The following is a 115,052-nucleotide window of genomic DNA, read 5'->3' on the forward strand; positions in this document are numbered from 1 at the left end:
GGCCATGACCGATTTTACCGATGAAGAACTGGCGCTCGATCCGCATTTTGCCGATCAGTTCCAGACGGGCTTTCGCCCCGCTTGCCAACTTTACCTGATCTCGCCCCCCGCGATCGACGCGGATTTTGCGCCGCGCCTGGCGCAAGCGTTGGAAGGCGGCAAGGTTGCGGCATTTCAGTTGCGGCTCAAGGGGCTGGACGATCACGCCATCGCCGCGCTCGCGCCGCCGCTGCAGGCGATCTGCGCCGAGCATGAAGTTGCCTTCATCGTCAACGACAGCATTGGCCTCGCCAAGCGGTTAGGCGCGGATGGCGTGCATCTGGGGCAGGAGGATGGCGACCCGCGCGATGCACGCAAGCAGCTTGGTCCGAATGTCCAGATCGGTGTGACCTGTCATGACAGCCGTCACCTGGCGATGGAAGCGGGCGAGGCGGGGGCCGACTATGTCGCCTTTGGCGCATTTTTTCCGACCACGACTAAGGAAACGCAGCATCGTGCCGAACCCTCGATCCTGGGCTGGTGGACGACTTTGTTCGAACTGCCCTGCGTCGCTATCGGCGGCGTGACGGCGGAGAATGCCGGGCCGCTGGTGATGGCGGGCGCGGATTTCCTGGCGGTCAGCAGCGCGGTATGGGATCATCCCGAAGGCCCGAAGGCGGGCGTCGCCGCGTTCGCCGAGGTGCTGGCGAGCAAGCCCCCGCCGCCGCGTTGAGCCGCGTCGGTCCAAATCCACGCCCAACGCAGCTTTCCGCGCCATCATGCGTTTCTCGCCCATAGTCCGGGAGAGAATTGCCTTGAACCACCACCGCCTGTTGCCTCGCCATATGCTTTTGCTCTCCGCGCTGTTGTGCAGTGCGTGCAATGTGTCCGTCACCGACGCCAATGACAGCGCGCCAGCGGCCAACACTACCGCGCCGGTCAACGGCACGGCCGCAGCACCGGCTGCTGCTAACGAAGCCTATGATTTTCAGGTCGTAAGGGAGCAGAATGCCTGGCAGGCCGACCGCATATTCCAGGCGCAGGTTCAGCTCGACCGCTGGGGCTTCTCGCCCGGCGTACTGGATGGCAAGGATGGCATGTCGTTCAAGGCCGCCCTTCGTGGGTTTCAGGAAGCGAACAAACTGGCGGTGACGGGCGACTATGACCAGAAGACTGCGATCGCGCTGTTGGAAGGCGAAGCGCGGCCGACCACCTGGCTGGTGCGCATTCCTGCCGACTTTGCGCGTGGTCCTTTTTTCGACATGCCCAAGGGGATGAACGAAAAGGCGGGGCTTCCGGCGCTCACCTACCGTAATTTGCTCGAAAAGCTCGCCGAGCGTTTCCACACCACGCCGGAGTTCCTCGTGTCAATCAATGCGCCGGGCACGAAGGTCGGGGCCGGGACCACCATCCGCGTGCCCGCGATCGAGAATCAGCCGGTTGCGCAGATCGAGGGTGACGAACGCGGCTGGGGCGCGACGCTCGCCAGCCTTGGCGTCGCGAAGGACCAGCCGCAGGCCGACCATGTCGTCGTCGACAAGTCCGAAGGGCTGCTCAAAGTCTATGCCGCCGACAATCGCCTGATCGCGCAATTCCCCGCCACCATGGGGTCGCAATATGACCCGCTGCCGCTGGGCGAATGGACGATCAAGGGCGTCAGCCGCAACCCCGACTATCATTATAACCCTGCGCTCTTCTGGGACGCTGGGGCAAAGGATGAGAAGGCGGTGTTGAAACCCGGCCCCAACGGCCCGGTCGGCGTCGTGTGGATCGACCTGTCCAAGGATCATTATGGCATCCACGGCACGCCCGAACCCCAGACGATCGGCCGCAGCGAAAGCCATGGCTGTGTCCGGCTGACCAACTGGGATGCGGCGCGGCTGGCGCAGATGGTCAAGCCGGGGACCAAAGCGAAGTTCCAGGCGTAAGGCCATGCCGACGACCTTTCCATGGCGTCGGTGGCTTTGGGGCGCGGGGGCGGTCGTGCTGTGCGTCGCCTTCGCGCACTATTGCGTGCAGATCGTCCCAGCCGATGCGCCGCTGCCCGCTGATAAAGCTCCTGCTGCCAAGTCGGCATCGGGCGCGCTGCTGATCCCGGTCGAAGGCGTGCCCGCGTCGGCGTTGACCGACACCTTCACCCAGGCCCGCGCTTTGGGCGAAAGATCGCATGACGCTATCGACATTATGGCGGCGCGGGGCAGGGCGGTGCTGGCTGTTGCCGATGGCCGGATCGATAAAATCCATTGGAGCGAAGAGGGCGGGCGCACCGTCTATCAGCGCGCGCCCGATGGACGCACACTCTATTATTACGCGCATCTCGATCGCTACGCGCCGGGGCTGCGCGAAGGACAGATGGTGCGGCGTGGCCAGCGGATCGCGACCGTGGGCAGCACCGGCAATGCCGACCCAGGCGCGCCGCACCTGCATTTCGCCATCCACCGAGCCAGCCCGAACACGCCTTGGCACGGCGGCAACCCTATCAATCCCTATCCGTTGCTGGCCAAGCCCTGATCCGCTCTGATCGCCCTCTTGCCCTTCGCGCCGTCCCGCTGTAAACGGCCGCCCAGCCTCCCGCGAGGCCGGCTCTTTCACTCTTGGACATATAGGCAGGCTCTTCCCATGAAGATCAGCGGCGTGGACATTCGTCCCGGCAACAATATCGAATATGAGGGCGGCCTGTGGCGCGCTGTCAAGATTCAGCACACCCAGCCCGGCAAGGGCGGCGCCTATATGCAGGTGGAGTTGAAGAACCTCATCGACGGCCGCAAGAACAACGTCCGCTTCCGCTCCGCCGAAAGCGTCGAGCGTATCCGGCTCGATACCAAGGATTTCCAATATCTCTATGCCGAAGGCGACATGCTCGTCTTCATGGACAATGAGACCTATGAGCAGATCAACCTGCCCAAGGAACTACTCGGCGACGCCGCCGACTTCCTGCAGGATGGCATGGAAGTGACGCTGGAAATGTATGAGGAACGGCCGATTTCGGTGCAGTTGCCCGACACCATCGAAGCGACGGTTGTGGAAGCCGACGCCGTGGTCAAGGGCCAGACCGCCTCGGCCAGCTACAAGCCCGCGATCCTCGACAATGGCGTCCGCGTCATGGTCCCCCCGCATATCGTCAGCGGCACCCGCATCGTCGTCGATGTGTACGCCCGCGAATATGTAAAGCGCGCGGACTGATGACCGACAAGCGGTTCCAGGCTCAGATGAAGGAGGTTATCAATCGAAACCTCCTTGTTTCTGAGCTGATCCGCCTTGGATACAACGCTTATCTTCCAGTCTATGATCGTGGTGTCGATCTTATTGCGTATCGAAATGATGGCGCATCTATCGTTCCCATTCAGTTGAAGGGAAGATGGATGATCGACAAGAAATACATTGCCCAAAATGTATGGATGGCATTTCCGGAAGATGGTGACTGGTATCTAGCGCCGCATGATGACATGGTCCGCATCGGTGAGGAAATGGGCTATTGTGCCACACCCTCTTGGAATGATGGCGGTGCCTACAGTTGTCCGAGTTTTAGCAAAAAATTGAGTTTGGCGATGGCGTCATGGCGCTTGTGTTCGGCTCATTCAGTAGCAATCGAGAGTTAGTAATGGCATCCCATTCAGGCCTTCTCACCGTCATGGAACGCGCCGCGCGCAAGGCGGGCGGCAAGCTGCGTCGCGACTTCGGCGAGGTCGAGCATCTTCAGGTGTCCCGCAAGGGACCGGCCGACTTCGTGTCGAAGGCGGACGAGCAAGCGGAAAAAACGCTGGTCGAGGAATTGCAGCGCGCCCGGCCCGACTGGGGCTTCCTGCTCGAAGAAGGCGGCGTGATCGAGGGCGACCCGACCAAGCCGCGCTGGATCATCGACCCGCTCGATGGCACCACCAATTTCCTGCACGGCATCCCGCATTTCGCCATCTCGATCGCGGTCGAGGAGCCGCTTTATGGCGGCAAGCGCGAGATTACGACCGGTTTGATCTATCAGCCCTTCACCGACGAGAGCTATTGGGCAGAAAAGAATCGCGGCGCGTGGCGCCATGACCAGCGGCTACGCGTCTCGGCGCGTCGTGACTTGGCCGACTGCGTCATAGCCACCGGCATTCCCTTCATGGGCCATGGCGACATGGGGCAGTGGGTGCGTATCTTCGGCGCGGTCGCGCCGTCGATTGCGGGCATCCGCCGTTTCGGGGCCGCCTCGCTCGATCTCGCCCATGTGGCGTCGGGCCGCTATGACGGCTTCTGGGAAAGCGGCCTGCAACCCTGGGACGTGGCAGCCGGCATGCTGCTGGTGCGCGAAGCGGGCGGTTTCGTCAGCGATTTTCGCGGTGGCGAGCAGATGATCGAGCGCCGCGAAGTGATTGCGGGTAATGACGCCATCCACAGCAAATTGCACAAGCTGGTGGCAAACGCCCTGCGCTAAGGTGCAGCTAGGCCAAGGGCTTCAAGCACTTGGCCTTTTTGCGATTCATTCTCACAGCCTTGGCCCCTTGCTTCGCATATGCAGCAGGCCTAAAGCGCCCCGACAACCTTTTCGCCCAGGGGATACCATTGGTCGATCTTGCCCAATATCTGCCGATCCTGCTCTTTTTGGGGATCGCTTTGCTGCTGTCCGGCACGTTCGTTTTCCTGCCGATGCTGGTCGGTCGCCTGACCGGCGCGCATAAGCCGGACCCGGCCAAGCTCAGCGAATATGAATGCGGCTTTCCCGCTTTCGAAGAGCCGCGCAGCCAATATGACGTGCGCTTCTATCTGGTGGCGATCCTCTTTATCATCTTCGATCTTGAAGCGGCATTCCTGTTTCCTTGGGCGGTGAGCCTCGACCAGATCGGCTGGGCCGGATGGGCGACGATGATGATTTTCATAGCGGAACTGGTGCTCGGTCTCGTCTATGCGTGGAAGAAGGGAGCGCTCGATTGGGAGTAGAACTCTATAACCCGGCGCCCGGCACCTTGCCGCCCGTCGGGACTCAGCCCGATCAGGATTTCTTCAACTCGCTCAACAGCGAAGTGAATGACAAGGGCTTCCTCGTCACCTCGACGGAGGATCTGTTCACTTGGGCGCGTACCGGTTCGCTGTGGTGGATGACGTTCGGTCTCGCTTGCTGCGCGGTCGAGATGATCCACGTCAACATGCCGCGTTACGACATGGAGCGTTTCGGCGCTGCGCCGCGCGCCTCGCCGCGGCAGAGCGACGTGATGATCGTCGCGGGAACGCTGTGCAACAAGATGGCTCCTGCGTTGCGCAAAGTTTACGATCAGATGTCTGAACCGAAATATGTCATTTCCATGGGCAGCTGTGCCAATGGTGGGGGCTATTATCATTACAGCTATTCTGTAGTGCGCGGGTGCGACCGGATCGTGCCGGTCGACATCTATGTACCGGGTTGCCCGCCGACTGCCGAAGCGCTGCTCTATGGCGTGATGCAGTTGCAGCGGAAGATCCGCCGGATCGGGACGATTGAACGGTAATGACAGGCATGACGTCTCTTTTCCACCGTTCGTTTCGAGCGAAGTCGAGAAACCTGTTCCTGGCACAGTGCGAGCGTATCTCGACTGCGCTCGATACGAACGGAGGTCTGTAATGGGCCATTCCGCACCCCGGATCGCGACCATCGATGGGATCGCGCAGGAAATCGAGGCCCTGCTGGGTTCGATGCTGATCGAAACCGTCGATCATGCCGATGAACTGACCTTCACCGTGTTGCGCGACGCGCTGCCGCAGGCGCTGACGCTATTGCGGGATCAGGCGCAGTATCAGCAGCTGATGGAGATTGCGGGCGTTGATTATCCCGACCGTCCCGAACGGTTCGAGGTCGTCTATCACTTGCTATCCGTGACCCGGAACCATCGCGTACGCGTGAAGGTGTCGACGGACGAGGATATGCCGGTGCCGACCGTCACGCACCTCTGGCCGGTCGCCGGCTGGTTGGAGCGCGAAGTGTTCGACATGTATGGCGTCGTGTTCGACGGCAATACCGACCTGCGCCGCATTCTGACCGATTACGGGTTCAAGGGGCATCCGCAGCGCAAGGACTTCCCGCTGACCGGCTATGTCGAATTGCGCTATTCCGAGGAAGATAAGCGCGTCGTCTATGAGCCAGTGAAGCTGGCGCAGGATTTCCGCAGCTTCGACTTCATGTCGCCGTGGGAAGGCGCGGAATATATATTGCCCGGCGACGAAAAGGCGCCACAGGCCCCCGGCGCGCCGACGCCCGCACCCGCTGCCCCGCCGCCGCCTGCTGCGCCCAAGGGCGATCCGGCAGCGTCGACGCCCAAGACGACCGAAAAGGCATCCGACACCGGCGCTGGCGCAGCGGCGAACAAGGCGGCGGAAACCAAGTCCGCCGACGCGCCGACCAAGGCGGCTTCGGCCACCGATGAAGGCGAAGGCGTCGCCAAGCCGGAGGATAAGGCATGAGCGCCGCTACCACCGTCGTCATCCCAGCGAAGGCTGGGATCTCCCTTTTCTTGAGCGCTGCGCCAAAGGCCAGTGAGACCCCAGCGTTCGCTGGGGTGACGGGGATGTATCATGGCTGATTATCTCGACGAACTGGAGCATCGCACCGATGCGTCGGACCCGACTTACGGCGATACCGAAATCCAGAACTACACGATCAATTTCGGGCCGCAGCATCCCGCGGCGCACGGCGTTCTCCGCCTCGTCATGGAACTGGAAGGCGAGATCGTCGAACGCTGCGACCCCCATGTGGGCCTGCTGCATCGCGGCACCGAAAAGCTGATCGAATATAAGACCTATCTCCAGGCGCTGCCCTATTTCGACCGGCTCGATTATTGCTCGCCCCTCGGCATGGAGCATAGCTATGTGCTGGCGATCGAGAAGCTGCTGAACCTGGAAGTGCCTCTGCGCGCGCAATATCTGCGCGTGTTCTTCGCGGAGCTGACCCGCATATGCAATCATATGCTGAACCTCGGCTCGCACGTCATGGACGTCGGCGCGATGACGCCGAACCTGTGGATGTTCGAAATCCGCGAGGACTGCCTTAACTTCTTCGAGCGCGCGTCGGGTGCGCGGATGCACAGCGCCTATTTCCGTCCCGGCGGCGTGCATCAGGATGTGCCGCTCAAGCTGCTGACCGACATTGCCGACTGGCTCGACACCCGCCTGCCGCGCCTGTTCGAGGATGCGATCAGCCTTGTCGCCGACAACCGCATCTTCAAGCAGCGCAATGTCGACATCGCCGTGGTCAGCAAGGAAGACGCGCTGAAATGGGGCTTTTCTGGTCCCATGATCCGCGGCTCCGGCATCCCCTGGGACATCCGCAAGTCGCAGCCTTATGACGTCTATGATCGCGTCGATTTCGACGTGCCCGTCGGCACCAATTTCGACTGCTATGACCGGTTCATGGTCCGCGTCGAAGAGGTCCGCCAGTCCGCGCGCATCATGAAACAGTGCCTCAATGACATGCCCGAAGGCCCGATCGCCAGTTTCGACCGCAAGGTCTCGCCGCCCAAGCGTGGCGAGATGAAGCGGTCGATGGAAGCGCTGATCCATCACTTCAAGCTGTATACCGAGGGCTTCCACGTTCCGGCGGGCGAAGTCTATGTCGCGACCGAAAGCCCCAAGGGCGAATTCGGCGTCTATCTGGTCGCGGACGGCAGCAACAAACCCTATCGCTGCAAGATCCGCCCGACCGCTTTCTCGCACCTGCAGGCGATGGACTTCATGATGAAGGGCCACATGCTCGCCGACACCACCGCCGTGCTGGGCGCGATGGACATCGTGTTCGGGGAGTGTGACCGGTGACGCGAGTTTGGACTCCTTTGGAAGCCAATCGTGCAGTCTTGGTCGCAATATTGGTTGTTTTGATTGCAGCAACGAATTTGTCTAATGGCCTTACACAGATCCGTGTGATGGCTAGTGGACTTGCTTTCTTAGTTGCAGTCTTCCTGGCGATTAAGATCGTTGAGGCCAAGCGTAGCGGAATAGAGAAGAATGGCTGACGCACCCCATATCCCCGATGAAGCCGAAACCCGCGCGCGCTGGGGCAATTTCGCGTGGACGGCGGAAAATGCCGAACAGGTAAAGACCATCATCGCGCGCTATCCAGCCGGTCGCCAGCAATCGGCGGTCATGCCGCTGCTCGATCTCGCTCAGCGGCAGGTCGGCGCGGAGACGCAGGCACAAGGCTGGCTGCCCGTGCCGGTGATGGAATATATCGGCGATCAGCTCGATATGCCCTATATGCGCGTCTACGAAGTCGCGACCTTCTACACCATGTACAATCTCGCGCCCGTGGGCCGCTACCATGTGCAGGTGTGCGGCACGACGCCCTGCATGTTGCGCGGCTCCGACGATGTGTTTGCGGCCTGCAAGAATAAGGGTCTGGTCAAGGGCGCGACCACCCCGGACGGCTTGTTCACCCTGACCGAAGTCGAGTGCCTGGGCGCCTGCGCCAATGCGCCGATGGTTCAGATCAACGACGATAATTTCGAAGACCTGACCTATGACAGCATGAGCGCGGTGCTGGAAACGCTGGCCGCTGGCGGGCAACCAAAGATTGGGCCGCAGATCGAGCGCCAGACGAGTTGCCCGGAGGGTGGCCCGACGGCGTTGAAGGACATGGTCGCTGAAAATCATGATTATCGGGGGGAGTGGGCGTGATCCGTTTGGCTTTCCCCCAATGTCCGTTCGCTTCGAGCGTAGTCGAGAAGCGGCTAGCGCTGCGCGGGCGTGTCTCGACTTCGCTCGACACGAACGGATGTGGTGTATCGGGGGCCGCCGCATGAGCGCTCTCGTCGCCATCATTCTGGGCCTCATCGTCTTCGTGATCGCGCTCAAGATCATCGGCGCGGTGTTGGGGCTGGTCATCGGGCTGGGCCTCGCCGTTGTCGCATATTTCGTGGCTGAAAAACTGATCGGAAAGGGCCGCTGATGGCCGACGACACCGCAATTGCTGCGCCGCCTCCTCCGCCGCCGTTCGTCGGCCCGCTGGAGGACAAGGACCGCATCTTCACCAACGTCCATGGTTTCCAGGATTGGGCCATCGACGCGGCGATGAAACGCGGCGATTGGGACAATACCAAGGATCTGCTGAGCCTGGGCCAAGACGCGATCATCGACATCATCAAGGCGTCGAACCTGCGCGGCCGTGGCGGCGCGGGCTTCCCGACCGGCATGAAGTGGAGCTTCATGCCCAAGGAAAGCAAGGATGGTCGTCCAAGCTTCCTGGTCATCAACGCCGACGAATCCGAGCCGGGTAGCTGCAAGGACCGCGAAATCGTCCGCCACGATCCGCACAAGCTGATCGAAGGCGCGCTGATCGCCGGTTTCGCGATGCGCGCGCGCGCCGCCTATATCTATATCCGTGGCGAGTTCATCTACGAAGCCAAGGTGTTGTTCGCCGCGGTCGAGCAGGCCTATGCCAAGGGCTTCATCGGCAAGAATGCCTGCGGCTCCGGCTATGATTTCGACGTCTTCGTCCATCGCGGCGCGGGCGCCTATATTTGCGGCGAGGAAACCGCGCAGATCGAAAGCCTGGAGGGCAAGAAGGGTCAACCCCGTCTCAAGCCGCCTTTCCCGGCGGGTGCGGGCCTCTATGGCTGCCCCACCACGGTCAACAATGTCGAAAGCATCGCGGTAACGCCGACGATCCTGCGGCGCGGCGCGGCCTGGTTCAACCGCTTCGGGCGCGAAGGCAATCGCGGCACCAAGCTGTTCCAGATCAGCGGCCATGTGAACAAGCCCTGCGTGGTCGAGGAATCGATGTCGATCCCGTTCCGCGAACTGATCGACCGCCATTGCGGTGGCATCCGTGGCGGTTGGGACAATCTGCTGGCGGTCATCCCCGGCGGCTCTTCGGTCCCCCTGGTCCCCGCGCGCGAAATCATGGACGCGCCGATGGACTTCGACGGGTTGAAGGCGCTCGGCTCCGGCCTCGGCACTGCCGCCGTCATCGTCATGGACAAGTCCACCGACATCGTCCGCGCCATTTCGCGGCTGTCCTATTTCTACAAGCATGAGTCCTGCGGCCAATGCACCCCCTGCCGCGAAGGCACGGGCTGGATGTGGCGCGTGATGGAACGGCTGCGCACGGGCGAGGCGGAACTGTCCGAAATCGACATGCTGCATCAAGTCACCAAGCAGGTCGAAGGCCACACCATCTGCGCGCTGGGGGACGCGGCGGCCTGGCCGATCCAGGGGTTGATCAAGCATTTCCGGCCGGAGATCGAACGCCGGATCAATGAGCGCGGCATGCCTGTGATGGAGGCGGCGGAGTGAGCGATGACCGCACAGACCTGATGCTGGAAATCCTGAAATCCATTCAGGGTGACATTTCCGCGATCAAGCGTGAACAGGCGTCGCAGGGCATTCGCCTCCATGCGATGGAGGATCACCAACGCGGTATCATGACGTCAATTTACGGTATGCAATCCGATATTGCGGATCTGAAAATTCGGGTCGATCTGATCGAGAAGCGCCTTGGCCTTCAGGATACGGAACACTGATATGCCTAAAGTCAAAGTAGACGGCGTAGAACTGGAAGTCCCGGCGGGCGCGACTGTCCTCCAGGCGTGCGAACTGGCGGGGAAGGAAATTCCGCGTTTCTGCTATCATGAGCGGCTGTCCATTGCGGGCAATTGCCGCATGTGCCTCGTTGAAGTGAAGCCTGGTCCGCCCAAGCCGCAGGCGTCGTGCGCGCTGCCCGCTGCCGAGGGGCAGGACATCCGCACCGACAGCGAAATGGTCAAGAAGGCGCGCGAAGGGGTGATGGAGTTTCTCCTCATCAACCATCCGCTCGATTGCCCGATCTGCGATCAGGGCGGCGAATGCGATTTGCAGGACCAATCGGTTGCTTATGGTCGCGGCGCGTCGCGCTATGACGAAAATAAGCGCGCGGTGACCGAGAAGAATATGGGGCCGATCGTCAAGACGGTCATGACTCGCTGCATCCAATGCACGCGCTGCGTGCGCTTTGCTGAGGAAGTGGCGGGTGTGCCGGAAATCGGCGCCATCTATCGCGGCGAAAATATGCAGATCACCACCTATCTGGAACATGCCGCCAAGAGCGAGCTGTCCGGCAATGTGGTCGATCTCTGCCCGGTCGGTGCGCTGACCAGCAAGCCCTATGCGTTCGAAGCGCGGCCATGGGAGTTGAAGAAGACCCACGCCATCGACGTGATGGATGCGGTCGGCACCAACATCCGCCTCGACAGCCGAGGCCGTCAGGTTCTGCGTGCGGTGCCGCGCATCAATGATGACGTGAACGAGGAATGGGCGTCGGACAAGACCCGGCACAATGTCGATGGTTTGGTCCGCAAGCGGCTCGACAAGCCCTATGTCCGCAAGGACGGCAAGCTGGTGCCCGCGACCTGGAACGAAGCGTTCGCCGCGATCGCAGCGGTTCAGCATGGTGGCAGCGCTGCGGCGATCGCGGGCGATTTGCTCGATTGCGAAACCATGTTCGCGGGTAAGGCACTGGTCGAAAAGCTCGGCGGCACGATGCTCGAAGGGCGTCAGACGGGCCTGGCCTATGACGTGTCGAGCCTGTCGTCGGTGGTGTTCAATACGCCGCTCGCTGATCTGGAAGATGCGGACGTCATCCTGCTGGTGGGCACCAATTTGCGCTGGGAAGCGCCGCTGGTGAACACGCGTATCCGCAAGGCGATCAAGAAGGGTGCGAAGGTCTTTGCCGTCGGCCCTGAATTTGATCTGACCTATAAGGTGCAGTGGCTGGGCAATGATGCGTCGCTGCTCGGCAAGCTGCCGGAAGCAGTGGTCGAGGCATTCGGCAAGGCTGCGCGGCCCGCGATGATCGTCGGCGGTGGCGTGCTGGCCAAGGACGGCGCGCATGGCGACACGCTGGCGTTGGTCGAGACGCTGGGCCTCATCAAGGACGGCTGGAACGGCTATAATGTCCTGCATTTCGCGGCGGCGCGTATGGGCGGGCTGATGCTCGGCTTCGCAACCGCTGGCGGGATCAAGGCGATCGCGGCGGCCAAGCCGAAGCTGCTCTTCGCGCTGGGCGCCGACGAAGTCGATTATGCGGCGTTCGGTGATAGCTTCAAAGTCTATGTCGGCCATCATGGCGACAAGGGCGCGCATGCCGCGGACGTGATCCTGCCGGGGGCGAGCTATGCCGAAAAGGCAGGCACTTATGTCAATCTGGAAGGTCGCGTGCAGCGGGGCGAAAAGGCCGTGTTCGCGCCGGGCGACGCCCGCGAGGATTGGTCTATCCTGCGCGCCTTGTCCGACGTGATGGGCGTCAAGCTACCCTTCGACAGCTTCGATGCGTTGCGGGCGGAAATGGCCAAGGCCGTGCCGGCGCTGGGTGTCGAGGGTCTTGCCGATTATGGCTGGTCCATGCCATCGCTGCCGACTGGCGCGACCGGCGAATTCGGATCGCCGATCAAGGATTTCTACCTCACCAACGCCATCTGCCGCGCCAGCCCGACGATGCAGCAATGCTCGGCCGAACTGGTCCATGGCGTCGAATTTGCGGAGGCGGCGGAATGAGGATCGCAATTACCACTCCGTTCGCCCTGAGCCTGTCGAAGGGCTCCACCGAGCGTAGCGAGGTGCCTTCACGTCGTTCAGGCGAGGGCTTCGACAAGCTCAGCCCGAACGGTTTTGAGGTTCAGGAATAATGACCGCTTTCTTCCAAAATCTGGGTATGCCGTTCGAGGGTGCCTGGCTGCTGTCGACCATCATTGGCATCCTCGTCATCGCCCTGCCGCTGATGCTGGCGGTCGCGATGATCATCTATGCCGATCGCAAGATCTGGGCGGCGATGGCGCTGCGCCGTGGTCCCAACGTCGTCGGCCCGTTCGGCCTGCTGCAATCCTTTGCGGATGGCCTCAAGGTCTTCCTGCAGGAAACCATCATCCCGTCGGCGTCGAACAAAGCCTTGTTCCTGATCGCGCCGATCATCACCTTCACCGTCGCGCTGATGGCCTGGGCGGTGGTGCCGTTCGATGTCGGCGTCGTGCTCGCGGACATCAATGTCGGCCTGCTCTACATTTTGGCGATCAGTTCGCTCGGCGTGTACGGGATCATCCTGGCGGGTTGGGCCTCCAACTCCAAATATCCCTTCTATTCCGCGATCCGCGCCAGCGCGCAGATGATCAGCTATGAAGTCTCGATCGGCTTCATCATCATCACCGTGGTCTTGTGGGCGGGCAGCTTCAATCTGAGCGCCATCGTCGAGAGCCAGAAGGGCTATTATGGCTTCATCAACGGCAATGGCTTCAACCCGCTGCTCTTCCCGATGGCGGTCATGTTCCTGATCTCCGCGCTGGCCGAAACCGCGCGCGCACCCTTCGATCTGACCGAAGCGGAAAGCGAGCTGGTCGCGGGCTATCAGACCGAATATTCGTCCATGTCGTTCGCGCTCTACTGGCTTGGCGAATATGCCAACGTCATCCTGATGTGCGCGCTCAACGCCATTCTCTTCTGGGGTGGCTATCTGCCCCCGTTCGACTGGGCGCCGCTTTATTATGTGCCCGGCATCATCTGGCTGTTCGCCAAGATCCTGTTCTTCTTCTTCGTCTTCTCCTGGGTGAAGGCGACGGTGCCCCGCTACCGTTATGACCAGCTGATGCGGCTGGGTTGGAAAATCTTCCTGCCCACCTCGCTCTTCTTCGTCTTCCTGGTGTCGGGCTTCCTCATGCTGACGCGCTATGGAGGCGCACAATGAGCCTCGGATATTACGTCAAGAGCTTCACCCTCTGGGAGTTTGTGAAGGCGCATGCCCTGACCTTGAAATATTTTTTCAAGCCCAAGGCGACGATCAACTACCCCTATGAGAAGAACCCGATTTCGCCGCGGTTCCGGGGCGAGCATGCGCTTCGTCGCTACCCCAATGGGGAAGAGCGGTGCATCGCGTGCAAGCTGTGCGAAGCTGTGTGCCCGGCGCAGGCGATCACCATCGAAGCGCAGCCGCGCGAGGATGGCAGCCGCCGCACCACGCGCTACGACATCGACATGACCAAGTGCATCTATTGCGGCTTCTGCCAGGAAGCCTGCCCGGTGGACGCGGTCGTCGAAGGCCCGAATTTTGAATTCGCGACGGAAACCCGCGAGGAGCTGATCTACGATAAGGCCAAGCTTCTTGAAAATGGTGACAAGTGGGAACGGGCGATCGCCGCGAACCTTGCCGCCGACGCACCCTATCGTTAAGCCGCGCGGCCTAAGGGGATATTGATCCAGTGATTCACGTGCTTGCCTTTTACCTGTTCGCCATTTTGGTGGTGTGCAGCGGCGCGCTCACCATCCTGTCGCGCAATCCGGTCCATTCGGTGCTGTGGCTGATCCTGGCGTTTTTCAACGCGGCGGGTCTGATGATCCTGATCGGCGCTGAATTCATCGCGATGCTGCTCGTCATCGTTTATGTCGGCGCGGTCGCGGTGTTGTTCCTGTTCGTGGTCATGATGCTCGATATCGACTTTGCCGAATTGCGCGCCGGGTTCGTCAGCTATCTGCCGTTCGGCCTGCTGATCGCGCTGGTGCTGCTGGCGGAGATCGTGCTGGGCATCGGCCTGTGGAGCGCTGGTCCGATCGAGCTGGCGCAGCGCGCCGCACCGACCGACCCGGATATGTCGAACATCAAGGCGGTGGGGACGTTGCTCTATACCCGCTACATCTTCCTGTTCGAAGCGGCGGGCCTCGTCCTGCTGGTCGCCATGATCGGCGCGATCGTTTTGACCCACCGTGCCCGTGGCGGCGTGAAGGGCCAGAATATCGCCAAGCAGAACCGTCGCCGTCCGCAGGATGCGGTCCGCAATATCAATCAGCCCATAGGGCAGGGGGTGGAGCTGTGATCGGCCTTCAACATTATCTGGTGGTCAGCGCCATCCTGTTCGTGATGGGGGTGCTGGGCATCTTCATCAACCGCAAGAACATCATCATCATCCTGATGGCGATCGAACTGGTCCTGCTGAGCGTGAACATCAACCTCGTCGCCTTCAGCGTTTTCCTGGGCGATATGGTGGGACAGGTGTTCAGCATGTTCGTGCTGACTGTCGCGGCGGGTGAGGCGGCCATCGGCCTTGCCATCCTTGTCATTTACTTCCGTGGTCGCGGCACCATCGCCGTCGACGATGTCAACCGGATGAAGGGCTGAGCCTTACAACATGATCCAGCTTATCGTCCTTCTTCCGCTGCTCGCAGCCATCATCGCCGGTCTTGGCAACAAGATGCTCGGCAAGCTGCCGGCCAAGATCATCACCACCGGCGCGCTCTTTGCCATTTGCGCGATGAGCTGGTCGATCTTCATCCCATTCGTGATGGGCAATGGCGAGGCTTATGTCGCGCCGCTCTTCACCTGGATCCAGTCGGGCAGCTTCGACGCCCAATGGGCACTGCGGGTCGACACGATGACCGCGGTCATGCTGGTGGTCATCACCAGCGTCTCCAGCCTCGTCCACCTCTATAGCTGGGGCTATATGGATGAAGAGCCGGATCAGCCGCGCTTCTTCGCCTATCTCTCGCTCTTCACCTTCGCGATGCTGATGCTCGTGACCGCGAACAATCTGCTGCAGATGTTCTTCGGTTGGGAAGGCGTGGGCCTCGCTTCCTATCTCCTCATCGGTTTCTGGTTCCGCAAGCCCAGCGCCAATGCCGCCGCGATCAAGGCATTCGTCGTCAACCGCGTTGGCGATCTTGGCTTCATGATGGGTATCTTCGGCACCTATCTGGTGTTCAACACCATCTCGATCCCCGAAATTCTGGAAATGGCCCCGTCGATGGCGGGCTCGACCATCGGCTTCCTTGGTGCGCGCTTCGACACGATGACCGTGCTGTGCCTGCTGCTGTTCATCGGCGCGATGGGCAAGTCAGCGCAGCTTGGCCTGCACACCTGGTTGCCGGACGCGATGGAAGGCCCGACGCCTGTGTCGGCGCTGATCCACGCTGCAACCATGGTGACCGCAGGCGTGTTCATGGTGTGCCGCCTGTCGCCGATGTTCGAAACCTCGGAAACGGCGCTGACCGTCGTCACCTATGTCGGCGCGGCGACCTGTCTGTTCGCGGCGACCGTTGGCACGGTGCAGACCGACATCAAGCGCGTCATCGCCTATTCGACCTGCTCGCAGCTGGGCTATATGTTCTTTGCCGCGGGCGTCGGCGCTTATGGCGCGGCGATGTTCCACCTCTTCACCCACGCCTTCTTCAAGGCGTTGCTGTTCCTGGGCGCTGGCTCGGTCATCCACGCGATGCACCATGAACAGGATATGCGCTATTATGGTGGCCTGCGTAAAAGCATCCCCATCACCTTCTGGACGATGACGCTGGGCACGCTCGCCATCACCGGCGTAGGCCTGCCGCTGGTCGGCATCGGTTTTGCGGGCTTCTATTCGAAGGACGGCATCCTCGAAGCGGCCTATGCCGCTGGCGGGGCGGGGACCGGGGCGTTCCTGGTCGGCGTGTTCGCCGCCTTGCTCACCAGCTTCTACAGTTGGCGCCTGGTATTCCTGACCTTCTTCGGCAAGCCGCGCTGGGCCGCATCCGAACATATCCAGCATGCGTTGCATGACGCGCACGGGCATGACTCCCACGCCCATGACGCTCGTCATGACGATCACGCGCATGATGATCACCACCATGCGCCCGCAACCGGGACTGGCGGCTATCATCCGCATGAAAGCCCCTGGGTCATGCTGGTGCCGTTGATCGTGCTGAGCATCGGCGCGGTGTTCGCGGGCCTAGTCTTCCACGACCAGTTCATCGGATCGGAAGGCGGCATCGCTTTCTGGCAGGGGTCGCTGGCGTTCGACAGCCATCTGATGCACGCCGCGCATGAAGTGCCGACCTGGGTCAAATTCTCGCCGTTCACGGTGATGCTGACCGGCCTTGCCATCGCGTGGCTTGCCTATATCAAGAACACCGACTGGCCGCAGCGCTTCGTCGCGCAGTTCGGCGTCCTCTACACCTTCCTGCTCAACAAATGGTATTTCGACGAGCTGTACAATCTGCTCTTCGTGAAGCCTGCCTTCGCCATCGGCCGCTTCTTCTGGAAGTTCGGTGACGTCGGTTTCATCGACCGCTTCGGACCCAATGGTCTGGCTGCGCTGGTCGTGCAGGGCAATAAAGTGACCCGTCGGCTCCAGTCCGGCTATCTTTACACCTACGCGCTGGTGATGCTGATTGGCCTCGCCGCTGCCGCAACCTGGGCGATGACACGATAATGGACGGCTTCCCCATCCTTTCGCTGATGATGGCAGTGCCGATGGCGGGGGCCATCGCCTGTCTGTTCGTGGGCGCGAACAACGCGCGCTGGATCGCGCTGATCGCGACCCTCATTGATTTCGTGCTGGGCATGGCTCTGTGGGCGAATTTCGACCAGTCGGGCAGCGGCGCGCAGTGGCAGTTTCAGGAATATGCGCCGATCTTCGGCAAATTCGCCTGGGCGCTCGGCATCGATGGCATCGCGCTGATGCTGATCGCGCTCACCGTCTTCCTGATGCCGATCTGTATCGGTGCCAGCTGGCGCGCGATCGAAAAGCGCGTCGGCGAATATATGGCGGCCTTCCTGTTCATGGAGGTGCTGATGATCGGCGTCTTCGCGGCGCAGGATCTCTACCTCTTCTACATCATGTTCGAAGCCGGCCTCATCCCGATGTATCTCATCATCGGCATCTGGGGCGGTGCGGATCGCATCTACGCCAGCTATAAATTCTTCCTCTACACGTTGCTCGGCTCGGTCCTGATGCTGATCGCGATGATGTGGATGGTGCATGAAGCAGGGACGACCGAAATCCCGGCGCTTATGGCCTATAATTTCGATCCTGCTGTCCAGACTTGGCTGTTCCTTGCCTTCTTCGCGAGCTTCGCGGTCAAGATGCCGATGTGGCCGGTCCACACCTGGCTGCCCGACGCGCACGTTCAGGCACCGACGGCAGGCTCCGTCATCCTGGCGGGCGTGCTGCTGAAGATGGGTGGCTATGGCTTCATCCGCTTCTCGCTGCCGATGTTCCCCGAAGCCTCGGCGCAGCTTGCGCCTTTGGTCTGGGGCCTGTCGATGGTGGCGGTGGTCTACACCAGCCTCGTCGCGCTGGTGCAGTCGGACATGAAGAAGCTGATCGCTTATTCCTCGGTCGCGCATATGGCGATCGTGACCGTCGGCCTGTTCGCCTTCAACCAGGCGGGCATCGAAGGCGCGATGATGGTGATGCTGGGCCATGGTCTGGTCGCGGGCGCGCTGTTCCTGTGCGTCGGCGTCATCTATGACCGACTGCATACCCGTGAGATCGCGCGCTATGGTGGCCTGTCGATCAACATGCCGCGCTATGCGCTGCTGTTCCTCTTCTTCACCATGGCGTCGGTCGGCCTGCCCGGCACGTCCAACTTCGTCGGCGAATTTCTGGCGCTGATGGGCATTTATCAGGCATCGACCTGGGTTGCGCTGGTCTGCACCACGGGCATCATCCTTGGCGCGGCCTATATGCTCTACCTCTACCGCCGCATCTGCTATGGCGAGCAGGTCAATGCCGACGCGGCCGCCATGCCCGACCTGTCGGCGCGCGAATTGTGGCTGCTGGCTCCGATTGCTGCCGTCGTCTTGTGGATGGGCATCTATCCCGAAAGCTTCCTCGCTCCGATGCGTCCTGACATCGTTGCGCTCGAAGCCCGCCTCGCGCCCGCCGCACCGGCAGGCGATGCTCAGATCAAGCTGGGCGCGCCCAAGCCTGCTGGCGAAGCCCATCATGGAGACGCCTCTGCGCCCTCACATTCAGCGTCGGGGGAGGCGCACTGATGATTGACTCCACTTCCCTCCTGGCGGTCATGCCGGAACTCGTGCTGACCGTTGGTGGCCTGATCCTGTTGATGATCGCCGCTTTCGGCGGAGACGGCACTGCGCGCCTGGTCAACAGCCTGTCGGTGGTGACGCTGATCGGCGCTGGCTTTGCGCTGCTTTGCTCGCTGGCTCACGGCCCCGATGCGTTTGATGGGCTGTATCGCGCGGACGCCTTCTCGGTTTACGCCAAGGCGTTGATCTATGGCGCGGCCGCCTCCGCTATTCTGCTGGCACCGCGTTTCTTCTCGACCGATGGCATGTTGCGTCCCGAATATCCGATCCTGATCGTCTTTGCCGCCGTTGGCATGGGCATGATGGTGTCGGCGGGCGACATGTTGACGCTCTATGTCGGCCTCGAAATGAACAGCCTGGCCTCCTATGTCCTTGCCAGCTTCATGCGGCAGGATGGGCGCTCGTCCGAAGCGGGCCTCAAATATTTCGTGCTGGGTTCGCTTGCGAGCGGCATCCTGCTCTATGGCATCTCGCTGCTCTATGGCTTCACCGGCAGCACCACCTTCGACGGCATCGCCGTTGCGCTGGATGGCGGTGTCAGCAAGGGAGCATTGTTCGGCTTGGTGTTCGTGCTCGCGGGCCTCGCCTTCAAGATCAGCGCCGTGCCGTTCCATATGTGGACGCCCGACGTCTATGAAGGCGCGCCGACCCCGGTCACGACCTTCTTCGCCAGCGCGCCCAAGGTTGCGGCCATCGCCCTGACCGTGCGCGTCGCGATCGAGGCGCTCGGCCCGGCCGGGTTGGATTGGCAGCAGATCGTGATCTTCGTGGCGCTGACCTCGATCATCTTCGGTGCGGTCGCCGCCATCGGTCAGAGCAATATCAAGCGTCTGATGGCCTATTCGTCGATCAACAATGTCGGCTTCGCGCTAATCGGCCTCGCCTGCGGCACACCCGCCGGTGTCGCCGCGACGATGAGCTATATGGCGATCTACGTCATCATGACGATCGGTGCCTTCGCCTGCATCCTCCAGATGCGCGATGCCGACGGCAAGCCGGTCGAGACGATCGCCAGCCTCGCGGGCCTGTCGCAATCGCGCAAGGGTCTGGCCGCGGCCTTCGCCATCTTCATGTTCTCGATGGCCGGTATTCCGCCGCTCTTCGGTTTCTGGGCCAAGTTCCTGGTGTTCGATGCCGCCGTCGCGGCGGGCCTGACGGCGCTGGCCGCCGTCGGCATTGCGGCTTCGGTGATCGGCGCTTTCTATTATCTCAAGATTATCAAGACGATCTATTTCGACGAGCCCACCGCTGCCTATGAGGCAAAGGGTGGCGCGGTCGAGAATATCATCCTGACCGCTTGCGCTGCCGTCATCGTGCTGGGCTATCTGCTCAACCCCATGCTGGATCAGGCGAGCGCTGCCGCGGCGGCGTCCTTGTTCTGACCGACATACGCCTCGTCGAGGATACCATATCGACCAATGCCGACATGCTGGCATTGGTCGATACCGGCATCAGCGAAGGCAGCTGGCTGCGTGCCCGTCGGCAGAGCGGGGGCAGGGGGCGTATGGGCCGCACATGGGACAGCCCGGTCGGCAATCTCTATTGCTCCACCCTGGTCCGCCTGCAGCCAAGCGACCCGCTACCCCATACGTTGGCACTGGTCGCGGCTAACGCCGTTCATGCCCTTGTTGCGCCGCTATGTGCCGGACAAGCGCGGATCAAATGGCCCAATGACATATTGGTCGACGGCGCGAAGATCGCGGGCATCCTGCTCGAACGCACCGGTGACGCCATCATCGTCGGCATCGGTATCAACGTCACCGACCATCCGGTCAATCTCGACCGTCCCGTCACCAGCCTGAGCGCTCAGGGCGTGGTCGATTCCGATGCCGGGGCGCTGCTCGACCGACTGGCCCAGATTTTCGCTCATTGGCTCGCCATCTGGCGCGCGCAGGGCTTAGACCCGGTGCGTACCCATTGGCTGCTCAACGCCCACCCCACCGGTACGCCGATGCGTGTGCAACAACCCGACGGCATTACGGTGGAAGGCGCGTTCGATACGCTCGATCGCCAGGGCATGCTCATCCTGCGCTTGGCGAACGGGCAGAGCCGTGCCATTTACGCCGGTGACATCTTTCTCATCTGACCCAAGGACCGGCCATGCTCCTCGCGATCGACGCGGGCAATACCAATGTGGTTTTCGCGCTGCTCGACGGGCGGGACATCCGCGCGCGCTGGCGCATCGCGACCGACGCGCGTCGCACCGCCGACGAATATGCCGTCTGGCTCAACCAGTTGCTGATGCTCGAAGGCTATAAGATCGCCGACGTCAACACCGTTATCATCGCAACCGTCGTGCCCCGCGCGCTCCATAACCTGCAGGTCTTGGCCGAAAAATATTTCCGCACCACCGCGCTGATCGCGGGGCAATCCCCGCTCGACTGGGGTATCGAACTCGACGTGGCGGAGCCGGGATCGGTGGGTGCCGACCGGGTTGTAAACGCCATCGCCGCGCACCATCTTTATAGCGGCGACTTGATCGTCATCGATTTCGGCACCGCGACCACGTTCGACGTGATCGACTATAGTGGAGCCTATAAGGGCGGCATCATCGCGCCGGGTATCAATCTCTCGCTCGATGCGCTAGTAGCAGCCGCCGCGAAGCTGCCCCGGATCGCGATCGCCCCACCGGAAAATCGTTCGGTGATCGGGCGGACGACCGAGGCGCAGATGCATATTGGCGTATTTTGGGGCTATGTAGCCATGATGGAGGGGCTGGTCGCCCGCATGAGGGCCGAAATTGGCCGCCCGACCAGGGTTATTTCGACGGGGGGCTTAGCGGTCCTCTTCAACGACAACAGCGATATTTTCGATGCGATCGCGCCGGATCTGACGATTCAGGGCCTCGCGCTGATGCACGAACGGAGTTTACAAGCATAATGACACCCAAGGATGAGCTGCTCTTCCTGGCCCTCGGTGGGTCGGGCGAGATCGGCATGAACGTCAATCTTTACGGCTGCCAGGGCAAATGGGTCATGGTCGACCTCGGCATGACCTTCGGCGACCCCACCTATCCCGGCATCGAACTGATCCTGCCTGATCTCACCTTCATCGAGGAACGGCGCAAGGATCTGCTCGGCATCGTGCTGACGCACGGGCATGAGGATCATATCGGCGCGATCCCCTATCTCGCCGCGGACTTGGGCGTGCCGCTCTATGCGACGCCCTTCACCGCAGGCCTCATCCGCCTGAAGTTGGAGGAAGAAGGCCTCACCAAGGAGGTCAAACTCCATGTGATCCAGAATGAAGGCAGCTTCAATCTGGGGCCATTCGGCTTCCGCTATGTGCCGCTCGCCCACTCGATCCCGGAGGGCAATGCCCTGCTGATCGACACGCCGCACGGCAAGATTTTCCACACCGGCGACTGGAAGCTCGACGAGCGCCCGTTGCTCGGCGAACCGGCGACCCCCAAGGAACTGACTGCCATCGGCGACGAAGGCATCCTCGCCATGGTCTGCGACAGCACCAATGTCTTTAATGACAAGGCCAGCGGTTCCGAAGGCGATGTGCGCGAAGGGTTGATGGAAACGATCGCCGGGGCCAAGGGCCGCGTCCTCGTCACCACCTTCGCCTCCAACGCCGCCCGCGTGCAGACGCTGGGCGAAGTCGCGACCGCGACGGGCCGCAAGGTGTGCGTCGCCGGACGCTCGCTCGACCGTATCATCGGCATGGCCAAGGCCAGCGGCTATCTCAAGGATTTCCCGCCCACCGTCGATTGGGACGATGCGATGGCACTGCCCCGCAACGAGGTGATGATCATCGCGACCGGCGGGCAGGGCGAAGCGCGCGCCGCGCTTGCCCGCGTGGCGTTCGACAGCCATCCGATCAAGCTGGCGGAGGGCGACCTGGTCGTCTTCTCTTCCAAGCAGATACCCGGCAATGAAATCGCCATCGGCCGCATCCAAAATGCACTCGCCATGTCCGGCGTGCTGATGGTCACCGATCGTCAGGCCGAAGTCCATGTGTCGGGCCATCCCGGTCGCCCGGAACTTGAAGCCATGTATCGCTGGATACGGCCCGAAATCCTGCTCCCCGTCCATGGCGAACGCCGCCATATGGCGGAGCAGGCCCGGTTGGCGCTGGCCAGCGGCATCCGCCACGCGCCGGTCCAGTCCAATGGCGACCTGCTGCGCCTCGCCCCCGGCGCGCCGGAGATTATCGGCAAGCAGGACACCGGACGCTTGGTGCTGGATGGCGACGTCATCCTGCCGGCCGATGGCGCGACCATCAACGAACGGCGCAAACTCGGCCTGCATGGCCAGATCAGCGTCGCTGTGGCGATCGACCGCAAGGGCAAGATGATCGGCAAGCCGACGCTGCGCACGCAGGGCGTGCCGGTCGAGGAAGACAAGGCCGCCTTCCTTGCCGAAGCATCGAATGATGCCGCCGCGGTGATCCCCAAGGGGTCGCTGGAGGACGACGCCGTGCGCGAGCGGGTTCGCCTCGCCGTGCGCCGGACGGCGACACGCTGGACCGGCAAGAAGCCGATAGTGGACGTACTGCTCATTCGCGCCTAAATAGGCGGGCATGAATCTCTACGCCATCTTCGCCATCTATTTTCTGATGTGGGTCGTCTGCGCCTTCGTCATGCTTCCCTTCGGCATCCGCACGCCCGACGAAACGGGCGAGGTGATGCTGAAGGGGCAGGCGGACAGCGCCCCCAGCAACTTCCGCCCCGGCCGCGTCGCCCTACGCGCGACGATCCTGGCGTCGATCCTGTTCGGCCTTTATTATGCCAATTATGTGCAGGGTTGGGTCACGGCGGACATGCTGCCCAAATATAGCGGCACGCGCTGAGCCAAGGCCATTCCCCGGCGCAGGCCGGGGAACGTCATCCCGCCTTATTGCCGCAGCCGCTCGATCGCCTGCGCAAGCGCGACATAGAGCTTGCCCATGTCGGACGACAGCACCGCAACGCCCAGCGCATTGCCGTCGCGCGCCGACAGAATGATCCGCAGCATCGATTCGAAATCGTGGATGTAGCGGTTCACATGATCGCGGAACTCGGCATCATCGTCATAATGCAGCGCGATTTCCCGCGACTCGCCCGCATCCAGCAGCTTGACCGCGCGCCGCGTGAATACGCCCCGATCGCCCTTTAGATAGGCCGACCAGGCCGTATCGGTCACGTCGTTGGACAATATCTTGGCGACGTCGATCGCGGTGCTGTTGAGCGATTCGATCAAGGCGGCGGAGCGACGCGCGAAATGGTCGCGGTCGCGATCCTCCGATGCTTGTTCGGCCTGCGCGATGCGCTGCTCTATCGTCGCGCTGGTGTCGGCGATGGTCAGCAACTGACGGGTCAGCCGTTCCGATGCCTGATGCGCGGCCTTGATCGCTTCTTCGGCCACCTTGGCGACCTGTTCGATCTGTTCGGCGACCCTGTCGCCCAACGCCCGCTGCATTGCCGCTTCGCTGGCATCGCCCAATTGCTGGGCGGCGTCGGGAATGGCGCGCGACAATGCCTGCCGCGCGCGCTCGGCGGCCTGATCGGCGGTGTCCTTGACCCGCAACAAGGCGGTGACGAGCAGTGGTCCGGCCCCTTCGGTGATCCGCGTCGCATCCTGATGCGCGCCGTCCAGCGCAACGCGCAGCCGATCGACCAATTGCCGATTGGCCTCCAATCCGCTCTGCGTGCTTTCCAGCCATTCGGTCAGGCGGCTGCCTTGTCCGCGCAGCAGCGACTCGGCCTCTTCTGCGCGGCCGGCCAACGCCTGCGAAATTGCCTCCAGTCGTTCCAGTTCGGGTGTCGCGCTGCCCAGCAGGGCACGGCTCTGTTCCATCCGCGCATCGAACCGATCCAGTGCGGCCGGATAGGTTTCATCCAGTTCTCGCACGCTCGAATCCAGCGCCACGAGCAAGGTTTCGGCGCTACCGATCAGCTTGTCCGCCGTCAGGCCACCGGCCGTCAGCGCACTGTCGATCCGCTGTGTCTCGCCCGTCAGGCGAGTCAGTGCGTCGGTCATCCGTTCGCTGCGTGCCAGCGCTGCTTCTTCCAGCGTCGCGAACTTGCCTTCGGTTCCAGCGATAGTGTCGTTCAGCCCGTCATGCAGGCTGTTCATCAACGCCTTCTGCCCTTCCACCAAATCGTTGATCTGGTGGAGGCGCCCTTCGACTTCACCGATCGAGTCGCTCAGGCCGATGATCGTATCGCTGCCGATCGCATCGAGGCTTTCGCGCGACCGGGCGATCAGGGCATCGAGTGCCGCAGCCTGGTTCGATAGGCTGGCATCGGTCTGGCTCAAGGCGGCCTGCGCCCGATCGAGCGCATCGCCCATCCGTTCGCGCAGATCCTGTTCGATCTTGTCCATGTCGCGCGTCAGGACGGCCATCGCGCCTTCGCTGGCGCTGCCAATCCCGGCCTCCGCTGCGGTGACCAGCGCGCTTAGCGTATCGGCCCGGCGAGACAAGCCTTCGTCGGCTGTCGCCATGGCCGTCTCGACCTGCGCCAGCAGCCCGTCCAGCCGCTCCTGCAAATTGGCTTGGGCATGGTCCAGATCCGCGCCCAAAGTCTGACGGACGGTTTCACTGGCGGTAGCCGCGCCAGCCTGCGCCGAATCGACCATGGCGACCAGCGCCAGCGATTGTGCTTCGATGTCGGCGCGCGTGCGATCCATCGCCTGCCGGGCGGCATCCAGCCTGACCTGCAACGCAGCCTGAGCATGGTCCAGATCCGCGACCAAAGACTGGCGGACGACATCGCTGGTGCTGGCCACGCCAGCCTGCGCCGAATCGACCATGGCGACCAACGCCACCGATTGCGCTTCGATATCGGCGCGGGTCAGATCCATCGCCTGCTTGGCGGCATCCAGCCGGACCTGCAATGCGGCGTGGGCATGGTCCAATTCTTCGATCAGGGTCTGGCGGACGCCAGCGCTGGTGCTGCTAACACCGGCTTGCGCCGTATCGATCAACGTCGCCAGTGCTGCAGTCTGTGCATCGACATCAGCACGGGTGCGATCCATCGCCTGCCTGACGATGGACAGCCGCTCTTCCAGCGCAGCCTGGGCATGATCCAGTTCCGCGATGAGCGCGTTACGGGCGGTTTCACTGGTGCTGCTGACACCGGCCTGGGCCGTGTCGACCAGCGCCACCAGCGCCGCCGATTGCGCTTCCACATCCTGGCGCGTGCGATCCATTGCCTGGCGCGCGGTTTGTGCGGTGGCGTCGATCCGCCCGGCGGCGATCTCCGCCATGCCGGTGACTTCTTCGCTCGCTGAGCGGGTCGCTTCCTGCAACTGGGTCAACTGGCTCGACAGGCTCTTGGTCGCCGACAAGGTGCGCGTCCGCGCCTCATCCGACAATTCGCCCAGCGCATGCAATCGCGCTTCCAGCGTGTCGATCCGGTCGCCCAGGGCATGGCTATTGTCCATGATCTGCGCTGCCATGCGGCCCGTGCGATCCTCCAGTTCGGGGATCGCGCCCATCAGCGCGTGCATCTGCGCCATCAAGGCGGCACCGGCGCGTTCTGCGACTTCGGCGCGCGCGGCACTGGCATGCGCCCGGCTGGCGATCAATTCGGCCGATGCTTCCATGTTGCTGCTGGCGGCGGCGCCATAGCTGTCGAGCAGTTCGGCCTGGTCCTGCATCTTCTTGCGCGCGGTTTCCAACTGGGTCGCGATCCGGCCCAGCCGTATTTCCAGCAGGTCGGCCTCGGTCCGCAGCGCGCGCGCCGTATCGAGATAGCGACGCGATTCGGACCGGCTGTTGCGCACTAGCAGCAGATAAATGAGGGCGAGCAGGGTCAGCGGCACGAGCAGCGTTGCTATGGCACTGGCCCAGGCCGACGGCCCGGCGCGCAAATCGCCCGACGCGATCATCGCCCAGCCGGCAAAGCCGATCCACGCCACCGCCGCGCCCATCAAGATGATACGAACCCGCTTTATCCCGGCCTCGCCCGACTCTGCGTCCGGTTCATCGTCTTCGATGTCCAGCACGGCTTGGTTCAAAAGCAGGATATCGTCTGCTTGCGCAGGCGTCTCCGATGGTTCGTCGCGCCAGAACTCGACGATTGTGCTGCCCCCTGTCATATCCTCATCCTAGCATCTTTTTTGCGTGCGGGAATGCCCCGTTACCAAAACTTAACCCGTGTTCGATAGTGTTGGTCGCCATGTCCTATGATCCTGGTGCCCTTGACGCTGCTTTGGCAGCCGCCGTTGGCGACGACCGTGCGTTGATCGCCGATTTGCGGGTCGCCTTCATGGAAAGCGCGGCGCGTCAGGTCGATCTGCTCGGTCGGGCCCGCTGCGATGCCAATTGGGCGCTGGCGGCCTGGCGGTTGAAGGGGCTGGCGGCCAGTTTCGGCCTCACATCGTTGATGGCACTTGCGGACGAAGCGGCGCAGGCGGCGCCCGGCGACCCGCGCGCCCTGCGCCGGTTGCGCCATGCCCTGGCGGGCCTTGAACAGGACATTCCGCACAGCTGATACGGCTTTGCTTGCGTCAAACCCTTTGCCTTGCGAAAAGGTCGTCCCAACAGCCAACGGGTCGACAAGCATAAAAGAATGAGTTTTTCCGCGATTCTCAGCGCCAGCCGCACGACGGCCGATACGCCCGCCGGTCTGCGCGCCAGCCTGCATTTCGCGGGCCAGACGCTGATCGAATATCAGGCGCGGCAGGCGGCGCGCGCCGGTGCCGACCGAATCATGATCCTGGTCAGCGTCATCACCCCCGCCGTGTCGCAGGCTGTCGATCGCCTCAGCGCGGACGGCATTGCCGTGGCGTTGGTCCGCGACATGGTATCGATGGTGCGCGATGTGCCGCGCGATGCCGACGTATTGCTCGTCGCCGACGGCGCGATCGTGGCGCAGGCGCATGTCGATGCGCTGGGCGCGAGCAAGGGCAACACGCTGCTCGTCGCCGACGACACCCGCGCCAGTGCCCCGTTCGAACGGATTGATGCAGGCCAGCGCTGGGCGGGCGTGGCCCGGATCAGCCCCGCTTTGATGTTCGACACGCTCGACATGATCGGTGACTGGGACTTGTCGCTGACGCTGGTGCGGGCCGCGGTGCAAAAGGGTGCCCGCCGCATCACCGCGCCGCAGGACGACCTGCTCGAAGGCCGCGTCGCCATCGTCGATAGCCAGCAACAGGCCGATCTGGTGGCGCAGGCGGTCACCGCCGCCGGTGTCGCGTGCACGCCGACGCGCGGCGGCATCGAACATTATGTCCTCGCGCCGCTCGCCCGCATGGCCAGCGCCCCGCTGATGCGGATGCAGGTGCCCGCTTTTCAGGTCCGGGTCAGTGCCATCGCGCTCGCCGCCGTCGCGCTCGTGCCGATCGAACTGCTCTGGCCATTGACCGGCTTCTGCATGCTATTGATCGCCTTGCTGCTCGCCGAACTCGCCGATCGGCTCGACGCCATGGCGTTGCGGCCGCCGCCTGCGGGCGTGCTCGCTTTCGCCACGCCCGTCCTGGCGCTGATCGGCATCGTCCTTGCTGGCCGCAGTCCGCTCGCGGTCGATCTTGCGCTGCTGCTGGCGATCATCCTGGTCGCCGACCGGCAGGGCCGCAGCGGCGAGGCGCGGCCGTGGATGATCTTCACCCCCGCCAGTGCGCTGCTGCTGATGGTCGCGACCGGCCTGTTCGGCGTGCTGGCGCAGGGATTGCGCGTCGCCATGCTGCTCGCCATCGCCTCGATCGGCGCGATCATTTTACGACGACGTGCATAAAGATTTCCTGCGGACGGTTTAGTGCATTTTAAGGACGTGCGATTATGCTGCACCGCATGAGCGTCTTTTCGTCCCTTGCCGGTTCGACAATGACGGATAGCTGGCCGATGACGCGAGTCATGGCGGGCATGTCCGCCGTGCCGGTTGGTCATGCCATCGACCTGGCCTTTTTCTTTCCGACGGACGAACGCCCGCGCCACGACGCGCTGATAGCAGAGACGCGGCGGCATTTGGGCGGCTGCCTGACCGCGATCGAAATGGCGCTGCGCGTGTCGCTCGATCATGCCCCGGCCATCGCCACCGCGCTGTCGCCTTGGCCCGACCCCGTCTGCTGGCGCATGCTCTGCGATCAGCCCGCCATGCTCAGCCCGGCCTTGCTCGCCCACATGCAGATGCGCGCGGGCGTTACGCTGATGCTGCGCCAGTTCGGCCAGCCCGGTGCCGACCACATGACCGAGGAAAAGGGCGAACCGCTGTTGCGCGCCGACGATCCCCTGATCGGCAATGCCGTCTCGGCGCTCACTTTGGCCGAGGGCCGCTGGATCGCGCGCGGGGGAGAGGATCAGCCGATGCGGCCGGATCTGCCCGCCGAACATCATGCCGAACTGGTCTGGACCGCCGCCGCCTGCCTCGCATCGATCGCGCGGCGCGGGGCGGGGGAGGCGGGCGATGCACTGCTCGTTGCGTTCGAGCGATCCGGCTGGGCCTTGCTCGCCGACCATGACGAAAGCGTCAGCCCGATTGCCGAAGCCGAACGGCTGGTGCGCGGCATGGGCGCGGCGGCCGATGCGCCCGACCTGCTCGGCGCAGCGCTCGACCAGCGGCGCTTCCTGCTGTTCGCCGCGCTTGCCGCGCGTCGGCTGCGGATGCGCGCGATGCAGGTCATCGACATATTGGTGATGGGTCCGGTGGCGCAGATCGCGACTTTGTGCCGGGCGCTGGGCGGGGCGGATGCCGATTATCGCCACCTGCTGCTGTCGCTCCGCCCGATTCGCCCCGCTCTGTCGGACCTCGCCATCGTCGAGGCATCCGCTCACTATCGCGATCTGCCCGAAATGGCGGCCGATGCGGCGGTCAGCGCCCTGCGCACGCCCGCGCCCTTCCGCGCCAAGCTCGACCATCTGCTGCAAGTCACCGCCCGTTGAACATGCCGCACCATCCGGCCATCGTGCGCGCATCCGTCGCCAGTGACGGCCGGTTGCTGAGCGCTGATGCGCCGTTGCTGGCGTTGCAGGAAGAGGCGGGGGGCAGCCTCGGCACCCTGCTCGTCATCCCCCAGCTTGCCGCCATCGCCCGGTTGACCCAGCGCCTTGGCGTGCCAGTCTCGCGGCCCGTCGCTGCCGCCGCCGAGCGTGGCGACATCGACATGTGGGTGCGCGCCAAGCCTGATGGCGCGTGCGTGTCGCTGTCGATCATCGACTGGCAGGAACGGCCGATCCCGCTCGCCCCGGTCGAACAGATCGACCGCGAAGCCGACATCGCCACCCTGGCCGAAGGTTGGACCTGGCAGGTCGACACCCAGTTGCGCTTTCAAATGGCGATGGACAATGGCGGGCCGCAGGGCACGCTGCCGCGCGATCCGCCGCTGCCGGGCAGTCGCTTTTCCGCCTATTTCGACCTGCGCCCCGATGCCGATGGCGACATGGCGATGCTGCGCGGCTTTGCCCAGCGGCGCGCCTTCCGCGATCAGGACGCCGCGCTGGTCGGCGATCCCGACCGCCTGTTCCGTCTGTCAGCCATTCCTCTGTTCGACCTTGCGGGCCAGCTCCTGGGCTATCGCGGCACGGCGCTACCGCTGGAGCGCGCGGTCGCAGCGCCGCAGATACAGGAAGCGCCTGTCACGCTCTATCCCGGCGAATTTGGCAAGCGGCTTGACCGCTCGCTGCGCCAGCCGCTGGGGCGGATCATCGCCAATGCCGATACCATCAGCGCGCAACGCGATGGGCCGCTCCGCCCCGATTATGCGGGTTATGCCAAGGATATCGCTTCGGCCGGGCGGCACCTGATGGCGCTGGTCGATGATCTCGCCGATCTTCAGGCGATCGACCGACCGGACTTCGCGGTCATCGCCGAAGAGGTCGACCTGGCCGATCTCGGACGGCGCGCGGCGGGGCTGCTGACCGTCAAGGCGCTCGATCGCCGCATCACCCTCCTGCCGCCGCAGGAGGATCAGAGTCTGCTCGCCACCGGCGAATTTCGCCGCGTGCTGCAAATCCTCGTCAACCTCATCGGCAACGCCGTGCGCTATGCGCCCGAAGACACGCAGGTCCGCATCGTCACCGAATCCGCGCCCGGCGAAGCGCGGATCATGGTGATCGATCAGGGACAGGGCGTGGCGCTGGCCGACCGCGAACGCATATTCGAGAAGTTCGAACGGCTTGGCCGCGACGATGCGGGCGGATCGGGTCTCGGCCTCTATATCTCGCGCCGCCTCGCACGCGCAATGCACGGCGACATCCGCATCGGCGGCGCACCGGGCGAAGGCGCCCGCTTCATCCTGTCGCTCCCCCGCGCCGAGTAACCGCTCAGGGCAGCGAGACGAAGCTGTCCATCACCCGCTTGCGCCCCGCCGTCTCGAAATCGATCTCCAACTTGTTGCCCTCGATCTCCGCGACGATGCCATAGCCGAATTTCTGGTGAAAGACGCGCAGGCCGACCGCCATGTCGCTGCGCCCCTTATTGCCGATCGACACAGCCGACGCGCGCGCCTCGACGATCCGCACGGGTTCGCGGCTGAACTGCCCGGACGATTGCGCCCGTTGCCAGCCCGGCCCGCGCCCGGTGCCGCGTTCGACATGGGCGAAGGGGTCTTCCCGTTCCGACCAATTGGCCCGCCACAGCGACGCACCACCCGTCATGCTGCTTTCTTCGTCAACATGCTCCGGCGGCAATTCGCCCACGAAACGCGACGGGATCGAACTCGTCCACTGACCATAGATGCGCCGATTGGCGGCATGCAGGATGGTGCAACGCTTGCGCGCCCGGGTGATCGCGACATAGGCCAGCCGCCGCTCTTCCTCCAGACTGTTGAGCCCGCCTTCGTCCAGCGCCCGTTGCGAGGGGAAAATGCCTTCCTCCCACCCGACCAGAAAGGTCGAATCGAATTCCAGCCCCTTGGCGGCATGGATGGTCATGATGGTGATCTTGGCGGACTCGGCCTGCGCCTCATTATCCATAACCAGCGAGACATGCTCCAGGAACGCGCCCAGCGTCTCATATTCTTCCATCGCGCGCGCAAGCTCGGACAGATTCTCCAGCCGCCCCGCGCTCTCGGTGCTGCGTTCGGCCTGCAACATCGCGGTATAGCCGCTCTCGTCCAATATCTGCCGCGCGAGTTCCGCATGCGGCAATTGCGCCGCCCGGTCGCGCCAGCGCGCCAGATCGCCGACGAAACTGCCGAGCGACCGCCGCGCCTGCGGTGTCAATTCGTCCGTGTCCAATATCCGCGCGGCGGCATGGAGCAGGGGGATGCCCTCGGCCCGCGCCAGCCGGTGCAATTTCTCCACCGCCTTGTCGCCCAGCCCGCGCTTGGGCACATTGACGATCCGCTCGAACGCCAGATCGTCGGCAGGCTGGTTCACCAGCCGCAAATAGGCCAGCGCATCGCGGATTTCGGCGCGCTCATAGAAGCGGAAGCCGCCGACGATGCGATAGGGCAGGCCGATCTGGATGAAGCGATCCTCGAACTCGCGGGTCTGGTGCTGCGCGCGCACCAATATGGCGACCTCGTCCAGCGAACCGCCATCGCGCTGGATCGTCTCGATTTCGTCGCCGACCCGCCGCGCTTCCTCCGGCCCGTCCCAAATGCCAACGACGCGCACCTTCTCGCCGACGTCGATGTCGGTCCACAATGTCTTGCCCAGCCGCGTGCCATTTTCGGCAATCACCCCGGATGCCGCCCCCAAAATATGCGGGGTCGATCGATAATTCTGCTCCAGTTTGATGATCGTCGCGCCCGGAAAATCCTTTTCGAACCGCAGGATATTGGCGACTTCTGCGCCGCGCCATGAATAGATGGACTGGTCGTCATCGCCGACGCAGCAGATATTCTTGCGCGTCTGGGCGAGCAGTCGCAGCCACAGATATTGGCTGCTATTGGTGTCCTGATATTCGTCCACTAGGATATAGCGAAACCGCTCCTGATAGCTTTGCAGCACATCGCGATGCTTCTTCAAAATCGTCAGAACATGGAGCAGCAAGTCACCGAAATCACACGCATTAACCGCGCGCAACCGGGCCTGATAGGCGGCATAGAGCTTCTGCCCCTGGCCATTGGCATAGCCTTCGCTCTCGCCCGCGCCGACATCTTCCGGGGTCCAGCCCTTATTCTTCCACTGGTCGATCAAGCCGCCCAATTGCCGCGCGGGCCAGCGCTTCTCGTCAATCCCTTCGGCTTGAATCAACTGCTTCATCAGCCGCAATTGATCGTCGGTGTCGAGGATGGTGAAATTGGATTGTAGCCCCACCAGTTCGGCATGGCGGCGCAGCATCTTGGCCGCGATGGAATGGAAGGTGCCGAGCCATGGCATCCCCTCCACCGCCGGGCCGATCATCTTGCCGACCCGCTCGCGCATTTCGCGCGCGGCCTTGTTGGTGAAGGTGACCGACAGGATTTGCGAGGGATAGGCGCGGCCCGTGGCCACCAGATGCGCCAACCGCGCGGTCAGTGCCGCGGTCTTCCCCGTGCCCGCGCCCGCCAGCACCAGCACCGGCCCTTCGGTCGTCAACACGGCTTCGCGCTGGGGCGGGTTCAACCCCCGCAAATAGGGCGGATCATGGGGTGAGGGCAATGGAAGAGTCATGGAGGACAACTAGGGACAGGGGGCGGCAGGGGCAAGGCATGACCCTTGCGGCGAAGCGCCTTCTATGAGAACAAAAGGCGAATCATGCAAGGGAGGACGCGCGATGTTGACAGGGGGATGCCATTGCGGCGCGATCCGGTACGAAGCCCAAGGCGAACCCGCCCATAGCGCGCTGTGCCATTGCAAGGATTGCCGCACCAGTGCGGGAGCGCCCATGGTCGGCTGGGCGCTATTCCCGCAGGATGCGGTGACGATCAGCGGCACGCCGGTCGAATATCGCTCGTCGGAACATGCGATCCGCCATTTCTGCGGAACGTGCGGGTCGGGGCTGTTCTATACCAACGCGACCATCTTCCCCGGCCAGATCGATATTCAAACCGGCACGCTGGACGATATCAGCGCCCTGCCGCCGCAAGCCCATATCCAGATGGCCGAAGCCGCCGACTGGATGGCCAACGCCCATCTGCTGCCCAAATTCGATCGCTTCCCCGGCGAATAGCGCCGACCTTCCTCTCGCGGCATTCCCGCCTCCTTTCGTCGCCAGCGGCGGAACGGAGGCGACGGGGTGCCGGTTCTCTGCCTCGCCCACGCAGCAGAACGGGGCAGAGACAAGAATAGGAAGGATCACCCCATGAAATCCATCATGCTTGCCGGAGCCGCCCTGATGGGCATCGCCTCGATCGGCAGCACCGCCATCGCGCAGCAAATTCCCGCCAACCAAGCCCCCGGTGACGCCATGACGCCGCCGACCGACCCGTCCATGGCCCCGCCGCCGCCACCCGCCAATGATCCCAATGCCGACATACCAACCGGATCGGTGCCAAGCGATCCCGGCATGGTCCCGGCACCGCCCGGCGCGCCCAGCGATCCCGCTGCGCCGATGGGATCATCGTCCAATCCGGTGACGGTGGGCGGCAACATGACGCCACCGCCCGCCGAGGCCAAGGACTATCCGGTCTGCTCGAAGACAGTGACCGACAGTTGCATTAATCCGAGTGAAGCGGGGAAGATGCGCAAGCGCTGACCCTGTCGGCGGGAGCGGGCAGGGCGGCGATCAGCGCCGCCAGCCCGCTTCGGTCGTGCGCCGCGTCGGTCAGCGTGGCCTCATCCAGCACGGTCAGGAACGCGGCGGTCGCCTGCGACAGCAAAGCGGACAGGCCACAGGCACCGCGAATGACGCAGGCGGGACAGTCCGCCATCCGCATATCCGGTTCGCAATGGCGGACGACCGCGCCGATGCTGATCGCCTCCGCAGGTCTGGCGAGCAGAAACCCACCCCCGCGACCCCGCTGAGTCGCGATGAATCCCCCCTTCGCCAGATGGTGGACCACTTTTATCAGATGGTTGCGCGACAGAAGATGCGCGTCCGCTACTTCGCTGATCGTGGCGCGGCCCGTCGGCGACACCGCCAGATGGATCAAGACGCGCAGCGCGTAATCGGTGTGGCGGGTTAATTGCATGCCTGATGGCGTTAGCGGCGATGCGCACGCACAAAAACATATATATTATTTACATCTTAAAAGATGCGGATTAGATACACCTTATTCCCTCCTGAAAAAGGCGTTTCCTATGTCCGCTTCGCTGTCCGATTCGACGATCGCCATCGTGAAATCCACCGGTCCCGCGCTCCGCCAGCACGGCGTCGCGATCACTACGGCCATGTATGCGCGACTGTTTCAGGATGCCGAGGTGAAGAAGATGTTCGACCAGGCCGCACAGGTTAGCGGCGAACAGCCCAAGCGGCTGGCCGCCGCGATCCTTGGCTATGCGGAAAATATCGACAAGCTGGGCGCGCTGGACGGGGCCGTCAGCCGCATGGTCGCGCGCCATGTCCAGACCGGTGTTAAACCCGAACATTATCCCAAGGTCGCCGCCGCGCTGCTCCCCGCCATTCGCGAGGTGCTGGGCGAACAGGTCGCAACCGACGCCGTTTTGGACGCCTGGGAGGAGGCCTATCAGTTCCTGGCCGACATATTGATCGCCAAGGAAAAGGACGCCTATCAGGCTGCGGCCTGAACCTCCGCGCGGAGCAGGGTGATCCGGGCCTTGCCCACATCGCGCACCGTGTCGATGGTAAAGCCCTTCACCGCCACATCCTCGCGCTTGTCGGTTTCGATGCTGATCCAGCTGGCCGGACTGGTCCAGCCCAGCCGTGACAGCTTGTCGAGCGCGACCTGTCCCGCGCCAGTGCCATAGGGCGGGTCCATGAAGATGAGGTCGAGCGGCTTGGCGGCCTGCCCCAGCGTCAGCACGCTTGCCGCGCGAATGTCGGGACGGATGCCCAGACGCTCGGCATTCGCGCGGATCGCGTCGAGCGCAGGCTTGTCCTGTTCCACGAACAGGCAGGAGGCCGCACCGCGCGACAGCGCCTCGAACCCCAAGGCGCCGGAGCCTGCGAAGAAATCCGCCACCGCCAGTCCCTCGAACGATCCGATCCGGCTGGTCAGCATCGAAAACAGCGCCTCGCGCGTCCGGTCGCCGGTGGGACGGGTGGCATCGCCCTTGGGCGCGGTCAGCGGACGGCCGCGCCATTGGCCCGAAATGATCCTCATTTCGCGTCCTTCAAAGTCTTGCGGAATATCGCCAGATCCTGTTCGCTGACTTCGGCCACCATGCCGATCGGCAAGTCAGCGAGGACGAACGGACCATAGCTGGTGCGGATCAGGCGGTTGACCTGCAACCCCAGATGTTCAAGCACGCGCCGCACTTCGCGATTCTTGCCTTCGGTCAGCGTCATTTCGATCCACTGGTTGCGCCCGGTGCGCCGCTCCAGATTGGCTTCGATCGGGCCATAGCGAACGCCATCGACTTCCAGCCCGTCGAACAAATCTTCCAACTGCGCCTGGCTGATCTCGCCAAAGGCGCGCGCCCGATAGGTGCGCGGCACGCCGGTCGAGGGCAATTCCATCTGCCGCTTGAACCCGCCATCGGTGGTGAGCAGCAACAGCCCTTCGGTATTCATGTCGAGCCGCCCGATCGGGATGACGCGGGGCAGGTCGGCGGGCAGCCGGTCGTAGATGGTCGGCCGTCCGACCGGATCGCGCTCGGCCGTCAGGCAGCCGCTCGGCTTGTGGAACAGGAACAGCCGGGTCGGGGCAGGGGCCGCGACCGCCACGCCATCCACCGCCACGCCCGCAAGCGATGCGAGCAAAGTGGCGGGCGTCTCGACCGTCGCGCCGTCCAGCGTGACGCGGCCTTCCTCGATCATCCGTTCGACTTCCCGGCGCGAGGCAATGCCCGCGCGCGCCAGCAGCTTGGCGATACGCTGCGGCTCGCCTTTGCCATCGCTGGCGGCAGCATGGGCAGGGTGCGGGTTGGCGGTGGTCTTGGGGCCAGTGCCCGACCTGCGTGGCGGCTTGTTCGCCCAGGGCTTGGCGGCAGCGCCAAAGGCTGCGCCGCGCGGATTGCCACCGTCATTGCGGCGGGGAGGGCGCGCGGGCGCATCGGCCTTGGCAGTCGCAGGCCGGGTGCGGTCGCGTCCTGTGCGGTCCCCACTGGGAGCGGCATCGGGCCGTGGGCCACGACCCGGCTGGGCACGTTCGCCCGGCTTGGCAAAGCGCGGCTTGCCGCCCGCTCCCTCATCGCGCCCCGGCGCAAAGCCCGGCCGCTTGCCGGGGCCACCGGGGCGTTTAGGGCCGCCGGGGCCGGACCGGCGCGGCGGTCCCGATTTTTTCGGCGGTTCCACGGATAAGTTCCTTTGCGTAGGCTCTGGCTCTCCCCATATGGGCAATAAGCCAGCAACAGGCTGAAATGTGCCGTCCCGGCGCTTGAGCGGGGGGAAAAACCCATCGCTCCGGCAACCCGGCGCGGGGGCGCGGCGTTTGTTCGGTTGCATGGCGGAAACAGGGCGGACTTGGCAAATGTTTTTCGGGCTTTTGAATAGCGGGAGCGTGCGCCTCCCGCGCCGCAAGGCAATCCGCACCGTGTTGGTGGTGGAGGATGAGCCGCTGGTCGCGTTCGACAATGAACATGCGCTGGAACAGGCCGGATACAGCATTGCCGCGACCGTCGATGATTATGACCATGCCGTCGCGGTGATCGACGGCGGGGAACTGGATCTCGTCATCGCCGATGTCGCGCTTCATGGCCCCAAGAGCGGTATCGATGTCGCCCGCCACGCCCATGCCAAGGGATTGCCGGTGCTGTTCGTGACCGGCCATTGCCCGATCGACGCCCGCGAACTGGCGGTCGGATGCCTTGCCAAACCCTATGCCCCCCGCGACCTAGTCGCCGCGATCCGGGTGATCGACGCCCGGCTGCGCGGCGCACGTCCGCCACGCTTGCCGGTAGGCCTCAGCCTGTTCGAGCCGAACTGACCCCACGCAGCGCTTGCCAGCCCGGCGCGAGGCCATATGGTGGCGCGCAACAGGACGAGACCGGGGGAATGAAGTGACTGACGCCATTGCGGGCCGAAAAAGCTGGCTCGACGCCGTGAAACCCTATGTGGAAAAAGCGCCGCTGGCTGCCTTCTTCCTGGGGGTGTCGTCGGGCTTCCCCTTTGCCATGATCGGCGCGACGCTGACGACCCGGCTGGCGCAGGATGGCATCGACAAGAAAGCCGTCACCGCCTTCACGCTCGCGTTCCTCGTCTACAACCTCAAATGGCTTTGGGCCTGGCTGGTCGATGGCGTCCGCTTGCCGCTGCTCGGCCGATTGGGCCAGCGCGTCTCCTGGCTGGTCTTTGCCGGACTGCTGGTCATGGCGGCGGTCGTCAATCTGGCGCTGGTCGATCCCTCCGCCAGTCTGATCCAGACCGCCTATGCCGCGATTCTGGTCGGGGTGACAGGGGCCACGTTCGATATCGTGATCGACGCCTATCGCATCGAAACGTTGAAGCCCGAACAATTGGGCGTCGGGTCGGGCATGTCGCAATATGGCTGGCGCATCGGATCGGTCGCGGCGGGTGCCTTGGCACTGGTGCTGGCGGCGCGGATCGGCTGGCAGGGGGCCTATATGGCCTGCGCCATATTCGCGTTGCCCGCCATGCTGACCGGCCTGTTACTGGGCGAACCGGAACGGCATCGCGATCCGCTGGCGCGCCGGGGCGCGAGCGAGTTGTGGCAATCCATTTCAGGACCGCTGCTCGAATTTTTCCGCCGACGCGGGGCGATGCTCGTGCTGCTGTTCATTCTGCTCCACAAGATCGGCGACACGCTCGCCAATCTGACATTCCGCCTGCTGTTCGACGACATGGGCTACAGCAATGACGAAATCGCCATCTACGACATCGGCATTGGTTTCTGGGCCTATCTGATCGGCATCTTCATCGGCGGCATCCTCTATGCCCGGATCGGCATGAAGCGATCGGTGCTGCTCAGTCTGATCCTGATGGGCGTGTCCAACCTCAGCTTCGCGGCACTGGCGGCGCTGGGCAAAAGCAATTGGGGCATGGCGGGCGCGATCGGGTTCGAGAATTTCGCGAGCGGGATCGGGGGCGTCACCGTGGTCGCCTATTTCTCGGCCTTGTGCGACCTGCGCTTCACGGCGGCGCAATATGCCCTGATCTCGGCGGCGGCGAGCATCGTCGGACGGTTCCTGACCGGCACGACGGCAGGCGGCCTGATCGAACAGTTCGGCTATGTGGATTTCTACCTGTTCACCACCGCCGCGGCGTTGCCCGGCATCGCCCTGTTCTGGCTTATGATGCGCGCCGGTCTGATCGATGCCAGCGTCGGCACGGCCGCGACGGATCGCACAGCTCAGCCGCCCGAATAGAGTTCGAGCGGCCGCCCCAGATCGGCATGGGCCTGCGCGACCGCCTGCATGCAGGTGAGCGCGCCCAATGCATGGTCATTGCCGAGCAGGTCGCTCAATTGCTCATAAGCGGCGTTGGGGTCACGCAGCGCTTCGCCTGTCGCCTGCATCAACATCCCTTCATCCGCCGTCATGCGGGCGCAGCAGCAGGGGGCCACCAATATCTTGCGGCTGGAGGCGCGCGCGAGTTCCAGCATCATCGCCCGCATCAGCACCAGCGGGCGACGATAGCTGCGCCCGAACGCGCCCAGCATGGCGTTGGCGGCATGGGCGTCGTTGACCCCCGCGCTGGCCATGCGGCGCATGACGAACAGGAATAGCCGGTTGCCATAGCCCGTCGGCATGGGCCGGGGCAGATCGATGGGGGAGGTCTCTCCATGAGCCATGATGATACGCCTTCTGCGGTGATTGCTCTCCGCAGACTACGCTATTGCGAGTTAGTCGCAAGTATAATCAGTCGGGCAATTGCGCGTTTAGTCGCAAAATTTCGCCCGCCAGATAGAGCGAGCCGCCGATCAGCAGCTTAGGCGCGGGGTCGCCCTGCGCGGCTATGGCCGAGATAGCGCCTTGCGCATCATCATGTGCCGTGCAGCCGATGCCCCATTGCGCGGCGATCGCGGCGAAACGTTCCGCCGGATGATGATCATGACCCGGTACGGGCAGCGCATGGATATGGGCGATCCGTCCGGCAAAGGGTGCAAGGAAGGCATCGACATCCTTGTTGGCCAGCATGCCGATAACGAGCTGCAACTTGTGACCTTCCAGCCGGTCCGGCGTGAAGAAGGCGCTGATCGCCTCGCCTGCGCCCGCATTATGCCCGCCATCGAGCCAGGCGGTGGCACCGGCGGGCAATAGCGCCAGCAGCGGGCCATGGTCGAGCCGCTGGAGTCGCGCGGGCCAATGCGCCCAGAGCGGCGCGGCCTTGAGTGCGGCATCGGAGAGTGGGACAGCGTTTTGATGGCGCAGCATGGCAAAGGCCAAAGCGGCATTCTGGACCTGATGCGCGCCCGCCAAGCGGGGGAGCGGCGCGTCAATCCGACCCTGATCATCGCGATAATGGAGCCGGTCGCGATAGACCGCCGCGTCCCAGCCATCGCCTTGGGCGATCCAGGTGGTGCGCGCCTTGGCGACGGCGTCGATCATCACCGGGAAGAGCGATTCGGCATAGCGCTGCGTCACCAAAGGCGCGCCGGGCTTGGCGATCCCCGCCTTCTCCGCCGCGATCTGGGCCAGCGTGTCGCCCAAAAAGGCCTGGTGATCGATGCCAAGCTGGGCAATGCCGCAGACGACCGGATCGGTAATGATGTTGGTCGCGTCGAGTCGACCACCCAGGCCAACCTCGATGATGCAGGCGTCGGCGGGATGTTCGGCGAAGGCCAGGAACGCGGCTGCCGTGGTGACTTCGAAGAAGCTGGCCCCGATCCCCTCGGCAATGTCCAATACGCGCGCGAGATAAAGGGCGAGCGCTTCGTCGCTGATCAACTGCCCCGACACGCGGATGCGTTCGTTGAAACGCACCAGATGCGGCGAGGTGAAGACATGGACGGTCTTGCCATCCGCTTCCATCGCGGCGCGCAGGAAGGCGCAGGTCGACCCCTTGCCGTTGGTGCCCGCCACATGGAAAACCGGGGGCAGGGCGCGATGGGGATTGTCGAGCCGCGTCATCAATTGGGTGATGCGCTCCAGCCCCAATATGTCGGCGCCCGGCGATAGCGACCAGAGCCGGTCAAGCTGCGCCTGAACCTGCGGGTCGTCCGAAACGGCATGATCGGCCATAAGCGCGTCCCCCCGGCGCGTTGGTTCAGGCAGCGATGCGCGGCGTAAGATAGCCGATCACGCGCGCCAGCGTATCGCGCAGTTCATGACGATGGACCACCATGTCGATCATGCCATGGTCGAGCAGATATTCAGCGCGCTGGAACCCTTCGGGCAGCGTCTCGCGGATCGTGCTTTCAATGACGCGCTGGCCCGCAAAGCCGATCAGGGCATTGGGTTCGGCGATCTGCACGTCGCCTAGCATCGCATAGCTGGCCGTCACGCCGCCGGTGGTCGGATCGGTCAGCACGACGATATAGGGCAGGCCCGCCGCGTGCAGCTTCTGGATCGCCACGGTGGAGCGGGGCATCTGCATCAGCGACAAAATGCCCTCCTGCATCCGCGCGCCGCCGGCGGCCGTGAAGATGACATAGGGGCAATGATGGGCGATGGCGTCATTGACGCCCTGGATGAAGGCCGCGCCCACGCCCATGCCCATGGAGCCGCCCATGAAGGCGAAATTCTGCACGCCCAGAACCAGCGGCACATCATCGATCGCGCCGCGCGCGTTGATCAGCGCGTCCTGATCGCCGGTCGCGGCGCGTGCCGCGCGGATGCGATCGGGATAGCGTTTGGTGTCGCGGAATTTGAGCGGGTCTTCCTGCACCTGTGGCGTCGGCAACAGGATGAAACCGGCGTCCAATATCTGCTCGAAACGCTCCGCCGGACCGATGCGGCCATGATGGTCGCAGCGCGGGCAGACGGAGAGATTATCCTCCCATTCCTTGATGAACAGCATCTCCGAACAGGATGGGCATTTATGCCATAATGTCTCGGCGGTCTGTTCCTTCCGGGCGATGAAGGGGATGGCCTTGCGGACGCGGTTGATCCAGCTCATGCAGCAGTCTCTTGGATTTTGGGGGTGAGCGCGCCGGACAAGGCGGCGACAAATTGCTGAACGAAAGGCGCAGCGGCATCGCCATGGCTGCCGACGATATCGACGATGGCCGAGCCGACCACGACGCCGTCGGCGATCCGGCCGATGGCGGCGGCCTGTTCGGGGGTACGGACGCCGAAACCGACCGCAACCGGCAGGTCCGTGGCGGCTTTCAGACGACCGACGGCCATGTCGATATTGGCCTGGGCCGCCTGCTGCTTGCCGGTGATCCCGGCGACGGAGACATAATAGAGGAAACCGCTTGCGCCTTGAAGCACTGCAGGCAGGCGCGCGGTATCGGTCGTCGGGGTGGCGAGGCGGATGAGGTGAACGCCCGCGCCGCGCAGCGCCGGGCCGATCTCGGCATCTTCCTCCGGCGGCGCATCGACGCAGATGACACCATCGACGCCAGCGGCCTTGCACTGGTCGGCAAACCAGTCGGAGCCGCGCACCAGCATCGGATTGGCATAGCCCATCAGCACCAGCGGCGTATCGGGATGCCGCGCACGAAACTCGGAGGCGAGCGCGAAGATATGCTTCGTCTTCGTGCCCGACCCCAGGCTGCGCAAATTGGCCAGTTCGATCGCGGGGCCATCGGCCATCGGATCGGTAAAGGGCATCCCCAGTTCGATGATGTCCGCGCCGCCCGCGACCAGCGCGTCGAGGATGGCGGGCGTCGCCGCGACATCGGGATCACCGGCTGTGACGAAGGTGATCAGCGCGGCGCGGCCCTGCGCCTTGCAGTTGGCGAAGCGGGTAGAGAGGCGGTCGGTCATGCTCACATTTCCACTCCCAACGCTTCGGCGACGGTGAAGATGTCCTTGTCGCCCCGGCCGGACAGGTTGATGACGATGATCTTGTCCGCATCCATTGTCGGCGCGACCTGTTCGGCAGCGGCGATGGCATGGGCGGATTCGAGCGCGGGGATGATGCCCTCAAGCGCAGACAGCTTCTGGAAGCTCGCAAGCGCCTCATCGTCCGTGATGGGCATATACTTAACCCGGCCGATCTCATGCAACCAGCTATGCTCCGGGCCGATGCCGGGATAGTCCAGGCCCGCCGAAATGCTGTGCGCTTCGGTAATCTGGCCGTCTTCGTCCTGCAGCAGATAGGTACGATTGCCGTGGAGGATGCCCGACGCGCCCCCGGCCAGCGACGCCGCGTGCTTGCCCGTCAGGCCTTCGCCCGCCGCTTCCACGCCGATCATCGCAACGTCGGGATCGTCCAGGAAGGGGTGGAACATGCCGATGGCGTTCGATCCACCACCGACCGGGGCAATCAGCATGTCGGGAAGGCGCCCTTCGGCTTCCATGATCTGGGCACGGGTTTCCTTGCCGATGATCGACTGAAAATCGCGCACCATTTCAGGATAGGGGTGCGGACCCGCCGCCGTGCCGATGATGTAGAATGTGTCATGCACATTCGACACCCAATGGCGCAGCGCATCGTTCATCGAATCTTTGAGCGTCGCCGACCCGGAGGTGACGGGAATGACCTCTGCCCCCAGCAGCTTCATGCGGAAGACGTTGGGGCGCTGGCGCTCGACATCCTTGGCGCCCATGAAGATCTTGCATTCCATGCCGAACAGCGCAGCGACGGTTGCGGTGGCGACGCCGTGCTGGCCAGCGCCGGTTTCCGCGATGACCTTCTTCTTGCCCATGCGGCGGGCCAGCAGCGCCTGGCCGATGCAATTGTTGATCTTGTGCGCCCCGGTGTGGTTGAGTTCCTCGCGCTTCAGATAGATTTTCGCGCCCTTGCCCGTGGGCGCATTGGCGCGCAGCGCTTCGGTCAGGCGGCTGGCATAATAAAGCGGGTTGGGGCGGCCGACATAATGTTTGAGGAGGTGGTCATATTCCTCCTCGAACGCCTGATCTTCCTTCGCTGCCTTATAGACTTTTTCCAGGTCCAGGATCAGCGGCATCAGCGTTTCGGCGACATAGCGGCCACCAAAGGCACCGAAATGGCCATTGGCATCGGGCTGCGATCGCAGGCTGTTGGGCAAGGTCATCGTATCGGTCATGATTTCAATCTTTCAGGCATGCAGGGCGGTTCGCTTCGATCAGGGGAGAAGCGATCAGCGCCATCGTATCCCGATGCGCTCGACAGGAGCGATGAGCGTCAACATGCGGATACCGCTTTGCAGAAGGCCATGATCTTGTCCACACTCTTGATGCCGGGCGCGCTTTCCACGCCGGAAGATACGTCGATCAGCGGGGCGTCGGTAACGCGGACAGCTTCGGCTGCATTGTCGGCTGACAAGCCGCCCGACAGGCCCCAGGGCATCGGAATCGAAAGGCCACGCAGCAGTGTCCAGTCGAAGCGCAGGCCCATGCCACCGGGCAACGCTGCGCCATCGGGCGTCTTGGCATCGAACAGCAAGAGATCGACCGCGTCGACATAGGCGGTGGCGGCATCGATATCGGCGCGGGTCTTGACCGAGATCGCCTTCCAGACGGGCAGGCCGAAGCGCTGGCGGATGGCGGCGGCGCGTTGTGGGCTTTCCTTGCCATGGAGCTGCAGCGCGGTGAGCGCGCCGCCGCTGGTCACATCGACCAGTTGATCGTCGGTGGGATCGACCACCACGCCGACCTTGTCCACATGACCGGGCGCGATGGCGGCGAGCGCGGCGATCTGGGCCGCATCGACATGGCGCGGGCTTTTGGCGAAGTGGACGAAGCCGATATGGCTCGCCCCCGCGCGCACGGCCGCGCCGACGGTGTCGGGCGTGGAAAGGCCGCAGATTTTGATCGCGAGTCGGGACATGCAGGGGCTTTAGCGGGCAAGTGCGCCCAAGTCACATGACCGGTGGGGCAGTGGGGGCATGGCCCGGCTGCGTCAGGTCCATATCATGGAGCGCCAGCCATTCGTCGGCATGGGTAATGCAGGCCTGCCCCAGAAAGGCGTCGGCCGCCGCGACAATCTCTTCGTCGCTCATTGTCTGCGGGTCGAGGGGCGGATGCCAGTGCAGCCGGAAGTGGGGTCCGTTCGTCCGCGCGAGATAGAAGGGCAGGAAGCGGGCATTGACCTTGCGCCCCAGGCGCAACGCGACGGACAGATTGCCCGACGGTGGAAGGGTACGCCCCAATTTGGGAAACCAGACCTGAAAATCGCGTCGTTCGTCGAGCAGGATATAGAGGCTGGCGCGCGTATGGCTGGTCAGATGCTTCAATATCCGGCGCGCCGCGCCATCGCCGGTGATCGTTTCACCCATATAGCTTTGCCGCGCCTTTTGCAGCTGCGCGGCCGTCCGTTCGTCGCGCGGCGGCGCATAGACGCCGAGGCCCGGTCGGTCGGTCAGCGCCTTGCCATGCGCGCCCAGCAAATCCCAATTGCCCAGATGCAGCGACAAGGCGAGCAAGGGGCGTGGCCCGTCCAGCACGGCCTGATAGCCCGCGCGATCGACGACCTCGACATGCGCGTCGTTCACCAGCCGGTCGACATTGGCGAGTTCAGCCAGCGTCCGCCCGATGTTGCGCCAGCGGCGGGTGAGCATCGCTTCCTGCGCGGCCTCGTCCAGATCAGGGCGGAGCAGCGCGAGATTGGCGCGGGCACGGGCATCGCGCAGCTTCATGCGCGGGCGCGCGACATGGACGGACAGCCATCCGCCAAGCCAGGAGGCCGACCGGGCGGGCAGCATGCGCATCAGGGAAAAAAGAAAGGGGTTGGATAGCATAAGCCTGCCGTCATACAGCAGGCGGCGAGACGGTAAAGAGGTGCGCGGCGGTCATGATCTGGGTCTGGATTGTCCTTCAGGGACTGACGCTGCTGGGGGTCGTCAATTATTGGCGACATCTGCCCCTCGATCGCCGGGAGGAAAGGCCCGATGGCGTAGTCGTGATCCTGAGCGTGCGCGACGATTGGGACGGCGGTGCGGCGTTGATGGGGCGGTTGGCGGCGCAAAGCGCCCCGTTTCGACTGCTGATCGCGACTTCGGGGGCTTGCCCTGCTGCGGAGGCGCTGGTCGGGGACAATGTGCAGGTCGTGCATGCCGGTGTGGCGACGGACGAGGGGCAGAAGGTCCATAAACTCCGCGCTGCCTTGCGAGCTTTGCGACCCGATGACCGGTGGCTGGTCTTCATCGACGCCGATATTGAACCGCCCCCGCGGCTGGTCGGTCGGCTGCTCTTTCCGCTGGTGCGCGACAAGGCGGACATCGTGACGGGCTATCGACTGTTGCTACCGGGGCGAGGATTGATGGCCGCAATGGTCGGCGCGGTCGAGATGCAATTGGCAACGCTGCCGCGTGCCGCGAGTGCGACCATGCCTTGGGGTGGGGCAATGGCGCTGTCTCGCGCGGTGGCGGAGCGACTGGACCTGGATGCGGTGCTGGCCGGGCGCCTGTCCGACGATATGGCGATGGGCCTGGCAGGCTGGCGCGCGAAGCTACGGCTGCGGCCAGTACGCGATCTGCTGGTCGCGAGTCCGCTTGACGGACGTGCGGGTGACCTGTTCGGTTTCGGGATAAGGCAATATCGTCATATCGCCACCAACAATCTAGGCATGTGGGCGCTGGCGACGGCGGTGGTGGCGGTGCAGGCGGGCGCATGGGTGTGGGCGCTGGGCTGGGGCGGCTCAGGAGCGATCGCGATCGGCTATGCCGCGGCCTGGGGCAGGGCAATGGTGCGGCTGCGGATCATCGGTGCGGTGCTGGAGCCGGACCAGGCGAAGCGCGCCGCGCGCTCGCTTTGGTGGGATGCTATCGCGCCCTTTGCTGTCAGCTGGGCGCATCTGATCGTGCAGGTGGCGGCAGTGGCGTCCAACCATATACGCTGGGGCGGTTGGGACTATTGGATGCAGCGCGGGAAGGTAGCGCGGATGGCGCGGGTCGCGCGCTAAAAGCCTGCGGGAAAGGAATGGGTGCCATCGTCGCCGATACGCAGCACCACCTTGCCCGCAACGGCCGTGATCGGCAGATCGGCATAGAGATGGGGGAAGAGCGCGCCGCCGCGTGATGGCTCCCAACGGATCGCCTCGCCGAAGGGGGCGAGGTCGACCATCACCATGACCAGGCGGTCCTGTCCGGCGAAATGTTTGGCGACCGTTTCGGCCGCCTGATCGCGGGTCGACAAGTGGATATAGCCATCGGCCAGGTCAACCGGTGCGCCCTTGAAGACGCCATCGGCCTTGAACTGATCATATTGCTCGGCGGTCAATATCTTATAGGCGAAGAGGTCGCTCACGCCTCTTCGGCCTCCGGTGTATCTTCGGCTTCCTCGATCTTGGCGGCGCTGACGACATGCTCGTCCTTGGCGACATCGAACAGGCGCACGCCCGCCGAATTGCGGCCGATGACGCGCAGGCTATCCAGCCCCATGCGGATCAGCTTGGCCTGATCGGTGACCAGCATCAACTGGTCGCCCTGGGTTGCGGCGAAGCTGGCGACCACGAGTCCGTTGCGGCCGATATTGTCGATATTGGTGATGCCCTGACCGCCGCGTCCGGTGCGGCGATAGTCATAGGCGGACGACAATTTGCCATAGCCATTGGCGCAGACGGTCAGGATGAACTGCTCCCGCTCACGCATCAGCGCGAACATCGCCTGATCGGCCATCTCGCCTTCCTTCTCCGGCTTCCAAGGAGCGAAGCGCAGATATTCTTCACGCTGTTCCTGATCGGCGCCGGAGCGGTGGAGGATGGAGAGGGAGATGACTTCGTCATCGCCCTTGAGCGTCATGCCGCGCACACCGGTCGAGGTGCGGCTCTGGAATTCGCGCACGTCGGTCGAGGCGAAGCGGATCGCCTTGCCCTGACGGGTGGCGAGCAGCACGTCGTCGTCTTCCGACAGAAGCGCCACGCCGATCAGCCGATCGTCGCTGCCTTCATCGAAGCGCATGGCGAGCTTGCCGTTGCTCGGCACATTGGCGAAGGCATCCATGCTGTTGCGGCGCACCGTGCCGTTCGCCGTCGCGAACATGACGTGCAGATCCTTCCAGCTTTCCTCATCCTCCGGCAGAGGCAGGACGGTCTGGATGGTTTCCCCGGCGGCCAGCGGCAGCAGATTAACCATAGGCCGTCCGCGCGTCGCCGGACCGCCTTCCGGCAGGCGCCAGACCTTCATGCGATAGACTTTGCCCGCGGTCGAGAAGAAGAGGACCGGCGTGTGGGTCGAGGTCACTAACAATTCGGTGATCGCGTCCTCATCCTTGGTCGCCATGCCCGAACGGCCCTTGCCGCCGCGTGCCTGCGCCCGGAAACTCTCAAGCGGCGTGCGCTTGATATAGCCCTGCACGGTGACGGTGACGACCATCTCCTCGCGTTCGATCAGATCCTCGTCATCGATGCCGTCAGCAGCCGCCGTTATTTCGGACAGGCGAGGGGTCGCAAATTCGCGTTCAATCGCTTCCAGTTCTTCGCGCATTACGGCGTAGAGCTTCACCCGGTCTCCCAGGATGGCGAGATATTCGGCGATGGCTTCGGCCAGACCAGCCAGTTCCTTGCCGATTTCGTCGCGGCCGAGCGCGGTCAGGCGATGCAGGCGCAGGTCGAGGATGGCGCGGACCTGCACTTCCGACAGCTTGTAGACTTCACCCGAAATCTCGGTGTCGATGGCTTCGACCAGGCGGATATAATGGGCGATCTCGCTGATCGGCCATTCGCGCGCCAGCAGCTTTTCGCGGGCCTCGGCGGGGCTGGACGAACCGCGGATGATCTTGACCATCTCATCGAGGTTGGTGACCGCAACGACCAGGCCGAGCAAGATGTGCGCCCGTTCTCGCGCCTTGTTCAGCTCGAACTTGGTGCGGCGGGTGATGATCTCTTCGCGGAATTTGATGAAGGCATCGATGATCTCGCGCAGGCCCAGCAATTCGGGGCGACCGCCGCGAATGGCGAGCATGTTGGCAGGGAAGCTCGACTGGGCAGGCGTGTTGCGCCACAGCTGGTTCAGCACCACTTCGGGCGTCGCGTCGCGCTTCAAGTCCATGACGATCCGCACGCCTTCGCGGCTGGATTCATCGCGAATGTCGCTGATGCCTTCGATCCGCTTTTCCTTGGCGGCTTCGGCGATCTTCTCGACGAGGCCGTTCTTGCCGACCTGATAGGGGATTGCGGTCAGGACGATGGATTCGCGATCCCCGCGCCCGCTTTCGATCACATAGCGCGAGCGCATCATGATCGAGCCGCGACCGGTATGATAGGCCGACTTCGCGCCCGACTGGCCCAGGATCAGCGGGGCGGTGGGGAAATCGGGACCGGGGACGATGGCGATCAGTTCGTCGGTCGTGATGCCGGGATTGTCGATATAGGCAAGGCAGGCGCGCAGCACTTCGCCCAGATTATGCGGCGGGATATTGGTCGCCATGCCGACGGCAATGCCGCCCGCGCCATTGACGAGCAGATTGGGGAAGCGGGCGGGCAGAACCTGCGGCTCATGTTCCGACGCATCATAGTTGGGCGTGAAATCGACGGTATCCTTGTCGAGATCTTCCAGCAGCGCGCCGGCCACCTTGGCCAATCGCGCTTCGGTGTAGCGCATGGCGGCTGGCGGATCGGGGTCCATCGATCCAAAATTGCCCTGACCGTCGATCAGCGGCACGCGCATCGACCAGTCCTGCGTCATCCGCGCCAAGGCGTCGTAAATCGAACTATCGCCATGCGGGTGATATTTACCCATCACCTCGCCGACGAGGCGGGCGGACTTGCGATAGGGGCGGTTGTAGAGAAAGCCCGATTCCTGGGCGGAAAAGAGAATGCGGCGATGAACCGGCTTCAACCCGTCGCGCACGTCCGGCAGGGCGCGCGAAACGATGACGGACATCGCATAGTCGAGATAGCTGGTCTTCATCTCCTCGACGATGGAGACGGGGCTGATGTCCGAAGGGTCGGCGAGGACAGTCTCGTCGGTCAATGCGATTCTCTTTTTTCGATGATATTGGCTGTGTCCCGCGATCTCTAGCCGAGCGAAACAAATCTGTCACCCCTCGCGCGCAGACACGCGCTCGCGCGGGGGATCAACAAGCCGGGCTGCTATCGCATTGACCTTGCTGGAACGAAGCTGCGGGCATGACAGTTGCAAAATCAGCCGATATAGGCTTGTTCAATGCCCATTCACGCGCCGACCCCTAATCGGCGTTCAACCCCAAAACGCGCCTCTAGCCATCGGCCAGGCGTGCATAGGAGATGAGGATTATGCGTTTTGTTACCCCGTTCGCGCTCGTACTGGCTCTGGCCGTAACCGGCGGCGCCGTTTCGGCGCCTGCTTTCGCCGCCAAGAAGGACAAGAAGGAAGAAAAGGCAACTGGTCCCAAGCTGAACGTCACGCCCGACGTCATCAAGTCGCTGCAGACCGCGCAGAAGGCCGCCGAAGCGCAGGATTTCGCCGGTGCCAAGGCTGCGCTGGCGGAAGCCGACAGCAAGGCCGTTTCGAACGATGACAAATATCAGATCGGTGCCATCAAGCTGAACACGTCGATCGCGTCCAAGGATGCGGCGATGCAGAGCGAAGCGCTGACCCAGATGCTGGACAGCGGTCTGACGCCACCGGAACAGGCCGGGCAGTTCAACTCGATCGCGGCGAACCAGGCACTTGATGCCAAGAATTACGACCTCGCCATCCAGCGCGCTCAGGCGGCGCTGGCAGCAGGCGCGAAGTCGGAAAGCGTCAACCCGACCCTGGCGCAGGCTTATTTCGGCAAGGCCGGCACGACCAACGCCTCGGCAGAACCGGCCCGTGGCTTCAATGTGCAGGGTCTCGCTGCGCTCAAGGCGGCTGCTGAGGCGATGAAGGCATCGGGACAGCAGGTGCCAGCGCAATGGTATCAGATCGGCGTTGGCCGGGCCGAAGCTGCCAAGCTGCCGGACGTCACCGAATGGGCGAAGATGGCCTATCAGGCTGAACCCAGCGGCACTAATTTGCGGACGCTGGTACGCCTGTTCCAGCGCGCCAACCCGAACATTACCAACCGCGAAAATCTGGACGTATTGCGCCTCTTGGCGGCGTCGGATGGTTTGGTTGTCGCGGGTGACTATCTGGAATTCGCCGAAATGGCATCGAAGACGGGCATCTATGGCGAGGTCAAGTCCTCAATCGACCTGGGCCGTTCCAAGAATGTCCTGAACGCCACGCAGGGCGCTGATCTCTATCAGACCGCGACCGGCCGCATCGCGGGTGACAAGAGCACGCTGGGCGCGGCGGAAGCCGATGCTCGCAAGGCTGCCAATGGCAAGATCGCGGCGGCCACGGCCGACGCGTATCTTGGCTATGGCGACTATGCCAAGGCGGCATCGATGTTCGAACTCGCCAAGGAAAAGGGCGGCGTCGATGCCGACGAAGTCAACACCCGCATGGGCATCGCCAAGATGAAGGCGGGCGACAATGCCGCAGCCAAGGCCGCTTTCGAAGCGGTACAGGGTGGCGCGCGCAAGCAGATCGCCGGTCTGTGGCTGGCCTATCTGGGCAGCAAGGGCGCCTGACCGACGGGCGCGCCATCTCTTGGGGTGGCGCGCCGATCCGGCTTGATGCATAGACGGGATTGAGGCCGGGGATCATCCCGGCAGTGCATGTGGGGAGGCCTGTAAGGCCATGCGGCGATTGACTATTTTGACCTCCGGCCTGTCGGTGGCCCTGACGGCTACCCTATTGGTCGCAGCACCTGCCATGGCGAAGAAGAAGCTGGTTGTGGCAGGGCCGCCCATCACCATGTCCGACACGTTTCGCGCGGCGCTGCAGTCGGCTGATGCCGCCGTCAAGGCGCGCGATGTGAGCACCGCCAGCGCGCGGATCGGTGCCCTGGTCCCGACCAATGATTTCGAATCCTATGCGACGGCCAGCTTGCGCTATCAGTTGGCAGTGATGCGGGCGGATGTGCAGGCGCAGCGCATCGCGTTGACCGATCTGTTCAAGACCAGCGCCTTGCCTGCAACGGCTGCCCCGCGTTTGCGCTTTGTCGCCGCCTATCTGTCCTATCAGGTCGGCAATTATGACGATGCCACCGCACAACTCGATTATGCCAAGACGCTGGGTTACGCCGGTGTCGATGCGACCATGTTGCGCGCCGACATCGCTTTGCGCCGTAACAAGCCCAAGGATGCCCGCCGTTTCGTGCAGGAGGCGATCGCCCAGCAGCGCGCATCGGGGCAGCCCGTGCCGATCGCCTGGACGGATCGCGCCTTGTCGATGGCCTATCAGGCGCGCGATTGGGCCGAAGTGGGCCAACTCTATCGCGATCGTCTGGGGCAGGCGGGCGACAAGGAAGAATGGCGCTCGGCGCTGACCAATTATCTGGCGGCCGGTGACGTCGAGCCGCAATTGCAACTGGACCTCTATCGTCTGCAAGCCGCAAATGGCGCGATGGCGAGCGAGCGGGATTATCAGTCCTATGCGCAATTGGCCGAAAAGGCGGGCTATTATGCCGAAGCCAAGGCGATTATCGAAGCGGGGCGCAAGGGCGGCAAGCTGACGCCGACACAGGCAACCACCAGCAAGTTGCTGACCAGCGTCACGCCCAAGGCGACCAAGGAAATTGCTGGCCTGCCCGTGCTGGCCAAGAAAGCCGCCAACGCATCGAGCGGCAAGGATGCGGCCTCGCTGGCCGACAGCTATTTCGCGCTGGGCCAGTATCCCCAGGCGGTGGAACATTATCGTATCGCGCTCACCAAGGGCGGTGTCGATGCCGGGCGCATCAATGCGCGGCTGGGCGTTGCGCTTGCCCGTTCGGGCGATCTGCCGGGCGCGCAAGCCGCGCTTGGACAGGCGACCGGGGATTGGGCGAGCGTTGCCGGATTCTGGCTGGTATGGGTGGAGCAGCAGAGCCGCAAAGCGGCGTGATCGCGCGCTGCCGGGTCAGACCGGCAGCGGCACCCCCGGCAGATTCTTCGACGTGCGAATGGTCAACGACGTCTTGACGCTCACGACATTGGGCGCGGGCGTCAGTTTCGATGTCAGAAATTGCTGGAAGCTCTGCAAATCCTTGGCAACGACCTTCAGGATGAAGTCGATCTCGCCATTCAGCATATGGCATTCGCGCACTTCGGGCAGCAAGGCGATATGGTCCTGAAATGCCATCAGGTCGGCCTCGGCCTGGCTCTTGAGGCTGACCATGGCGAAGACGGTGATGGTGTAGCCCAGCATGCCGGGATCGACCACCGCATGATAGGAGGTGATGGCTCCGGCTTCCTCCAGCGCGCGGACACGGCGCAGGCATGGCGGCGCGGTCAAGCCCACTTTGCGCGCCAGTTCCACATTGGTCATCCTGCCATCCTCCTGCAGCTCTCCAAGGATCTGCAAGTCGATGTCGTCGATATTCGGCCCGGCCATTATTGTGCTTATTTCCTGTCTTGTTCGAAGCACCCATCATAATAATGTTTCAGAGCAATGCAATTGTCCCACTATGCGACGATCCTTTTTGATCGCGCTGCGTCCCGTCCTTTCCCTTGCGGGGAGGAACGCCTAACGATAGGTCGGATGGACCGCGCGACGCGGATGATGAGGATTTTCGGTGCGTTTTAACGATCTCATGCAAACAGTGCTGGCGGCGGATGACCGTGCGGGACTGGGTGCGGTGACATCCTGGCGCCAATGTGTCGACCTGATGGCGCAGCATGATCGTGCCGACCGTGTGCCCATGGCGGCATCGGACCGGGACATGTTGCTCGACCGGCTGGAAGGGTTACGCCCTGCCATATCCGAAACGCAGCGGATCGCGACGGTCGTGGAACTTGGGCGACGGCTCCGGTCTGCCAGCCTGGTCGTATTCTTTGCCAAGGACCGCCCCGCGATTGCGGCAGCGGCGATGGCGCGGGCGCAATTGCCCGATGCGACTTGGGCGGAACTGCTACCCCGGCTGACCCCGACCGCACGGGGGGTCTTGCGCGGACGCCGGGATGTCGGCCCGCTGGCGCGCAAGGCGCTGGAAGCCTTCGGCTCGGTCGATTTGGTTCTGACCACCGAACGGCAGGACATGGTCGGTGAGGCCGATATGCTGTTGACCCAGGAGATGGAGGCGGAACCGGTGGCGCCGCAGCCATCGGCGGTCGTCACGCCGCTGCGTCCACCCGCGCAGGATCAGGACCAGATCCGCAATCTGGTCGATCGGATCGCGCATTTCACCAGCACGCGCCGACCCATCGGCGTCGCCTCCGCACCCGAAGACGCCCATGCCATCGAAGCGCCGCGCCAATTCGCGTTTGAAACGGACGCATCGGGCATTCTGCTGTGGGTTGACCAAGGTCCACGCGCCGCGCTGATCGGGCTGTCATTGGGGGACGTGGCGCTGGATGGCGGAAGCGGGCCGGATGGACATGTCGCGGGTGCTTTTGCCCGGCGTAGCGGTTTTCAAAACGGCCGCTTCACCATCGTTGGGGGACGGATGGACGGCGAATGGCGTTTGTCCGCTACCCCCTTTTTCGATCCGCGTTCCGGCCGTTTTCAGGGCTATCGCGGACAGGCGCGGCGACCCTATCTGCACGAAGTTGCGGCCCAGCCCGAACAGGCCGCCATTAGCGGTCTGTCCTCCGATTCCCTGCGGCAGTTGGTCCACGAACTGCGCACACCCCTGAACGCGATCCTGGGCTTTGCCGAGATTATCGAGCAGGAATTATTTGGCGCGGCCGGGGTCGAATATCGCGACATGGCGGGCAAGATCGCCGTCGATGCCCGGCATTTGCTGGCCGCGTTCGACGATCTGGACCTTGCCGCCCGCGTATCGCGTGGCGATGGTTCGAGCGCGCCTGAACTGATGGACCCCGACCAGCTGGTGACCCAGATTGCGGCCCGGTTCGATGATCAGGCGATAGCGGGGGGATCGGCCATCGACATCGCTATCGCCGCCGCCTTGCCGCCAGTGCGGATAGACCCGGTGCAGGGCGAACGCATGGTGCAGCATCTGTTACGCACGCTGATCTCCGTCGCACCTGCGGGGGAAACGGTGACCGGTGCCTGCTGGTTTCAGCCCGATGGCGGCGCGGGGCGCGTGGTGCTGGCGATCGATCGGCCGTCGAGCCTGACCGGGCTGGACGAAGGGCAACTGCTCGATCCCGGCTATGGGGCCGATGGCGATTGGGCCGATGGGCCGCTGCTGGGCCTGGGCTTTTCCCTGCGGTTGATCCGCAGTCTGGCCGCAAGTTGCAACGGCAGCCTGGAGATCGAACCGGGTCGGCTGCTGCTGGCGATTCCGGCGGCGGCGATGGCTGACGATGCGGCCGACCTCGGCTGATCGATCAGGGCAGGGGAAACCCTATGGCAACCATTGGCTGGTAAAGCGAAGGGCATGAACGCTCATCCCTTCGACGGTAACCTGCTGGATTCACCGCAACCTCAGGACCGGATTGCGCTGACGCCGGATTTCGGCACGCGCTTCATGCTGTTCGTCGATACCGAAGAGGAATTCGACTGGAACGCGCCGTTCAGCCGGACGGGGCATGGCGTCACGGCATTGGCCGGCATGGCGCGGGGCCAAGGCTATTTTGCGGACGCTGGGGTGAAGCCCGTCTATGTCACCGACTATCCAGTGGTCGATTGCGATGCGGCGGCCGCGATGATGGGCCAATGGGCGAGCGACGGTGCGGCCGACATCGGCGCGCATCTTCATCCCTGGGTCAATCCGCCGCATGTCGAGGAGGTGACGGCCGCCAACAGCTATGCCGGTTCGCTGCCCGAAGCGGTCGAACTGGCCAAGCTGGAAGCGCTGTGCCGCCGAATCGAACAGCGATTCGGACAGCGACCGATCGCCTATCGGGCCGGGCGCTATGGCGTCGGTCCGAACAGTGCGCGCCTGTTGGAAGCAGCAGGGTTTCGGCTCGACAGTTCGGTACGAAGCCGGTTTGATTATAGCGGCCAGCATGGCCCGGATTTTCGCGGGATGCCGTTGACACCCTATTGGGCGGGGCCGAACCGGACGTTGGTGGAATTGCCGCTTTCGACCGCTTTCGTCGGGTTGTTGCGGGGGGCGGGGGAGCGGCTGTATCGTGCGGCGCAGACGATGGGGGCATTGGCGGGCGCGATGGCGCGGGCGCGATTGCTGAGCCGCGTGCCGCTGACGCCGGAAGGGGTGTCCGCGCAGGAGGCGATGATGGCCATCGACGCCTTGATGGAAGAAGGCGTGCCATTGCTCAATTTCAGCTTTCACTCGCCCACGCTGGAGCCTGGCCATACGCCCTATGTGCGCGACGAGGCGGATCGGACTGCCTTTTACCGGTGGTGGGACGCCGTGTTGAACCATCTGGCGCATCGCGGGGTTCGCCCGGCGAGCCTGAATCAATTGCTGGCTGCTATTCCGATGCGCGCAGAGGCTTGCCAAGCCGCCTGATGCTGCCTAATCCCGCGTTCAGGTGGGGCCTGTAGCTCAACGGTTAGAGCTGGCCGCTCATAACGGCTAGGTTGCGGGTTCGATTCCTGCCGGGCCCACCAACGCTACCATCCAATATAATTTTATGTCATGAAAAATCCTTTGTAAAACAAAGGATTACACAGCCATGAGCATTCGAAATAGTTGATAGTAGTTTTAAACTTGAGCGTGATGACTTTACTCAGAACCGTTCGTCCAGAGTAGCCCCTTCGACTGTCGGCCTAGGCAGGCGCGGTTGTGTCCCACGGGGTGGTGTAGGAAGGTTTCCCTGATAGGGTGGCCACCGTCGATCTTCTGGTAGGGTTCGGATGCGAACTCGAACCTGGAGAAGAAGACGATGACCGCCTATACCTTCGTTGCGTCCTGCGCCTGCCCTAGCGACATGCCTGCGAGCGTGGCGGGCGATGCAGCGCGCAAGCGGCCTTTCACGTTACAAAGCCGCGATCGAAATTGCATATGGATCAACCCATAAAATGGTTTTTCACGAGCGCGTTGGTTCGCCGATCCGGATGCTGGGCGGTCCGAAGTAGCTTTCTGGCAACTTACCTCGATAAGCGATGATGGATTCGATCACGATAGTAGGGTCGACCATGGCGATGCTGAGCTTGTGCCGTCCAGCCTGGGCAATCATGCCTTTGAACCGCATGATGCGCATATCCGTTCGGGAATCATGATCATGTGCAGCGCCGAGAAACTCTTCGGTCTCGCGCCTTTCGGGGCTAAAAACAGATATGATCTGCGGCTTGCCATCATTAACCCACAGAGCAAGAGACAACTGATGAGCAGGATTCACGTTGAGCGTCGGGGCGGTAACTAGATCGAATGTCCATTCTCCCGTTTCGCCGACGAAGATCGAGTAGTCGAGGCGCGGCGCTTTGGTCGGATCGACGATTGAGAGCACATCGACCGGAAAAATCGACATGGCGGCTTCCACGCGGCCATAGTCGGGGATCGCCTCCCACCGGACATCGCCGACAGGAACATTGCGCTCAAAACCGTTTGCCGGGATGGAGAAAGGCCCGGACAGGCTGCCCCAGCAACCTTTTGCCGCACGCATTTGTTCGGCCGAAGCCTTTATGGCGTTGACTGCGACGGAAACGCTAGTTGCGTCGTCCCCATGGCTGATCGTGATTGATCCCTTGGACATCCCTTCCGGCACCTTGCTCCAGTCGATGTCCACCTAGTAGCGGCGATCGGCAGCACTGGTCGAAAAGGCAGCCTCCTGGGTTAGGCCAATCCAGGGTTCGCTGACCGATACTTTGGCGGTTATCGATCGCTTGCCGCGAGGAAAAACTTCTATCCAGCTACGCTCACGGCGTAGGCTATCGAATGTCGGCAGGTTGGGCGGTAAGTAGAAGCCCGGCCACGCCTCCGTTCTGCCTGCAACAGCGACACCAAATGAGGCGACGTCATTCAAATCCAGCTCAGATACGGGAGGCTTGATATCCTGTGTGGGCTGATACCAATCGAAATAGCCGATATAGGTCTGGTCCATCAGATGGTTCCATTTTCCACCTGATAGATCGCGATTATAGGTATCGCGTATCTGATGCGCCTGCGAAAATAATCGCTTCACTTCGATAGATTCTAGATTGGTGCTCGCACGACCCTGCTCGGCAAACCATGCGTTGCGCGCGGCGGCAACGAGCAATTCGGTCAGATTGCAGCAGCCCTTGATGGGATGGAGTACCAACTGATAATAAGCGGCGCGGTATATGTCCGGCAGGGCTTCGTTTATCGCCTCGGCCTCGCTACGTAGTGCCTTCCACAGGGCGACCATGCGCTCGGCTTCTCTGAAATTTTGCAGACTATATGTGTCCGGCCGCAACTGTTCGGGTTTGCGCCAAGCATTATATTTGGCGTAGCGCGACACCAGACTGGCAATTTTAGCTGCGTGGGTCGAACCAAATTCGCGCGCCGCCCATAGTTGGGTCCATTCCGCGATCCGTTCCTTGGTCACCGCCTTGGGATCCCAAGCCATCGCCAGGAAAAACTCGATGGGCAGTTCCAGTGGCTTCAGGTCGCCGATATTGCTGATCCAGATGCGGTTGGCACCATATTCCAGAGCGAGGTTCATCTGCTCCCAGATTTTAGGGAAGGGATTGGTGTTGACCCATTTATAGCTATAGGGTCCGCCGTTCATATCCATATGATGATAGACGCCAAAGCCGCCAGTGCGGGTCGCGCGCTCCTGCGGGGTGGGCAGGCGACGGATGTAGCCGACATTGTCGTCGGCGAACATCAGCGTCACATCTTCGGGTACCTTCAGACCCGCATCATAATATTTCTGAACTTCGGTAAACAGCACCCATACCTGCGGAATGTCCTCGATCCGCTTGCCGGTTTCCTCCTGCAATATCCGGCGCTGATCGGCGATGATCGTTTCGAGCAATGCGACATCGGACTTGATACCGCCCGTGCCTTCCAGTGCGACATCGCCGTCGCCCCGCATGCCCATCGTCACCAGCAGTTCGCGGTCCTTGCTACGCCGCGCACCTTCGCGGAAAAACTGCTGCACCGCCGGACGATTAGACACATAATTCCATTCGCCGTTTCCGGGCCTACGCGACGTCCATTCCTTGTGCGCGCGGTTCATCGGTTCGTGATGGGATGTGCCCATGACGATGCCATATTCGTCCGCCAGCGGACCGTTTTTGGGATCGTCCTCGTTAAAGGCGTTGTTCCACATGGCGGACCAGAGGTAATTTGCGCGCAACCGCAACAGCAGTTCGAACACCTTCGTATAGAAATCTGCATTCATCCCGCCGAACTTTTCCGCAGTCCATGCGGACAAACAGGGCGCCTCGTTATTCAGGAAGATGCCGCGATAGCGGACCGCCGGCTCACCCTGAAAATAGCTTCCGTAGGAAATGCGGATACGATCCCGCTTAATGACAGGCACATCCGCCCACCAATACCAGGGGGATATGCCGATATTCTGTGACAAATCGTAAATTCCGTAGATCGTGCCGCGCTTGTCGCTGCCGATGATGACCAACGCTTCCTCAATGCCAGGCATCGGGTTACGAACCGTCTGTAAGCTATAGCTTTCCCACTTGCCCTTTATCGGTGCGACATCGATCTTGCCGGTTGCTGCGAGCCGGTCAATCGTCGGACTTTCCCCCAATGTTCCGATCAGCACCATCCGCGGTTGGTCCGGCGTGGGCGAGAAGGAGGCATCCGTTCCGGTTACGCGCCCGACATCTGCGGCAAGGTCGCGGGCCGCCCGTAGCACGCCTGCGAAGTCGCTTGGCTCGACGAAAAGGGGGATGGTCCCGCCGGGACCAGCCAGTTCAAACCCATCACCTTTTCCACCGAAGCTGACCGTTGCGCGCAGAGGACTTGCAGCGAGTGCCGCAGCGATAGATGCAGACAGCATATCACGACGTGACAGCATCAGAATGTTCCCATTTTCCTAAAACGGCCTGACTACTGGAAGAGCGCACTAACCCCATAGCCGTTGGTATAAGAGAGGACGATGCATCGCTGTACCGCCCTCTCTTTTCGTCCTTGTTCAGAAAGTGCCGCGCACACCGACGAGATATTGGACGCCTGGCTTATACTGCGTGAAGGTAGCACCTTCGAACTGGAAGTAGCTGCGCAGGGTGGAGTTGGTGAAGTTTTGAATATCCAGGGTCAACTGCGGCGCGCCCTTCCATCCGAAGACCTTTTCGAGATCAAGACTGGAGGAGAAATCCCACTGCTGATAGTCGTCGGAGTAGAGGGCTGCGGCAGGAATGCCGTTCTGGTTAGCACCGCTGCTTTGCGATCCTTCGCGGAAAGTCGTTGAAACGCGCAGGTTGACGCCGCCATTTTCATAATAGCCGATGACGTTGTAAGTGAACGGTGCGACCCCGAAGGCGGTGGCGGGACCGTCGCTGCGTTGATCGACCAGCGTCGCGTTGGCGTTGAAGCCGAAGCCGCGCACGCCGAAGCGATCGGTCAGGAAATCGAGCGGCTGGACCCACTGAAATTCCAGGCCGTTGACGGTCAGCTTGTTGGGAACGTTGACCTGCGACTGGACCTGGATGGTCGCAGCCGCGGGGCCACCGCGTAAGTTGATGGCCTGCTGCTGCGTGGGATTGAGCGAGTCATAATTGATGCCATATTGGGCGAGGAAGGAGAAAGGCTGGGTGGTGATCTGGTTGTTGGTGAAACCGGTCAGCGACTTGCGGAAAGCGCTAAACGATACCAGACCTTCCTTTCCGGTGTAGAGTTCGACGCCCAGGTCCAGATTGTTGGAGAAATACGGCTTCAACGCAGGGTTGCCGATCGTGGCGGTAGCGGCCGATGGATCGCCAAAGCCAACGCCCGGCAACTGCGCCGCCGGATCTGGGCGCGTCATCGTCTTCGAATAGGCGGCGCGTATCACGGCTAGATCGCCCAGATCATAGGCGACCGTCGCGGCAGGCAGCCATTTTTCATAGCTGTTGCTGGTACGCACGATGGTGACGATGCTGGGATAGCGCGCGCCGTCGGGGAGCGTGGTGGAGGCGGTGGGCGTATTGCGCGGATCGGCGAGCGACACGCGGCCCTCGATTGTCTGGTCGGTCTTGACGTAGCGCACGCCGACATTGAAGCGCAGGTCGTTGTCGCCGATCTGCTGTTTGCCGCTGGCGGTCAGATAGGTGGCGAAGGACTTCTCTCGGATTAGTCCGCCGCTGGCGCCAGTGTTCGAACCACCCGATTCAGGCGCATTGTCATGAAAGGTGTCGTAATTGGACGCTTTCCTGAACTTGTCCCAGTCGACGGTAACGAAACCGGCACGGCCCGGCATCAGGAAGTTGGGCAACTGGCCAACCGGAACGAGCGAACCGCCATAAGTGACGGGACCGGCCTGTCCGGCGGCGTAGCCGGTGCCATAGCCCGGATAATTGGGGTAGCCGGTCGATCCGGGCACGACGGACTCTGCACCCACGCAGATCGGCTGACTATTGGGACCGGGCACGAACACATTAGGGTTGCCCCCGCACACGGCATTCTGCCAAGCTTGGCTGTTGTCGAAGCCGCGGATGCGACGGCTGACATCGTCATAATTGCCGCCGAGCTGAATATTGAGCCGCTCATCACCCCACGTCAGCGCGCCGCGAACGCCCTTGGTCTCGTTGACGCGACGTTCGTCTGAAATGTTGACGCGCCCGCCGTTCCAGACGAAATTATTCGGATCGTTAAGGTCAACGTTTGACGTGATCGTCGGCGCGCCATTCGGACTGGCGGCATAGTCCACTGTCACGCCGGTGCCCATCGCGGTGACCGGACCGGCGGTGGGGATTTCCCGGTGAAAGGTACTACGGGTATAATTGGCCTGAACCGACAGTTTCAGGCGATCGCTCATTTCCCAATCCAGACCCGGATTGACGCTATAAAGGTGTGTGGTCTCGGTCAGGGGCCGATATTCGAGGAAGAATTGAGAATTGGCGTAGGTGCCGCTCGTCACCTGGCACCCAGCCGAGCAATCTTCCTTGTCATAGGTGGTATTGGTGGGAATAATCTGTCCATTACGGACGATCCAGGCGATATTCTCGCGCGTCAAATTGTTCTTCTTAAAGCCATAGAGGCCATCGACGTAAAAATGCATTGCGTCATTGGGACGCCATTCGGCGCTGGCGATTGCGTTAATACGGTCGCGCCGACCATATTGCGCGGTAAAGCGGCCAAGACGGGGAATGATGCCATTGTCGATCTGCTGGATAGAGGCACCTGGATTGTTGGCAAGCAGCCATGCCTGATCGATCGTCTGACCCGTAATCAGGCCACCGCCCGCGCCCGCCGGGACGGTGCCGGGGATGGTCCAGTTGCCGCCGCCCGTCGTGTTGCAGCCGGTCGCCGCGCCGCACTGGGCGGTGGTCAGGGCCGGATTCGTGTAGCCAATCGTCTCGAAGCCGCGGTTATCGGTAAACAACCGCTGCCCCGATACACCTACGAGGATACCCATCGTGTCGTTCGTTGTACTGAAGATTGCTGAACCGCGCGCGCCGACCTTATTGACGCCACTCTGGTTGGTACCTTGGATATTATAGGTAAAGCGCGTACCGGGACGATCGAAGGGGCGCGCTGAGCGCATGTCGATATTGCCCGCAGCGCCGCCCTCCAGCAGGTTGGCGGTGTAACTTTTGTTGACCGTCAGCTTCGTAAAGAGATCAGTAGGAAAGAAGCTTAAGTCTACCGAACGATCCGTTCCCTGCGCGTCCGTCGCGCCCGATGAAGACACCGCGATAGGCGCGCCATTTAGCGTTACGTTGGTGAAATTGGAACCAAGCCCGCGGATCGCGACGTTCACACCTTCGCCATTAACGTCACGATTGATCGTGATGCCGGGAATGCGATTGAACGACTCGGCAATATTCGTGTCGGGAAATTTACCAATATCCTGCGCAAAGATGGAATCGGTAAAGCCGGTCGATTCGCGCTTGGCATTGGTGGAGCTTTGCAACGACGCGCGATAGCCGGTAACCACGATATCATTGGTGGTCGCGACGGGATCGTTTGGTTCGATCGGGAGCGCGGCGACGGTATCTTGGTCGGCGGTGGTCTGACCAACCGCTTGCTGCGCGCAGGCGATAGAACTTAAGGCCGATGCTGCGAACAAGGCCGCGCGAATGGCAGGCTTATGCATTTTCATGGCTTCCTCTCCCTTGTAACTTCCGGTGTTCCGGCAATATGCTATGATAGCGCTACCACCAGATTGGTGGCAGGGTCCGGCCGCAATGTCAAACCAATTTGACGAAGATCGGTGGATAAAATGTGCAGTTGGCTTGACCATTATTGATAAATTGATCGATGATAGCATCGTCATTCTGGATGTGTTGGACTGCGAATGATTGCGAGATCATTTCCCCCTCGCGGCAGTCCGTTTGTTTGGCGATGGCGGCCGACACGACAGTCAGGCACCTTCCTGCAAGGCAGTTGGGATGCTTGATGCTCACGGTTTAGGGCGGTTGACAAAGGGGGTTCCCAAATCGCGTAGGTTTTGATTCAAGGCAGCTTTTGAGGAAGTTGCCTTGATCCGCCGACAGCTACCTTGGATTTATCCACATCGTTTCAATCCGACTGGCGATGCGGCGGAAGCGCTTGAGCTTGTTGAAGAAGCATTCGACCTGATGCCGTTTGGCACTGATGGGATTGGTTTTAATCGGCGCGGTCGCGCCGAGGTTGTCAGTGATGACAGCGCGTAGCGGATCGGCATTGTGGGCCGTGTCTGCGATTCTGCACACCGATCACATTGACCGCCGAGTCGTGTAAGGCGCATCATAGTTTCAGGACGGACATATTCAGCCATAGGCCGCTATGGCGAAATTTCCCCGTCTAGCGGCAGCGTAGCGTTGCCACCGACGCCAACAGCATCACACCGGCGGCGAATGCCATGGTCCAGATGGGTTCGGTCGGAAAGGCGTGGCGCATGATGGTGCCCATGACGGTGGCGACCAGCAGTTGCGGGATGACGACGAAGGCGTTGAACAGACCCATGTAGATGCCAAGCTTCGCCTGCGGCACGCTGGACGCGAGCATGGCATAGGGCATGGCGAGGGTGGATGCCCAGGCGATGCCGATCGCGACTTCCGAGAGCAGCAGCAGTTGCGCGTCGCGCAGGAACAGGAAGGACAAGAAGCCCAGTGCGCCCAGCATCAGCGCGATGGCATGGGTGTTCGCCTGGCCGATGCGGCGGGCGAGCGGTTGGAGCAGGAAGGGGGCGGCGAGAGCGGCGACGCCATTATAGGTCGCGAACAATATGCCGACCCAGTTGGCCCCGGCATTATAGGCGGAGCTGGCGGGATCGGCCGATCCGAACATATATTGGGCGACGACCGGCGTGGTATAGATCCACATGATGAACAGCGCGGACCAGGTGAAGAATTGGACGAGCGCCAGTTTCTTCATCAGCGGCGGCATGGCCGCGAAATCGCCGACGACATGGCTGAGCAGATTGTCGTTGCGACCCTGGCCATGGAGCCAGCGGGCGACGAGGCGCGCGACGCCATAAGCGGCCAGCAACGCGCCGAGCAGATAGAGTTCCTTTTCCAGCGACCAGGTCCACACGATCGCCAATATGGCGACGCCTGTCGCGATCCAGCCTGCTCCACCCGCAGGCATGGCGCGTGTCGCCGGTGCGAGGCCTGCGGCGTCGTCATCGGCCCGCGCAAAACGGGCCATCTGGTCGGGCGCATATTCGCGTGTCGTCAGCACGGTCCATAGCACCGCGAGGAACAGCGCCGCCCCCCCGATATAGAAGCTGATCCGCACCGTGTCGGGCACGCCCGGCCCGACGGCGACATTGGCGACACCCATCTGGTCAAGCATCCAGGGGGTGGCAGAGCCAATCACCGCGCCCGCGCCGATGAAGGCGGTTTGCAGGGCATAGCCGGCCATATGCTGATCCTTGTCCAGCATGTCGCCGACAAAGGCGCGGAACGGCTCCATCGATATGTTCAACGATGCGTCGAGTATCCAGAGCATCATCGCCGCCGCCAGCAGACCGGGGGCATTGGGCATCCCGATCAGCGCTGCCGCCGCGAACAGGGCACCGACAAAGAAATAGGGGCGGCGACGACCGAACCGGCACCAGGTCCGGTCGCTATAATGGCCGATGATCGGCTGAACCAACAGGCCGGTCAGGGGTGCAGCGATCCACAGCAGCGCCAGATCGTCCAGGCTTTCGCCCAGCGACTGGAAGATGCGGCTCATATTGGCGTTCTGAAGGGCGAAGCCGATCTGGATGCCGAAGAAGCCGAAGCTGATATTCCACAGTCCCGCAAAACCCTGTCGGGGGCGGGTTATCTGTGTGCTGTCATGTTGCCCGTCCATCCCGCATCCGCCCCTTAACTTCGCATATTTCCCGGCAATTTCGATATTTTATTGCCCGTTTCTGATCCTATCGGAAAGTCGGACGTCGATGCAGGCCGCGGTTGGCAGCATAGAGCGCGCGCGGCCTGTAGGACAGGAAATAGGATGTCAGCGCCGGCGTGGTTTGCCGCCCGCCACGAAACGGATCGCCTGACCGCCACCGGGTGCCAGCGCGATCGTCAGCCGGTCGCCCTTCCTGACCGTCTTCTTCTCGATCACGATCGCGTGGCGCGCGTCGGTGCGATAATCCGCGCCTGGTCCGTCACGGTAGATTTCCGCGACATAGCTGCGCCCGGCATCCAGAAAGTCGAGCGTCACCTGGCTGGCGCGGGCTTCTTCGTCACCCACGGCGCCCAGATACCAGTCATCGCCGCCCTTTTCCTTGCGCGCGATCGTGACATAGTCGCCGACTTCGCCGTTCAGGACGCGGGTGTCGGACCAGTCGGTCGGCACATCCTTGATGAACTGGAAGGGGCCAGGATATTTCGCGTAATTTTCCGGCGTATCGGCGGCCATCACCACGGGTGAATACAGGACCACATAGAGGGCCAGTTGCTTGGCGATCGTCGACTGGATCGAGCTGCCTTCCGACCCGGAGAGGCTGAGGACGCCGGGCGTGAAGTCCATGGGGCCGCCGAGCATCTGGGTGAAGGCCAGATTGGCTTCATGTTCGGGCGGGTTCTTGCCGCCGACCCAGGCATTATATTCCATGCCGCGTCCGCCTTCGCGCGACACCCAATTGGGGTAGGTGCGGCGCAGGCCGGTGTCCTTGACCGGTTCGTGGCTGTCGATGCTGACCTTATATTTGGCGGCGGCCTGTACCACGCGCAGATAATGGTTCACCATCCACTGGCCCTCATGCCATTCGCGATGTCGGGTGCCATCGGCATCGACGCGCTCGATCTGCCCGGCATCAGTGACATAGCCGGTCTTCACCACCTGTTCGCCATGGTCGGCCGCCCATTTAAAGGCGCTGTCGAGTTGCGCGTCATAATGGCTGGCCGATCCGCCGGTTTCATGATGGCCGATCAGCGTGACGCCCTTCGATCTGGCATAGGCCGCCAGCGCATCCGCGTCGAAATCCTCGGTCGGTTGGGAGAAATTCATGGCATTGCCATCGCCGAACCAGTTGCCGTCCCAGCCGACATTCCATCCCTCGACCAGCACGGCGGGGATGCCGCTGGCGGCGGCAAAGTCGATATAGCGGCGGACATTGGCGTTGGTCGCACCATGTTTGGGACCGCGCGCCCAGCTCCATTCGCCCTTGATCATGTTCCACCACACGCCGACGAACTTGCCCGGCTTGATCCAGCCCGACACGTCGCCCAGCTTGTTAGGCTCGTTCAAGTTCAGGATCATGTGGTTCATGTAGAGGCCCGCCGCATCGTCGGCGATGGCGATGGTGCGCCAGGGCGTCGAGAAACCCGCATCGCGCGAGACTTTGGCGGTGCCAGCGCCCGGCGTCAGGGCGGCGCGGAACATGTTGCCCTGCACCCGCGCCAGGTTCATTGCGCTATAGTCGACCAATGCCGCTTCATGCAGCGCGACATGGGTGCCGCTGGCGAGCTTTACCGTCATGACGGTCTGCGCCGTGCCGACCGCATCGAGCGGCGTCTTGTCGTAGAGATATTCTTCGCGGTTCCATTCAAAGGCGGGCTTCCACCAGGCGGTGCCGGGCTGAGCGAAGGCGAACTGGGTCAGTTCCTCGGCGATATTGGCATGGTGCAGATTAGGCTGGTCGGGCAGGGTGTAGCGGAAAGCCACGCCATCATCGAACAGGCGGAAGGTCACACCCATTTCGCGCTGAAGGTCAGTCTTTTCGCGGAAGGCGAGACGGATTTCGCTATGGTTGTCGCGGATGGTCGACCATTCGCCCCAGGGCTGCGTCCAGCTCGTGTCTCGCCGGTCGCGCTTCGTGTCGGCCAGCGTCAGGTTGCGCTCGATCTTGGGCGCGTCGGTGAGCATGAAGCCAAGGCGGCTGTCAGCGATCAGCGGCTGGCCGTCGCGCTGCACGGCGTAGCTGGGGCGGCCTTCGCCATCCAGGCTGACGGTCAGGGTGATGCGACCATCGGGCGAGGCGGCCTTGGCGACGACATCGGCGCGCGCGGCAATCGGGGCCAGCGACAGGGCGAAAAGCGGGATGGCCAAAATGCGGAGGGTGGGCGCAGTCAGTCGCGTCATGCTATATGTCCTTGATAGTGGGCGACGAGGGCGGCGGCAGCGGGGAAGTGCCACGCCGTGGCACCCCCGCAGGTCAGCATCGGGTGCCAGCGTTCCGCATCGTGCGGCGTCCAACTGACCGGCTGATCGCCAAGGTTGAAGATGCAGAGCAGCTGTTCGCCGCCATGGCTGCGTTCGAAGGCGAGCAGGTCGCCGGGCATCTCCCGAAAGTCCACGGTGCCGGCGCGCAGGGCAGGATAGGCTTTGCGCAAGGCGAGAACCTCACGAGTCCAGTGCAGTAGGGAGGCGGCGTCTGCCTCCTGCCGGTCGACGGCGAGCGGGCGATGCGCTTCCCCGATCGGTAGCCAGGGTTTGGCGTCGGAGAAACCGAGATAGGGCGCATCGGCGATCCACGGCATCGGCGTGCGGGCGCCGTCGCGGGACAGGGTGAGTGGCCAATTGGCGATGGCTTCGGGGTCTTGCAGATCCTCGAACGCGATATCGACCTGCGACAGGCCCAATTCCTCGCCATAATAGAGGAAGATATTGCCGCGCAGGCAAGCGAGCAGCAGCATCTTCATCCGGCAATAAGCTTGCGGGTCATGATCCTTGGCCCAGCGCGATACGGCGCGCGGGGCATCGTGATTTTCAAAGGCCCAGCTTGGCCAGCCGATCCCCTGTTCCGCTGGCCATTTTTGCAGCGCGCTTTTCATCAAGTCGCTGGTCAGGGCAGGGGCATAGAGGAAGTCGAAGCCATAGGCGGTATTGAGGCGCTGGTCGCCCTGGGTAAAGGCCTTCATCTCCCGGTCGCTGTCCGCGCCGCCGACTTCGGCGACGGTAAAGCGATCAGGATAGGCGTCGAACACGCTGCGGACCTTTTCGAGGAAAAGGGGGATGTTCGGATGGCTCTGATTATAGGTTTTGAGCTGGAAATCGAACGGGCGGGTGCGCAGGCTGCCATCGTCGGGTGCGGGCGGATTATCGCGCAGCTCTGGATCGTGCATCGAATGGTTGATCGCGTCGATGCGAAAGCCATCGACGCCCCGGTCGAGCCAGAAGCGGATGATGTCGAACACGGCTGCCTGCACGTCCGGGTGGTGCAGGTGCAATTGCGGCTGTTCGCGCAGGAAGCTGTGCATATAATATTGGCCACGCCGTGCGTCCCAGGTCCAGGCCGGACCGCCGAAGACGGACTGCCAATTATTGGGCGGCGATCCGTCCGGCTTGGCATCGGCCCAGACATACCAGTCGGCCTTGGCATTGTTGCGGCTGGCGCGGCTTTCGATGAACCAGCCATGCTGATCCGACGTATGCGCCCAGACCTGATCAACGATGACGCGCAGGCCCAGCGCATGGGCACGGGCGACCAGCGCATCGAAATCGGCGAGCGTGCCGAAAATCGGATCGACATCGCAATAGTCCGACACGTCATAGCCGAAGTCGCGCATCGGGCTTTTGAAGAAGGGCGACAGCCAGATCGCATCGACGCCCAGTGACGCGACATAAGGCAGGCGGGCGGTAATGCCGTTGAGGTCGCCGATACCGTCCCCATTGGAGTCGGCGAAGCTGCGCGGATAGATTTGGTAGATGGCGGCACCGCGCCACCATGATTCAGGCATGTCGGTCATTCAGGGGACTTTGCAGATGGGGAAGACGGCGCGCGGACGGCGCACAGGCTGTAGCCGAGCGGGGGGAGGGTGACGGCCAGGCTGCCGGGGGCAGCAGCCCGGCCAGCGCAGGGTGCGCCCGCCAGCGTGACGAAAGCGTCCGACCGGACATCGACCTGGACATGGGTCTGGATCGGCGCGGTCGATGTGTTGAAGGCGATCAGATATTCAGCGCCAGTGTCGGGGTCGAAGCGGGAAAGGGCGAACAGGCCGGGTTCTTCCGACCGGGCACGTACCACTTGGCTGCCCCGGCGCAGGGCAGGGTGGGCGGTGCGCAGGCGGGCGAGCGAGGCGATGGTGCGATAGAGGCTGTGCGAGGGATCGAAGCGGGGCGTTGCGGTCGTCGCGTCCGTGCCGACGAGGCGGTTGTCATTGTAGATGGCGACCTTGCTGCCGAACATATCCTCGCGCGCGTCCTGATCGCCGCCGTCACCGGCAAAGCCCTGTTCATCGCCATAATAGAGCGTCGGTGCGCCGCGCAGCGTCAGCATCATGGCGTGGCCGAGCGTGACGCGGTCCAGCACTTCCTGTTCGCTGGCGGCGGGAAAGGCGCGGCGGACGAAGGTGGCGAAGCGGCCATTGTCATGATTGCTGATGAAGGTCGGCAGTTGCCGCGCGGTGGCTTCACCCTCGACATAGAGGGCATCGCCCTGGAGCATCTTTTCCCACAGCGCCGTCGCGCCCTTGCCCGCGACGGTCTGGATCGCGACCTGGTGGAAGGCGAAATCGAGCACCGAGGGAAAGCCGCCCTCGCGCGTGTGCCAGGCGAGCGGGCCGGACAGGATATCGCTTTCCGACACTTCGCCGAAGATGTGGAAATTGGGGATGCCTTTGGCTTTTGCGCGGGCCTGCATGGCGGGGACGAAGGCCTGCCAGAAATGCGGGTCGACATGGCGGGCGGTATCGACGCGGAATCCATCGACACCGAAACGGTCGATCCAGTCGCCGAATATCTCGATCATCCCCGCAATGACGCGCGGATTTTCGGTCATGAGGTCGTCCAGCCCGACAAAGTCGCCCATCGTCGCGCTTTCGCCGCGATAGGTGGTTTCGCCCCTGTTGTGATAGAGGGTGACGTCGTTCAGCCAAGCGGGCGTCTTGGTCTGTTCCTCGCCCTTGGGGATATAGGGCGTATAGGCGTAGGACGGATCGGTCAGCTGGGCGAAATTGTCCGCGCGATGGTCATCATCGCTGGTGAAGCCGGGATTGATCGGCTGGCCATTGACGCCGCCGCGCCGTTGATAGGGATAGTCCGCGCGCGAGCGGTAGGTGCAGGCGGAAACGGCGCATTCGCGATATTGGATGACGTCGGCGGTGTGGTTGGCGATGATGTCCATATAGACTTTCATGCCCCGCCCATGGGCGGCCTCCACCAGGGCCGCGAAATCGGCGTCGGTGCCGAAATGCGGATCGACATGGGTGAAGTCGGTGATCCAATAGCCGTGATAGCCCGCGTTTTCCTGGCCCTTGGCGCCCTGCACCGGCTTGTTGCGGAAGATGGGGCCGACCCAGATGGCGGTCGCGCCCAGTCCCTGGATATAGTCTAGCCGTCGGATCAGGCCTTTGAGGTCGCCGCCATGGAAAAAGCCCTTGGTCGTGGGGTCATAGCCATGGGTCAGCCGATCGCCGCCAAAGTCGCCCTTGTCATTGCGCGGATCGCCATTGTCGAAGCGGTCGGGCAGGACGAAATAGATGATCTCATCCTCCGGCAGGCGGGCGCGAAAATCTGCGGGAGCGGGCGGTGCGGCGGGCGCGGACAGGGCGGGGGTGGCCAGCGCCATCAGCGCTGCGAACAGCATGGGATTGCGCTTTCGCATTCCTCTTCCTCCTCTGGTCCGCACTGGCCTGATCGCCGCGGTCTTATGCCCCCTTCTTAGTCGGCCTTTGTTGGTGCGGCCAAGGATGCGACATACGTATTCAAAGCCCGGCTTTCCAAGCGTGCCGGAGCGGCGTAGGATCAGGCGATGGCCGTCAATGAGAAAATCACGTCGTTCGACATCGCGACATTGGCCGGTGTTTCCCAGCCGACCGTATCGCGCGCGCTGCGCGGCGACCCCACGGTCAGCGAGGGGACGCGCAAGCGGATCGAGGCGATCGCCCGCCAGCTCAACTATGCGGTGGACAAGAATGCGTCATCGCTGCGCCGGGGAAAGAGCAATACGCTGGCGCTGCTGTTCTTCGAGGATCTGCTGCCCGACGAAAGCTGGATCAATCCCTTCTTCCTGTCGATGCTGGGGCCGATCCTGCAAACCTGCGCCAAGCGGGGCTATGACCTGCTGACATCCTTTCAGCAATTATCGACCGACTGGCATGTCGATTATGAAGATAGTCGCAAGGCCGACGGCATCATCCTGCTCGGTTATGGCAATTACGAGATTTATCGCGTCCGGCTGGAACAGCTGGTGGCGCAGGGGACGCATTTCGTCCGCTGGGGTTCGGTCGATGACCATGCGTTGGGCATGACCATCGGTTGCGATAATCGGCAGGGTGGGCGCGATGCGGGTCGGCATCTGATCGAACGCGGCCGCCGCTCGATTGCCTTTCTGGGCGATGCGTCCAACCGCTATCCCGAATTTCGCGATCGTTATGCGGGGCTGACCGAGGCGATGGTGGAGGCGGGCCTGCCGGTCGATCCGGGGCTGCATGTCGATGCCCTGTCGATCGAACATTCCGGCCATGAGGCGGCGCGCCGCCTGATCGCGCGCGGCATTCCGTTCGATGCTATTTTCGCCGGATCCGACCTGATCGCGATCGGCGCGATGCGCGCGCTGGAGGAGGCGGGGATGACGGTGCCGAACGATGTGGCGATGATCGGTTTCGACGATATTCCCGCGGTCAGCCTGACGCGCCCGCCACTGACCACGGTTGCGCAGGATTATCTGCTTGCGGGCGAAGTGCTGGTCGATGCGCTGATCGCCCAGATCAAGGGCAAGCCAGTGACGCCGACGCTGCTGGCGCCACGGTTGGTCAGCCGGATGACCGCCTGATCGCGTTTCACACGGTCCCGCAGCCCGAACGGTGGAAATCGGCAATGTTTCAAAAAAAGGGACCGCCCTCTCCTGAAAGAAGCGGCGGTCCCGGCACTGCCTGCGTGCAGTCAGGCAGATCAGAGGGTCATCCTCCCCCGCCGGGGGAGGATTTGAGAAGCGTTAGAATTTGTAGGTGAGGCCCAGATAATAATCGCGGCCATAGCGTTGATAGTCGATGACCTGGCGCGGATCGTCATTCTGGTAGGTGACGAAGGGCTGGTCGGTCAGGTTCTTGCCCTGGAGCAGGATCGACAGGCCAGTGAGCGGACCCGACTGGAATTCATAGCCGATCTGCGCGTCCAATATGCCCTCCGCCTTGGCCGTGCGGAAGGTGGGGGCTGCCGACAGGCCAGCGACTTCGCCCAGGAAAGATGAGCGGTAGCGATAGCTGACCCGTGCCTGGAAGCCGCTGCGTTCGAAATAGGCGGTGCCGCTGGCGACCCATTTGGAGAGGCCCGGCAGGGTCACGGTCGCTCCGGGATTGCTGCCATATTTGACTTCGCTGTGGGTGTAGGAGCCGCTGGCGAAGAGGCCGAAACCATCAAGGGTCTCGGTGAACAGCTTGAAGGGCAGCGACGCGGTGGCTTCCGCGCCGATGATCGTGCCCTTGCCGTTGTTGGCGGGTGCCTTCAGCAAGCCGATGGCGCCGCCATTCGCGATGATTTCGTTGCGAATATCCGCAGGCAAGGCGGGCAGAAGCGACGAGAAGTCATAAGCGATATTGTTGTTGGGATCGACGAAGTCGGTCAGGTTCTTGAAATAGCCCGACAGCGAGACATAGCCGCCATTGCGGAAATAGCGTTCCACCGACAGGTCGATATTGGTCGATTGATAGGGACGCAAATTGGTGTTGCCGCCGTTCGAGCTGAACGGGCTGTTGAACGGGTCGGAACCCAGGCCGATCTTCGAGGGATCGAAGCTGAATTCCTGGTTCACCCGCTCCTGGTCGAGGCGCGGGCGGACCATGGCCTGCGCGGCGCCCAGTTTGATGAAGAAACCGGGTTCCAGCTCGACCGACATCTGCGCGCTCGGCAGGAAATCGGTATAGCTGGTCTTGCCCGAAGCAGGCACCACCGTAACCACGCCATTGGCGAAGCTGGAAATAGTGCCGACCGAGCGCTGCCTGGAATGGATCACCTGCGCGCCGAACGCGCCCTTGAGCGGCTTGCCGCCGAGTTCGCCGTCCATCGTCATCTTGGCATAGCCCGTGAACACATCTTCCTTCACGAAGTTATCGCGCACGAGCGATTGCGGGCGATTATCATATACCGCGTCGAGGACATTATTGTAGAGATAGAGCGGATCAAGCGTCAGCATCGCCGGAACGCCCAGATAGCCGAGCGAGACGTTGGAGCCGAGCAGCGCTTCGCTGGGAACAGGAGCTGAACCGGGGGTGCCGCCCGCGATGGTGCAATCGGTCCCGCCCGTCGGACACAGGAAATAGCTAGTGAAGGCACTGGTTTTCTTGCGACGGCTGTAATTGCCGCCCACTTCCCAGTTGCTGAAGATGCTGCCTTCAATCTCGCCCGTCAGGTTCGTGCGGAACGAGCGCAGATCGTCGATGAATTTGGGCTGGTTCAGGAAGCCCGCCTGCACCACGGCGGTCGTGCCATTATAGCCCCAGCCATTGGGATCGGTCAGGCTGATGATGTTGGTGTCGGTATAGTCGATGGTCGGCACGATCTGAAACAGGCCGTTGGACTGGCGATCGACGCGCACGGTGTCGGGCACGCCCGACCGCAGATAGCCGGTGCCCGAATAGGTTTCGAGCAGGAAGTCGGTGCGCTTGGCGCGCGACCAGCTGGCATCGACGTTCAAGTAAAGCCTGTCGTTCAGGCGGAACTGGTTGTTCCAGCCCAGCGAGATGGTGTCGGCGGTGCGCTTGTTATAATCGTTGCGCTGCACGCCATAGACGTTGCTGAAGGTCGCGCCGGTGACGAAGCCATCTTCCACCGTCACATCGCTGACGCCGACATTGGTGCCCCAGACCAGCGGAAATTCGATGCCGCGCAGCCGCTGTTCTTCCTCAAAATGCGAATAGAGGACGTCGAAGGTCGAATGGAAATTGTCGCTCGGCTGCCATTCCAGCGTGGCGACGGCACCATAGCGCTTCAACAGGTTGGATTGGACATAGGGTTTGGCGCCGCCGATGATCAGGTTGTTGTCGGCATCGGTCGGATAGCCCCAGGCGTTGAAGCGCTCATTTTGCGACGGGGTGTGCGAGGCGGAAAAACCGATGGCGAGGCCCAGCGTATCGTCGGCATATTGATCGACATAGGTGGCCGACGCGCGATAGCCATAGCGTTCGCCATCCGGGTTCAGCTTGTCGAGGCCATTCATCTGGCCACGCAGGGCAACGGCGATGATGCGGTCATTCTTGTCGAGCGGGCGGAGCATTCTAAGGTCGACCGTGCCGGAAATGCCGGCCGCGATCAGGGCTGCGTCGGAACTTTTGTAGACATTGACGTTCTGGAAGAATTCGGACGGATATTGATCATATTCCACGCCGCGATTGTCGCCGACGGTCACCTGTTCGCGCCCGTTGAGCAGGGTGGTGGAAAAGTCGGGGCCAAGGCCACGGATCGACAGGCGCTGGTCGCGGCCTTCGAGACGCTGGGCGGTGACGCCGGGCAGGCGGGCGAGCGAGTCCGCGATCGAGACGTCGGGCAGCTTGCCGACATCTTCGGCCGTGATGGAATCGACGATCAGCACCGAATCGCGCTTCATCTTGGCAGCGGAGGCCAGCGATGCGCGGATGCCGGTGACGACGATGGCATCGACGGGTTGGTCGGCGGCGGCAGGCGCATCGGTCGTTTGCGCGGATGCGATCGACGTTACGGAAAGCGAAACGCCCGCCATCAAAGCCGCGCGCAGAACAGAACCATATATAGTGTGCATTGCAGAAACACCCTCCCCAAGACGCCTGTTACGGCGCTTCTTGCCGCTTTCGCGGGTCTGAAAGGATATTAGTCCTGCGATACCCGATCTGCACAGCATCCCACATACGTATTCAGGGGATTTGGCGGTATTGGACCTGTAGTTTGGCAGTTCTTCGATCTGATTTGGGCGTCGGCTCGCAGAGAAGCAGATAGCTCACGGGCTGGGATGGGTGACTCTCAATCTCGATAGCCACATACAAATAACCATGCAGCGAAGCAGAATGATCGCGGCTTGATAGCATTTACTCATACAAAAAGAGGAGATAGGGTCGGCCCAACGACTGGATCAGGAGAGTGACATGGATTGGACGCGCCGCGCTATGTTGGGGGCAGGGGTTGCGCTCGGCACGATGCCGTCCTTTGCCTGGGCGGCGCGTGGCGCATCATCGGGGGCGACGCCCTTTCCCTTGTCGCAAGTGCGGTTGAAGCCGTCGATTTTCCTGACCTCGGTACAGGCGAACCAGCGCTATCTTCTGTCGCTCGATGCGGATCGGTTGCTGCATAATTTCCATGCCGGGGCAGGGCTGCCGACCAAAGGCGATGTCTATGGTGGATGGGAGTCGCGCGGCATCGCCGGGCACTCGCTGGGTCACTATCTGAGCGCGCTGTCGCTGATCTACGCGCAGACGGGCGATGCGCCGTTTCGCGACCGCGCTGCCTATATCGTGCGCGAACTCAAGGCGATCCAGGTGAAGCAGGGCGACGGTTATGCGGGCGGCACCACCGTCGAGCGCGACGGCAAGACGGTAGATGGCAAGATCGTCTATGAGGAACTGCGCAAGAGCGACATCCGATCGACCGGGTTCAGCCTGAACGAAGGATGGGTACCGCTTTATACCTATCATAAGGTCATCGCCGGTGCGCTGGATGCGCATCATCATGCGGGCATCAAGGATGGCCTGTCCGTGGCGATCGGCCTTGGCGATTATCTTGGTACGATCGTGGAAGGACTAAGCGATGCTCAGGTGCAGGATATTCTGCGCACCGAGCATGGCGGGCTGACCGAATCCTATGCCGAATTGTATAAGCGCACGGGCAATCGCCGCTGGCTGACCCTGTCCGAACGGATGCGGCATCATGCGATCGTCGATCCGCTCCTGGCCGGGCGCGACGAACTGGCGGGCAAGCATGCCAATACGCAGATCCCCAAGATCGTCGGCGAAGCGCGGTTGCATGAGCTGACCGGCAATGCCGATCCGGCGAAGGTTGCACAATTCTTCTGGGCCACCGTCACCAACGATCACAGCTATGTCATCGGCGGCAATTCGGATCATGAGCATTTTGGCCTGCCGCGCCAACTGGCCCAGCGGCTTGACCAGCAGACGTGCGAGGCGTGCAACAGCTATAATATGCTGCGGCTGACACGGCATCTGTACGGCTGGAACGGCGACGCGCGCTATTTCGATTTCTACGAGCGGTCGCACCTCAATCACATCATGAGCCAGCAAGACCCCAAGACGGGCATGTTCACCTATTTCACGGGGTTGGCATCGGGGATGGCGCGCGTCCATTCGAACCCGACCGAGGATTTCTGGTGCTGCGTCGGGTCGGGCATGGAAAGCCATTCCAAACATGGCGAGAGCATTTATTGGAAGCGTGACGACGCGGTCGCGATCAACCTCTATTATGCGTCGACGCTGAATGCGCCCGACGCGCAACTCGACATGGAGACCGCCTTTCCACTGGATGATAAGGTGCGGATCGCAGTGACGAAAGCGCCGAAAAAGCTGGCGCTGCGTGTGCCGGGGTGGTGCGCCGCGCCGATCTTGCAGGTGAATGGCAAGACGGCGGGGGTCCGCGAAGACGGCTATCTGACGCTGACGGGCTTGAAGGCGGGCGACCAGATTATATTGTCGCTGCCCATGTCCGTGCGGGTCGAAGCGATGCCCGACGATGCCAAGCTGATTGCCTTCCTGAGTGGTCCCTTGGTGCTGGCGGGCGACATGGGGCCGCGCGAACGGTCGTGGGAGGGCGTGGACCCGACCCTCGTCACCGACCAGAGCGCGCCGGCCCTGGTGGCGGCAGGCGGCCTGCACCAATATCGTTTGGGCGAACAGGGAAAGCCCGGTGACCTGACGTTACGGCCCTTCTTTGCGCAGCATGACAACCGCACGGCCGTCTATTTCCGCCGCTTCGATACTGCCGAATGGCAGACCGAACGGGTGGCGTGGGAGAGCGCAGCCAAGGCGCGGGCGGACCTGGCCGCGCGCACGATCGACGTCATCCGCCTGGGCGAACAACAGCCGGAGGTCGATCACGGCTTTGCCGACAGTGGCGGATCGGAGGCGGTTTCGCACGTCGCCGACCGCAGCCGGATCGTGAACAAGGGCTTTTTCGAGTTCGACCTGGCGGTCGCACCTGGGCCGCTGGCGCTGCAAATCACCTATAGCGGTGGCCAGCGCGACAAGGATTTCCGCATCCTGGTGGATGGCAAGCAGTTGGCGCGCGAACGGCTGACAGGCGCGGTAACGTCCGCCCGCAATGTCCAGACCTATGCGCTGCCCGCCGACACGGCGCGAGGGCAGTCGAAGATCCGGGTCCGTTTCGAAGCGGATGCCTGGCAGGGGGTGGAAGTCTACTCCGCCAGCACGATACGGGCGCAGGTAACGTAAGGACGGACCGCCGGCTCTCGGATCAATTCATCTGCAGATTTGGCAATAGTCGATCTTGCGTCGAGATTACAGCGATGCGCCGATCGACCGGAGCGCACGGACCAGGGCATCGATGTCGTCCGCGCTGTTGAACAGGGCGGGGGTAATGCGCATGCACGCACCGCGCGCTGGGCCGTTGCGCTGCACCGAGAAGATGCGATGCTCGTCGAGCAGGCGTTTGGCGATGGCGGCATTGGCGCTGGCGCTTGTGTGGCCGGTGTAGCGGAAAGAGGTTATTCCACCGTGCAGGCGCGGGTCGGCGGGCGTCAAAATTTCCAGCCCGGACGTACCCCGCAGGGTTTCGGCCCAGCGATCGCGCAAATACCGCAACCGGGCGGCGCGGGCGGGACCGCCGATTGTGTCCTGAAAATCGAGGGCGGCGGGGACCGTCAGTTGCGCGGCGAAATCGACCGTGCCGGTATGGACGCGCGCATAGGCGTTGGCGGCAAAGGGTGGCGCGTTGCCGATGTCGGGATCGATCAGGTCGATCTTGGCCTTGCGGATGTAGAGGACGCCGACACCAAGCGGCGCGCCCCACCATTTATGGAGGTTGAAGCCAATGAAGTCGGCATCCAGGTCGGGCAGCGAAAAATCGATCTGGCCCCAGCTGTGTGCCGCGTCGACGATGGCATCGACTCCGCGCGCGCGGGCCATAGCGACGATTTCCCGCACGGGGATGACGAGGCCAGTGCGATGGCTGAGATGGGTCAGCAGGATGAGGCGAACGCGTGGATTGGCCTTGAGCGCTTGCTCATAGGTGTCGATCAACCCCTGATGCGTGGCGGGTTCGGGAAGGTCGACGCGGACGACATCGACATTGCGGCTATGTTTCAAGGATTCGAAACAGGCCTGCATGCTGTCATAGTCGAGATCGGCATAGACTATGGCATCTCCGGGCCGCAGCCGGTTGTAACCGCCGATCAGGCTTTTGAGCGCCTCGGTCGCATTGCGGGTGAAGGCGATTTCGTCAGGGGCGACTTGCATCTCGGCCGCGACGCGATCGCGGACGGCGATCAGGTCGGGCGTCAAGCCGCGCCTAGCATAATAGCTGGTCGCGCGATTGACCTGCCGGACCTTGGCTTCATAGGCTTCCAGCACCGGGCGGGCCATCATGCCCCAATTGCCGTTTTCCAGCTGGATGATGTCAGGCACTACATCATAATGCGCTGCGATCTTGGCCCAATGGCTTTCGTCATCGGGCCGGACGGCCGCCGCCGCTGGCAAGGCGGCGTCGATCCGTCCTGCCAGCGGGACTGCCGCCGTTGCCATCATCATCTGCCTGCGACTGATATCCATCGAGCCATGCTATCCGATCAGAAGGTCACGCCCAAGCGAACATAATATTGGCCGCCATCGGTGTCGAACGGGGCGTTGCGCGAGTAGATAAGGCCGCGGACCGCCTGGTTGGTCGCTTCGTCGGGATAGGTGTCGAAGATATTTTCAGCACCGGCACGGACCGTGATGTTGTCGGTCAGTTGCGCGCTGGCCGACAGGTCGAACAGCGTCATCGCGCCAAAGCGCTGGAAGAGGTCGCCGGTCGCATTGCCGCTGACGTCGGTCCATTTGCCATAATAGCGGGCGCGTGCCTGCAGCCCGAAGCGGCCGATCGTGTAGCCGAGCGACGCGGTGCCATTATGCTTGGGCAGCCGCTCTTCAAAGATGATCCGCTGGGTTTCGTTGGCAATCGCGGCGGAGGTACCGCTCGTCACCTTGGTCTGGTTGTAGTTATAGGCGAGGCTGAGGTCGGCCTTGCCCGGACCCACCTGCTGCGCATAGGCCAGCACGACGTCAATGCCGCGGGTGCGGGTGTCGAAGTCGTTGGTGAAATAGGTGACGGCGGTGAACCGCTGCGGATTGGGCAGGGTGGCGGGCACGGTGAAGGAGCGCGATTGGCCGAACCGGTCGCGCAACTTGATCTGATAGAGATCGATGCTGCCGCTCAGGCCGAACGTGGACTGGAACGTCAGACCGGCGGTGATGGTGCGCGACTTCTCCGGGGTCAGCGGTTGGGCACCGAGCGCAATGGCGATCGGGTCATTGGGCGACAGGCGGCCCGTGTTGAAAATCTGCAGCGTTCGCGTGTCGAGACCCTGGGTGGTGTTGACGGCGTTGAGCTGCGCCGGGGTTGGGGCGCGGAAGCCGGTGGAGTAGGTTCCGCGTACCGCAACGCCCTTGACGGGTTCCAGTCGCGCCGAAAGCTTATAGTTGAACGTGTCGCCAAAGGCCGAGAAATCCTCGTAGCGGCCTGCCGCGCCGAGCGTCAGCGCCTCGACCGGGTGGACTTCCAGGTCCAGATAACCGGCATAGCTGGTCTGCGACCATTCGCCTGAACTTAGCGGATTGAAGCCAGGGAAGCCGTTGCTGTTGGGGGCAAGGCCGGTGGCCGCACCTGGCCCGATGGCGTAGGAGGCCGGGTCGCCTGGACGGATACCGTAGGTTTCCTTGCGCCGTTCCGCGCCGAAAGCGATGTTGGCGGGCTCGGCCAATCCCAGCGGCAGGCGGTAGACGAAATCGGCGTTCAAGTTGAATTCGCTCTGGCGCAAGCGGCCGAGATAGAAGCTCGTCGGACTGAGCGGCCCCAACGAAGCGTTCAGCGATTCGGACATGCTATAGTTGATTCTGCTCCGGCCGGACGAGGCGCTCAGATCATAGGTGAACTGATCGCTGATCGCGCCGCGCAGGCCGCCATCGGCCTGATAATCATCATATTGCGTGCCAAAGCGCGGCGTGAACCCGACGGGATAGACGCTGCTGAAGCTGAAACCTGGGAAGGCCGTGCTGGGATTATAGACATTGCCGGTGCCGACCGGATTACGCCAATTGAAATCGGTGACGCCCTCGCCATTGCCGACCGTGCCAAAGGCATAGGCGGTGACGGCGTCGGAAAAATCATAATGGGCGTTGATCCCGCCACGGACGGAGCGCAGGTCGGGCTGGCCCCAGCGTTGCACCGGATCGGGTACAGTGAGCGTTGGATTGGCTGCCTGGAACGCAATGGCGTCGGGACGCTGGCGGGTGCGCGAGGTGGCATCCGATTTCGAAAATTCGCCGGTGAAGACGATGCTGCCGCGATCGCCTAGAGCCAGGCCGCCTTGAGCACCAGTCTGGTAATTGGTGCCATCGCCCTCATAATATTGCGAATATTGGCCGAAGGCTTCCATGCCTGGCTGATCGTCCAGAATGATGTTGACGACACCGGCGATAGCGTCCGACCCATATTGGGCGGATGCGCCGTCGCGCAGCACTTCGATGCGCTTGATCGCCAGATTGGGGATGGTTGCAAGGTCGGCTGACTGCGCGCCGCGGCTGCCCAGCAGGGCGGAACGGTGATAGCGCTTGCCGTTCACCAGCACCAGCGTCTGGTCGGCCGAGAGGCCACGGAGTGTCGCTGGGCGAACAAAGGCCTGACCGTCGGCGGCGGGCAAACGCTGGACGTTGAACGATGGCAGGAGTTGCGCCAAAGTATCGGACAGATCGTTGGAAATACTATTGTCGATGGACTTTGACGATAGCACGTCAATGGGTGCCAGCGTATCGAATTTCGTCCGCTTGGCATCGCGCGTTCCAGTCACGATGATGGAGTCGCCACTGTCGATATCGGATGCAGCAGGCATATTGTCTTGCGCCACCGCGAATGCGCACGCAGAGAATTGCAGCGCGATCATCGCGCTACCGGCCAGAAATTTCATGATGGTCCCCAAAGGCTTGGTCGATATTATGCTATGACCGCGCCTTTAGTATGCGCTCATGACGGTTCTGTGTATCGAACCGGGAATTTCTATCGCGTGGGAGAGGCGGTTGGTACGGGCGGGGGGACTTGAACCCCCATGGGCAAAGCCCGACGGATTTTCTTACCCGCTACGGCTTTCGCCGCCGCCCGGAGGGGCGTTTGTGGTCTGGACTATCCCTTCACCATATCCCGGCAGGCCGGGGCGCAGGTGCTGCCCGTCTAGTCTCTACACCTTCCTGAAAGCGGACTTTCAGGCTTGGCTCGGGATTGCCATGTTAAAGGTTTCCCCGAATTTGAGCAGTTCTACGTCACAGATTTCCCTGTGCGCACTCAATGATCTAAGTCCGTTGCGTCTACCGATTTCGCCACGCCCGCATTACCAAGGCTGGCTATAGTCGGGAGGATCGGCAGAGCCAAGCGCGATTTGATGGTCAGCGCCGGGCGACGTAATCGTCAATCCTCATGATCGGCATTCAGCCGTTCACGCATTTCCTTGCCGGGCTTGAAATAGGGGACGCGCTTGGCGCTGACCGGTACCTGTTCGCCGGTGCGCGGATTGCGCCCGGTGCGGGCGTCGCGGGCGCGGGTGGTGAAGGCACCAAAGCCGCGCAGTTCGACACGACCGCCAGATGCCAGTCGATCGACAATCTCCTTGAAGAAGAGATCGACGATTCGCTCGACTTCCGGGAGCGTCAGGCCCGGATTTTCGTCAGCCAGTTTCTGGATCAATTCCGAACGGATCATCGAATTTCCAGAGCCCCCTGATTTTTCCCTAGCTAATCATAGGGCTTTTACAGGGCATTGACAATCGCGCAGGTCGGGGATTGTTTCGATACGGAAAGGATATGAAAAGCCCGCCGAGATGATGATCCCGGCGGGCTTCTCTAATTAGTCGACTTTGACGAAAGGCTTAGCCTTCGGTCTTGGCCTTGAGCGCTTCGCCCAGAATGTCGCCCAGCGACGCGCCGCTGTCGGACGAACCGTACTGCGCAACAGCCTGCTTCTCTTCGGCGATCTGCATTGCCTTGATCGAGAAGGTCGGCTTCTTGGCACGGTCGAAGCCGGTGATCATGGCGTCGAACTTCTGGCCGATCTGGAAGCGTTCCGAACGCTGCTCGTCACGGTCACGACCAAGGTCGCTGCGCTTGATGAAGCCAGTGGCGCCATCGTCGCCAGCCTGGACTTCCAGGCCGCCGTCGCGGACTTCAAGAACGGTCACGGTGACGATCGCATTCTTGTTGAGGCCGGCAGCAGCAGCGGTCGTGCCGCCAGCGGCCGGACCACCACGCTCAAGCTGCTTCATGCCGAGGCTGATGCGCTCCTTCTCGACGTCGATGTCGAGAACGACAGCCTGAACGGCCTCGCCCTTGCGATGCAGCGCCAGCGCGTCTTCGCCCGAAATGCCCCACGCGATGTCGGACATGTGGACCATGCCGTCGACGTCGCCGTCCAGGCCGATGAACAGGCCGAACTCGGTCGCATTCTTGACTTCGCCTTCGACGGTCGAACCGATCGGGTGACGTTCGGCAAAGCTGTCCCAGGGATTGCTCTGGGCCTGCTTGAGGCCGAGCGAGATACGGCGCTTTTCGGGATCGACTTCGAGGACCAGAACTTCGACTTCCTGGCTGGTCGAAACGATCTTGCCGGGGTGGACGTTCTTCTTGGTCCAGGACATTTCGGACACATGGACCAGGCCTTCGATGCCGGCTTCCAGCTCGACGAACGCACCATATTCGGTGATGTTCGTGACGCGGCCCGACAGCTTGGCACCGACGGGGTACTTGGCCGATGCGCCTTCCCACGGATCGCTCTCAAGCTGCTTCATGCCGAGCGAGATGCGCTGCGTGTCGCGGTTGATGCGGATGATCTGCACCTTCACGGTGTCGCCGATGTTGATCATCTCATTGGGGTGGTTGATGCGCTTGTAGCTGAGGTCGGTGACGTGCAGCAGGCCATCGATGCCGCCCAGGTCAACGAACGCACCATAGTCAGTGATGTTCTTGACGACGCCTTCGATGATCTGACCTTCGGCCAGCGTCTGGATGAGGCCGCTGCGCTGTTCGGCGCGGGTTTCTTCCAGAATGGCGCGGCGCGACACGACGATGTTGCCGCGGCGGCGATCCATCTTGAGGATCTGGAAAGGCTGCGGAATGTCCATCAGCGGGGTGACATCGCGCACAGGGCGGATGTCGACCTGGCTGCCGGGCAGGAAGGCCACGGCGCCGTCGAGATCGACGGTGAAGCCACCCTTAACGCGGCCGAAGATGACGCCTTCGACGCGGGCGCTCTCGGTGAACTCGGCTTCCAGCTTGTCCCAGGCGGCTTCGCGACGGGCGCGGTCACGCGACAGCATGGCTTCGCCATGGGCGTTTTCGACGCGGTCGACATAGACTTCGACTTCGTCGCCGACCTTGATGTCAGCCTTCTGGCCCGGCATCGCGAATTCGCGCAGCGGCACGCGGCCTTCGGACTTCAGACCTACGTCGATGACGGCCAGGTCGTTTTCGATGGCGGTAACGGTGCCCTTGACGACCCGGCCTTCGAAGCCGCCGTCCTCACCACCGAGGGAATCATTGAGAAGCGCGGCGAAATCGTCGCGCGTGGGGAATGCCGTAGAGGCCATGGTTAGTCCTTCACTCATCATTGCTGGCCAACCGGTTGTATCCGATGGTCTTTGGCCAAACTGTCCCGAACGCCGCATGCGGCCGGGACATCCGTTACCGCAAAAGCGTTTGCGGACGCGCAGACGAGAAAAGCGAAAAGGGCGCGCGGAATACCGCACGCCTTGACGGGTCAGCCTCTGGAGCGACCTTCAAGCTGGGCGTCCACAAGCGCAATCGCCTGGCGGACGGCCGCGTCTATAGACAAATCGCTGGTGTCTAGCAAGTCCGCACCATCGGCGACTTTGAGCGGCGCATGGTCGCGGCTCATGTCGCGGGTGTCGCGCGCCTGGATGTCGGCGATCAGGCTGTCCATATCGGGATGGCCGCCATGCGACAGCGCATCCTGATAGCGGCGTTGGGCGCGGACATGGACGCTGGCGGTGACGAACAGCTTGGCATGGGCATCGGGCGCGATGACGGTGCCGATGTCGCGCCCGTCGAGGATCGCGCCGCCCGGCTGGGTCGCGAAATCGCGCTGCCGCTTGACCAGGGCGTCGCGCACCGCCTGATGCACGGAAACGCGCGAGGCGAGGCTGCCGACCGCTTCGCTGCGCAGCGCCGGATCGGCCAGGGTTTCGTCGCCAAACGAGCAAGCCGCGAGCGCGTCCGATTCGATGTCGGGGTCGCCGCCTGATTTCAGCACGGCAAGGCCGACCGCGCGGTAGAGCAGGCCGGTGTCGAGAACGGGCAGACCATAATGGCGGCCGAGAGCCTTGGCGATGGTGCCTTTGCCCGACGCCGCGGGGCCGTCCACGGCGATGATCATACGGATTTTCTTTTCATGGCTTTGACGAGGCCCAGCAGGGCGATGAGGGTCCAGACGATTTCTAGCGCCATCGACGCCAGGTTGAAATGCACGGTCAGCGACCAGATGAGCAGCAGCGAACCGACAAGGTTTAACAGATTGAAAAAGACAAAGTTCATCTGCTTGGCGATATTGCTGTAGGCATAAGCGACGACCATCATGGCGCTGCCCGCCAGACCGATGATGTTGGCCCAGTCGAACGTCATGCCATGGCACCCAGCGCTTGGAGCAAAGCCGTGAAGGTTGGGAAGCTGGTCGCGACCGGGCGCATGTCGTCAATCGTCACGCCATCGCGCGATACGAGGCCCGCGACGGCGAAACTCATGGCGATACGGTGGTCGAGCTTGGTGGCGATCGGACCGCCGCCTTGGAGCGGCGCGCCGCCGCTGCCCTCAATGATGAGGCCGTCTTCCAATTCCTCGACCGTCACGCCGATCGCGCGGAGGCCGGCTGCCATGGTGGCGATGCGGTCGGATTCCTTGACGCGGAGTTCGTCCAGCCCGCGAAAAACGCTGCGGCCCTGCGCGAGCGCAGCGGCGACGAAGGCGACGGGATATTCGTCAATCATGCTCGGCGCGCGGGCCGGGTCTGGCTCGACACCCTGGAGGGTGGAAGCCGTGACGATCAAATCGCCCACGGGTTCGCCGCCGACTTCGCGGGCGTTGATGACCTCGATGGAGCCGCCCATTTCGCGGAGCAGGTCGATGAGGCCAGCGCGCGTGGCGTTGAGGCCGACATTGGCGATCGTCACCTTCGACCCCGGCACCAGTAGCGCGGCGACCATCGGGAAGGCGGCGGAAGAGGGATCGCCAGGCACGATAATCTGCTGCGGTTGCAATTCCGCTTCGCCGACCAGCGTGATGATGCGAGTGCCGTCGGCTTCCACTTCTACATTGAGGTCCGCGCCGAAGCCGCGCAGCATCCGTTCGCTATGGTCGCGGGTCGGGATCGGCTCGACGACACGGGTGATGCCCGGCGTGTTGAGGCCAGCGAGGAGTATCGCCGATTTCACCTGCGCCGAAGCGACGGGCAGGCGATAGTCGAGCGGCACGGCGGGGCAGGCGCCGCGCATGGTAAGCGGCAGCCGGCCGCCGGGGCTAGTGGTGAAGCTGGCACCCATCTGCGCCAGTGGGTCGGTGACCCGCGCCATGGGGCGTTTGCTGAGCGAGGCATCGCCGATGAAGGTCGCGGTCAGATCATGGCTGGCGAGCAGGCCCATCAGCAGGCGCGTGGACGTGCCGCTATTGCCCATGTCGAGCGCGCCCTCTGGCTGGAGCAGTCCGCCAACGCCGACGCCATGAATATGCCATATGCCATCGGCGTCGCGCTGAATGTCCGCGCCCATCGCCCGCATGGCGGCGGCGGTCGCCAGCACATCCTCGCCCTCCAGCAGACCTTCGACCCGGCTTTCGCCCACGGCCAGCGCCGACAGCATGAGCGATCGGTGCGAAATGCTTTTGTCTCCCGGCACGGTCACGCTGTCCGACAGGGCGGGTGCGGCGGTGAATGTCATCGGGCGGGGCGGTTCGGCGGCAGCGGTCACGGTTCGTCCAGTCTGGTCTGGCGGGAAAAAATGCGCCCGGCTTTTGACAGCGCGCTTGGGCTATGGCAAGGCGCGCGACGTTTCGTGGGCAACAGCCGTTGCGCCGCGTAAAGTCTATTTGAGCATCTAAAAAGGAACAGGCCGGACATGGTGAAGGCTGAATGGGGCACGAAACGGACCTGCCCGAAATGCGCAACCCGCTTCTATGATCTGGGCAAGGACGATCCGGTCGTCTGCATCAACTGCAACGCGGCCTGGGAACCGGAGCCGGTTCTCAAGTCCAAGCAGCCGCTTCCTTATGAAGAAGCGCCCAAGAAGGTCATCGAGACCGCCGACGGCAAGCTGGAAACGGCCGACGATGATCTGGATCTGGATATGGACGTCGATGATGACGGCGATTCGCCGGATAATGACGTCGATCTGGGCGGTGACGACGACCTGGGTGTCGAAGCCGCGGGCGACGACGATAGCGATGACAATTAACTGATTTTTGTTCTTGCCAACGAGGTTGCTGCGACTTAATGGCAGCGACCTCGCAAGCGCCAACCCAAGGGCGTTTGATGATGGTGACGGGGCCTTAGCTCAGCTGGGAGAGCGCCTGCATGGCATGCAGGAGGTCAGCGGTTCGATCCCGCTAGGCTCCACCATCCTTATATTCGACCGGCGGCCTGGTTCTTCATGGAGCCAGTCGGACAGGGTTCGATCCATGCGGCGGGCCATTAGTGCCACGCCCAAATGGGGCCTTAGCTCAGCTGGGAGAGCGCCTGCATGGCATGCAGGAGGTCAGCGGTTCGATCCCGCTAGGCTCCACCATTTTTCGACATTGATGATGTTCTGGCGGGTGCAGCATAGCTGCATCTTGCTCATGCTGCGCGCACGCTTTCTAGAGCGAGATGACTTTACTCAGAACCGTTCGTCCTGAGTAGCCATTGAGCGAAGTCGAAATGGCGTATCGAAGGATATAAGCGCAGCCGACCCTTCGATACGGGTCTTCGACAAGCTCAGCCCCTACTCAGGGCGAACGGAGTGATGTGACTTAAAGTCATCATACCCTATATTGCCCGCACGACGAAAAACGGCGCCCCTTTCGGAGCGCCGTTTCGTGTTTCAGCCTCAGCCCGGATCAGCGCTTGTCGACGGGCACATAGTCGCGCTGCGTCGGGCCGGTGTAGAGTTGGCGCGGACGGCCGATCTTCTGCGCTGGGTCGGAGATCATTTCGTTCCACTGCGCCACCCAGCCGACGGTGCGGGCGAGGGCGAAGAGGACGGTGAACATCTCGGTCGGGAAGCCGATCGCCGACAAAATCACGCCCGAATAGAAGTCCACATTGGGGTAAAGCTTCTTTTCGATGAAATAGGGATCGTTGAGCGCGATCTGCTCCAGTTCCTTGGCGACGTCGAAGACGGGATCGTTGACGCCCAGCTTCTCCAGCACGTCCTTGGCGGTCTTCTGCATGACCGTCGCGCGCGGATCGTAATTCTTGTAGACGCGATGGCCAAAGCCCATCAGGCGGAACGGATCGTCCTTGTTCTTGGCGCGGGCGATATATTCCGGGATCTTGTCGACGGTGCCGATTTCGCGGAGCATGTTGAGCGCGGCTTCGTTCGCGCCGCCATGCGCCGGACCCCACAGGCAGGCGATGCCCGCCGCGATGCAGGCGAAGGGGTTGGCGCCCGAAGACCCTGCCAGACGCACGGTCGAGGTCGAGGCGTTCTGTTCATGGTCGGCATGGAGGATGAAAATCTTGTCCATGGCGTCCACGATCACCGGATCGGGGATATATTCTTCCGCCGGGACCGAGAAGGTCATGCGCAGGAAATTGGCGGTGTAGGACAGGTCGTTGCGCGGATAGACGAAGGGCTGGCCCACCGAATATTTATACGCCATCGCCGCGATCGTCGGCATCTTGGCGATCAGACGGTGGCTGGCGATCTTGCGCTGCAGCGGATCGTTGATGTCGGTCGAGTCATGATAGAAGGCCGACAGGGCACCGACCACGCCGCACATGATCGCCATGGGATGCGCGTCGCGACGGAAGCCGCGATAGAAGGTGGTGAGCTGTTCATGCACCATGGTATGGCGCGTGATGGTGGTGATGAAGTCGTCCAGCTCGGTCTTGGACGGCAATTCGCCGTTCAGCAGCAGGTAACAGACTTCCATGAAGCTGGATTCTTCGGCCAGCTGGCCGATCGGATAGCCGCGATGCAGCAAAACGCCTTCGTCGCCATCGATATAGGTCAGGCCGGATTCGCAGCTCGCCGTCGAGGTGAAGCCCGGATCATAGGTGAACATGCCGGTGTTGGCGTACAGCTTGCGAACGTCGATGACCTGGGGACCGACCGAACCGTCCATGACGGCATAGTCTTTCGTCGCTCCTCCGACGGTCAAAGTGGCATTATTATCCAACATATTGTTCTCCTTGAGTGCCATCAACTTAACCGTGCGTGCCCACAGCGGTCAGCCGTTCCAAGCTTTCCTCTTTCCCCAACAGGAAGAGGACATCGAAAATCCCCGGCGAGACGGTGCGCCCGGTGAGCGCGGCCCGCAAAGGCTGCGCAACCTTGCCCAGTGCCAGACCGGCATCCTCTGCCACGCGGCGTATCGCGTCTTCGATCGCTTCGACCGTCCAGACAGGCGTGGTCGAGAGAGCGTCGGCGGTCTTTGCCAGCAGCGCGCGTGCCGATTCGTCTAGCAGAGCCGACGCCTTTTCGTCAAAATCGAGCGGGCAATTTTTGAACAGAAATTCAGCGCCCTCCGCAATTTCGTTAAGCGTTTTGGCGCGGGGTTTGAGCGAAGCCATCGCCTCGCCCAAAAGTGCTAGACCAGTGTCCGGCAATGGCTTGCCCAGCCGGGCTTCTACGCGGGGCGCCACTAGTGCAGCCAGGCGGGCATCATCGGCTTCGCGCAGATAATGGCCGTTAAGATTCTCCAGCTTCTTGATGTCGAAGCGCGACGGCGAGCGGCCGACGCCCGCAATATCGAACAGTTCGATGGCGCGGGCGGTGGGGATGAATTCCTCGTCGCCATGGCCCCAGCCCAGGCGCAGCAGATAGTTCAGCACCGCTTCGGGCAGCATCCCCATCTCGTCGCGATAGGCGTCGACGCCGAGCGCGCCATGGCGCTTCGACAATTTCGCTCCGTCCGATCCGTGGATCAGCGGGATATGCGCGTAGATCGGCTCTTCCCATTCCATCGCGCGGAGGATGCACAGTTGGCGGAAGGCGTTGTTGAGATGATCGTCGCCGCGAATGACATGGGTGACGCCCATGTCATGATCGTCCACAACCACGGCCAGCATGTAAGTGGGCGTGCCGTCCGACCGCAGCAGGATCATGTCGTCCAGCTCGGCATTCTGCACAACGACGCGCCCCTGGACCGCATCCTCGATCACTGTCTCGCCTTCGCGTGGTGCCTTGAGGCGGATGACGAAGGGGGCACCTTCGGGCGCCTCTTCGGGTGCGCGATCGCGCCAGCGGCCATCATAGCGCATCGGCTTCTTGGCGGCGCGCTGTTCTTCACGGAGCGCGGCCAGTTCTTCCGGCGTGGCATAGCATTTATAGGCATGGCCGCCCGCCAGCATGGCGTTGGCGACTTCGGCATGGCGCGGTGTCCGCTCGAACTGGAACACGGGCGGTTCATCGCCGCCAAGGCCAAGCCAGTCCAGCCCGTCGAAGATCGCGGCGACCGCTTCCTCGGTCGAACGGGCGCGGTCGGTATCCTCGATCCGCAGCAGGAACTTGCCGCCATGATGACGGGCGAACAGCCAGTTGAACAAGGCGGTGCGGGCACCGCCGATATGGAGGAAGCCTGTTGGCGAGGGGGCGAAACGGGTCACCACCGGCTTGTTCATTCCCGTTGCGTTCACCGCCATATTGCCTGACATTCGCCCTTCTGATCCATGGATGCGATGCCCCCTAGCATGGCTTTCGAGCCACGACAAACCTCCCTTATGGTCGAGGTCGCCACACGCCTGCGCGCCGGGTTTACAGGGGTGGAGCGCTGGCTGGAGAAAGAGCGGGAGCAGGTGCCGCTTTGGGCGCCGATCGCCTTGGGAGTGGGCATCGCGACCTGGTTCGCGTTGCCGCACCGGATGGCGTGGCTGGCCTTTTGCTGCGGTGCGTTAGCGCTGGGCTGTGTGGGGGTTTTGCTGCCCGAAGGCGCGCGGTTGCGGCGGATGATGGTGGCGGGCGGGGTGCTGGCCTGCATGGGGTGTGTTCTCATCTGGGGGAAGGCACTGATGCTGGGGGAGCCGCCGCTGGCGCGGGCGACGTTCGTGCAGGTCACGGGCGATGTCCTGTCGGTGCGTGCGGTTCCGGCGCAGCAGATGGTGCGGGCGATGCTGCGGCCGGTCGGCGCGCCGACCCTGCCGCAAGTCATCCGGGTCAATATCGCGGAGAGCGACGTGCCCGATGGGTTGGGCGAGGGTGCGCGGATTCGCTTTCGGGTGCGGTTGATGCCGCCAGCGCCGCCCAGCGTGCCGGGGGGCTGTGATTTTGCCGCACGGGCCTATTTCCAGGGCATAGGCGCGACCGGCAAGGCGCTGAAGCCGATCGAGATGGTGCGGCCTGCCACAGGTGCGCCGCGGCTGCGGGCGCGGTTGTTTACGCATATTGCCGGACAAGTAGACGATCCGGCGAAGGGCATCGCAATCGCACTGGCGACCGGCGATCAGGGGGCCATTGCCGAGGTGGATGCCGAAGCGATGCGCAATAGCGGGTTGGCGCATTTGTTGTCGATCAGTGGGTTGCATGTGACGGCGCTGATCGGGGCTGTCATCTTTCTGTTGATGCGGGTGATGGCGCTCAGCCGCCGGGCGGCGCTCAACTGGCCTTTGATGCTGATCGCGGCCACGGGGGGCGCGCTGGCGGGGGTCGGCTATACGTTGCTGACGGGGGCGGAGGTGCCGACTGTGCGGTCCTGCATCGCGGCGCTGCTGGTGCTGGGCGGTCTAGCGATGGGGCGGGATGCGATCACGCTGCGGCTGGTGGCGACGGGTGCGCTGATCGTGCTTATCATCTGGCCCGAAGCGCTGGTCGGGCCGAGCTTTCAGATGAGTTTTGCCGCCGTCACGGCGCTGGTGGCCTTGGCCGAACATAAGCGATTCCGAGCCTTTGCCGCCGCGCGGGACGAGGCGCGTTGGCGCAAGATCGGCCGGATGCTGTTGGTGACATTGGCCACGGGCTTCGTCATCGAACTGGTGCTGATGCCGATCGCGCTGTTCCATTTTCACAAGGCGGGCATGTTGGGGGCTTTTGCCAATATCGTCGCGATTCCGCTGACCACCTTTGTCGTGATGCCGCTGGAGGCGCTGGCCTTGCTGTTCGATCTGGTCGGCCTCGGCGCGCCTTTCTGGTGGTTGACGCAGAAGGCGCTGACGGTGCTGTTGATGATCGCCCATGGGGTGTCGGCCAGTCCTTGGGCGACGATGTTGACGCCGTCGGTGCCGCCGTTCGTTTTTGCAGGGATGATGGCGGGGCTGCTCTGGTGTTTGCTGTGGCGCAGCCGGTGGCGTTGGCTGGGATTGGGGCCAGTGGCGGCGGGCGTCATAGCCATATTGCTGCTGTCGCCGCCCGACATTTTAGTGACCGGCGATGGCCGTCATGTCGCGGTGCGCACGCCCGATGGGCGCATGGCGATATTGCGCGCGGGGGCGGGCGACTATGTGCGCGATGTGTTGTCGGAGAGCGCGGGCTATGACGGGACGTTGGAACCGATTGCGCGACTGCCGCAGGCGCGCTGTTCGGATGATCTATGCGCGGTCGGTTTGATGGCGGCCGGGCGGCGTTGGCAGTTACTCATAACCCGCAGCTTTATGCTGGTGGACCGCGTGACCTTCGCCCGCGATTGCGCGGCGGCGGACATCGTGATTGCCGATCGTGGCCTGCCGCGCTGGTGCCGCCCGCGCTGGCTCAAGATCGACCGCCGCCTGTTGGCGCGAACCGGCGGCATGGCCATCGATCTGGACCATGCCACCATTCGCACGGTGCGTCAGGCTGGGGACGCCCACCCCTGGATGGTGCCGCCCCCTAAGCGATCGCGCCGCTATTATCCGTCGAAACCGCGCCCGTTGTATGCGCGGCCCCGATCTCAATTATAGCGGCGCAGCAGCCCGGCGAGCTTGCCCTGAATCTGGACTTGGCGCGGGTCGTAGATTTGCGGTTCATAGGCGCTGTTGGCCGGGTCGAGACGGACCCTTTGCCCTTCGCGGCGGAAATATTTGAGCGTGGCTTCATTCTCGTCGATCAGGGCAACGACGATCTGACCTTCGCGCGCGACTTCGGTCCGTTGGATCAGCGCGAAGTCACCGTCGAGAATGCCAGCCTCCATCATCGAATCGCCGGATACTTCCAGCGCATAATGGTCGCCTGCGCCAAGGAGCGCGGCAGGAACGGACAACATCGTTTGCCCTTCCATCGCTTCGATCGGGACGCCTGCCGCGATCCGGCCGTGCATCGGGATTTCGATCACGTCGTTGGCGGCAATGAGTTGTGGTGCCGACACCTGCGGTTTGGGCGCGATGACCGGGGCCGGGATGCGGTGCATGGCATCGGGCAGCTTCAAGACTTCGAGCGCGCGCGCGCGATTGGGCAGGCGGCGGATGAAGCCGCGTTCTTCGAGCGCATTGATCAGGCGGTGAATGCCCGACTTGGAGCGCAGATCCAGCGCATCCTTCATCTCCTCGAAAGAGGGCGACACGCCGCCTTCTTCCAACCGGGTTTGAATGAAGCTCAGCAATTCCTGCTGTTTGGGCGTCAACATGGCTGCGGTCCTCCGTGGAACGTATAAGGAACGCATAGGAAACAGATGAAGGTTAGTCAAGCGTCGGGTGGATCAGGGCAGGGGCAGAATTTGCACCGTGTCGCCGGTGGCGGCGGGGGGGGAAGCGGCGGGGCGGCGGATCAGGCAGTCGGCCAGGGCCATGGCGGCGGTGGCGGCGCTGTCTTGCGATGTGACCGAGACGATGCCGCCGTCGCTGCGGAAGGCGCGCAGATAATCGTCGCGGTCGCCGGTGGCGGGGAGGGGGGATGCGAGGCGGGCTTCGTGAAGGGGGGGGAGCGGAGCGCTTGCGCCTGCCATATGGCGAACCAGCGGGAGCAGGAACAGCGTGCCGGTGACGAAGGCGGAGACGGGATTGCCGGGCAGGCCCAGGAACAGCGCATCGCCGATCCGTCCGGCCATCAGCGGCTTGCCGGGGCGCATTGCGATCTTCCAGAAATCGAGCGTGCCGCCGGCTTGTGCGAGGGCGGGGCGGACCATGTCATGATCGCCGACCGATGCGCCGCCGGTCGAGACGATGATGTCGGCCTGGCGGGCGCGATCGAGCGCGTTCACCATGGCGTTGAGATCGTCGGCTACGATGCCGAGGTCGATGACCTCGCAGGGCAAGGCGGCCAGCATTGCGACGAGCATGGGGGCGTTGGAAGAGGGGAGAGCGCCCGGCGGGGTTGGTGCGCCGGGCGGCACCAGTTCGTCGCCGGTCGAAAGCAGCGCGATCTTGGGCCGCTGTCTGACGGGCAAGTGACCGTGGCCGCCCAGTACGGCCAGCGCGATCTGGGTCGGGCCGAGCCGTGAGCCTGCTTTGAGCAGGGGGGTGCCTTTTGCGAAGTCCGACGCGGCGGGGCGGACATGGCGACCGGGGGGAAGCGGGGCGGCGGTGGCGGTGAGGCTGTCGCCGTGGCGGGTCGCATTTTCCTGGATCAGGATGGCGTCGGCCCCTTCGGGCAAGGGCGCGCCGGTGAAGATGCGGCAGGCTTCGCCCGGAGCAAGGGGCGGTGGCGGTGTGCCGCCTGCGCTGCTGATCATGGTGACGCGCCAGGGGCCGGGAGCCTCCGCGGCGCGCACGGCATAGCCATCCATGGCGCTAAGGTCGGCCCAAGGCTGGGCGCGCTGCGCGAGGATATCGTGGGCGAGCCAGCGACCGGCGCAGGCCGTCACTGACACGTTTTCGGCGGGCAGCCGCTCGGCCAGTGCGAACAAGCGGGCTTGCGCCTCCGCAACCGGCAGCAGGCTCATGGCCTGTGCCAGTCGCCCGACTTGCCGCCGGTCTTGCTGAGCAGGCGGACGCCGTCGATGACCATTGCTTTGTCGATCGCCTTGGCCATGTCGTAGATGGTGAGCAGAGCGACGGAGGCGGCGGTCAGCGCTTCCATCTCGACGCCGGTCTGGCCTGCGGTGCGGGCGGTGGCGGTGACGCGGACGCCAGTATCGTCCAGGTCGAAATCGATCGTCACGGCGCTGAGCGCGATCGGGTGGCAGAGCGGGATGAGATCGGCGGTGCGCTTGGCCGCCATGATGCCCGCGACCCGCGCGACGGCGAGGACGTCGCCCTTCTTGACCAGGCCCGCGAGGATGGCGGCGGCGGCCTCCTCGCTCATCTCGATCCGTCCGTCCGCCACGGCTTCGCGCGCGGTCACGGCTTTCGCCGACACGTCGACCATGCGGGCTGCGCCGTCTGGGTCGAGATGGGTGAGGTCGCTCATGCGCCGGTCAGCAGGTGGCGAGTGGCGGCTTCGACATCGGCCTGTCGCATCAATGTTTCCCCGACGAGGAAGCAGCGGACGCCATGGTCGGCCATGGCGGTGAGGTCGGCATGGCCGGTCAGGCCGCTTTCGGCGACGAAGGTGCAGCCTTCGGGAGCTTTGCCCACCAGTTCGTAGGTGCGGGCGAAGTCGACGGTGAAGTCGCGCAGGTCGCGATTATTGACGCCGATCAGGCGTGAGCGAAGTTTCAGCGCGCGGTCGAGTTCGGCTTCGTCATGCACCTCTATGAGCGCGTCCATGCCGAGGCCAAGCGCGGTATCCTCGATATCCTTCATTTGCGCATCGTCCAGGGCAGCGACGATGATGAGGATGGCGTCGGCACCGAGCGCGCGGCTTTCGAGGATCTGCCAGGGATCGACGATGAAATCCTTGCGCAGCACCGGCAGCGCGCAGGCAGACCGGGCGGCCATCAGATAATCGTCATGACCCTGAAAATAGGGTTCGTCGGTCAGGACCGAAAGGCAGGCCGCGCCGCCCGCGGCATAGGCCTGGGCATGGGCGGGGGGATCGAAATCTGCGCGGATTAGCCCCTTGGAGGGGCTGGCCTTCTTGACCTCGGCGATCAGGCCGAAGCCGGAGCGGGCGGCATCGTCCAGCGCCTTGCGGAAGCCGCGTGGGGGCGTCTGTTCGCTGGCGCGGGCGTGGAGCGCGGCTATGCTGGTTGCGGCTTTGCGCCGGGCGACATCTTCGCGCTTGAAATCGCAAATCTCGATCAGCTTGTTGGTCATGTATAGGCAATCCAGCAATTGAGCAGGGCGTTGGCAAGGCCGCGGTCGATCGTCTCGGCGGCTTCCTCGACGCCTTCGCGCAGGTCGGCAACGGCATCCGCGACGACAAAGGCGGCGGCGGCGTTGAGCAGCACGGCGTCGCGATAGGGGCCAGTCTCGCCCTGGAGCAGCGCGCGCAGGGCGGCGGCATTATGCGCCGCGTCACCGCCTCTGATGGCTTCGACCGGATGGGTGGACAGGCCGAGTTCCGCGGCAGTGATGCGGTGCATCGCGATCAGGCGGTGGCCAGTAACTTCGGCCATGTCATTGCCGCCCGCCAGCGAGAGTTCGTCCAGCCCTTCGTCGCCCGATACGATCATGGCCCGGTCGACGCCCAGTTCGGCCAGCGCCTCCGCATAGATGGGGACATAGGCCGGGCGGGCGATGCCGACCAACTGGCGGCGGACGCCGGCCGGATTGGCCAGCGGTCCCATCAGGTTGAAGATGGTACGCTCACCGATCGCCTTGCGGATGGGGCCGAGGCGCTTGAGCGCTGGGTGGTAGTTTTGGGCGAAGAGGAAGCCGATGCCCAGATCCGCGAGCGTCGCTTCGGCGGTGGTGGCGGCATGGTCGAGATTCAGGCCCAGCGCTTCGAGCGTGTCGGCCGCTCCGGCCTTGGAGGACGCCGCGCGATTGCCATGTTTGGCGACCGGTACGCCAGCGGCGGCGACCACCAGCGAGACGGCGGTCGAGACGTTGAGCGTGTGATGGCCATCGCCGCCGGTGCCGCAGACGTCGATGGCTCCGGCGGGGGCAGTGACCGGGATCATGCGGGCGCGCATGGCGCGGGCGGCGGCGGCGATCTCGATCGCGCTTTCGCCGCGTCGGGCCATGGTGACGAGGAAGGTCGCGATCTCCGCTTCCGGCAGGTCCGCATCGAACAGCAGGTCGAAGGCGATGGCGGCAGCCTGCGCGTCGAGCGGCGAGGAGGGGTCGGGCAGGCGGGTCATGACGCTTCGCCTTAGTCGGGACAGGGCCGGTAAGTCGAGAGGCCGTTTGGGCTTAACTTCGCACTTTTCCCGCACAATTTGAAATATGATTTCCTATTGCCGACAGATTTGGAAAGTGACCGGCGCAGCATAGCAAAGCCCATCCCGATAGGACAGGCGTCAGGCGGCTTCGCGCGTCTTCACCTTCATGCCGGCGATCCGCATGAAATTGGCCAGCATGTCGTGGCCATGTTCGGTCGCGATGCTTTCGGGGTGGAATTGGACCGAGTGGATCGGCAGGGTCGCGTGGCGGAAGCCCATGACCGAGCCATCCTCGCTGGTCGCGTTGACCACCAGTTCGGCGGGAATATTCTCGACGATCAACGAGTGGTAGCGGGTGGCGGTGAAGGGCGAGGGGATGCCCGCGAACAAGCCGGTGCCGTCATGGGTGACGGGTGAGGTCTTGCCGTGCATGAGGCCGCCGCGCACGACCTTGCCGCCGAAATGCTGGCCGATCGCCTGATGGCCAAGGCATACGCCGAGCAGGGGGGCGCCCGCGTCGGCGCAGGCGGCGACGAGGTCGAGGCTGACGCCCGCTTCGTTCGGCGTACAGGGGCCGGGCGAGAGCAGGAAGGCCTTGGCGCCGCTGGAGAGGGCCTGGCCCGCCGAAATGGCGTCGTTGCGGACGACTTCGACCCGCGCGCCCAGTTCCATCAGATAATGGACCAGGTTCCAGGTGAAGCTGTCATAATTGTCGATGACGAGGATCATGGGGACAAGGCTATAGGGCGGTCGGCGGGCGAGGGGAAGCGGGCGCGTGTGAAGAAATATCGCAGCCGAAACATCGGGACAAAAGGGCGTTGCGCCTGCTATGGGCAGCCATCGACGCGAACCCTGCCTGCAAGCATTCGCGTGACCGAGAGACGATCGCGCTCCCGCTTGCCAGCAAGGAGCGACCCTCTTGGGCGATCTCAACCATTATATAGGCTGTCGCACTGGTTCGAAGGACCAGGGCATATGAGCCGCGCGATCAATATCAAGGCGGAACTGGCCGACGTCAAAGCCATGTGCGAACGCCACACTCTCGCGATTTCGACCATCGAGGCGCTGCCGGCCGGGGGCACGCGGGTCGTGATGCTGAACCCTGACGGGGCCGAGCGCTTACGGACGCTGATGAAGGGCAAGCTGATCGATACGCCTGTGGTGCGGTCGTCCCTGTTCCTGGCGCGGCAGCCACGGTCGGCGGGTTGATAGAGTCTGTCGGCGTGCAACGCTGACGGAACATCTTGAAAAGCCGTGCGGGCGCGCGCATATAGAGCGTGCCGGGTTCGCCCGGCTATGGTGATAAATTGTGTCGTATAATAGACGCAGCGGACCCGGGGGCAGTACCCGGCGGTTCCACCACATATCCCGATGGGCGTCATGCCCGGCGGGATGTCTGACGGGGCCGAACTAGGATCGACGTGTGTTCAAAGGCGATGTTTTTACCCGGCCCGTGTAAGCCGTTAAACTGTGCAAAACTCACAAGTGCCAACGATAACGAAGCACTCGCCATTGCAGCGTAACTGAGGGCCTCACGGCCTGACGTTACCCTAAAATAGCGCGGTTGAACCCACCGGGCAACAGAAGGGAATTCAGCGGCCTCCGGGAGGGCCGGGCAACAGAACCTCCCGGACCTTATTCCCTGACATCGTTGTTCTTGGCCTCGCGTGCGATCTTCGCCGGAGCCTTACCCGCGACTCACGTCGCGAATCGATGGACATGAACCTGTCCTTTCGATTACGATTTTATGACAGTGGGATGAAATATTCATAAGCTGCTGTTTTTACGTGAAACAAATTTGTTTCATCGAAAATGCGCACTCTTGCGTCCATGTCATCTAAATGAAATACTCCTGGCTATAGTAAGAAGTTTTTTTCAGGAGAATTGGGATGAAGACGGTAGCGGTAATGATGGGTTTTGCGCTGGCTTGTGTCGCGCCGGGCATGGCTCAGGCCGCACCGGACGAGGTCGTCGTCGTGGGCGTGCCCGATGGCCGCCTGGCCGCAGGATCGCTGATGCGCGGCGATTTCGATAAGGCTGCGCGCCGGCTGAACGCGGTTCGCCCCGATGCGGCGAGCGATCCGGCTCGACTGATCAACCTTGGTCACGCTTATCTCGGCATGGGTCGCGTCGCCGACGCGCATGATGCCTATAAGAGCGCCCGCTTTGCGCCCGAATCCGTGCTGGTTCTGGCCAATGGCGAAGAAGCGTCTTCGCGCGACATTGCGCGCCGCGCGATTAGCCGCATCCAGACCAGCTACGCCATGCGCTGATTATTCAACCTTTGCATGCAAGTTCGTATTATAGGGTAAGGGTGTCGCTCATGAGGGCGGCACCCTTACCCTTGTCCTTATGGCAATTGTCATCATAGTGACATGTGAGTCATATAATCGTCATATAAATGACGCTCCAGTGTCATGAAATACCAACAAGCCTGTCACGTCCCGCGCCTAATTGCCCTCCTTGAGGGTGACAGGGGGCGTTATCCGATTCGATTTTCCCCTGCGCTCCGCATCCTGAACATATCCCGGCAGCAGCCGGAGCGGAGACGACATGGCCAAGATTAACCGTATCCAAACGATCCTGATGGCGAGCTGCGCTTGCGTCGGTCTGAGCGCTTGCGGCGCAGACGACATCTCCTCGCCCGGCGAAGGCACCATCGTCATTCCCGCGCCGACGCCAACGCCGACGCCGACCCCCACGCCAACGCCGACCCCCACGCCGACCGGCGTGACCCCGGCGGCGGAATGCCCCAACATCTCCGGTTCGGCTGACCTGACCGCGCGCGGCACCATTTCGGACAAGAATGGCAACACCTGGCTGAACTGTGGTTTCCCGACCCGCTTCACCGAAAGCACCACTTTGCCGAAGGTTGCCGGTGTTCTTTACTCGCTCCCCGGCCGTGTCGACGTCGGCACCGACCAGGGTGCCGCCAGCACCAACACCGAAGTCACGCTGAACATCGAGCCCGGCGTTGTCGTGTTTGCGACCACGGGTGCGGCCTATCTGGCCGTCAACCGCGGCAACAAGATCAATGCTGTTGGCACGCCATCGCAGCCGATCATCTTCACCAGCGAATCGAACGTCCTGGGCAACGCCGACGATCAGACGTCGCAGCAGTGGGGCGGCGTCGTGCTGCTTGGCCGTGCGCGGATCACCGATTGCATCGCGCCTGCAGCAGCGGCCGGCACGGTCGCGTGCGAACGTGACACGGAAGGCAGCAGCGGCGCTCTGTATGGCGGCGCCAACGATGCCGACAATTCGGGTCGCATGTCCTATGTGCAGATCCGCTATTCGGGCTTCGCGCTCGCCGGTGGCAGCGAATTGCAGGGTCTGACCCCTTCGGGCGTCGGCAGCGGCACGCAGCTTGACCACATCCAGGTTCACAACAGCTCGGACGATGGCATCGAAGCCTTTGGCGGCAACGTCCACTTCAAGCATCTGGTGTTGACCGGCAACGAAGACGATAACTTCGACTCCGACGTCGGCTATCGCGGCACCGTGCAATATGTCATCAGCGCCCAGCGCGCTGGCAACGACATTGGCGACGGCTTCCTCGAAACCGACTCCAACGGTGGTTCGGCCGCCAACAATGGCGAAGATGCGCTGCCGCGTCAGTATCTGAAGATGGCGAACTTCACCTACATCCACCGTTCGACCACGGGCAGCAACGGTTCGGCCATGCTGCTGCGCGGCGGTGCGGACCTGACGCTGGCCAACGGCATCATCGTTGCGCCGACCAACAGCTGCCTGCGTATCGACAGCACGACCACGACCCGCGACGCCGACACGGCGCTGCAGGACGCGGGCAAGCCGCGCTACATCTCGGTTGTGATGCAGTGCAACAGCACGCCGTTCAAGGGCAGCCGTGGCGTCGATGCCGCCGCCGTCCAGTCGATCTTCGAAGCCGGTGCGAACAGCACGATCAGCTACACGCCGTCGCTGACCAGCCTGTTCATCAACGGTGCGACCGAAACGGCGCGCACCGCGATCGATCCCAAGACGCTCGACGCAGCGTTCGACACCACCAACTATATCGGTGCGGTCAAGGACAGCAGCGACACCTGGTATGCCGGTTGGACCTGCAACTCGGTGACCGCCAGCTTCGGCAGCACCAGCGGTAACTGCACCGCCATTCCGACGACCTGATCGGACCCACGACCTCAACAGGGGCGGGGGAGCGTGCATCTGCGCTTCCCCGCCTTCTTTTGCACTGCATATCCCAAAGGGGGACATTTAGCATGTCGAAGCCGCTCAGCCTGGCGCGCCTGCTCCTGATTTCATCCGCTCTGGTCGCGCCTGCGGCCATGGCGCAAATCGACGCCGGTGGTGCCGTGTCGCCCGCCGCTGCCCAAGAAGACGCGCAGCAGGACGGGGTCGATGTGTCGATCCCTGGTGCGGACATCGTCGTCACCGGCCGTCGTACCAGCAATGTGTCGCAGGCCGCGCCGCAGGTGGTGAACGTACTGTCCGCCGCCGACATCCGCCGCACGGGCGAAGGCGATATCGCCGGTTCGCTCCAGCGCGTGACCGGCCTGTCGGTAGTGTCGGGCGGCTATGTCTATGTCCGTGGTCTTGGCGATCGCTATTCGCTCGCCCTGCTCAACGGCTCGCCGCTGCCAAGCCCCGAACCCTTGAAGCGCGTCGTTCCGCTCGACATTTTCCCGACCAGCGTGATCGCTTCGACGCTGGTGCAGAAGACCTATTCGGTCAACTTCCCCGGCGAATTCGGCGGCGGCGTCATCAACCTGACGACCAAGGCCATTCCGAGCGAAAGCTATCTGGAAATCGGCGTCGGCAGCTCGGCCAATACCGAAACGTCGGGCCAGATGGGCTATACCCATTATGGGGCCAAGTCCGACTGGACCGGTTTCGACGACAGTTCGCGCGATGTACCGCCGCTGCTTCAGCAGGCGATCAATAGCGGCGTGCCATTCCCGAATCTCAGCCGGGCCGAACAGCAGGCCATTTCGATGCAGTTCCTGAACTCCGCCACGTCGGTCGTTCAGCGGACCAACAGCGCGCCCTTCAACTTTTCGGGCTCGATCAACGGCGGCACCGCCGTCGATGTCGGCAGCGACGGACGGTTGGGTGTGATCGCGACTGCGTCGTACAGCAACAAGTGGCGCACCCGCGAAAACCTGCAGCAGGCGTCGCTCGATGTCGCGGCCGGTGCGGGCCGCAGCTATAATCAGGTCAGCACCGACAATGAAGTCACGGTCAACGGCCTCGTGGGCTTCGGGCTGGAACTGGGTGACCAGAAGCTGCGCTGGACCAACCTCTATATTCGCGACACGTTGAAGCGCAGCGCGCTGGCGATCGGTCAGAATGATGGCACCATTCAGGAAGCCGATTTCCTGCAGCAGAATACCGCCTGGTATGAGCGGCAGTTGATCGACACGCAGTTGGTCGGTGAGTTCAAGCTGTCTGATGCGCTCAGCCTCGACATGCGCGGCGGCTTTGCCAATTCGCAGCGGGAAGCGCCCTATGAGCGCGAGTTCGTCTATGTTCGCACCAACCGCGATCTGGCCATCGATCCGGTCGGTGACCGTTTCGTCAATGCGCTCAACCGTCAACGCGGCGATGCGTCGGTCACGTTCAGCGACCTGAACGAAGATCTGTGGTTCGCGGGCGTCGATCTGAGCTACAAGATCGCACCGGGCTTCTCGCTGACGGCAGGCTATGCCTTCAACGACACCAAGCGTCGGTCGTCGCGTTACGAACTGCACTTCGATGCGGTGAACCTGCCGGTCCCCGTGCAGCAGTTGCGTCCCGACTTCCTGCTGTCGGATGCGTCGATCCAGCTCTATGATATCGGCTTGCTGGAATTTTCGGGCAACTACCCCGTTTATGACGCAGCGCTGCGGACCCATGCCGGCTATGGTCAGGTGCAGGCGGAACTGTTCCCCGGCCTGTCGATCAACGCGGGTGTTCGTTACGAAAAGGGCGACATGTCGGTAACCGGCGTGGACGTCTACAGCACGGGGCTGACCCCGTTCAACGAGATCCGCAACGATTATTGGTTGCCAGCCGTGACGGTCACGGTCGAAGCGGCCAGGGGTCTGCAGTTGCGCGCCAGCGCGTCCAAGACGATTGCCCGGCCGCAATTCCGTGAATTGATTGCCCAGCCTTATCTCGACACCGAATCCAACCGTTTCTTCCGCGGCAATCCCTTCTTGCAGGACAGCGAGTTGTGGAACGCCGACGTTCGGGCGGAATGGTATATGGGGCGTGACGAGCGGATTACGGCTGCGGCTTTCTACAAGAAGATCGACAATCCGATCGAAACCTACACCACGATCACCGACACCTATAATGTCACGACCAGCTTTGCCAACGCGCCCGAAGCGACGCTCTATGGCGCCGAGTTGGAAGTGCAGAAATATATCCCGCTCGACGGCTGGTCGGAATCGTCCTTCTTCCAGAGCCGCCGCATCGTGCTGATCGGCAACTATACCTACACCCAGTCGGAACTGAAGGTGCAGGATGGCGATACGACCATCCCCTACACCTACACTGTGGGCGATCCGCCAGCCGCGTCCGACTTCTTCCTCGACGGCGTGCCGTTGACGGGTCAGTCGGACCATCTGGTCAACCTGCAGATCGGCCTGGAAGACACGGACAAGCTGTCGCAGCAGACGCTCTTGCTGACCTATGCCAGCGACCGCGTGACCAGCCGTGGTCCCAACCTGCAGCCGGACATCAAGGAACGGCCGGGCGTACAACTCGACTTCGTGGCGCGGCAGGGCGTCAAGCTGCCCGGCGGCATCAACAGCGAGTTCAAGTTCGAAGCCCGCAACATCCTGGGCCGCAAGTTCCAGGAGTTCCAGGAGCAGGACGGCAACCGCGTCTATTATAACCGCTACAAGATCGGCACCACCATCGCCGCGTCGATGACGGTAGCCTTCTGATATAAGCCGCAGGGCCGCCTGCACGGCCCTGCGGTTTGCCAAGCGACCGGCTCGTTTCGTGCGAGCCGGTCGTTTTGCGTTTTGGACGCTTATCGCCGTCCTATTATCCGCTCAGCCCCAGGGCTTTTCGCGATACCATTTGGTGATGACATGCTTGACGCCGCTGCGCACTTTCATGCCGTGGTGGATGCTGGCGGGGTTGGGCTGACCGGGTGCGAGACGGTTGTTCCAGGCGAGCAATTTGCCGGTCTGGGGCTGGACCGTCTTGCCGATCTTGGTGAAGCGGGTCGCGCCGCCCGCTGTTGGTTCGTTCAGATAGACCATCAAGGTCCAGGTGCGGTTGCCCGCGACCGAGCAATAGGTCGCATAGTCCGCGCCCTTGGGGTCGAAATAATCGGTATGCGCCTTGAATTCCTGCCCGACATCATAGCGCTGGCCCTGGATCGGTTCGCCATAGGCGGTCGCGATCCCGGCAAAGGCGTCGAGCCGGGCGTTGATGGCCGCGACGAACGGGTCGCCGTGATCGAGGTCGCAGGTTTCGCTGGTGCGGAAATAGCCGTCGCCATTGGCGTCGGCGATCGTGGAGGGGCGACGCTGGGCGTCGATTCGCTCGATCAGCGCGGTGCAATCCTGCGCGGAGAGAAAATCGCGCAGGATGAACAGGGTGAGTTCCTTGTTCGGCACGCGCTGCACGCGGGCGTGTGCGCCGATCCAGGCAGGATCGGCGTCGGCGGCGGTGGTGATGGTCTGGTCCGTCATGGTCGGTCCTGCAATGGCGGTCGGATGCGGTAAAGACGCCGCCGTAGCTATCGTTCAGCCGCCAAAAAGCAAGCGATGTGCGTGCCTGCCATCATGTCATATTACAGTCATATAAACGTCATCGTCCCGTAAGGAGAAATGCCTAGCAGGCTCCCACATCAAAGGGGGCTTCATCAGATCATGCGAGTGCCGTTTGGCCAGACTGTGCGCGGGTGGAGCGAGCGTAGACCGCGGGGCTTGCCGCCGTTCGACGGGTGGCGCCTGCTGGAACGCGGCCTGTTGATGTTGCTGGCGTTGCAATTGGTGCGGCTCGTCTGGGCGGTCGTGGTGCTGGTCGGCAGCTTCGGACCATGGGAAGGGCGCCAAGCGCAAATCCTGTCGCCCAGCGCACGGCAGGCGTTGTTCGCGTCCTTCGACCCCTTCTTCCGCAGCGATGCGCCAACGCCGTCGGGCAATGGCGTGGTCACGTCGCTGGCGCTCACCCTTTATGGCGTGCGCGTCAATGAAGGGTCGGGGCTGGGCTCCGCCATCATCGCGTCGCCGGACGGCGTGCAGAACAGCTTTGCCGTGGGCGATGAAATCATGCCTGGCGTGGTGTTGAAGGCTGTCGCGTTTGACCATGTGACGATCGACCGGGGCGGGGCGGAAGAGCAGATTTTCATAGATCAATCGACCCCGGCACCCGCCGCAGCGCCCGAAGGTGGCGCGCCTTCTGTCGACGCATCACCATCACCGGGGGAAGGGTCGGTTGCGGCGATCGGGTCCGGGCCTACGGCGGATAGTCTGAAGCGCGACATCGGCTTTGCCCCCCGGATGCAGAATGGCCGGGTTACAGGCCTGGCGGTGAGCGCCAAGGGACCGGGCTTTGCCAGCGCCGGCTTCCGCCCCGGCGACATCGTTACCCAGATCAACGGTCAGCCGATCGGCGACCTGCAATCCATCCAGAACCAGATCGCGCCCGGTGCGCGCCTGTCCCTGACCGTGGAGCGCGGCGCTGCCGTCGCCTCCGTCAACTTGATCGTGCAAGGCCAATGACCCGCAAACTCCTCCATACCGCCGCCCTTGCCCTCGCGCTGGCGACGCCGATCGCCGCGCCGCTGATGGCGCAGCAGACGCTCAACGTCCGCGATGCCGACATCCGCGCCTTCATTCAGGACGCGGCGCGGGTGACGGGACGCACCTTCATCATCGACAATCGGGTGCAGGGGAAGGTGTCGGTCGTGACCGACCGGCCGCTGTCGCGTTCCGAATATTTCGAGATCGTGCTGTCCACGCTGCGCGCCAATGGCTTGGTGGCGGTGCCCGCACCGGGCGGTGCCTATCGCATCCAGCCCGCTGATGGCGCGTCGGGCCAACCGAGTAGCGTCGGTCGCGGTGCCAGCCGCAACAGCTTCGTGACCGAGGTGTTCCGTCTGCGCTCGATCGATGCGGCGAGCGCGTTGGAAACGCTGCGCCCGCTGGTCAGCAAGGAGGGGTCAGTGACGGCCAATCGTGCGGGCAACAGTGTGGTGGTCGCGGACTATGCCGATAATATCGCCCGCATCCGGCAGGTGATTGCGCGGGTCGATCGCGACACGTCGGCGACGCAGATGGTGATGCTGAAAAATGCCGGTGCGCGCGAGATTGCCACGTCACTGCAGGCGTTGGTGGCTAGCAGCGGTGGCGGCGAGAATGCGGTGGCTTCGGCCGCGACCGTGGTGCCGATCGATAGCAGCAATGCGATCGCCATCCGGGGCGATGCCAATACCGTCGCCCGCCTTTCCGCCATGGCGCGTCAGCTCGACCAGCAAGCCGCGAGCGGCACCGAAATCCGCGTCTATTGGCTGGAACATGCCGATGCCGAAAAGCTGTTGCCGGTGTTGCAACAGCTGGTGGGGCAGTCGACCAATCAGCCGGTGACCGCCTCCACGCCAGCGGCGGGCGGCAGCGCCGCGCCCGCTGCGCAGGCTGCGGCCCCGGTTGCGGCTGCGTCTTCGGGTTCCTCCAGTGGGAGTGGCATTTCGACCCGTGGTCCGGCGATCGTCACCCGTTACGAAGGCGCGAACGCAATCATCGTTGCGGCCAATAGCGATGTGCAGCGAATGCTGGGCGAGACGATCCGCCAGATCGACACGCGCCGCGAACAGGTGCTGGTGGAGGCGATCATCGTCGAGATCAGCGATGCGGCGGCCAAGAAGCTTGGCGTACAATTCCTGCTCGGCAGCACTTCGACCGGCTTTGCTGCCTCCAACTATTCCAACGCATCGCCCAATTTGCTGACACTGGCGGGAGCCTATGGCGCGACTCAGCTGGGCACGACGACAACGACCGTGGTTGCGCCCGACGGCACGCGCACCACGACCGAGGTCCAGAATAGCGGTGATCTCGCCAGCACCTTGCAGCAGGCGGCGATCAACAGCCTGACCAGCGCGACCGGGGCGATCGCTGGCCTTGGTGGGAGCATCGGCAAGAATGGCATTTTCGGCGCGATCATCAATGCGGTGAAGTCCGATACGGAGAGCAATCTGCTGTCCACGCCATCGGTGATGACGCTCGATAATCAGAAGGCGTCGATTTTGGTCGGGCAGCAGGTGCCGGTGACGACCGGCGAGGCGTTGAGCCAGAATTTCGATAACCAGTTCCGCACCGTCCAGCGCCAGGATGTCGGCATCAAGCTGGAAGTGAAGCCGCAGATTAATACGGGCGGCGCGATCAAGCTGTTCCTGCGGCAGGAAGTGTCGAGCGTGGCGGGGCCAGTGAGCAACTCCAGCAGCGACCTGATCATCAACAAGCGCGAGATCGAGACCACGGTCACGGTCGATGATGGCGAGATATTGGCGCTGGGCGGTTTGCTGGACGATAATGAGCGCAAGACGATCGAGCGGATTCCGTTGTTGTCCGACATTCCGGGGCTGGGCGAATTGTTCAAATCGCGCAGCCGCAGCCGGACCAAGACGAACCTGATGGTGTTCATCCGCCCGACCATATTGCGGTCGAAGGAGGATGCGCAGAAGCTGACGCAGCAGCGTTATGGCTATGTTCGCGGCATGCAGTTGCAGCGCAACCCCGACATGGAGCCGACCATCGATGAACTGGTCCGCGACTATATGGGCGCGACACCGCCGTTGCCGCCGCAGCCGACCGACGCCGTGGTGGCGCCTGCGCAGCCGGACGTGATCGAGCCGATCGTGCGGCAGTCGAGCGGCGTGGTGCGGCCGGTGGATCTGCCCCCAAGCGGAGGTCAGCAGTGAGCGACACGGGTCCAGCCATGCCAGCGGACGCTGCTTCCGGCATCGGGACGTTTCCCCCCGCGCCGCCGCGGCCCATCGACATCCCCTACACCTTCGCGCGCAAGAATGGCGTCGTCATGCTGCCGATCGAAGGCGAGCGGTTGACGATCGGCGTGCGGGAGGGGAGCGATCCGCGCGTGCTGCTAGAGGTAAGGCGTCATCTGGCGCGTAGCTTCGACGTCGTGTTCACGACGCCCGCCGAGTTCGACCGGCATCTGTCCAATCATTATGCGATGGAGGGCAGCGCGGCCGCGATGGCGGGGTCGCTGGATGTCGGTGCGGATGAACTGGACATATTGGCCGCCGATATTCCGACGGCCGACGATCTGCTGGATAGCGCGGACGATGCGCCCGCGATCCGGCTGATCAACGGTATCATCGCCGAAGCCGCGCGACAGGGCGTGTCGGATATTCATATCGAACCTTATGAGACGGGTCTGATCGTGCGCATGCGCGTCGATGGCGTGTTGCGCGAAACGCTGCGCATGCCGCCGCATGTCGCGCCAGTGGTGGTCAGCCGCATCAAGGTGATGGCGCGGCTCGACATTGCCGAACGGCGGGTGCCGCAGGACGGGCGGATCGGCCTGACGCTGGGCGGCAAGCTGCTCGACGTGCGTGTATCGACCCTGCCGAGCCGGGCGGGCGAGCGGGTGGTGCTGCGTATTCTCGACAAGGAAAATGCGGGGATCACGCTCGACCTGTTGGGGATGAACGGCACGCCGGACCGGATTTTCCGCGAGGGGCTGAGCGAGCCCAATGGCATCATCCTGGTCACCGGACCGACCGGATCGGGCAAGACGACGACGCTCTATGCCGGTTTGCGGCAGCTCAATGATGGCACCCGCAATATCCTGACGGTCGAAGATCCGGTCGAATATGCGATGGAGGGCGTCGGCCAGACCCAGGTGAATGCCAAGGTCGGCTTGACCTTTGCGGCCGGATTGCGCGCAATCTTGCGGCAGGATCCCGACGTGGTGATGGTCGGCGAAATCCGCGATCGCGAGACGGCGGAGATTGCGGTGCAGGCCTCGCTGACCGGGCATCTGGTGCTGTCCACGGTCCATACCAATGACGCGGTCGGGGCCATCACGCGGATGCGCGACATGCGGGTCGAACCGTTCCTGCTGGCGTCTACGTTGCGTGCGGTGATCGCCCAGCGGCTGGTGCGGCGCTTGTGCCAGAGCTGTCGCGAGCCGGTGCAGGCGGACAAGTCGGCGAGCGCGCTGCTGGGTTTCGATCCCGGCACGATCATCTATCGCGCGCGCGGCTGCGACGAATGTAGCGGTACGGGGTATAAGGGCCGGATCGGCGTGTTCGAGGCGATCCGCGTCGATGATACGATCCGCCGCCTGATCAATGATGGTGGCGACGAATCGCTGATTGCGCGCCATGCCTTCCTCAATGCGCCCAATCTGGGGTCGGCCGCGCGCGCTCTGGTGCGCGACGGACAGACCACGGCGGAAGAGGCGATCCGCGTGTCGCGGCGTGATTCGGTCGAGGCGGAAACGATCGTCGATGGCTGAGTTCGACTATGTCGCGATCGACCCGGCCGGCAAGGATCGCAAGGGATCGATCAAGGCCGATAGCATCGAGGAGGCGCGCGCCAAGCTGGACGCGCGCAAGCTGTTCATCGTCGCGCTGGAGCCGGGCGCGGTGGAGAGCGCGCGCAGCCGCGCGAATCTGTCGCTGCGTAGCCCGCGTTTGAGCGCCAAGGAACTGACGCTGTTTACGCGGCAACTAGCGACGCTGACGCAGGTCAGTCCGCTGGAAGAATCGCTGCGCACGATCGGGCGGCAGAGCGAGCAGGATCATGTCCGCGCCGTCGTGGGTAAAGTCCATTCGGGCGTGATAGAGGGGCGGCGGCTGGCCGATGCGCTGGGCGCGGAGCCGAAAAGTTTTCCGCCGCTCTATCGCGCGATGATCTCGGCGGGCGAAAGCTCCGGCAGCCTGCCCACTATCATGGAGCGATTGTCCGACCTGATGGAACGGCAGGCGTTGATGCGGTCGAAAGTGCTGACCGCGATCGCTTATCCGTCGGTACTCGCGACCTTTGCGGTGTTCGTGGTGGCGGCGTTGATGATCTTCGTCGTGCCCAAGGTGGTCGAGCAGTTCGACACGGTGGGGCAGGAATTGCCGTTGTTGACGCGGATGGTGATGGGATTGTCGGCGTTTCTGGCGGCCTATTGGTGGCTGTTGCTGATCGCGATGATCCTGGGCGGCGTCGCCTTCTGGCGCGCGCTCAAAAATGAACGGTTCCGCTATCGGTTCGACGCGACTTTGCTGGGGCTGCCGGTGCTGGGCAAGCTGATCCGCGATCTGCATGCGGCGCGAATGGCGCGCACGCTGTCGACCATGGTGGCGAGCCGCCTGCCGTTGATGGAAGGACTGACGCTGACCGCCAACACCGTCCATAACCGGGTGCTGCGCCGCGCGTCGGACGAGATTGTCGAAGCCATCCGGGGCGGGGGCAGCCTGTCCGCCGCCCTGCGCCGCGCTGGGGTGTTCCCGCCGCTGTTGGTCTATCTTGCGGCGAGCGGCGAGAGCGCCGGGCGGCTGGACACCATGTTGGAGCGCGCGGCGGATTATCTGGAGCGCGAGTTCGACTCGTTCACCTCGACCGCGCTCGCGATGCTGGAACCGATCATCATCATATTGATGGGCGGCATCGTCGCCGTCATCATCCTGTCCATCCTGCTGCCGATTTTGCAGTTGCAAAGCCTGACCGGGGCTTAGGAGTTGAATATGTTTAAGCTAAAATCCGTTCGGGCTGAGCGTGTCGAAGCCCCTTCTTTCTTTTCAGCAAAAGGAGTGCCCTTCGACAGGCTCAGGGCGAACGGAGATAGTAGGCGGGGAGAGGATGGCTTCACCTTGGTCGAACTGATGGTGGTGATCGTCATCATCGGCCTGCTGGCGACGATCGTGGCGATCAATGTCATTCCCGCGACCGACACTGCGCGGGTCGAGAAGGCAAAGGCCGACATTTCCACGATCGAACAGGCGCTGGAACAATATCGGCTCGACAATCTGACCTATCCGGCCGGGTCCGACGGGTTGCAGGCGTTGCTCAACCCGCCCGCGTCGCTGGCGCAGCCGCAGCGCTATCGCCGTGGTGGCTATATCAAGAAGCTGCCCGACGATCCGTGGGGCCGCGCCTATGTCTACACCGTACCGGGGCGCAAGGGCGCGTTCGACATCAGTTCGCTGGGCGCGGATGGCCAGCCGGGCGGCGAGAGTGAAAATGCGGATATTTATTCCAGCGAGATGTAACTCATCTGCCGTTCGCTTCGAGCGTGTCGACAAGCGTTTAGCTTCGCTGAACTCGGCTCTGCCTCGTTTCTCGACTTCGCTCGAAACGAACGGATGTGGGTTCAACTTTATGCGGCGTTCCGCCCAACAGGGATTCACGCTTGTGGAACTGATGGTCGTGTTGACGATCATCGGTTTCATTTCGGCTGCCGTCGTCATGGCCATTCCCGATCCGCGTGGGCGCGTGATCGAGGATGCCGACCGCTTTGCCGCGCGCGTTGCTGCCGCGCGCGACGAAGCGGTCGTGACGGCCGCGCCCATGGGATTGTGGGTGTCGGCGTCAGGCTATGGTTTCCAGCGCCGCGAGGATGGGCGTTGGGTGCCGTTGGAGGACAAGCCGTTCGTCACTGCCAACTGGAAGGGCGGCACGCGCGCTTTGGTGGGCAAGGACGGGCGGCAACAGATCGGCTTTGACGGCACGGGGCTGCCGACCGATCCGCTGACCGTCACGCTCGCGCGCGAAGGCGAGCGGGTGTCGGTGACGGTCGATATGGCCGGGAAGGTCATGGTCGGTGGGTAAGCCGGAACGCCTTGCCCCCGGCCAACAGGGCTTCACGCTTTTGGAGATGCTCGTCGCGCTGGCGGTGTTCAGTCTGGCGGCATTGGCGCTGGTGCGGTTGCAGGGGGTGACGCTGCGGACTGCGGCCGATCTCGACAGCAAGGCGTTGGGTCAGATCGTCGCGCGCAACCTGATGGTGGAGGTGCAGAGCGATCCTTTGCCGCCTTCGGTGGGCGAAGAGGAGGGCGCGGTCGCCAATGGCGGGCGGAACTGGCGTTGGCACCGGATCGTCAAGCCGACCGACGACCAGCGGTTGTTGCAGGTGGACCTGACTGTCGATGGACAGCCGGGTGCCTCGCCCGTGGTGCTGAGTTTCGTGCGGGTGGTGGAGTGATGCATCCCTTCCGCCTCCCTCTGTTCGCGTTGCGCGAAGGCTTCTCGACTTCGCTCGAAGCGAACGGCGAGAATGGTCCGGACGCTGGCTTTACGTTGATCGAGTTGCTCGTCGCGCTGATGATCTTTGCGATGTTGGCCAGTGCGGGCGTGTTGTTGCTCGGCAATAGCGTGTCGGCGCAGGCGCAGATCAAGGCGCGGCTGGACGATATGGCGGCGATCCAGCGGGCGGGCGGGGCGCTCGCGGGCGATCTGGGGCAGGCGGTGCCGCGCATCAGCCGCACGGAAAGCGGCACGCTGGCGCCGGCCTTCTGGGCCAATGGGGAAGGCGAAGGCCAGCCGGTGATGCAGTTCGTGCGCGGCGGTTGGGACAATCTGGGCGATTTGCCGCGGCCTTCGCTGCAAAAGATCGAATATTGGGTGCGGCAGGGGCGGCTGGAGCGGCGCAGCTATGCGCAACTGGACGGCGCGGCGGGCGATGAACCAGCGGCGCTGCTGGACAATGTCGAAGCGGTTGTCCTGAAATTTCGCGATGCGCAGGGCAAATGGCGGGACGATTGGACCCCGACCCAGCCCGACCTTCTTCCTCGCGCGGTGGAGATGGTGCTGACGCGGACCGGCGAGCCGCCGGTCACGTTGCGCTTCCTGGTCGCGCCCGGCCCGGTCGAGCAGCCGATCATCGAAGGCGCAACCGGTGCCTGATCCGCGCAAGCCCAATGAACGCGGTGCGGCGCTGCTGACGGTATTGCTGCTGGTCGCGGTCATGTCCGTTGTCGCTGCGACCGCGCTTGAACGGGTGGCGCTGGCCACGCGCATGACCGGCAATGGCGGCGCGATCGATCAAGCGCGGGCCTATGCCGATGCCGGGACGCAGATTGCGCGGATGCGGATCGGCGATCTGGTCGCGTCCAATCCGGCCAGGATCACGCTGGCGGGTGGATGGATGGGTACGCCCCAGAGCATTCCCGTCCCCGGCGGCATTGCGACGGCGCGGGTCACCGATGGCGGCAATTGCTTCAATCTGAACAGCGTCGTGACGGGCGAGAGCGAGGCCAGCCTGAAGGTCCGGCCCATCGGCGTATCGCAATTTCAGGCTTTGCTCCAGGCGTTGGGTGTCGATGCGCGACAGGCGCAGGGTGCTGCGGCCGCGCTCGCCGACTGGGTCGATAGCGACAGTGTTGCGCAGCCGGGTGGTGCGGAGGATGAAACCTATGCGCAGGCCCCGCGCCCCTATCGCGCGGCAAACCGTTTGATGGTCGATGCCAGCGAATTGCGCGCGGTCAACGGCATTACGCCCGCCATTTACGATCTGGCGCGGCCATGGGTTTGCGCGTTGCCCGTCACGGATTTGTCGCCGATCAACATCAATACGCTGCTACCGACGCAGGCGCCCTTGTTCTCGATGCTGTTGCCGGGGCAATTGTCGGTGGCGCAGGCGCGGCAATTGCTGGCGCAGCGGCCACCGGACGGCTACGGCAGCACGGTGCAATTCTGGGCTATGCCTTCGCTTAGCGGCCTGTCGCCGATGACCGAGGTGGCGGAGCAGGTCAAATTGACGACGGGGTTTTTCGAAGTGGACGTGTCGGTGAATGTCGGGGGAACGCAATTGGTGGAGCGCGCGCTGATCGACGCGCGGGAGAACCCGGCGACGATCGTGCGACGCAGTTGGGGCGCGGGCGCATGAGCGCACGCGATGCCCTGATCGTCTTTCTGCCCGAAGCGGAAGAGGCGGAGCCGCACTGGATGCGGGTGATCGACGGCGCGCTGGTGCAGGCGGGCGTGGGCGCCAATTGGCTCGCCGCCTGTGGCATTGCCGCCTTGCCCGATCAGGCGCGGGTGATGTTGGTGCCGCCGGCCGCTTTGGTGGCTTTGCATTGGACCGCCCATCCCGACCTGCCGGTGCGGCAGGGGCGGGCGGCGGCGCGGTTGGCAGTGCTGGCGGGTGGCATCGCGCCAGCGGACCAGTTGTTCGCCGCCCCTTGCGCCAATGAAGATCCCGCTCGGCCGCATATCATCGCGCTCGCCAGCCGCGCCGACATGCAGCATTGGTTGCTATGGGCGCAGCATCATGGGTTGGACCCTGATCTCATCGTCCCGGCGGCGCTGTTGCTGCCTGAGCCGGAAAGCGGCTTCTCGCGTGGGGAGATTGGCGGCGCAACCGTGCTGCGTGGCGTCGACATGGCGCTGACCGGCGACATGGCGTCGGCCGCTCTGATCGGCGATGCACCGATTGCCGATATGTCGCCTGGTTTGATCGAGGGGCGCGCCATCGCCGCGCTCGACAATCCACCGCTTGATCTGCGCCAAGGCGATTTTGCCAAGCGGGTGCGGCGGTCGATCGACCAGCGGGTGATAGGACGGATTGCCCTGTGGAGTGGCTTTATCCTACTCGCCAGCCTGTTGATTGCGCTCATCGGCATTGCGAAAAATTATGGTGAGGCCAGCCGCCTTGACGCGGACAGTCTGGCGCAGGCGCAGCAAGTGCTGCCGGGCACCAGTGATCCGGCGCAGGCGCTGGCCGAAATGGAGGGGCAGCTTGCCGCTCGCGGGGCGGGTGGGCGTGCCTTTACCGCACCGGTTGCCGGATTGCTGAGCGCGATGCAGGATGCACCGGGTGTGGCGCTGACCAGCTTGTCGCGCGACCCGGACGGGATGGTGCGCGCGACCCTGGCCTCGGCCAAGGCCGATGACATCAACATTGTGTTGCTCGCGCTGCAGGCGGCGGGCTTCACGATCACGGCCACCCCATCGCAGGATCCGGGCGGGCGAACGCTGGCGGATATTACGGTGCGGTCATGATGGAACGGATGAAAAGCCTTTGGGCTGAACGCTCGGCGCGGGAACAGGTGATGCTGGGCGTGATGCTGGCGCTGTTGGCGGGCGTGATCCTGTGGTTCGGGGTGGCGATGCCGCTTGATCGGGCCCAAATCGCGGCGCGCGATGGCCTGCGAGCCGCGACCGACCGCAATGCGGCGGTGCGCGCGGCAGTCAAGCAGTTGAAGGCATTGCCCCGCAATGCGCAGGCGGCAGGGCCAAGCGCGCCGATCGACCAGTTGGTTGGCCAGAGCGCCGGCGAGGCGGGACTGACGCTGGAACGGGCGCAGGCACAAGGGGCGGACCGGATGGATATCGCGATCGCCTCGGTTCGCCCGGTGGCGCTGTTCAGCTGGCTTGCCACGCTGGAAGCGCAAGGCGTGCGCGTCGATACGATGAGCGCGCGGCCTGCACCCACGGCGGGCAGCGTGTCGGTGCAGGCCGTGCTTGCGCGAGGGAACGGACAATGATGGGCCTGACCCTGTCGCGTCGGATGCGGATCATCCTGATCGTCACGCTGGCGCTTGGCCTGCTGATCTTCCTGCCGATGCGCGTGGCGCTGGGCCTGGCCGGGCTGGAGCGGCTGGGCGTTGCCGCGCGCGAGGTGCGGGGGACGGTGTGGAGCGGGCGGATCGACCAGTTGATGCTGGGCGAGATGCCGATGGGGAGCGTGCGCGCTGGCCTGTCGCCCATTGCCCTGCTGACCGGGCGTGCGCGATTCGACATAGAGCGGCGCAGCGGCCTGGCCGACGATATTGGCGGCGCTTTGACGGTCGGCTTCGGCCGGATTGGCATCGACGATGTGACGGGCGCTGTGCCGCTGGGTCGCACCTTTGCGCCGCTCCCAGTGGGTAGCCT

General features: G+C 63.1%; 101 protein-coding genes, 3 tRNA genes, 1 other RNA gene and 1 pseudogene (1 of these 106 running past the window's edge). 66 read left to right on the top strand and 40 right to left on the bottom strand.

Annotated elements, in window-relative coordinates:
* The first annotated feature begins 4 nt into the window (after positions 1–4).
* The 28 genes from thiE to ACZ2HM_RS04420 all read left to right on the top strand — a co-directional run bounded on the left by thiE (position 5) and on the right by ACZ2HM_RS04420 (position 23,533).
* Positions 5–712 (top strand): thiamine phosphate synthase, encoded by a 708-nt coding sequence (thiE, locus tag ACZ2HM_RS04285; RefSeq protein ID WP_037473934.1) that lies wholly within the window; start codon positions 5–7, stop codon positions 710–712.
* A gap of 112 nt (positions 713–824) precedes the next feature.
* On the top strand, positions 825–1,907 hold the full coding sequence (locus ACZ2HM_RS04290) for a L,D-transpeptidase family protein (RefSeq protein ID WP_037473936.1): 1,083 nt from the start codon (positions 825–827) through the stop codon (positions 1,905–1,907).
* A 4-nt stretch (positions 1,908–1,911) separates the two neighbouring features.
* Positions 1,912–2,490 carry a M23 family metallopeptidase gene (locus tag ACZ2HM_RS04295; RefSeq protein WP_037473938.1) on the top strand — a complete coding sequence of 193 codons (579 nt, stop codon included), beginning with the start codon at positions 1,912–1,914 and terminating at the stop codon, positions 2,488–2,490.
* Positions 2,491–2,598: 108 nt separating this feature from the next.
* On the top strand, positions 2,599–3,162 hold the full coding sequence (efp, locus tag ACZ2HM_RS04300; RefSeq protein ID WP_037473941.1) for an elongation factor P: 564 nt from the start codon (positions 2,599–2,601) through the stop codon (positions 3,160–3,162).
* Positions 3,162–3,578 (top strand): hypothetical protein, encoded by a 417-nt coding sequence (locus ACZ2HM_RS04305; RefSeq protein ID WP_037473942.1) that lies wholly within the window; start codon positions 3,162–3,164, stop codon positions 3,576–3,578. Before efp ends, ACZ2HM_RS04305 begins: the two co-directional genes overlap by 1 nt.
* A 2-nt stretch (positions 3,579–3,580) precedes the next feature.
* Positions 3,581–4,393: an inositol monophosphatase family protein gene (locus ACZ2HM_RS04310; RefSeq protein WP_037473944.1), complete on the top strand. Its 813-nt coding sequence runs from the start codon at positions 3,581–3,583 to the stop codon at positions 4,391–4,393.
* Positions 4,394–4,521: 128 nt separating this feature from the next.
* On the top strand, positions 4,522–4,896 hold the full coding sequence (gene ndhC, locus ACZ2HM_RS04315; protein ID WP_037473947.1) for an NADH-quinone oxidoreductase subunit A: 375 nt from the start codon (positions 4,522–4,524) through the stop codon (positions 4,894–4,896).
* Positions 4,887–5,441: a NuoB/complex I 20 kDa subunit family protein gene (locus tag ACZ2HM_RS04320; protein ID WP_037473949.1), complete on the top strand. Its 555-nt coding sequence runs from the start codon at positions 4,887–4,889 to the stop codon at positions 5,439–5,441. Before ndhC ends, ACZ2HM_RS04320 begins: the two co-directional genes overlap by 10 nt.
* Positions 5,442–5,553: 112 nt before the next feature.
* On the top strand, positions 5,554–6,390 hold the full coding sequence (locus ACZ2HM_RS04325) for an NADH-quinone oxidoreductase subunit C (protein ID WP_470426322.1): 837 nt from the start codon (positions 5,554–5,556) through the stop codon (positions 6,388–6,390).
* A 111-nt stretch (positions 6,391–6,501) separates the two neighbouring features.
* Positions 6,502–7,737 carry an NADH-quinone oxidoreductase subunit D gene (locus ACZ2HM_RS04330; RefSeq protein WP_037473953.1) on the top strand — a complete coding sequence of 412 codons (1,236 nt, stop codon included), beginning with the start codon at positions 6,502–6,504 and terminating at the stop codon, positions 7,735–7,737.
* The gene (locus ACZ2HM_RS04335; RefSeq protein WP_162182205.1) at positions 7,734–7,934 is read left to right on the top strand and encodes a hypothetical protein; all 201 of its coding nucleotides are present in this window, start codon (positions 7,734–7,736) and stop codon (positions 7,932–7,934) included. Before ACZ2HM_RS04330 ends, ACZ2HM_RS04335 begins: the two co-directional genes overlap by 4 nt.
* Positions 7,927–8,595, top strand: a complete 669-nt coding sequence (locus ACZ2HM_RS04340; protein ID WP_470426323.1) for a complex I 24 kDa subunit family protein — start codon at positions 7,927–7,929, stop codon at positions 8,593–8,595. The genes ACZ2HM_RS04335 and ACZ2HM_RS04340 overlap by 8 nt, the downstream gene beginning before the upstream one ends.
* A gap of 121 nt (positions 8,596–8,716) precedes the next feature.
* Positions 8,717–8,866 carry a hypothetical protein gene (locus tag ACZ2HM_RS04345; protein ID WP_171899191.1) on the top strand — a complete coding sequence of 50 codons (150 nt, stop codon included), beginning with the start codon at positions 8,717–8,719 and terminating at the stop codon, positions 8,864–8,866.
* On the top strand, positions 8,866–10,212 hold the full coding sequence (gene nuoF / locus ACZ2HM_RS04350) for an NADH-quinone oxidoreductase subunit NuoF (RefSeq protein WP_470426324.1): 1,347 nt from the start codon (positions 8,866–8,868) through the stop codon (positions 10,210–10,212). Before ACZ2HM_RS04345 ends, nuoF begins: the two co-directional genes overlap by 1 nt.
* The gene (locus ACZ2HM_RS04355) at positions 10,209–10,439 is read left to right on the top strand and encodes a hypothetical protein (RefSeq protein WP_037473960.1); all 231 of its coding nucleotides are present in this window, start codon (positions 10,209–10,211) and stop codon (positions 10,437–10,439) included. The genes nuoF and ACZ2HM_RS04355 overlap by 4 nt, the downstream gene beginning before the upstream one ends.
* Before the next feature lies 1 nt (position 10,440).
* Positions 10,441–12,447: an NADH-quinone oxidoreductase subunit NuoG gene (nuoG, locus tag ACZ2HM_RS04360; protein WP_470426325.1), complete on the top strand. Its 2,007-nt coding sequence runs from the start codon at positions 10,441–10,443 to the stop codon at positions 12,445–12,447.
* Positions 12,444–12,578 carry a hypothetical protein gene (locus ACZ2HM_RS04365; protein ID WP_470426326.1) on the top strand — a complete coding sequence of 45 codons (135 nt, stop codon included), beginning with the start codon at positions 12,444–12,446 and terminating at the stop codon, positions 12,576–12,578. Before nuoG ends, ACZ2HM_RS04365 begins: the two co-directional genes overlap by 4 nt.
* Positions 12,578–13,627 (top strand): NADH-quinone oxidoreductase subunit NuoH, encoded by a 1,050-nt coding sequence (gene nuoH / locus ACZ2HM_RS04370; protein ID WP_069064731.1) that lies wholly within the window; start codon positions 12,578–12,580, stop codon positions 13,625–13,627. Before ACZ2HM_RS04365 ends, nuoH begins: the two co-directional genes overlap by 1 nt.
* Positions 13,624–14,109 carry an NADH-quinone oxidoreductase subunit NuoI gene (gene nuoI, locus ACZ2HM_RS04375; protein WP_037473973.1) on the top strand — a complete coding sequence of 162 codons (486 nt, stop codon included), beginning with the start codon at positions 13,624–13,626 and terminating at the stop codon, positions 14,107–14,109. The genes nuoH and nuoI overlap by 4 nt, the downstream gene beginning before the upstream one ends.
* 29 nt (positions 14,110–14,138) lie before the next feature.
* On the top strand, positions 14,139–14,750 hold the full coding sequence (locus tag ACZ2HM_RS04380) for an NADH-quinone oxidoreductase subunit J (protein WP_470426327.1): 612 nt from the start codon (positions 14,139–14,141) through the stop codon (positions 14,748–14,750).
* On the top strand, positions 14,747–15,052 hold the full coding sequence (nuoK, locus tag ACZ2HM_RS04385; RefSeq protein WP_470426328.1) for an NADH-quinone oxidoreductase subunit NuoK: 306 nt from the start codon (positions 14,747–14,749) through the stop codon (positions 15,050–15,052). Before ACZ2HM_RS04380 ends, nuoK begins: the two co-directional genes overlap by 4 nt.
* Before the next feature lie 10 nt (positions 15,053–15,062).
* Positions 15,063–17,114, top strand: a complete 2,052-nt coding sequence (nuoL, locus tag ACZ2HM_RS04390) for an NADH-quinone oxidoreductase subunit L (RefSeq protein WP_470426329.1) — start codon at positions 15,063–15,065, stop codon at positions 17,112–17,114.
* Positions 17,114–18,682 carry an NADH-quinone oxidoreductase subunit M gene (locus ACZ2HM_RS04395; protein ID WP_313924135.1) on the top strand — a complete coding sequence of 523 codons (1,569 nt, stop codon included), beginning with the start codon at positions 17,114–17,116 and terminating at the stop codon, positions 18,680–18,682. Before nuoL ends, ACZ2HM_RS04395 begins: the two co-directional genes overlap by 1 nt.
* Positions 18,682–20,118 carry an NADH-quinone oxidoreductase subunit NuoN gene (gene nuoN / locus ACZ2HM_RS04400; protein ID WP_313924136.1) on the top strand — a complete coding sequence of 479 codons (1,437 nt, stop codon included), beginning with the start codon at positions 18,682–18,684 and terminating at the stop codon, positions 20,116–20,118. The genes ACZ2HM_RS04395 and nuoN overlap by 1 nt, the downstream gene beginning before the upstream one ends.
* Before the next feature lie 44 nt (positions 20,119–20,162).
* A complete protein-coding gene (locus ACZ2HM_RS04405) occupies positions 20,163–20,822 on the top strand; it encodes a biotin--[acetyl-CoA-carboxylase] ligase (protein WP_470426330.1) in 660 nt (219 codons plus the stop codon).
* A gap of 14 nt (positions 20,823–20,836) precedes the next feature.
* Positions 20,837–21,616, top strand: a complete 780-nt coding sequence (locus ACZ2HM_RS04410) for a type III pantothenate kinase (RefSeq protein ID WP_037473999.1) — start codon at positions 20,837–20,839, stop codon at positions 21,614–21,616.
* On the top strand, positions 21,616–23,253 hold the full coding sequence (locus ACZ2HM_RS04415; RefSeq protein ID WP_037474001.1) for a ribonuclease J: 1,638 nt from the start codon (positions 21,616–21,618) through the stop codon (positions 23,251–23,253). Before ACZ2HM_RS04410 ends, ACZ2HM_RS04415 begins: the two co-directional genes overlap by 1 nt.
* Before the next feature lie 10 nt (positions 23,254–23,263).
* Positions 23,264–23,533, top strand: a complete 270-nt coding sequence (locus ACZ2HM_RS04420; RefSeq protein ID WP_037474004.1) for a DUF1467 family protein — start codon at positions 23,264–23,266, stop codon at positions 23,531–23,533.
* 44 nt (positions 23,534–23,577) lie between these two features.
* On the opposite strand, the gene ACZ2HM_RS04425 is transcribed toward ACZ2HM_RS04420, so the two are convergent.
* Positions 23,578–26,766, bottom strand: a complete 3,189-nt coding sequence (locus ACZ2HM_RS04425) for a coiled-coil domain-containing protein (protein WP_470426331.1) — start codon at positions 26,764–26,766, stop codon at positions 23,578–23,580.
* 80 nt (positions 26,767–26,846) lie between these two features.
* On the opposite strand from ACZ2HM_RS04425, the gene ACZ2HM_RS04430 reads away from it, so the two are divergent.
* The 4 genes from ACZ2HM_RS04430 (at position 26,847) to ACZ2HM_RS04445 (ending at position 30,927) form a co-directional block, all read left to right on the top strand.
* Positions 26,847–27,161: a hypothetical protein gene (locus ACZ2HM_RS04430; RefSeq protein WP_037477908.1), complete on the top strand. Its 315-nt coding sequence runs from the start codon at positions 26,847–26,849 to the stop codon at positions 27,159–27,161.
* 78 nt (positions 27,162–27,239) lie between these two features.
* A complete protein-coding gene (locus ACZ2HM_RS04435; protein ID WP_470426332.1) occupies positions 27,240–28,406 on the top strand; it encodes a hypothetical protein in 1,167 nt (388 codons plus the stop codon).
* A 44-nt stretch (positions 28,407–28,450) separates the two neighbouring features.
* A complete protein-coding gene (locus tag ACZ2HM_RS04440; RefSeq protein WP_237748792.1) occupies positions 28,451–29,551 on the top strand; it encodes a DUF2336 domain-containing protein in 1,101 nt (366 codons plus the stop codon).
* The gene (locus ACZ2HM_RS04445) at positions 29,548–30,927 is read left to right on the top strand and encodes a sensor histidine kinase (protein WP_470426333.1); all 1,380 of its coding nucleotides are present in this window, start codon (positions 29,548–29,550) and stop codon (positions 30,925–30,927) included. The genes ACZ2HM_RS04440 and ACZ2HM_RS04445 overlap by 4 nt, the downstream gene beginning before the upstream one ends.
* A gap of 4 nt (positions 30,928–30,931) precedes the next feature.
* On the opposite strand, the gene ACZ2HM_RS04450 is transcribed toward ACZ2HM_RS04445, so the two are convergent.
* On the bottom strand, positions 30,932–33,208 hold the full coding sequence (locus tag ACZ2HM_RS04450; protein ID WP_470426334.1) for an ATP-dependent helicase: 2,277 nt from the start codon (positions 33,206–33,208) through the stop codon (positions 30,932–30,934).
* A 103-nt stretch (positions 33,209–33,311) separates the two neighbouring features.
* Between ACZ2HM_RS04450 and ACZ2HM_RS04455 the strand changes: the two genes are divergently transcribed.
* Positions 33,312–33,707 (top strand): GFA family protein, encoded by a 396-nt coding sequence (locus ACZ2HM_RS04455; protein WP_037473846.1) that lies wholly within the window; start codon positions 33,312–33,314, stop codon positions 33,705–33,707.
* Between the two features lie 132 nt (positions 33,708–33,839).
* Positions 33,840–34,232 (top strand): Fe-S oxidoreductase, encoded by a 393-nt coding sequence (locus ACZ2HM_RS04460; RefSeq protein WP_069064718.1) that lies wholly within the window; start codon positions 33,840–33,842, stop codon positions 34,230–34,232.
* On the opposite strand, the gene ACZ2HM_RS04465 is transcribed toward ACZ2HM_RS04460, so the two are convergent.
* On the bottom strand, positions 34,195–34,668 hold the full coding sequence (locus ACZ2HM_RS04465) for an Rrf2 family transcriptional regulator (RefSeq protein ID WP_470426335.1): 474 nt from the start codon (positions 34,666–34,668) through the stop codon (positions 34,195–34,197). The genes ACZ2HM_RS04460 and ACZ2HM_RS04465 overlap by 38 nt on opposite strands.
* Before the next feature lie 109 nt (positions 34,669–34,777).
* Between ACZ2HM_RS04465 and ACZ2HM_RS04470 the strand changes: the two genes are divergently transcribed.
* Positions 34,778–35,224, top strand: a complete 447-nt coding sequence (locus ACZ2HM_RS04470) for a globin domain-containing protein (RefSeq protein WP_470426336.1) — start codon at positions 34,778–34,780, stop codon at positions 35,222–35,224.
* Here ACZ2HM_RS04470 and rsmD read toward each other — a convergent pair.
* Both rsmD and ACZ2HM_RS04480 read right to left on the bottom strand, forming a co-directional pair.
* Positions 35,209–35,760 (bottom strand): 16S rRNA (guanine(966)-N(2))-methyltransferase RsmD, encoded by a 552-nt coding sequence (gene rsmD, locus ACZ2HM_RS04475; protein ID WP_069064715.1) that lies wholly within the window; start codon positions 35,758–35,760, stop codon positions 35,209–35,211. The two genes, ACZ2HM_RS04470 and rsmD, sit on opposite strands and share 16 nt — an antisense overlap.
* Positions 35,757–36,893 (bottom strand): pseudouridine synthase, encoded by a 1,137-nt coding sequence (locus tag ACZ2HM_RS04480; protein ID WP_470426337.1) that lies wholly within the window; start codon positions 36,891–36,893, stop codon positions 35,757–35,759. Before ACZ2HM_RS04480 ends, rsmD begins: the two co-directional genes overlap by 4 nt.
* Before the next feature lie 175 nt (positions 36,894–37,068).
* Between ACZ2HM_RS04480 and ACZ2HM_RS04485 the strand changes: the two genes are divergently transcribed.
* On the top strand, positions 37,069–37,524 hold the full coding sequence (locus tag ACZ2HM_RS04485) for a response regulator (protein WP_313924149.1): 456 nt from the start codon (positions 37,069–37,071) through the stop codon (positions 37,522–37,524).
* A 73-nt stretch (positions 37,525–37,597) separates the two neighbouring features.
* Entirely contained in the window at positions 37,598–38,923 is a 1,326-nt protein-coding gene (locus tag ACZ2HM_RS04490; RefSeq protein WP_470426338.1) for an AmpG family muropeptide MFS transporter, read from the top strand.
* Here ACZ2HM_RS04490 and ACZ2HM_RS04495 read toward each other — a convergent pair.
* The 7 genes from ACZ2HM_RS04495 to ACZ2HM_RS04525 all read right to left on the bottom strand — a co-directional run bounded on the left by ACZ2HM_RS04495 (position 38,908) and on the right by ACZ2HM_RS04525 (position 45,327).
* On the bottom strand, positions 38,908–39,348 hold the full coding sequence (locus ACZ2HM_RS04495) for a DUF6628 family protein (protein WP_069064712.1): 441 nt from the start codon (positions 39,346–39,348) through the stop codon (positions 38,908–38,910). The genes ACZ2HM_RS04490 and ACZ2HM_RS04495 overlap by 16 nt on opposite strands.
* Positions 39,349–39,415: 67 nt before the next feature.
* Complete coding sequence (locus tag ACZ2HM_RS04500; protein WP_470426339.1) at positions 39,416–40,738, bottom strand: bifunctional folylpolyglutamate synthase/dihydrofolate synthase; 1,323 nt, start codon at positions 40,736–40,738, stop codon at positions 39,416–39,418.
* 25 nt (positions 40,739–40,763) lie between these two features.
* Positions 40,764–41,615 (bottom strand): acetyl-CoA carboxylase, carboxyltransferase subunit beta, encoded by an 852-nt coding sequence (gene accD, locus ACZ2HM_RS04505; protein ID WP_470426340.1) that lies wholly within the window; start codon positions 41,613–41,615, stop codon positions 40,764–40,766.
* Entirely contained in the window at positions 41,612–42,430 is an 819-nt protein-coding gene (gene trpA / locus ACZ2HM_RS04510) for a tryptophan synthase subunit alpha (RefSeq protein WP_470426341.1), read from the bottom strand. The genes accD and trpA overlap by 4 nt, the downstream gene beginning before the upstream one ends.
* Positions 42,431–42,432: 2 nt before the next feature.
* Positions 42,433–43,674, bottom strand: coding sequence for a tryptophan synthase subunit beta (gene trpB, locus ACZ2HM_RS04515; RefSeq protein ID WP_470426342.1), 1,242 nt, complete (start codon positions 43,672–43,674; stop codon positions 42,433–42,435).
* A 98-nt stretch (positions 43,675–43,772) separates the two neighbouring features.
* Positions 43,773–44,417 (bottom strand): phosphoribosylanthranilate isomerase, encoded by a 645-nt coding sequence (locus ACZ2HM_RS04520; protein ID WP_037473817.1) that lies wholly within the window; start codon positions 44,415–44,417, stop codon positions 43,773–43,775.
* 31 nt (positions 44,418–44,448) lie between these two features.
* On the bottom strand, positions 44,449–45,327 hold the full coding sequence (locus ACZ2HM_RS04525) for a lysophospholipid acyltransferase family protein (RefSeq protein WP_037473815.1): 879 nt from the start codon (positions 45,325–45,327) through the stop codon (positions 44,449–44,451).
* 53 nt (positions 45,328–45,380) lie between these two features.
* On the opposite strand from ACZ2HM_RS04525, the gene ACZ2HM_RS04530 reads away from it, so the two are divergent.
* Entirely contained in the window at positions 45,381–46,490 is a 1,110-nt protein-coding gene (locus tag ACZ2HM_RS04530; protein ID WP_470426343.1) for a glycosyltransferase, read from the top strand.
* Here the strand turns inward: ACZ2HM_RS04530 and ACZ2HM_RS04535 are convergent.
* Together ACZ2HM_RS04535 and gyrA are read right to left on the bottom strand one after the other, a co-directional pair.
* On the bottom strand, positions 46,487–46,834 hold the full coding sequence (locus ACZ2HM_RS04535) for a DUF952 domain-containing protein (protein WP_470426344.1): 348 nt from the start codon (positions 46,832–46,834) through the stop codon (positions 46,487–46,489). The two genes, ACZ2HM_RS04530 and ACZ2HM_RS04535, sit on opposite strands and share 4 nt — an antisense overlap.
* Positions 46,831–49,500, bottom strand: a complete 2,670-nt coding sequence (gyrA, locus tag ACZ2HM_RS04540) for a DNA gyrase subunit A (protein ID WP_470426345.1) — start codon at positions 49,498–49,500, stop codon at positions 46,831–46,833. Before gyrA ends, ACZ2HM_RS04535 begins: the two co-directional genes overlap by 4 nt.
* Before the next feature lie 281 nt (positions 49,501–49,781).
* Between gyrA and ACZ2HM_RS04545 the strand changes: the two genes are divergently transcribed.
* Positions 49,782–51,065 (top strand): hypothetical protein, encoded by a 1,284-nt coding sequence (locus ACZ2HM_RS04545; protein ID WP_037473807.1) that lies wholly within the window; start codon positions 49,782–49,784, stop codon positions 51,063–51,065.
* 109 nt (positions 51,066–51,174) lie between these two features.
* Positions 51,175–52,419 (top strand): tetratricopeptide repeat protein, encoded by a 1,245-nt coding sequence (locus ACZ2HM_RS04550; RefSeq protein ID WP_470426346.1) that lies wholly within the window; start codon positions 51,175–51,177, stop codon positions 52,417–52,419.
* A gap of 15 nt (positions 52,420–52,434) precedes the next feature.
* On the opposite strand, the gene ACZ2HM_RS04555 is transcribed toward ACZ2HM_RS04550, so the two are convergent.
* Positions 52,435–52,908, bottom strand: a complete 474-nt coding sequence (locus ACZ2HM_RS04555) for an Lrp/AsnC family transcriptional regulator (RefSeq protein ID WP_037473801.1) — start codon at positions 52,906–52,908, stop codon at positions 52,435–52,437.
* Positions 52,909–53,089: 181 nt separating this feature from the next.
* Here ACZ2HM_RS04555 and ACZ2HM_RS04560 point away from each other — a divergent pair, with 181 nt between their 5' ends.
* From ACZ2HM_RS04560 to ACZ2HM_RS04570, 3 genes are all read left to right on the top strand, one after another.
* Positions 53,090–54,805 (top strand): sensor histidine kinase, encoded by a 1,716-nt coding sequence (locus ACZ2HM_RS04560; RefSeq protein WP_470426347.1) that lies wholly within the window; start codon positions 53,090–53,092, stop codon positions 54,803–54,805.
* Positions 54,806–54,859: 54 nt separating this feature from the next.
* Complete coding sequence (locus tag ACZ2HM_RS04565) at positions 54,860–55,897, top strand: polysaccharide deacetylase family protein (RefSeq protein WP_470426348.1); 1,038 nt, start codon at positions 54,860–54,862, stop codon at positions 55,895–55,897.
* A gap of 25 nt (positions 55,898–55,922) precedes the next feature.
* Positions 55,923–55,998 (top strand) — tRNA-Ile (locus ACZ2HM_RS04570).
* 419 nt (positions 55,999–56,417) lie between these two features.
* On the opposite strand, the gene ACZ2HM_RS04575 is transcribed toward ACZ2HM_RS04570, so the two are convergent.
* From ACZ2HM_RS04575 to ACZ2HM_RS04610, 8 genes and pseudogenes are all read right to left on the bottom strand, one after another.
* Entirely contained in the window at positions 56,418–57,116 is a 699-nt protein-coding gene (locus tag ACZ2HM_RS04575; protein WP_470426349.1) for a hypothetical protein, read from the bottom strand.
* Positions 57,117–59,333: a glycosyl hydrolase 115 family protein gene (locus ACZ2HM_RS04580; protein ID WP_470426350.1), complete on the bottom strand. Its 2,217-nt coding sequence runs from the start codon at positions 59,331–59,333 to the stop codon at positions 57,117–57,119.
* Between the two features lie 117 nt (positions 59,334–59,450).
* Entirely contained in the window at positions 59,451–62,558 is a 3,108-nt protein-coding gene (locus ACZ2HM_RS04585; protein ID WP_470426351.1) for a TonB-dependent receptor, read from the bottom strand.
* Positions 62,559–62,952: 394 nt separating this feature from the next.
* Positions 62,953–63,141 (bottom strand): annotated as a pseudogene (locus tag ACZ2HM_RS04590) (IS5-like element ISLpl3 family transposase); the annotation flags it as partial.
* A gap of 100 nt (positions 63,142–63,241) precedes the next feature.
* Positions 63,242–64,738 (bottom strand): MFS transporter, encoded by a 1,497-nt coding sequence (locus ACZ2HM_RS04595; RefSeq protein ID WP_470426352.1) that lies wholly within the window; start codon positions 64,736–64,738, stop codon positions 63,242–63,244.
* Positions 64,739–64,885: 147 nt separating this feature from the next.
* Positions 64,886–66,958 carry a glycoside hydrolase family 97 protein gene (locus tag ACZ2HM_RS04600; RefSeq protein ID WP_470426353.1) on the bottom strand — a complete coding sequence of 691 codons (2,073 nt, stop codon included), beginning with the start codon at positions 66,956–66,958 and terminating at the stop codon, positions 64,886–64,888.
* Positions 66,955–68,565: an alpha-glucosidase gene (locus ACZ2HM_RS04605; RefSeq protein WP_470426354.1), complete on the bottom strand. Its 1,611-nt coding sequence runs from the start codon at positions 68,563–68,565 to the stop codon at positions 66,955–66,957. The genes ACZ2HM_RS04600 and ACZ2HM_RS04605 overlap by 4 nt, the downstream gene beginning before the upstream one ends.
* Positions 68,562–70,421 carry an alpha-amylase family glycosyl hydrolase gene (locus ACZ2HM_RS04610; RefSeq protein ID WP_470426355.1) on the bottom strand — a complete coding sequence of 620 codons (1,860 nt, stop codon included), beginning with the start codon at positions 70,419–70,421 and terminating at the stop codon, positions 68,562–68,564. Before ACZ2HM_RS04610 ends, ACZ2HM_RS04605 begins: the two co-directional genes overlap by 4 nt.
* A gap of 147 nt (positions 70,422–70,568) precedes the next feature.
* Between ACZ2HM_RS04610 and ACZ2HM_RS04615 the strand changes: the two genes are divergently transcribed.
* Positions 70,569–71,591 (top strand): LacI family DNA-binding transcriptional regulator, encoded by a 1,023-nt coding sequence (locus ACZ2HM_RS04615; RefSeq protein WP_069066739.1) that lies wholly within the window; start codon positions 70,569–70,571, stop codon positions 71,589–71,591.
* Between the two features lie 162 nt (positions 71,592–71,753).
* Here ACZ2HM_RS04615 and ACZ2HM_RS04620 read toward each other — a convergent pair whose 3' ends face one another.
* Complete coding sequence (locus ACZ2HM_RS04620; RefSeq protein ID WP_470426356.1) at positions 71,754–74,531, bottom strand: TonB-dependent receptor; 2,778 nt, start codon at positions 74,529–74,531, stop codon at positions 71,754–71,756.
* 340 nt (positions 74,532–74,871) lie between these two features.
* Here ACZ2HM_RS04620 and ACZ2HM_RS04625 point away from each other — a divergent pair, with 340 nt between their 5' ends.
* Complete coding sequence (locus tag ACZ2HM_RS04625) at positions 74,872–77,184, top strand: beta-L-arabinofuranosidase domain-containing protein (RefSeq protein WP_470426357.1); 2,313 nt, start codon at positions 74,872–74,874, stop codon at positions 77,182–77,184.
* Between the two features lie 66 nt (positions 77,185–77,250).
* Here the strand turns inward: ACZ2HM_RS04625 and ACZ2HM_RS04630 are convergent, their stop codons facing one another.
* From ACZ2HM_RS04630 to aroA, 7 genes are all read right to left on the bottom strand, one after another.
* A complete protein-coding gene (locus ACZ2HM_RS04630) occupies positions 77,251–78,519 on the bottom strand; it encodes an aminotransferase class V-fold PLP-dependent enzyme (RefSeq protein ID WP_470426358.1) in 1,269 nt (422 codons plus the stop codon).
* 17 nt (positions 78,520–78,536) lie between these two features.
* Positions 78,537–80,912, bottom strand: coding sequence for a TonB-dependent receptor plug domain-containing protein (locus ACZ2HM_RS04635; RefSeq protein WP_470426359.1), 2,376 nt, complete (start codon positions 80,910–80,912; stop codon positions 78,537–78,539).
* A 494-nt stretch (positions 80,913–81,406) separates the two neighbouring features.
* Positions 81,407–81,697, bottom strand: coding sequence for an integration host factor subunit beta (locus tag ACZ2HM_RS04640; RefSeq protein WP_037480067.1), 291 nt, complete (start codon positions 81,695–81,697; stop codon positions 81,407–81,409).
* A gap of 166 nt (positions 81,698–81,863) precedes the next feature.
* Positions 81,864–83,576, bottom strand: coding sequence for a 30S ribosomal protein S1 (rpsA, locus tag ACZ2HM_RS04645; protein WP_037480069.1), 1,713 nt, complete (start codon positions 83,574–83,576; stop codon positions 81,864–81,866).
* 170 nt (positions 83,577–83,746) lie between these two features.
* Positions 83,747–84,382 carry a (d)CMP kinase gene (gene cmk / locus ACZ2HM_RS04650; RefSeq protein ID WP_470426360.1) on the bottom strand — a complete coding sequence of 212 codons (636 nt, stop codon included), beginning with the start codon at positions 84,380–84,382 and terminating at the stop codon, positions 83,747–83,749.
* Positions 84,379–84,627 carry a CBU_0592 family membrane protein gene (locus ACZ2HM_RS04655; RefSeq protein WP_096060582.1) on the bottom strand — a complete coding sequence of 83 codons (249 nt, stop codon included), beginning with the start codon at positions 84,625–84,627 and terminating at the stop codon, positions 84,379–84,381. Before ACZ2HM_RS04655 ends, cmk begins: the two co-directional genes overlap by 4 nt.
* The gene (aroA, locus tag ACZ2HM_RS04660) at positions 84,624–85,934 is read right to left on the bottom strand and encodes a 3-phosphoshikimate 1-carboxyvinyltransferase (RefSeq protein WP_470426791.1); all 1,311 of its coding nucleotides are present in this window, start codon (positions 85,932–85,934) and stop codon (positions 84,624–84,626) included. Before aroA ends, ACZ2HM_RS04655 begins: the two co-directional genes overlap by 4 nt.
* A gap of 177 nt (positions 85,935–86,111) precedes the next feature.
* On the opposite strand from aroA, the gene ACZ2HM_RS04665 reads away from it, so the two are divergent.
* The 3 genes from ACZ2HM_RS04665 to ACZ2HM_RS04675 all read left to right on the top strand — a co-directional run bounded on the left by ACZ2HM_RS04665 (position 86,112) and on the right by ACZ2HM_RS04675 (position 86,777).
* On the top strand, positions 86,112–86,447 hold the full coding sequence (locus ACZ2HM_RS04665) for a TIGR02300 family protein (protein WP_470426361.1): 336 nt from the start codon (positions 86,112–86,114) through the stop codon (positions 86,445–86,447).
* A gap of 88 nt (positions 86,448–86,535) precedes the next feature.
* Positions 86,536–86,611 (top strand) — tRNA-Ala (locus ACZ2HM_RS04670).
* A 90-nt stretch (positions 86,612–86,701) separates the two neighbouring features.
* Positions 86,702–86,777 (top strand) — tRNA-Ala (locus tag ACZ2HM_RS04675).
* Positions 86,778–87,087: 310 nt separating this feature from the next.
* Here the strand turns inward: ACZ2HM_RS04675 and gltA are convergent.
* Positions 87,088–88,374, bottom strand: a complete 1,287-nt coding sequence (gene gltA / locus ACZ2HM_RS04680) for a citrate synthase (protein ID WP_470426362.1) — start codon at positions 88,372–88,374, stop codon at positions 87,088–87,090.
* Positions 88,375–88,399: 25 nt separating this feature from the next.
* Entirely contained in the window at positions 88,400–89,848 is a 1,449-nt protein-coding gene (gltX, locus tag ACZ2HM_RS04685; protein ID WP_237748761.1) for a glutamate--tRNA ligase, read from the bottom strand.
* Positions 89,849–89,914: 66 nt separating this feature from the next.
* Here gltX and ACZ2HM_RS04690 point away from each other — a divergent pair, with 66 nt between their 5' ends.
* On the top strand, positions 89,915–92,062 hold the full coding sequence (locus ACZ2HM_RS04690) for a ComEC/Rec2 family competence protein (RefSeq protein WP_470426363.1): 2,148 nt from the start codon (positions 89,915–89,917) through the stop codon (positions 92,060–92,062).
* Here the strand turns inward: ACZ2HM_RS04690 and lexA are convergent.
* The 6 genes from lexA to ACZ2HM_RS04720 all read right to left on the bottom strand — a co-directional run bounded on the left by lexA (position 92,053) and on the right by ACZ2HM_RS04720 (position 96,972).
* Complete coding sequence (gene lexA, locus ACZ2HM_RS04695; RefSeq protein ID WP_037477569.1) at positions 92,053–92,724, bottom strand: transcriptional repressor LexA; 672 nt, start codon at positions 92,722–92,724, stop codon at positions 92,053–92,055. The genes ACZ2HM_RS04690 and lexA overlap by 10 nt on opposite strands.
* 72 nt (positions 92,725–92,796) lie before the next feature.
* On the bottom strand, positions 92,797–93,978 hold the full coding sequence (locus ACZ2HM_RS04700; protein ID WP_470426364.1) for a molybdopterin molybdotransferase MoeA: 1,182 nt from the start codon (positions 93,976–93,978) through the stop codon (positions 92,797–92,799).
* Complete coding sequence (gene moaC / locus ACZ2HM_RS04705) at positions 93,975–94,445, bottom strand: cyclic pyranopterin monophosphate synthase MoaC (protein WP_470426365.1); 471 nt, start codon at positions 94,443–94,445, stop codon at positions 93,975–93,977. The genes ACZ2HM_RS04700 and moaC overlap by 4 nt, the downstream gene beginning before the upstream one ends.
* A complete protein-coding gene (gene trpC, locus ACZ2HM_RS04710; protein ID WP_313924179.1) occupies positions 94,442–95,233 on the bottom strand; it encodes an indole-3-glycerol phosphate synthase TrpC in 792 nt (263 codons plus the stop codon). Before trpC ends, moaC begins: the two co-directional genes overlap by 4 nt.
* On the bottom strand, positions 95,230–96,222 hold the full coding sequence (gene trpD, locus ACZ2HM_RS04715; protein ID WP_470426366.1) for an anthranilate phosphoribosyltransferase: 993 nt from the start codon (positions 96,220–96,222) through the stop codon (positions 95,230–95,232). The genes trpC and trpD overlap by 4 nt, the downstream gene beginning before the upstream one ends.
* Positions 96,223–96,381: 159 nt before the next feature.
* Entirely contained in the window at positions 96,382–96,972 is a 591-nt protein-coding gene (locus tag ACZ2HM_RS04720; RefSeq protein WP_349633842.1) for an anthranilate synthase component II, read from the bottom strand.
* 246 nt (positions 96,973–97,218) lie between these two features.
* On the opposite strand from ACZ2HM_RS04720, the gene ACZ2HM_RS04725 reads away from it, so the two are divergent.
* The 5 genes from ACZ2HM_RS04725 (at position 97,219) to ACZ2HM_RS04745 (ending at position 103,154) form a co-directional block, all read left to right on the top strand.
* Positions 97,219–97,452, top strand: coding sequence for a hypothetical protein (locus ACZ2HM_RS04725; RefSeq protein WP_037477557.1), 234 nt, complete (start codon positions 97,219–97,221; stop codon positions 97,450–97,452).
* Between the two features lie 31 nt (positions 97,453–97,483).
* Positions 97,484–97,838: a transfer-messenger RNA gene (gene ssrA / locus ACZ2HM_RS04730) on the top strand.
* Positions 97,839–98,132: 294 nt separating this feature from the next.
* Positions 98,133–98,516, top strand: coding sequence for a tetratricopeptide repeat protein (locus ACZ2HM_RS04735; protein ID WP_470426367.1), 384 nt, complete (start codon positions 98,133–98,135; stop codon positions 98,514–98,516).
* Between the two features lie 280 nt (positions 98,517–98,796).
* Positions 98,797–100,392, top strand: a complete 1,596-nt coding sequence (locus tag ACZ2HM_RS04740) for a hypothetical protein (RefSeq protein WP_313924182.1) — start codon at positions 98,797–98,799, stop codon at positions 100,390–100,392.
* 92 nt (positions 100,393–100,484) lie between these two features.
* Entirely contained in the window at positions 100,485–103,154 is a 2,670-nt protein-coding gene (locus ACZ2HM_RS04745) for a TonB-dependent receptor domain-containing protein (protein WP_470426368.1), read from the top strand.
* A 111-nt stretch (positions 103,155–103,265) separates the two neighbouring features.
* Here the strand turns inward: ACZ2HM_RS04745 and ACZ2HM_RS04750 are convergent, their stop codons facing one another.
* Complete coding sequence (locus tag ACZ2HM_RS04750; protein ID WP_470426369.1) at positions 103,266–103,913, bottom strand: prolyl hydroxylase family protein; 648 nt, start codon at positions 103,911–103,913, stop codon at positions 103,266–103,268.
* Positions 103,914–104,093: 180 nt separating this feature from the next.
* Between ACZ2HM_RS04750 and ACZ2HM_RS04755 the strand changes: the two genes are divergently transcribed.
* The 12 genes from ACZ2HM_RS04755 to ACZ2HM_RS04810 all read left to right on the top strand — a co-directional run.
* A complete protein-coding gene (locus ACZ2HM_RS04755; RefSeq protein ID WP_470426370.1) occupies positions 104,094–104,948 on the top strand; it encodes a type II secretion system protein N in 855 nt (284 codons plus the stop codon).
* On the top strand, positions 104,945–107,143 hold the full coding sequence (gspD, locus tag ACZ2HM_RS04760; protein ID WP_096060595.1) for a type II secretion system secretin GspD: 2,199 nt from the start codon (positions 104,945–104,947) through the stop codon (positions 107,141–107,143). The genes ACZ2HM_RS04755 and gspD overlap by 4 nt, the downstream gene beginning before the upstream one ends.
* Positions 107,144–107,160: 17 nt before the next feature.
* On the top strand, positions 107,161–108,705 hold the full coding sequence (gene gspE, locus ACZ2HM_RS04765; RefSeq protein ID WP_470426792.1) for a type II secretion system ATPase GspE: 1,545 nt from the start codon (positions 107,161–107,163) through the stop codon (positions 108,703–108,705).
* Positions 108,698–109,915, top strand: coding sequence for a type II secretion system inner membrane protein GspF (gene gspF, locus ACZ2HM_RS04770; RefSeq protein WP_470426371.1), 1,218 nt, complete (start codon positions 108,698–108,700; stop codon positions 109,913–109,915). The genes gspE and gspF overlap by 8 nt, the downstream gene beginning before the upstream one ends.
* A gap of 9 nt (positions 109,916–109,924) precedes the next feature.
* Entirely contained in the window at positions 109,925–110,449 is a 525-nt protein-coding gene (gene gspG, locus ACZ2HM_RS04775; protein ID WP_037472883.1) for a type II secretion system major pseudopilin GspG, read from the top strand.
* A 151-nt stretch (positions 110,450–110,600) separates the two neighbouring features.
* On the top strand, positions 110,601–111,008 hold the full coding sequence (locus ACZ2HM_RS04780) for a GspH/FimT family pseudopilin (RefSeq protein WP_470426793.1): 408 nt from the start codon (positions 110,601–110,603) through the stop codon (positions 111,006–111,008).
* 46 nt (positions 111,009–111,054) lie between these two features.
* Entirely contained in the window at positions 111,055–111,381 is a 327-nt protein-coding gene (gene gspI, locus ACZ2HM_RS04785; protein ID WP_470426794.1) for a type II secretion system minor pseudopilin GspI, read from the top strand.
* Positions 111,381–112,082 carry a type II secretion system minor pseudopilin GspJ gene (gene gspJ, locus ACZ2HM_RS04790; RefSeq protein ID WP_470426795.1) on the top strand — a complete coding sequence of 234 codons (702 nt, stop codon included), beginning with the start codon at positions 111,381–111,383 and terminating at the stop codon, positions 112,080–112,082. Before gspI ends, gspJ begins: the two co-directional genes overlap by 1 nt.
* On the top strand, positions 112,075–113,064 hold the full coding sequence (gspK, locus tag ACZ2HM_RS04795) for a type II secretion system minor pseudopilin GspK (RefSeq protein WP_470426372.1): 990 nt from the start codon (positions 112,075–112,077) through the stop codon (positions 113,062–113,064). Before gspJ ends, gspK begins: the two co-directional genes overlap by 8 nt.
* Positions 113,061–114,179: a type II secretion system protein GspL gene (gene gspL / locus ACZ2HM_RS04800; RefSeq protein ID WP_470426373.1), complete on the top strand. Its 1,119-nt coding sequence runs from the start codon at positions 113,061–113,063 to the stop codon at positions 114,177–114,179. The genes gspK and gspL overlap by 4 nt, the downstream gene beginning before the upstream one ends.
* The gene (gspM, locus tag ACZ2HM_RS04805; protein ID WP_470426374.1) at positions 114,176–114,664 is read left to right on the top strand and encodes a type II secretion system protein GspM; all 489 of its coding nucleotides are present in this window, start codon (positions 114,176–114,178) and stop codon (positions 114,662–114,664) included. Before gspL ends, gspM begins: the two co-directional genes overlap by 4 nt.
* Positions 114,661–115,052: the 5' portion of a type II secretion system protein N gene (locus tag ACZ2HM_RS04810; protein ID WP_470426375.1), read on the top strand. It continues 331 nt past the right edge of the window; 392 of the gene's 723 nt are visible here — the first part of the coding sequence; it begins with the start codon at positions 114,661–114,663; the stop codon falls past the right edge of the window. Before gspM ends, ACZ2HM_RS04810 begins: the two co-directional genes overlap by 4 nt.

It is taken from the genome of Sphingobium sp. KKT206 (assembly GCF_055640555.1).

Bases quoted from the DNA above. Each gene is read 5' to 3' on its own strand.
- ACZ2HM_RS04700 (WP_470426364.1), bottom strand. From the start codon at position 93,978: ATGAGCCTGCTGCCGGTTGCGGAGGCGCAAGCCCGCTTGTTCGCACTG.
- efp (WP_037473941.1), top strand. From the start codon at position 2,599: ATGAAGATCAGCGGCGTGGACATTCGTCCCGGCAACAATATCGAATAT.
- ACZ2HM_RS04395 (WP_313924135.1), top strand. From the start codon at position 17,114: ATGGACGGCTTCCCCATCCTTTCGCTGATGATGGCAGTGCCGATGGCG.
- ACZ2HM_RS04620 (WP_470426356.1), bottom strand. From the start codon at position 74,531: ATGCACACTATATATGGTTCTGTTCTGCGCGCGGCTTTGATGGCGGGC.
- ACZ2HM_RS04485 (WP_313924149.1), top strand. From the start codon at position 37,069: ATGTTTTTCGGGCTTTTGAATAGCGGGAGCGTGCGCCTCCCGCGCCGC.
- gspE (WP_470426792.1), top strand. From the start codon at position 107,161: ATGCCAGCGGACGCTGCTTCCGGCATCGGGACGTTTCCCCCCGCGCCG.
- ACZ2HM_RS04585 (WP_470426351.1), bottom strand. From the start codon at position 62,558: ATGAAAATGCATAAGCCTGCCATTCGCGCGGCCTTGTTCGCAGCATCG.
- ACZ2HM_RS04365 (WP_470426326.1), top strand. From the start codon at position 12,444: ATGAGGATCGCAATTACCACTCCGTTCGCCCTGAGCCTGTCGAAGGGC.
- nuoN (WP_313924136.1), top strand. From the start codon at position 18,682: ATGATTGACTCCACTTCCCTCCTGGCGGTCATGCCGGAACTCGTGCTG.
- ACZ2HM_RS04580 (WP_470426350.1), bottom strand. From the start codon at position 59,333: ATGCTGTCACGTCGTGATATGCTGTCTGCATCTATCGCTGCGGCACTC.
- nuoG (WP_470426325.1), top strand. From the start codon at position 10,441: ATGCCTAAAGTCAAAGTAGACGGCGTAGAACTGGAAGTCCCGGCGGGC.
- ACZ2HM_RS04555 (WP_037473801.1), bottom strand. From the start codon at position 52,908: ATGGCCGGGCCGAATATCGACGACATCGACTTGCAGATCCTTGGAGAG.
- ACZ2HM_RS04425 (WP_470426331.1), bottom strand. From the start codon at position 26,766: ATGACAGGGGGCAGCACAATCGTCGAGTTCTGGCGCGACGAACCATCG.
- ACZ2HM_RS04450 (WP_470426334.1), bottom strand. From the start codon at position 33,208: ATGACTCTTCCATTGCCCTCACCCCATGATCCGCCCTATTTGCGGGGG.
- ACZ2HM_RS04430 (WP_037477908.1), top strand. From the start codon at position 26,847: ATGTCCTATGATCCTGGTGCCCTTGACGCTGCTTTGGCAGCCGCCGTT.
- ACZ2HM_RS04735 (WP_470426367.1), top strand. From the start codon at position 98,133: ATGAAGACGGTAGCGGTAATGATGGGTTTTGCGCTGGCTTGTGTCGCG.
- ACZ2HM_RS04595 (WP_470426352.1), bottom strand. From the start codon at position 64,738: ATGGACGGGCAACATGACAGCACACAGATAACCCGCCCCCGACAGGGT.
- gspL (WP_470426373.1), top strand. From the start codon at position 113,061: ATGAGCGCACGCGATGCCCTGATCGTCTTTCTGCCCGAAGCGGAAGAG.
- ACZ2HM_RS04325 (WP_470426322.1), top strand. From the start codon at position 5,554: ATGGGCCATTCCGCACCCCGGATCGCGACCATCGATGGGATCGCGCAG.
- ACZ2HM_RS04495 (WP_069064712.1), bottom strand. From the start codon at position 39,348: ATGGCTCATGGAGAGACCTCCCCCATCGATCTGCCCCGGCCCATGCCG.
- ACZ2HM_RS04605 (WP_470426354.1), bottom strand. From the start codon at position 68,565: ATGACCGACATGCCTGAATCATGGTGGCGCGGTGCCGCCATCTACCAA.
- ACZ2HM_RS04465 (WP_470426335.1), bottom strand. From the start codon at position 34,668: ATGCAATTAACCCGCCACACCGATTACGCGCTGCGCGTCTTGATCCAT.
- ACZ2HM_RS04655 (WP_096060582.1), bottom strand. From the start codon at position 84,627: ATGACGTTCGACTGGGCCAACATCATCGGTCTGGCGGGCAGCGCCATG.
- ACZ2HM_RS04615 (WP_069066739.1), top strand. From the start codon at position 70,569: ATGGCCGTCAATGAGAAAATCACGTCGTTCGACATCGCGACATTGGCC.
- ACZ2HM_RS04420 (WP_037474004.1), top strand. From the start codon at position 23,264: ATGAATCTCTACGCCATCTTCGCCATCTATTTTCTGATGTGGGTCGTC.
- ACZ2HM_RS04410 (WP_037473999.1), top strand. From the start codon at position 20,837: ATGCTCCTCGCGATCGACGCGGGCAATACCAATGTGGTTTTCGCGCTG.
- ACZ2HM_RS04520 (WP_037473817.1), bottom strand. From the start codon at position 44,417: ATGTCCCGACTCGCGATCAAAATCTGCGGCCTTTCCACGCCCGACACC.
- nuoI (WP_037473973.1), top strand. From the start codon at position 13,624: ATGAGCCTCGGATATTACGTCAAGAGCTTCACCCTCTGGGAGTTTGTG.
- ACZ2HM_RS04665 (WP_470426361.1), top strand. From the start codon at position 86,112: ATGGTGAAGGCTGAATGGGGCACGAAACGGACCTGCCCGAAATGCGCA.
- gspD (WP_096060595.1), top strand. From the start codon at position 104,945: ATGACCCGCAAACTCCTCCATACCGCCGCCCTTGCCCTCGCGCTGGCG.
- ACZ2HM_RS04455 (WP_037473846.1), top strand. From the start codon at position 33,312: ATGTTGACAGGGGGATGCCATTGCGGCGCGATCCGGTACGAAGCCCAA.
- ACZ2HM_RS04745 (WP_470426368.1), top strand. From the start codon at position 100,485: ATGTCGAAGCCGCTCAGCCTGGCGCGCCTGCTCCTGATTTCATCCGCT.
- gspJ (WP_470426795.1), top strand. From the start codon at position 111,381: ATGCATCCCTTCCGCCTCCCTCTGTTCGCGTTGCGCGAAGGCTTCTCG.
- accD (WP_470426340.1), bottom strand. From the start codon at position 41,615: ATGAGCTGGATCAACCGCGTCCGCAAGGCCATCCCCTTCATCGCCCGG.
- ACZ2HM_RS04310 (WP_037473944.1), top strand. From the start codon at position 3,581: ATGGCATCCCATTCAGGCCTTCTCACCGTCATGGAACGCGCCGCGCGC.
- aroA (WP_470426791.1), bottom strand. From the start codon at position 85,934: ATGACATTCACCGCCGCACCCGCCCTGTCGGACAGCGTGACCGTGCCG.
- ACZ2HM_RS04640 (WP_037480067.1), bottom strand. From the start codon at position 81,697: ATGATCCGTTCGGAATTGATCCAGAAACTGGCTGACGAAAATCCGGGC.
- ACZ2HM_RS04290 (WP_037473936.1), top strand. From the start codon at position 825: ATGCTTTTGCTCTCCGCGCTGTTGTGCAGTGCGTGCAATGTGTCCGTC.
- gspM (WP_470426374.1), top strand. From the start codon at position 114,176: ATGATGGAACGGATGAAAAGCCTTTGGGCTGAACGCTCGGCGCGGGAA.
- gspI (WP_470426794.1), top strand. From the start codon at position 111,055: ATGCTCGTCGCGCTGGCGGTGTTCAGTCTGGCGGCATTGGCGCTGGTG.
- gspG (WP_037472883.1), top strand. From the start codon at position 109,925: ATGTTTAAGCTAAAATCCGTTCGGGCTGAGCGTGTCGAAGCCCCTTCT.
- rpsA (WP_037480069.1), bottom strand. From the start codon at position 83,576: ATGGCCTCTACGGCATTCCCCACGCGCGACGATTTCGCCGCGCTTCTC.
- ACZ2HM_RS04635 (WP_470426359.1), bottom strand. From the start codon at position 80,912: ATGAAATTTCTGGCCGGTAGCGCGATGATCGCGCTGCAATTCTCTGCG.
- nuoL (WP_470426329.1), top strand. From the start codon at position 15,063: ATGATCCAGCTTATCGTCCTTCTTCCGCTGCTCGCAGCCATCATCGCC.
- ACZ2HM_RS04545 (WP_037473807.1), top strand. From the start codon at position 49,782: ATGCGTTTTGTTACCCCGTTCGCGCTCGTACTGGCTCTGGCCGTAACC.
- trpD (WP_470426366.1), bottom strand. From the start codon at position 96,222: ATGACCCGCCTGCCCGACCCCTCCTCGCCGCTCGACGCGCAGGCTGCC.
- ACZ2HM_RS04610 (WP_470426355.1), bottom strand. From the start codon at position 70,421: ATGCGAAAGCGCAATCCCATGCTGTTCGCAGCGCTGATGGCGCTGGCC.
- nuoH (WP_069064731.1), top strand. From the start codon at position 12,578: ATGACCGCTTTCTTCCAAAATCTGGGTATGCCGTTCGAGGGTGCCTGG.
- ACZ2HM_RS04525 (WP_037473815.1), bottom strand. From the start codon at position 45,327: ATGCTATCCAACCCCTTTCTTTTTTCCCTGATGCGCATGCTGCCCGCC.
- ACZ2HM_RS04305 (WP_037473942.1), top strand. From the start codon at position 3,162: ATGACCGACAAGCGGTTCCAGGCTCAGATGAAGGAGGTTATCAATCGA.
- ACZ2HM_RS04550 (WP_470426346.1), top strand. From the start codon at position 51,175: ATGCGGCGATTGACTATTTTGACCTCCGGCCTGTCGGTGGCCCTGACG.
- gltA (WP_470426362.1), bottom strand. From the start codon at position 88,374: ATGTTGGATAATAATGCCACTTTGACCGTCGGAGGAGCGACGAAAGAC.
- ACZ2HM_RS04470 (WP_470426336.1), top strand. From the start codon at position 34,778: ATGTCCGCTTCGCTGTCCGATTCGACGATCGCCATCGTGAAATCCACC.
- ACZ2HM_RS04295 (WP_037473938.1), top strand. From the start codon at position 1,912: ATGCCGACGACCTTTCCATGGCGTCGGTGGCTTTGGGGCGCGGGGGCG.
- trpC (WP_313924179.1), bottom strand. From the start codon at position 95,233: ATGACCAACAAGCTGATCGAGATTTGCGATTTCAAGCGCGAAGATGTC.
- ACZ2HM_RS04725 (WP_037477557.1), top strand. From the start codon at position 97,219: ATGAGCCGCGCGATCAATATCAAGGCGGAACTGGCCGACGTCAAAGCC.
- trpB (WP_470426342.1), bottom strand. From the start codon at position 43,674: ATGACCGATACGATGACCTTGCCCAACAGCCTGCGATCGCAGCCCGAT.
- ACZ2HM_RS04415 (WP_037474001.1), top strand. From the start codon at position 21,616: ATGACACCCAAGGATGAGCTGCTCTTCCTGGCCCTCGGTGGGTCGGGC.
- rsmD (WP_069064715.1), bottom strand. From the start codon at position 35,760: ATGAGGATCATTTCGGGCCAATGGCGCGGCCGTCCGCTGACCGCGCCC.
- ACZ2HM_RS04720 (WP_349633842.1), bottom strand. From the start codon at position 96,972: ATGATCCTCGTCATCGACAATTATGACAGCTTCACCTGGAACCTGGTC.
- ACZ2HM_RS04690 (WP_470426363.1), top strand. From the start codon at position 89,915: ATGGTCGAGGTCGCCACACGCCTGCGCGCCGGGTTTACAGGGGTGGAG.
- lexA (WP_037477569.1), bottom strand. From the start codon at position 92,724: ATGTTGACGCCCAAACAGCAGGAATTGCTGAGCTTCATTCAAACCCGG.
- ACZ2HM_RS04345 (WP_171899191.1), top strand. From the start codon at position 8,717: ATGAGCGCTCTCGTCGCCATCATTCTGGGCCTCATCGTCTTCGTGATC.
- ACZ2HM_RS04405 (WP_470426330.1), top strand. From the start codon at position 20,163: ATGCTGGCATTGGTCGATACCGGCATCAGCGAAGGCAGCTGGCTGCGT.
- ACZ2HM_RS04600 (WP_470426353.1), bottom strand. From the start codon at position 66,958: ATGACGCGACTGACTGCGCCCACCCTCCGCATTTTGGCCATCCCGCTT.
- ACZ2HM_RS04755 (WP_470426370.1), top strand. From the start codon at position 104,094: ATGCGAGTGCCGTTTGGCCAGACTGTGCGCGGGTGGAGCGAGCGTAGA.
- trpA (WP_470426341.1), bottom strand. From the start codon at position 42,430: ATGACCGACCGCCTCTCTACCCGCTTCGCCAACTGCAAGGCGCAGGGC.
- ACZ2HM_RS04330 (WP_037473953.1), top strand. From the start codon at position 6,502: ATGGCTGATTATCTCGACGAACTGGAGCATCGCACCGATGCGTCGGAC.
- ACZ2HM_RS04530 (WP_470426343.1), top strand. From the start codon at position 45,381: ATGATCTGGGTCTGGATTGTCCTTCAGGGACTGACGCTGCTGGGGGTC.
- gspF (WP_470426371.1), top strand. From the start codon at position 108,698: ATGGCTGAGTTCGACTATGTCGCGATCGACCCGGCCGGCAAGGATCGC.
- gltX (WP_237748761.1), bottom strand. From the start codon at position 89,848: ATGTCAGGCAATATGGCGGTGAACGCAACGGGAATGAACAAGCCGGTG.
- ACZ2HM_RS04750 (WP_470426369.1), bottom strand. From the start codon at position 103,913: ATGACGGACCAGACCATCACCACCGCCGCCGACGCCGATCCTGCCTGG.
- ACZ2HM_RS04440 (WP_237748792.1), top strand. From the start codon at position 28,451: ATGCTGCACCGCATGAGCGTCTTTTCGTCCCTTGCCGGTTCGACAATG.
- ACZ2HM_RS04740 (WP_313924182.1), top strand. From the start codon at position 98,797: ATGGCCAAGATTAACCGTATCCAAACGATCCTGATGGCGAGCTGCGCT.
- ACZ2HM_RS04500 (WP_470426339.1), bottom strand. From the start codon at position 40,738: ATGGCCGATCATGCCGTTTCGGACGACCCGCAGGTTCAGGCGCAGCTT.
- ACZ2HM_RS04340 (WP_470426323.1), top strand. From the start codon at position 7,927: ATGGCTGACGCACCCCATATCCCCGATGAAGCCGAAACCCGCGCGCGC.
- cmk (WP_470426360.1), bottom strand. From the start codon at position 84,382: ATGATCATCGCCGTGGACGGCCCCGCGGCGTCGGGCAAAGGCACCATC.
- nuoF (WP_470426324.1), top strand. From the start codon at position 8,866: ATGGCCGACGACACCGCAATTGCTGCGCCGCCTCCTCCGCCGCCGTTC.
- ACZ2HM_RS04625 (WP_470426357.1), top strand. From the start codon at position 74,872: ATGGATTGGACGCGCCGCGCTATGTTGGGGGCAGGGGTTGCGCTCGGC.
- ACZ2HM_RS04460 (WP_069064718.1), top strand. From the start codon at position 33,840: ATGAAATCCATCATGCTTGCCGGAGCCGCCCTGATGGGCATCGCCTCG.
- thiE (WP_037473934.1), top strand. From the start codon at position 5: ATGACCGATTTTACCGATGAAGAACTGGCGCTCGATCCGCATTTTGCC.
- ACZ2HM_RS04630 (WP_470426358.1), bottom strand. From the start codon at position 78,519: ATGGATATCAGTCGCAGGCAGATGATGATGGCAACGGCGGCAGTCCCG.
- ACZ2HM_RS04780 (WP_470426793.1), top strand. From the start codon at position 110,601: ATGGTCGTGTTGACGATCATCGGTTTCATTTCGGCTGCCGTCGTCATG.
- ACZ2HM_RS04435 (WP_470426332.1), top strand. From the start codon at position 27,240: ATGAGTTTTTCCGCGATTCTCAGCGCCAGCCGCACGACGGCCGATACG.
- ACZ2HM_RS04565 (WP_470426348.1), top strand. From the start codon at position 54,860: ATGAACGCTCATCCCTTCGACGGTAACCTGCTGGATTCACCGCAACCT.
- moaC (WP_470426365.1), bottom strand. From the start codon at position 94,445: ATGAGCGACCTCACCCATCTCGACCCAGACGGCGCAGCCCGCATGGTC.